General features: G+C 69.3%; 109 protein-coding genes (2 of these 109 running past the window's edge). 54 read left to right on the forward strand and 55 right to left on the reverse strand.

What is annotated here, in order from left to right; translation table 11 throughout:
• From JJB11_RS18185 to JJB11_RS18220, 8 genes are all read left to right on the forward strand, one after another.
• On the forward strand, positions 1–1,039 hold the 3' portion of the coding sequence (locus JJB11_RS18185) for a glutamate-1-semialdehyde 2,1-aminomutase (RefSeq protein ID WP_201174611.1). 320 nt of this gene lie to the left of the window's left edge; only the last 1,039 of its 1,359 coding nucleotides appear in the window; its start codon lies beyond the left edge, outside the window; its stop codon occupies positions 1,037–1,039.
• Positions 1,039–1,827, forward strand: coding sequence for an SDR family oxidoreductase (locus tag JJB11_RS18190; RefSeq protein WP_201174613.1), 789 nt, complete (start codon positions 1,039–1,041; stop codon positions 1,825–1,827). Before JJB11_RS18185 ends, JJB11_RS18190 begins: the two co-directional genes overlap by 1 nt.
• The gene (neuB, locus tag JJB11_RS18195) at positions 1,827–2,858 is read left to right on the forward strand and encodes an N-acetylneuraminate synthase (protein WP_201964933.1); all 1,032 of its coding nucleotides are present in this window, start codon (positions 1,827–1,829) and stop codon (positions 2,856–2,858) included. Before JJB11_RS18190 ends, neuB begins: the two co-directional genes overlap by 1 nt.
• Positions 2,855–3,991 (forward strand): UDP-N-acetylglucosamine 2-epimerase, encoded by a 1,137-nt coding sequence (gene neuC / locus JJB11_RS18200; RefSeq protein ID WP_201174624.1) that lies wholly within the window; start codon positions 2,855–2,857, stop codon positions 3,989–3,991. The genes neuB and neuC overlap by 4 nt, the downstream gene beginning before the upstream one ends.
• 1 nt (position 3,992) lies before the next feature.
• Positions 3,993–4,619: a NeuD/PglB/VioB family sugar acetyltransferase gene (locus tag JJB11_RS18205; protein WP_201174631.1), complete on the forward strand. Its 627-nt coding sequence runs from the start codon at positions 3,993–3,995 to the stop codon at positions 4,617–4,619.
• Positions 4,616–6,124 carry a DegT/DnrJ/EryC1/StrS family aminotransferase gene (locus JJB11_RS18210; protein WP_201174640.1) on the forward strand — a complete coding sequence of 503 codons (1,509 nt, stop codon included), beginning with the start codon at positions 4,616–4,618 and terminating at the stop codon, positions 6,122–6,124. The genes JJB11_RS18205 and JJB11_RS18210 overlap by 4 nt, the downstream gene beginning before the upstream one ends.
• Complete coding sequence (locus JJB11_RS18215) at positions 6,108–7,940, forward strand: SDR family NAD(P)-dependent oxidoreductase (RefSeq protein ID WP_201174641.1); 1,833 nt, start codon at positions 6,108–6,110, stop codon at positions 7,938–7,940. Before JJB11_RS18210 ends, JJB11_RS18215 begins: the two co-directional genes overlap by 17 nt.
• A gap of 109 nt (positions 7,941–8,049) precedes the next feature.
• Positions 8,050–8,565 carry a DUF4142 domain-containing protein gene (locus JJB11_RS18220; RefSeq protein ID WP_201174643.1) on the forward strand — a complete coding sequence of 172 codons (516 nt, stop codon included), beginning with the start codon at positions 8,050–8,052 and terminating at the stop codon, positions 8,563–8,565.
• A gap of 60 nt (positions 8,566–8,625) precedes the next feature.
• On the opposite strand, the gene JJB11_RS18225 is transcribed toward JJB11_RS18220, so the two are convergent.
• Positions 8,626–9,285, reverse strand: coding sequence for an LON peptidase substrate-binding domain-containing protein (locus JJB11_RS18225; protein WP_201174652.1), 660 nt, complete (start codon positions 9,283–9,285; stop codon positions 8,626–8,628).
• A gap of 20 nt (positions 9,286–9,305) precedes the next feature.
• On the opposite strand from JJB11_RS18225, the gene JJB11_RS18230 reads away from it, so the two are divergent.
• Positions 9,306–9,845, forward strand: coding sequence for a YggT family protein (locus JJB11_RS18230; protein ID WP_201174653.1), 540 nt, complete (start codon positions 9,306–9,308; stop codon positions 9,843–9,845).
• A 243-nt stretch (positions 9,846–10,088) separates the two neighbouring features.
• Here the strand turns inward: JJB11_RS18230 and accD are convergent, their stop codons facing one another.
• The 14 genes from accD to JJB11_RS18300 all read right to left on the reverse strand — a co-directional run bounded on the left by accD (position 10,089) and on the right by JJB11_RS18300 (position 26,295).
• Positions 10,089–10,961 (reverse strand): acetyl-CoA carboxylase, carboxyltransferase subunit beta, encoded by an 873-nt coding sequence (accD, locus tag JJB11_RS18235; RefSeq protein WP_201174654.1) that lies wholly within the window; start codon positions 10,959–10,961, stop codon positions 10,089–10,091.
• Positions 10,962–11,100: 139 nt separating this feature from the next.
• Positions 11,101–11,916: a tryptophan synthase subunit alpha gene (gene trpA / locus JJB11_RS18240; RefSeq protein WP_201174655.1), complete on the reverse strand. Its 816-nt coding sequence runs from the start codon at positions 11,914–11,916 to the stop codon at positions 11,101–11,103.
• On the reverse strand, positions 11,913–13,163 hold the full coding sequence (gene trpB, locus JJB11_RS18245; protein WP_201174656.1) for a tryptophan synthase subunit beta: 1,251 nt from the start codon (positions 13,161–13,163) through the stop codon (positions 11,913–11,915). The genes trpA and trpB overlap by 4 nt, the downstream gene beginning before the upstream one ends.
• Complete coding sequence (locus JJB11_RS18250) at positions 13,141–13,845, reverse strand: phosphoribosylanthranilate isomerase (protein ID WP_201174657.1); 705 nt, start codon at positions 13,843–13,845, stop codon at positions 13,141–13,143. Before JJB11_RS18250 ends, trpB begins: the two co-directional genes overlap by 23 nt.
• The gene (gene truA / locus JJB11_RS18255; RefSeq protein ID WP_201174658.1) at positions 13,842–14,624 is read right to left on the reverse strand and encodes a tRNA pseudouridine(38-40) synthase TruA; all 783 of its coding nucleotides are present in this window, start codon (positions 14,622–14,624) and stop codon (positions 13,842–13,844) included. The genes JJB11_RS18250 and truA overlap by 4 nt, the downstream gene beginning before the upstream one ends.
• Positions 14,625–14,787: 163 nt before the next feature.
• Complete coding sequence (locus JJB11_RS18260) at positions 14,788–17,739, reverse strand: motility hub landmark protein FimV (protein WP_201964935.1); 2,952 nt, start codon at positions 17,737–17,739, stop codon at positions 14,788–14,790.
• Positions 17,740–18,004: 265 nt separating this feature from the next.
• On the reverse strand, positions 18,005–19,180 hold the full coding sequence (asd, locus tag JJB11_RS18265) for an aspartate-semialdehyde dehydrogenase (protein ID WP_201174660.1): 1,176 nt from the start codon (positions 19,178–19,180) through the stop codon (positions 18,005–18,007).
• 75 nt (positions 19,181–19,255) lie between these two features.
• Positions 19,256–20,344: a 3-isopropylmalate dehydrogenase gene (leuB, locus tag JJB11_RS18270; protein WP_201174661.1), complete on the reverse strand. Its 1,089-nt coding sequence runs from the start codon at positions 20,342–20,344 to the stop codon at positions 19,256–19,258.
• A 164-nt stretch (positions 20,345–20,508) separates the two neighbouring features.
• Positions 20,509–21,156 (reverse strand): 3-isopropylmalate dehydratase small subunit, encoded by a 648-nt coding sequence (gene leuD, locus JJB11_RS18275; RefSeq protein ID WP_201174662.1) that lies wholly within the window; start codon positions 21,154–21,156, stop codon positions 20,509–20,511.
• Positions 21,157–21,203: 47 nt separating this feature from the next.
• Positions 21,204–22,625, reverse strand: coding sequence for a 3-isopropylmalate dehydratase large subunit (gene leuC / locus JJB11_RS18280; protein WP_201174663.1), 1,422 nt, complete (start codon positions 22,623–22,625; stop codon positions 21,204–21,206).
• 24 nt (positions 22,626–22,649) lie between these two features.
• Complete coding sequence (locus tag JJB11_RS18285; RefSeq protein ID WP_201174664.1) at positions 22,650–23,591, reverse strand: LysR family transcriptional regulator; 942 nt, start codon at positions 23,589–23,591, stop codon at positions 22,650–22,652.
• Between the two features lie 112 nt (positions 23,592–23,703).
• Complete coding sequence (locus JJB11_RS18290) at positions 23,704–24,072, reverse strand: VOC family protein (protein WP_201174670.1); 369 nt, start codon at positions 24,070–24,072, stop codon at positions 23,704–23,706.
• Positions 24,073–24,139: 67 nt separating this feature from the next.
• A complete protein-coding gene (locus JJB11_RS18295) occupies positions 24,140–24,832 on the reverse strand; it encodes a helix-turn-helix transcriptional regulator (protein ID WP_201174672.1) in 693 nt (230 codons plus the stop codon).
• A gap of 113 nt (positions 24,833–24,945) precedes the next feature.
• The gene (locus tag JJB11_RS18300) at positions 24,946–26,295 is read right to left on the reverse strand and encodes an MFS transporter (protein WP_201964936.1); all 1,350 of its coding nucleotides are present in this window, start codon (positions 26,293–26,295) and stop codon (positions 24,946–24,948) included.
• 120 nt (positions 26,296–26,415) lie between these two features.
• Here JJB11_RS18300 and cyoA point away from each other — a divergent pair, with 120 nt between their 5' ends.
• From cyoA to JJB11_RS18330, 6 genes are read left to right on the forward strand one after another with little or no spacing between them, the layout of a single operon-like run.
• Positions 26,416–27,468 (forward strand): ubiquinol oxidase subunit II, encoded by a 1,053-nt coding sequence (cyoA, locus tag JJB11_RS18305; protein WP_201174674.1) that lies wholly within the window; start codon positions 26,416–26,418, stop codon positions 27,466–27,468.
• Between the two features lie 52 nt (positions 27,469–27,520).
• Positions 27,521–29,515, forward strand: a complete 1,995-nt coding sequence (gene cyoB, locus JJB11_RS18310; protein WP_201174676.1) for a cytochrome o ubiquinol oxidase subunit I — start codon at positions 27,521–27,523, stop codon at positions 29,513–29,515.
• Between the two features lie 19 nt (positions 29,516–29,534).
• The gene (gene cyoC / locus JJB11_RS18315) at positions 29,535–30,161 is read left to right on the forward strand and encodes a cytochrome o ubiquinol oxidase subunit III (RefSeq protein ID WP_201174678.1); all 627 of its coding nucleotides are present in this window, start codon (positions 29,535–29,537) and stop codon (positions 30,159–30,161) included.
• On the forward strand, positions 30,158–30,547 hold the full coding sequence (gene cyoD / locus JJB11_RS18320) for a cytochrome o ubiquinol oxidase subunit IV (protein ID WP_201174680.1): 390 nt from the start codon (positions 30,158–30,160) through the stop codon (positions 30,545–30,547). Before cyoC ends, cyoD begins: the two co-directional genes overlap by 4 nt.
• 2 nt (positions 30,548–30,549) lie before the next feature.
• Entirely contained in the window at positions 30,550–32,607 is a 2,058-nt protein-coding gene (locus JJB11_RS18325; protein WP_201174683.1) for an SURF1 family cytochrome oxidase biogenesis protein, read from the forward strand.
• The gene (locus JJB11_RS18330; RefSeq protein WP_201174684.1) at positions 32,597–33,133 is read left to right on the forward strand and encodes a response regulator transcription factor; all 537 of its coding nucleotides are present in this window, start codon (positions 32,597–32,599) and stop codon (positions 33,131–33,133) included. Before JJB11_RS18325 ends, JJB11_RS18330 begins: the two co-directional genes overlap by 11 nt.
• A gap of 137 nt (positions 33,134–33,270) precedes the next feature.
• On the opposite strand, the gene gltA is transcribed toward JJB11_RS18330, so the two are convergent.
• The 7 genes from gltA to JJB11_RS18365 all read right to left on the reverse strand — a co-directional run bounded on the left by gltA (position 33,271) and on the right by JJB11_RS18365 (position 39,402).
• Complete coding sequence (gene gltA, locus JJB11_RS18335; protein ID WP_201174686.1) at positions 33,271–34,581, reverse strand: citrate synthase; 1,311 nt, start codon at positions 34,579–34,581, stop codon at positions 33,271–33,273.
• 19 nt (positions 34,582–34,600) lie between these two features.
• Complete coding sequence (locus JJB11_RS18340; protein WP_201174690.1) at positions 34,601–34,891, reverse strand: FAD assembly factor SdhE; 291 nt, start codon at positions 34,889–34,891, stop codon at positions 34,601–34,603.
• A gap of 14 nt (positions 34,892–34,905) precedes the next feature.
• Positions 34,906–35,613 carry a succinate dehydrogenase iron-sulfur subunit gene (locus JJB11_RS18345; RefSeq protein WP_201174691.1) on the reverse strand — a complete coding sequence of 236 codons (708 nt, stop codon included), beginning with the start codon at positions 35,611–35,613 and terminating at the stop codon, positions 34,906–34,908.
• A gap of 54 nt (positions 35,614–35,667) precedes the next feature.
• A complete protein-coding gene (sdhA, locus tag JJB11_RS18350) occupies positions 35,668–37,476 on the reverse strand; it encodes a succinate dehydrogenase flavoprotein subunit (protein ID WP_201174693.1) in 1,809 nt (602 codons plus the stop codon).
• Positions 37,477–37,486: 10 nt separating this feature from the next.
• Entirely contained in the window at positions 37,487–37,852 is a 366-nt protein-coding gene (sdhD, locus tag JJB11_RS18355) for a succinate dehydrogenase, hydrophobic membrane anchor protein (RefSeq protein WP_201174703.1), read from the reverse strand.
• 14 nt (positions 37,853–37,866) lie between these two features.
• Complete coding sequence (gene sdhC, locus JJB11_RS18360) at positions 37,867–38,292, reverse strand: succinate dehydrogenase, cytochrome b556 subunit (protein ID WP_201174705.1); 426 nt, start codon at positions 38,290–38,292, stop codon at positions 37,867–37,869.
• Positions 38,293–38,619: 327 nt separating this feature from the next.
• Positions 38,620–39,402: a GntR family transcriptional regulator gene (locus JJB11_RS18365; protein ID WP_201174707.1), complete on the reverse strand. Its 783-nt coding sequence runs from the start codon at positions 39,400–39,402 to the stop codon at positions 38,620–38,622.
• A gap of 203 nt (positions 39,403–39,605) precedes the next feature.
• On the opposite strand from JJB11_RS18365, the gene JJB11_RS18370 reads away from it, so the two are divergent.
• The 5 genes from JJB11_RS18370 to sbmA all read left to right on the forward strand — a co-directional run bounded on the left by JJB11_RS18370 (position 39,606) and on the right by sbmA (position 46,485).
• A complete protein-coding gene (locus tag JJB11_RS18370; RefSeq protein ID WP_201174709.1) occupies positions 39,606–40,592 on the forward strand; it encodes a malate dehydrogenase in 987 nt (328 codons plus the stop codon).
• A gap of 8 nt (positions 40,593–40,600) precedes the next feature.
• Positions 40,601–41,587 carry an HpcH/HpaI aldolase/citrate lyase family protein gene (locus JJB11_RS18375; protein ID WP_201174711.1) on the forward strand — a complete coding sequence of 329 codons (987 nt, stop codon included), beginning with the start codon at positions 40,601–40,603 and terminating at the stop codon, positions 41,585–41,587.
• An 11-nt stretch (positions 41,588–41,598) separates the two neighbouring features.
• Positions 41,599–42,141: a hypothetical protein gene (locus tag JJB11_RS18380; protein WP_201174713.1), complete on the forward strand. Its 543-nt coding sequence runs from the start codon at positions 41,599–41,601 to the stop codon at positions 42,139–42,141.
• Between the two features lie 17 nt (positions 42,142–42,158).
• The gene (locus JJB11_RS18385) at positions 42,159–44,762 is read left to right on the forward strand and encodes a bifunctional aconitate hydratase 2/2-methylisocitrate dehydratase (protein ID WP_201174727.1); all 2,604 of its coding nucleotides are present in this window, start codon (positions 42,159–42,161) and stop codon (positions 44,760–44,762) included.
• 706 nt (positions 44,763–45,468) lie between these two features.
• Positions 45,469–46,485 carry a peptide antibiotic transporter SbmA gene (gene sbmA / locus JJB11_RS18390; RefSeq protein WP_201174735.1) on the forward strand — a complete coding sequence of 339 codons (1,017 nt, stop codon included), beginning with the start codon at positions 45,469–45,471 and terminating at the stop codon, positions 46,483–46,485.
• A gap of 148 nt (positions 46,486–46,633) precedes the next feature.
• Here sbmA and JJB11_RS18395 read toward each other — a convergent pair whose 3' ends face one another.
• A complete protein-coding gene (locus JJB11_RS18395; RefSeq protein WP_201964937.1) occupies positions 46,634–47,458 on the reverse strand; it encodes a helix-turn-helix domain-containing protein in 825 nt (274 codons plus the stop codon).
• Between the two features lie 145 nt (positions 47,459–47,603).
• Between JJB11_RS18395 and serC the strand changes: the two genes are divergently transcribed.
• The 4 genes from serC to JJB11_RS18415 all read left to right on the forward strand — a co-directional run bounded on the left by serC (position 47,604) and on the right by JJB11_RS18415 (position 54,182).
• A complete protein-coding gene (gene serC / locus JJB11_RS18400; RefSeq protein WP_201174739.1) occupies positions 47,604–48,686 on the forward strand; it encodes a 3-phosphoserine/phosphohydroxythreonine transaminase in 1,083 nt (360 codons plus the stop codon).
• Positions 48,679–49,881, forward strand: a complete 1,203-nt coding sequence (locus tag JJB11_RS18405; protein WP_201174741.1) for a phosphoglycerate dehydrogenase — start codon at positions 48,679–48,681, stop codon at positions 49,879–49,881. Before serC ends, JJB11_RS18405 begins: the two co-directional genes overlap by 8 nt.
• 85 nt (positions 49,882–49,966) lie before the next feature.
• Positions 49,967–52,864, forward strand: a complete 2,898-nt coding sequence (locus JJB11_RS18410) for an aconitate hydratase (protein WP_201174744.1) — start codon at positions 49,967–49,969, stop codon at positions 52,862–52,864.
• Positions 52,865–53,003: 139 nt separating this feature from the next.
• Positions 53,004–54,182: an FAD-dependent monooxygenase gene (locus JJB11_RS18415; protein WP_201174746.1), complete on the forward strand. Its 1,179-nt coding sequence runs from the start codon at positions 53,004–53,006 to the stop codon at positions 54,180–54,182.
• Between the two features lie 94 nt (positions 54,183–54,276).
• Here the strand turns inward: JJB11_RS18415 and kynA are convergent, their stop codons facing one another.
• The 6 genes from kynA to JJB11_RS18445 all read right to left on the reverse strand — a co-directional run bounded on the left by kynA (position 54,277) and on the right by JJB11_RS18445 (position 58,895).
• On the reverse strand, positions 54,277–55,125 hold the full coding sequence (gene kynA / locus JJB11_RS18420) for a tryptophan 2,3-dioxygenase (RefSeq protein WP_201174754.1): 849 nt from the start codon (positions 55,123–55,125) through the stop codon (positions 54,277–54,279).
• Positions 55,122–56,384: a kynureninase gene (gene kynU, locus JJB11_RS18425; protein ID WP_201174756.1), complete on the reverse strand. Its 1,263-nt coding sequence runs from the start codon at positions 56,382–56,384 to the stop codon at positions 55,122–55,124. Before kynU ends, kynA begins: the two co-directional genes overlap by 4 nt.
• Before the next feature lie 55 nt (positions 56,385–56,439).
• A complete protein-coding gene (gene kynB, locus JJB11_RS18430) occupies positions 56,440–57,069 on the reverse strand; it encodes an arylformamidase (RefSeq protein WP_201174764.1) in 630 nt (209 codons plus the stop codon).
• A 104-nt stretch (positions 57,070–57,173) separates the two neighbouring features.
• Positions 57,174–57,965: an ABC transporter permease gene (locus JJB11_RS18435; RefSeq protein WP_201174772.1), complete on the reverse strand. Its 792-nt coding sequence runs from the start codon at positions 57,963–57,965 to the stop codon at positions 57,174–57,176.
• Positions 57,965–58,558, reverse strand: a complete 594-nt coding sequence (locus JJB11_RS18440; protein WP_201174780.1) for an ABC transporter ATP-binding protein — start codon at positions 58,556–58,558, stop codon at positions 57,965–57,967. The genes JJB11_RS18435 and JJB11_RS18440 overlap by 1 nt, the downstream gene beginning before the upstream one ends.
• A gap of 10 nt (positions 58,559–58,568) precedes the next feature.
• Entirely contained in the window at positions 58,569–58,895 is a 327-nt protein-coding gene (locus JJB11_RS18445; protein ID WP_201174782.1) for a YkgJ family cysteine cluster protein, read from the reverse strand.
• 84 nt (positions 58,896–58,979) lie between these two features.
• Between JJB11_RS18445 and JJB11_RS18450 the strand changes: the two genes are divergently transcribed.
• Entirely contained in the window at positions 58,980–59,378 is a 399-nt protein-coding gene (locus JJB11_RS18450; RefSeq protein WP_201174784.1) for a hypothetical protein, read from the forward strand.
• A gap of 34 nt (positions 59,379–59,412) precedes the next feature.
• Here the strand turns inward: JJB11_RS18450 and argF are convergent, their stop codons facing one another.
• Positions 59,413–60,330, reverse strand: coding sequence for an ornithine carbamoyltransferase (gene argF / locus JJB11_RS18455; protein ID WP_201964938.1), 918 nt, complete (start codon positions 60,328–60,330; stop codon positions 59,413–59,415).
• 5 nt (positions 60,331–60,335) lie between these two features.
• Positions 60,336–61,529 carry an aspartate aminotransferase family protein gene (locus tag JJB11_RS18460; RefSeq protein WP_201174794.1) on the reverse strand — a complete coding sequence of 398 codons (1,194 nt, stop codon included), beginning with the start codon at positions 61,527–61,529 and terminating at the stop codon, positions 60,336–60,338.
• A 238-nt stretch (positions 61,530–61,767) separates the two neighbouring features.
• Between JJB11_RS18460 and JJB11_RS18465 the strand changes: the two genes are divergently transcribed.
• Entirely contained in the window at positions 61,768–62,082 is a 315-nt protein-coding gene (locus JJB11_RS18465) for a DUF3579 domain-containing protein (protein ID WP_201174796.1), read from the forward strand.
• 72 nt (positions 62,083–62,154) lie between these two features.
• On the forward strand, positions 62,155–63,915 hold the full coding sequence (locus JJB11_RS18470; protein WP_201174798.1) for a sulfatase family protein: 1,761 nt from the start codon (positions 62,155–62,157) through the stop codon (positions 63,913–63,915).
• A gap of 120 nt (positions 63,916–64,035) precedes the next feature.
• On the opposite strand, the gene rpsT is transcribed toward JJB11_RS18470, so the two are convergent.
• The gene (gene rpsT, locus JJB11_RS18475) at positions 64,036–64,341 is read right to left on the reverse strand and encodes a 30S ribosomal protein S20 (protein WP_201174800.1); all 306 of its coding nucleotides are present in this window, start codon (positions 64,339–64,341) and stop codon (positions 64,036–64,038) included.
• A gap of 116 nt (positions 64,342–64,457) precedes the next feature.
• Between rpsT and murJ the strand changes: the two genes are divergently transcribed.
• Both murJ and JJB11_RS18485 read left to right on the forward strand, forming a co-directional pair.
• Positions 64,458–66,023 carry a murein biosynthesis integral membrane protein MurJ gene (gene murJ, locus JJB11_RS18480; protein WP_201174802.1) on the forward strand — a complete coding sequence of 522 codons (1,566 nt, stop codon included), beginning with the start codon at positions 64,458–64,460 and terminating at the stop codon, positions 66,021–66,023.
• 66 nt (positions 66,024–66,089) lie between these two features.
• On the forward strand, positions 66,090–66,944 hold the full coding sequence (locus tag JJB11_RS18485; RefSeq protein WP_201174803.1) for a SirB1 family protein: 855 nt from the start codon (positions 66,090–66,092) through the stop codon (positions 66,942–66,944).
• Positions 66,945–67,026: 82 nt separating this feature from the next.
• Here JJB11_RS18485 and JJB11_RS18490 read toward each other — a convergent pair whose 3' ends face one another.
• The 3 genes from JJB11_RS18490 to purM all read right to left on the reverse strand — a co-directional run bounded on the left by JJB11_RS18490 (position 67,027) and on the right by purM (position 70,194).
• Positions 67,027–67,848 carry a ParA family protein gene (locus tag JJB11_RS18490; protein WP_201174805.1) on the reverse strand — a complete coding sequence of 274 codons (822 nt, stop codon included), beginning with the start codon at positions 67,846–67,848 and terminating at the stop codon, positions 67,027–67,029.
• Between the two features lie 115 nt (positions 67,849–67,963).
• On the reverse strand, positions 67,964–69,154 hold the full coding sequence (locus JJB11_RS18495; protein ID WP_201174807.1) for an MFS transporter: 1,191 nt from the start codon (positions 69,152–69,154) through the stop codon (positions 67,964–67,966).
• A gap of 8 nt (positions 69,155–69,162) precedes the next feature.
• Entirely contained in the window at positions 69,163–70,194 is a 1,032-nt protein-coding gene (purM, locus tag JJB11_RS18500) for a phosphoribosylformylglycinamidine cyclo-ligase (protein ID WP_201174809.1), read from the reverse strand.
• A gap of 168 nt (positions 70,195–70,362) precedes the next feature.
• Between purM and hda the strand changes: the two genes are divergently transcribed.
• From hda to atpE, 5 genes are all read left to right on the forward strand, one after another.
• Positions 70,363–71,037 carry a DnaA regulatory inactivator Hda gene (gene hda / locus JJB11_RS18505; RefSeq protein ID WP_201174811.1) on the forward strand — a complete coding sequence of 225 codons (675 nt, stop codon included), beginning with the start codon at positions 70,363–70,365 and terminating at the stop codon, positions 71,035–71,037.
• Positions 71,038–71,131: 94 nt separating this feature from the next.
• A complete protein-coding gene (locus JJB11_RS18510) occupies positions 71,132–71,809 on the forward strand; it encodes an HAD family hydrolase (protein ID WP_201174814.1) in 678 nt (225 codons plus the stop codon).
• Entirely contained in the window at positions 71,806–73,401 is a 1,596-nt protein-coding gene (pcnB, locus tag JJB11_RS18515) for a polynucleotide adenylyltransferase PcnB (protein ID WP_201174823.1), read from the forward strand. Before JJB11_RS18510 ends, pcnB begins: the two co-directional genes overlap by 4 nt.
• Positions 73,402–73,406: 5 nt before the next feature.
• Positions 73,407–73,892 carry a 2-amino-4-hydroxy-6-hydroxymethyldihydropteridine diphosphokinase gene (gene folK, locus JJB11_RS18520; protein WP_201174826.1) on the forward strand — a complete coding sequence of 162 codons (486 nt, stop codon included), beginning with the start codon at positions 73,407–73,409 and terminating at the stop codon, positions 73,890–73,892.
• 45 nt (positions 73,893–73,937) lie between these two features.
• Positions 73,938–74,183 carry a F0F1 ATP synthase subunit C gene (atpE, locus tag JJB11_RS18525; protein WP_201174828.1) on the forward strand — a complete coding sequence of 82 codons (246 nt, stop codon included), beginning with the start codon at positions 73,938–73,940 and terminating at the stop codon, positions 74,181–74,183.
• Positions 74,184–74,635: 452 nt separating this feature from the next.
• Here the strand turns inward: atpE and JJB11_RS18530 are convergent, their stop codons facing one another.
• Genes JJB11_RS18530 through JJB11_RS18540 form a run of 3 tightly spaced genes read right to left on the reverse strand, consistent with a single transcriptional unit; the run spans position 74,636 to position 77,187 of the window.
• Positions 74,636–75,112, reverse strand: a complete 477-nt coding sequence (locus JJB11_RS18530; protein WP_201174830.1) for a protein-tyrosine phosphatase family protein — start codon at positions 75,110–75,112, stop codon at positions 74,636–74,638.
• A gap of 15 nt (positions 75,113–75,127) precedes the next feature.
• Entirely contained in the window at positions 75,128–76,414 is a 1,287-nt protein-coding gene (locus JJB11_RS18535) for a cytochrome c (RefSeq protein WP_201174832.1), read from the reverse strand.
• Entirely contained in the window at positions 76,411–77,187 is a 777-nt protein-coding gene (locus tag JJB11_RS18540) for a c-type cytochrome (RefSeq protein WP_201174834.1), read from the reverse strand. Before JJB11_RS18540 ends, JJB11_RS18535 begins: the two co-directional genes overlap by 4 nt.
• A gap of 114 nt (positions 77,188–77,301) precedes the next feature.
• Here JJB11_RS18540 and JJB11_RS18545 point away from each other — a divergent pair, with 114 nt between their 5' ends.
• Positions 77,302–77,487 (forward strand): hypothetical protein, encoded by a 186-nt coding sequence (locus JJB11_RS18545; RefSeq protein ID WP_201174836.1) that lies wholly within the window; start codon positions 77,302–77,304, stop codon positions 77,485–77,487.
• Positions 77,488–77,497: 10 nt separating this feature from the next.
• On the opposite strand, the gene JJB11_RS18550 is transcribed toward JJB11_RS18545, so the two are convergent.
• Complete coding sequence (locus JJB11_RS18550; protein ID WP_201174839.1) at positions 77,498–77,794, reverse strand: 2Fe-2S iron-sulfur cluster-binding protein; 297 nt, start codon at positions 77,792–77,794, stop codon at positions 77,498–77,500.
• Positions 77,795–77,828: 34 nt separating this feature from the next.
• On the opposite strand from JJB11_RS18550, the gene JJB11_RS18555 reads away from it, so the two are divergent.
• From JJB11_RS18555 to JJB11_RS18570, 4 genes are all read left to right on the forward strand, one after another.
• A complete protein-coding gene (locus JJB11_RS18555) occupies positions 77,829–78,749 on the forward strand; it encodes a DUF808 domain-containing protein (protein ID WP_201174841.1) in 921 nt (306 codons plus the stop codon).
• A 117-nt stretch (positions 78,750–78,866) separates the two neighbouring features.
• Positions 78,867–79,028, forward strand: a complete 162-nt coding sequence (locus JJB11_RS18560; protein ID WP_201174843.1) for a hypothetical protein — start codon at positions 78,867–78,869, stop codon at positions 79,026–79,028.
• A gap of 280 nt (positions 79,029–79,308) precedes the next feature.
• Positions 79,309–79,830, forward strand: coding sequence for a L,D-transpeptidase family protein (locus JJB11_RS18565; RefSeq protein WP_201174845.1), 522 nt, complete (start codon positions 79,309–79,311; stop codon positions 79,828–79,830).
• Positions 79,831–79,960: 130 nt separating this feature from the next.
• Positions 79,961–80,335: a hypothetical protein gene (locus tag JJB11_RS18570; RefSeq protein WP_201174847.1), complete on the forward strand. Its 375-nt coding sequence runs from the start codon at positions 79,961–79,963 to the stop codon at positions 80,333–80,335.
• Between the two features lie 82 nt (positions 80,336–80,417).
• Here the strand turns inward: JJB11_RS18570 and JJB11_RS26605 are convergent, their stop codons facing one another.
• The 3 genes from JJB11_RS26605 to JJB11_RS18585 form a co-directional block, all read right to left on the reverse strand.
• The gene (locus JJB11_RS26605; protein WP_201174849.1) at positions 80,418–80,942 is read right to left on the reverse strand and encodes a DUF4864 domain-containing protein; all 525 of its coding nucleotides are present in this window, start codon (positions 80,940–80,942) and stop codon (positions 80,418–80,420) included.
• A gap of 7 nt (positions 80,943–80,949) precedes the next feature.
• Positions 80,950–81,117, reverse strand: a complete 168-nt coding sequence (locus tag JJB11_RS18580) for a hypothetical protein (RefSeq protein ID WP_201174850.1) — start codon at positions 81,115–81,117, stop codon at positions 80,950–80,952.
• A gap of 371 nt (positions 81,118–81,488) precedes the next feature.
• On the reverse strand, positions 81,489–82,358 hold the full coding sequence (locus JJB11_RS18585) for an NUDIX hydrolase (RefSeq protein ID WP_201174852.1): 870 nt from the start codon (positions 82,356–82,358) through the stop codon (positions 81,489–81,491).
• 40 nt (positions 82,359–82,398) lie between these two features.
• On the opposite strand from JJB11_RS18585, the gene JJB11_RS18590 reads away from it, so the two are divergent.
• On the forward strand, positions 82,399–83,451 hold the full coding sequence (locus tag JJB11_RS18590; RefSeq protein WP_201174854.1) for a serine hydrolase domain-containing protein: 1,053 nt from the start codon (positions 82,399–82,401) through the stop codon (positions 83,449–83,451).
• A gap of 10 nt (positions 83,452–83,461) precedes the next feature.
• Here the strand turns inward: JJB11_RS18590 and JJB11_RS18595 are convergent, their stop codons facing one another.
• Entirely contained in the window at positions 83,462–84,442 is a 981-nt protein-coding gene (locus JJB11_RS18595) for a PA2778 family cysteine peptidase (RefSeq protein ID WP_201174855.1), read from the reverse strand.
• A 6-nt stretch (positions 84,443–84,448) separates the two neighbouring features.
• The gene (locus JJB11_RS18600) at positions 84,449–84,808 is read right to left on the reverse strand and encodes a PA2779 family protein (RefSeq protein ID WP_201174857.1); all 360 of its coding nucleotides are present in this window, start codon (positions 84,806–84,808) and stop codon (positions 84,449–84,451) included.
• Positions 84,809–85,038: 230 nt separating this feature from the next.
• Between JJB11_RS18600 and JJB11_RS18605 the strand changes: the two genes are divergently transcribed.
• On the forward strand, positions 85,039–85,203 hold the full coding sequence (locus JJB11_RS18605; RefSeq protein WP_201174858.1) for a hypothetical protein: 165 nt from the start codon (positions 85,039–85,041) through the stop codon (positions 85,201–85,203).
• Positions 85,204–85,802: 599 nt separating this feature from the next.
• Here the strand turns inward: JJB11_RS18605 and JJB11_RS18610 are convergent.
• On the reverse strand, positions 85,803–86,189 hold the full coding sequence (locus JJB11_RS18610) for an HPF/RaiA family ribosome-associated protein (RefSeq protein WP_201174860.1): 387 nt from the start codon (positions 86,187–86,189) through the stop codon (positions 85,803–85,805).
• A gap of 124 nt (positions 86,190–86,313) precedes the next feature.
• Between JJB11_RS18610 and JJB11_RS18615 the strand changes: the two genes are divergently transcribed.
• The 5 genes from JJB11_RS18615 (at position 86,314) to infA (ending at position 91,587) form a co-directional block, all read left to right on the forward strand.
• Entirely contained in the window at positions 86,314–86,988 is a 675-nt protein-coding gene (locus tag JJB11_RS18615) for an alpha/beta hydrolase (RefSeq protein ID WP_201174861.1), read from the forward strand.
• A 72-nt stretch (positions 86,989–87,060) separates the two neighbouring features.
• On the forward strand, positions 87,061–87,666 hold the full coding sequence (locus JJB11_RS18620) for a YidB family protein (protein ID WP_201174863.1): 606 nt from the start codon (positions 87,061–87,063) through the stop codon (positions 87,664–87,666).
• 94 nt (positions 87,667–87,760) lie between these two features.
• Positions 87,761–89,341, forward strand: coding sequence for a 4-hydroxyphenylacetate 3-hydroxylase family protein (locus tag JJB11_RS18625; protein WP_201175025.1), 1,581 nt, complete (start codon positions 87,761–87,763; stop codon positions 89,339–89,341).
• Positions 89,342–89,458: 117 nt separating this feature from the next.
• Positions 89,459–91,012 carry a glutamate--cysteine ligase gene (gene gshA / locus JJB11_RS18630; RefSeq protein ID WP_201174864.1) on the forward strand — a complete coding sequence of 518 codons (1,554 nt, stop codon included), beginning with the start codon at positions 89,459–89,461 and terminating at the stop codon, positions 91,010–91,012.
• Positions 91,013–91,323: 311 nt separating this feature from the next.
• Entirely contained in the window at positions 91,324–91,587 is a 264-nt protein-coding gene (gene infA, locus JJB11_RS18635) for a translation initiation factor IF-1 (RefSeq protein WP_201174865.1), read from the forward strand.
• A gap of 59 nt (positions 91,588–91,646) precedes the next feature.
• Here infA and JJB11_RS18640 read toward each other — a convergent pair whose 3' ends face one another.
• A complete protein-coding gene (locus tag JJB11_RS18640; protein ID WP_201174868.1) occupies positions 91,647–94,859 on the reverse strand; it encodes a response regulator in 3,213 nt (1,070 codons plus the stop codon).
• Positions 94,822–95,478 carry a hypothetical protein gene (locus tag JJB11_RS18645; RefSeq protein ID WP_201174872.1) on the reverse strand — a complete coding sequence of 219 codons (657 nt, stop codon included), beginning with the start codon at positions 95,476–95,478 and terminating at the stop codon, positions 94,822–94,824. Before JJB11_RS18645 ends, JJB11_RS18640 begins: the two co-directional genes overlap by 38 nt.
• A 193-nt stretch (positions 95,479–95,671) precedes the next feature.
• Between JJB11_RS18645 and JJB11_RS18650 the strand changes: the two genes are divergently transcribed.
• From JJB11_RS18650 to JJB11_RS18660, 3 genes are all read left to right on the forward strand, one after another.
• Positions 95,672–96,577 carry an SDR family NAD(P)-dependent oxidoreductase gene (locus JJB11_RS18650; protein ID WP_201174880.1) on the forward strand — a complete coding sequence of 302 codons (906 nt, stop codon included), beginning with the start codon at positions 95,672–95,674 and terminating at the stop codon, positions 96,575–96,577.
• 145 nt (positions 96,578–96,722) lie between these two features.
• Complete coding sequence (locus JJB11_RS18655) at positions 96,723–97,388, forward strand: response regulator (protein WP_201174882.1); 666 nt, start codon at positions 96,723–96,725, stop codon at positions 97,386–97,388.
• Positions 97,385–99,253, forward strand: coding sequence for an ATP-binding protein (locus JJB11_RS18660; protein WP_201174884.1), 1,869 nt, complete (start codon positions 97,385–97,387; stop codon positions 99,251–99,253). The genes JJB11_RS18655 and JJB11_RS18660 overlap by 4 nt, the downstream gene beginning before the upstream one ends.
• Positions 99,254–99,322: 69 nt before the next feature.
• Here JJB11_RS18660 and JJB11_RS18665 read toward each other — a convergent pair whose 3' ends face one another.
• Positions 99,323–99,691 (reverse strand): DUF4148 domain-containing protein, encoded by a 369-nt coding sequence (locus JJB11_RS18665; RefSeq protein WP_201174886.1) that lies wholly within the window; start codon positions 99,689–99,691, stop codon positions 99,323–99,325.
• A 126-nt stretch (positions 99,692–99,817) separates the two neighbouring features.
• Here JJB11_RS18665 and JJB11_RS18670 point away from each other — a divergent pair, with 126 nt between their 5' ends.
• A complete protein-coding gene (locus JJB11_RS18670; protein ID WP_201174888.1) occupies positions 99,818–100,756 on the forward strand; it encodes a LysR family transcriptional regulator in 939 nt (312 codons plus the stop codon).
• Positions 100,757–100,784: 28 nt separating this feature from the next.
• On the opposite strand, the gene JJB11_RS18675 is transcribed toward JJB11_RS18670, so the two are convergent.
• Positions 100,785–101,099 carry a hypothetical protein gene (locus JJB11_RS18675; RefSeq protein ID WP_201174890.1) on the reverse strand — a complete coding sequence of 105 codons (315 nt, stop codon included), beginning with the start codon at positions 101,097–101,099 and terminating at the stop codon, positions 100,785–100,787.
• A gap of 201 nt (positions 101,100–101,300) precedes the next feature.
• On the opposite strand from JJB11_RS18675, the gene JJB11_RS18680 reads away from it, so the two are divergent.
• Positions 101,301–101,534 carry a hypothetical protein gene (locus JJB11_RS18680; protein ID WP_201174892.1) on the forward strand — a complete coding sequence of 78 codons (234 nt, stop codon included), beginning with the start codon at positions 101,301–101,303 and terminating at the stop codon, positions 101,532–101,534.
• 137 nt (positions 101,535–101,671) lie between these two features.
• Positions 101,672–103,543: a DNA ligase D gene (gene ligD / locus JJB11_RS18685; protein WP_201174894.1), complete on the forward strand. Its 1,872-nt coding sequence runs from the start codon at positions 101,672–101,674 to the stop codon at positions 103,541–103,543.
• Between the two features lie 9 nt (positions 103,544–103,552).
• Here the strand turns inward: ligD and JJB11_RS18690 are convergent, their stop codons facing one another.
• The 5 genes from JJB11_RS18690 to JJB11_RS18710 are packed head-to-tail and all read right to left on the reverse strand — an operon-like array spanning position 103,553 to position 106,273.
• Positions 103,553–103,918: a hypothetical protein gene (locus JJB11_RS18690; protein ID WP_201174896.1), complete on the reverse strand. Its 366-nt coding sequence runs from the start codon at positions 103,916–103,918 to the stop codon at positions 103,553–103,555.
• A gap of 57 nt (positions 103,919–103,975) precedes the next feature.
• On the reverse strand, positions 103,976–104,893 hold the full coding sequence (locus JJB11_RS18695; RefSeq protein WP_201964940.1) for a hypothetical protein: 918 nt from the start codon (positions 104,891–104,893) through the stop codon (positions 103,976–103,978).
• Complete coding sequence (locus JJB11_RS18700) at positions 104,890–105,303, reverse strand: hypothetical protein (protein WP_201174898.1); 414 nt, start codon at positions 105,301–105,303, stop codon at positions 104,890–104,892. The genes JJB11_RS18695 and JJB11_RS18700 overlap by 4 nt, the downstream gene beginning before the upstream one ends.
• A 56-nt stretch (positions 105,304–105,359) precedes the next feature.
• A complete protein-coding gene (locus JJB11_RS18705; protein ID WP_201174900.1) occupies positions 105,360–106,046 on the reverse strand; it encodes a hypothetical protein in 687 nt (228 codons plus the stop codon).
• Positions 106,047–106,054: 8 nt separating this feature from the next.
• Positions 106,055–106,273 (reverse strand): hypothetical protein, encoded by a 219-nt coding sequence (locus JJB11_RS18710; protein WP_201174902.1) that lies wholly within the window; start codon positions 106,271–106,273, stop codon positions 106,055–106,057.
• 115 nt (positions 106,274–106,388) lie between these two features.
• Between JJB11_RS18710 and JJB11_RS18715 the strand changes: the two genes are divergently transcribed.
• Positions 106,389–109,184: a PAS domain-containing protein gene (locus JJB11_RS18715; RefSeq protein ID WP_201174909.1), complete on the forward strand. Its 2,796-nt coding sequence runs from the start codon at positions 106,389–106,391 to the stop codon at positions 109,182–109,184.
• Positions 109,185–109,205: 21 nt separating this feature from the next.
• Here the strand turns inward: JJB11_RS18715 and JJB11_RS18720 are convergent, their stop codons facing one another.
• On the reverse strand, positions 109,206–110,057 hold the full coding sequence (locus tag JJB11_RS18720; RefSeq protein ID WP_201174916.1) for a hypothetical protein: 852 nt from the start codon (positions 110,055–110,057) through the stop codon (positions 109,206–109,208).
• Positions 110,058–110,392: 335 nt separating this feature from the next.
• Between JJB11_RS18720 and JJB11_RS18725 the strand changes: the two genes are divergently transcribed.
• Positions 110,393–110,538, forward strand: the 5' end (the start) of a protein-coding gene (locus JJB11_RS18725; RefSeq protein WP_201174918.1) for a VOC family protein. The gene runs 268 nt beyond the window's last position; only the first 146 of its 414 coding nucleotides appear in the window; the start codon lies at positions 110,393–110,395; the stop codon falls past the right edge of the window.

Raw genomic sequence — 110,538 nt, forward strand, 5'->3', positions numbered from 1 at the left:
GGTGAAGTTCGCGAAGAACGGCTCGAACGTCACCACGGCTGCGGCCAAGGTCGCGCGCGCATACACGGGCCGGCGCTACATCTGCGTGCCGCGCCAGCATCCCTTCTTCTCCTTCGACGACTGGTTCATCGGCGCGACCGCCATCAAGCGCGGCATTCCCGACGTGCACCACGCCACGACGCTGGTGTTCGACTACGGCGACGTGGCGAGCCTGCAGAAGCTGTTCGACGAACATCCCGGCCAGATCGCCGGCGTGATGCTGGAGCCGGCGACCACCGTGGGTCCCTGCGACGGCGCACCGGGCTACGACCGGCTGCGCGTGCCTACGCCCGCCATCGCGCAGTGGCCGGGCAACTTCCTCAAGCAGGTGCAGGCGCTGTGCCGGCGCGAGGGCGCGCTCTTCATCCTCGACGAGATGATCACCGGCTTCCGCTGGGACCTGCACGGCGCGCAGCACCTGTTCGACGTGCAGCCGGACCTGAGCACCTTCGGCAAGGGCATGGCCAACGGTTTCGCCGTGGCGGCGCTGGTGGGCCGGCGCGAGGTGATGGAAGTCGGCGCCATCAACAAGCCGGGCCAGGAGCGCACCTTCCTCGTCTCCACCACGCACGGTGGCGAGATGGCCAGCCTCGCGGCCTTCCTCGAAACCGTCGCGGTGTACGAGGAGAAGGACGTGGTGAAGCACCTCTGGGATTACGGCGCGAAGCTGTCGCTGGGCCTCGAAGCGCTCGCGCGCGAAGTCGGTGTCGCCGCTTCCTTCCAGATGCAGGGCAGCGCCGTGTCGCTGAACTACGTCACTTTCGACCGCGCAGGCCAGCCCAGCCTGCCGCTGCGCACGTTGTTCTCGCAGGAGATGATCCGCAACGGCGTGCTGATGCCCTGGATCGCCCAGAGCTTCGCGCACGGCGAGGCGCAACTGCAGCAGACGCTGGAGGCGGCCCGCAAGGCGCTGGCCGTCTACGCGCAGGCGCTGGAAAGCGGCGTCGAGCGCTTCCTCCAAGGTCCCGCGATCAAGCCGGTCTTCCGGCAATTCAATTGATGTCCGCCAACGCTTTCCGCCTCGACGGCAAGACCATCGCCATGACCGGCGCCGCCGGCATCCTGGGGCAGGGCGCAGTCGCGGCCTTCCTGGATGCGGGTGCGCGGGTTTGCGCGCTCGATCGCAGCGCGGCCGACCTCGCCAAGCTAGGTGACCACGGCGATCGCCTGCTGAAGATCGCCACCGACGTCAGCGACGCCGCCAGCGTGCGCGCCGCGGCCGACCGGCTGCACGCGCACTGGGGGCCGGCCGACGTCCTGTTCAACAACGCCGCCACCAAGAGCGAGAACTTCTTCGCGCCCTTCGAGGAGTTCCCGCTCGCCGACTGGAACGAGGTGCTGTCCGTCAACCTCACCGGCGCGATGCTGTGCGCGCAGGCCTTCGGCGCGCCGATGGCGCAGCGCGGACGCGGCGCCATCGTCAACACGCTCTCCATCTACGGCATCGTCGCGCCCGACCAGCGCATCTACGAAGGTTCGGAATACGAAGGCCGCGCGATCAATACGCCCGCGATCTACTCGGCGAGCAAGGCGGGCCTGTGGGGACTCACGCAGTACCTGGCCAGCTACTGGGGCGGGCAGGGCGTGCGCGTCAACGCGATCACGCCCGGCGGTGTCTTCAGCGGCCAGAACGAGACCTTCGTGCGCAACTACGCGCAGCGCGTGCCGCTGGGCCGCATGGCCTCGCGCGAGGACATCGTCAACGGCATGGTGTTCCTGGCGAGCGATGCGTCCTCGTACCTGAACGGCCACAACCTCGTGGTCGACGGCGGCTGGACGGTGTGGTGATGGACACGGTGTTCGTCATCGCCGAAGCGGGCGTCAACCACAATGGTGAGCTCGCGCTGGCGCTCCAGCTGTGCGACCGGGCGCGCGAGGCCGGCGCGGACGCGGTGAAGTTCCAGACCTTCCGCGCCGAGGACCTGGTGGTGCCTGGCGCGCCGACGGCGGCCTACCAGCAGCGGCAGACCGGCGAGCAGGACCAGTTCGCGATGCTGCGCAAGCTGGAGCTCTCGCCGGAACAGCACGAACGCATCAAGGCGCACTGCGACGGCATCGGCATCGAGTTCTTCTCCACGCCGTTCTCGGTGGGCGCGGTGGACCTGCTGGTCGCGCTGGGCGTGCGCCGCATGAAGCTGCCATCGGGCGAACTCACGCACCGCGCGCTGGTGCAGCGCGCCTGCGCCACCGGCCTGCCCGTGCTGCTGTCCACCGGCATGGCGACGCTGGACGAAGTGCGCGAGGCGCTCGCGTGGGCGCGCGAGGTGCGCGGCTCGCTCTCCGGCATGACGGTCCTGCACTGCACCTCTGCGTATCCCGCACCCGACGACGCCCTGAACCTGCGCGCGATCGTGACGATGCGCGAGGCCTTGCAGCTGCCGGTCGGCTACTCCGACCACAGCACGGGCGTCGAGGCGGCGCTGGCGGCCGTGAGCCTCGGCGCGACCGTCGTCGAAAAGCACCTGACCCTGGACCGGCAACTGCCCGGCCCGGACCACGCGGCCTCGCTGGAGCCGGCGGAGTTCGGCGCCATGGTGCGCGGCATCCGGCGCATCCAGTCCATGCTGGGCGACGGGCTCAAGGTGCCGCGCCACCAGGAGATGGACGCGGCGCGCGTGGCCCGCCGCAGCATCGTGGCCGCGGTCGACATTCCCGCCGGTGCCGCGCTGGACGATGCGATGCTGGCCTGCCGCCGCCCCGCCACCGGCATCGCGCCGCGCGAATGGGATGGCGTCATCGGCAGCACCGCGCGCCATGCCATCGCCGCGGGCACGGTGCTGCAATGGGACCTGCTGCAGGCGCGAGGCGGCCCGCGATGAGCGCACGGCGCATCCTCTATCTCACCGGGACGCGGGCCGACTTCGGCCTCATGCAGTCCACGCTGCAGCGCATCCAGTCCACGCCGGGGCTCGCGGTCCAGGTCGCCGTCACGGGAACGCACCTGAGTGCGGAGCATGGCGGCACGCTGGCCGAGGTGAAGGCGAGCGGCCTGCCCGTGCTCGCCGAGATCCCGGTCGACGTGCTCACGCGCACCGGCGCCAGCATGGCGCTCGCGATCGCGGACGTGCTCCGCGGCCTGGTGCCGCTGCTGGAACGCTCGCGGCCCGATGCCTTGCTGCTGCTCGGTGACCGCGGCGAGATGCTCGCCGGCGCACTCGCGGCGCTGCACGTGGGCGTTCCCAGCGTGCACCTGCACGGCGGCGAGCGCTCGGGCACGGTGGACGAGCCGGTGCGGCACGCGATCAGCAAGCTGGCCGGCTACCACTTTGTCGCGACCGAGGGCGCACGCGAGCGCCTGCTGAAGATGGGCGAAGCGGCGGAACGCATCTTCGTGACCGGGGCGCCGGGGCTCGACGGCCTGCAGGCGCACGCCGCAGCCACGCGCGAGGACACGCTCGCTTCGCTGGGCCTGCCCGCCGGATCGCCCTTCGTGCTGGCGCTGTTCCACCCGGTCGTGCAGCAGGCGAGCGAGGCCGCGCAGCAGACGCGCATCGTCATGCAGGCCTTGCGCGAACTGGGCTTGCCCGTGCTGTGGCTGGACCCGAATGCTGATGCCGGCTCGCGCGCCATCCTCGATGCGCTGGCCGACGCCGACCTGCCACCCGGATCGCAGCGCGTGCAGCATCTGCCGCGCGCGCGTTTCCTGGCCGCGATGCGCCACTGCGCGGTGATGGCCGGCAATTCTTCCTCCGGCATCATCGAGGCCGCCAGCTTCGGCACGCCGGTGGTGAACATCGGCGCGCGCCAGTTCATGCGCGAGCACGGTCCCAACGTGATCGACGTCGCCGTCGATGCCGCGTCCATCCTGCAGGCGCTGCGCGCGCAGGCCGGGCACGGCCCGTGGCCATGGGACAATCCCTGGGGCGACGGCCGCGCCGGCGAACGCATCGCGCAAATGCTCGCGCGCCTGCCGCTGGACCGCGCCGTGCTGGAAAAGACCAACAGCTACTGACGTGCCCGACTCCCGCAATCCCAGCACTCTCCTCGTCCTCGGCGCCGGCGGCCATGGTCGCGTGGTGGCCGACGCCGCGCTCGCGCAGGGACGCTGGGCGCAGGTGCGCATGGCCGATCGCGACGCCGCCCGCGTGGGCGAGGAAGTGCTGCCCGGCCTGCGGGTCGAGCCGCTGGCCGAAGCGGTGGCGGCCAGCACGCAGGTGCACGTCGCGATCGGCTCGGCCGCATCGCGCCGCCGCGAATGCGAGGCGGTCGGCCTGCCGCTCGCATCCGTCGTTCATCCGCACGCCTGCGTCTCGGCCCACGCGGTGCTGGGCGACGGCTGCTTCGTCGCGGCGGGGGCGGTGGTCGCACCGGGCGCGCGCCTGGGCACCTCCGTCATCGTCAACCACGCGGCCGTCGTCGATCACGACGTGCACGTCGGCGACTTCAGCCACGTCGCGCCGGGCGTCACCCTCGGCGGCAACGTGCGCGTCGGCGCGCGCGTGCTGGTCGGCGCGGGCGCGAACGTGCTGCCGGGCGTGCGCATAGCCGACGACGTGGTCGTGGGTGCCGGCGCAGTGGTGCGCGGCGACCTCGATGCGCCGGGCACCTATGCCGGCGTGCCCGCGAGGAGGGTGCGATGAACGAGCAACAGTTCCGCGCGCTGTGCGTGCCGGCAACCTGCACGATCCGCGATGCCCTCGACACGCTGGACCGCACGGCCAAGGGCATCCTGCTGGTCCTGGACAGCAAGGGCCGGCTGCGGCGCACGCTCACCGACGGCGACCTGCGCCGCGCGGTGCTGGCCCGCACGCCCGAGGACGCGTTCATCGCGACCTTGCCGGGACAGCCGCCGATCACGCTAGTCGAGCAGGACCCGGTCGCGCGCGGCCTCGCCCTCATGGACGAACACCAGATCGACCAGCTGCCCGTCGTCGACGGCGACGGCCGCCCGGTGGACCTGGTGCTGCGGCGCGAGCTGTCGCAGCGCATCTGGCTGTCGTCGCCGCACCTGGGCGAGGAAGAGACCGCCTTCGTCGAAGATGCCTTTCGCACCAACTGGATCGCGCCGCTCGGGCCGCACGTCGATGGCTTCGAGCGCGAGCTGGCGGCGTACGCAGGAGTCGGCCACGCCGCGGCGCTGAGCTCCGGCACCGCCGCCATCCACCTGGGCCTGCTGCTGCTGGGCGTGCAGCCGGGCGACACGGTCTTCTGCTCCTCGCTCACCTTCGTGGGCAGCTGCAATCCCATCCTGTATTGCGGCGCCCAGCCGGTGTTCATCGACTCCGAGCCGGGCTCGTGGAACATGTCGCCGCAGGCGCTGGAGCGCGCGTTCGCCTGGGCGCAGCGCGAGAACCGGCTGCCACGCTGCGTGATCGTCGTGAACCTCTATGGCCAGAGTGCCGACATGGACGCGCTGCTGCCGCTGTGCGAGCGCTACGGCGTGCCCGTGCTGGAGGACGCTGCCGAATCGCTCGGCGCGAAGTACAAGGGGCGCGCCAGCGGCAGCTTCGGCCGGGTGGGCGTGTTCTCGTTCAACGGCAACAAGATCATCACCACCTCCGGCGGCGGCATGCTGGTGTCCGACGACGAGCGCCTGGTCGCGCGCGCCCGCAAGCTCTCCACGCAGGCGCGCGAGCCGGCGCCGCACTACGAGCACGTGGAGGTCGGCTTCAACTACCGCATGAGCAACGTGCTGGCCGGCATCGGCCGCGGCCAGCTGCGCGTGCTGGACCAGCGCGTGCAGCGCCGCCGCGAGGTGTTCGGCATCTACCGCGAGGCGCTCGCGCAGGTGACTGACCTGGAGTGGATGCCCGAGCCGCAGGGCATGCAATCCACGCGCTGGCTCACCTGCCTGCAGCTGCGCGGACCCGATGCGGCGCGCCGCCGTGACCACGTGCTGCGCGCGCTGGAGCGCCACTCGGTCGAGGCGCGTCCCGTGTGGAAGCCCATGCACCTGCAGCCGCTGTTCCGCGGCGCGCCCTTCTTCGCGCACGAGGAGGGCGTCGACGTCGCCGCCCGCCTGTTCGAGGCGGGGCTGTGCCTGCCTTCCGGCTCGAACCTGTCGGAAGAACAGCTCGCGCGCGTGATCGACCACCTGCGGCGCGCCCTCGTGCGCGCGGAGGCGCTGGGTGCGGCTGCCCACTAGGAGCGCGCTGTCGCTGCTGGCGCTGGACCTCGCGCTGGGCCTCGCGGCCTGGTGGGGCGCGTTCTGGCTGCGTTTCAACTTCGACATCCCGCCGGAATTCGCGCGGCTGGCGCGCGACGCGAGCGGCTGGTGCGTGCTGGGGCTCGCCGCCGGCCTGGTGGTGCGCCGGGTGGATCGGCAGGTCTGGACTTACATCGGCCTGCCTGAGTTTCGCCAGCTCGCCGGCGGAGTGTTCCTCGGGGGCGTGTTCACGGCGGTCGTGGTGCTGATGCTGCGCCTGGCCGACTTCCCGCGCTCGGTGCTGCTGCTTCAGCCGCTGCTCGCGTTCCTGTTCACTGGGGGCGTGCGTGCGGCGTGGCGCACGCTCGCGGAGCACCGCATGCAGGGGCAGGGCGGCACGCCGGTGGTGGTGGTGGGTTCGCTGGACCAGGCGGCGGGCGCGCTGCGCGCGCTCAAGGGATCGCAGCGCTGGCGCCCCGTGGGCATCGTGTCGCCGCTTGCCGGCGAGCGCGGGCGCAGCCTGCAGGAAGTGCGCGTGCTGGGCTCGGTGGATGAGCTCGCCGACGTCTGCGAGGCCGCCGATGCGCGCACGGCGCTGGTGGCGAGCCCGCCCGGTTCGCCCGAGCGGCGCCAGGCCCTGCTGGTCGCCGCGGAGGCGCACATCTCGCTGCTCACGCTGCCCCGGCCGGACGAATGGCTCAAGGCCGAGAGCACGGGGCCGCGACGCATCGAGCTGGAAGACCTGCTGGGGCGCGACCCGGTGGCGCTGGACGTGGCGGGCCTGGCCGACCTGTTCTCGGGCCAGGTCGTCGCTGTCACCGGCGCGGGCGGGTCGATCGGCTCCGAGCTGTGCCGGCAGGTCGCGCGCTTCGGCGTCGGCCGGCTGGTCTGCATCGACGTGTCGGAGTACGGCATCTACCAGCTCGAACAGGAGCTGCGCCGCGCGCATCCGCAGATGCAGGCCGCCTACTACACGGCCAACGTGCGCGAGTACGAGCGCGTGCACGCCATCCTGTGCCAGCACCGGCCGACGGTGGTGTTCCATGCGGCGGCCTACAAGCACGTGCCGCTGATGGAGGAGCTGAACGAGATCGAGGCGCTGCGCACCAACGTGCTGGGCACGCTGAACGCGGCGCGTGCGGCCTCGGCCTGCGGCGCCAGGCGCTTCGTGCTGATCTCCACCGACAAGGCGGTGAACCCGACCAACGTGATGGGCGCGAGCAAGCGCCTGGCCGAACTGATGCTGCAGGCGCTGGCCGCGCAGCAGACCGGCACGCAATTCGTGTCCGTGCGCTTCGGCAACGTGCTGGGCTCGAGCGGCTCGGTGGTGCCGCTGTTCACGCAGCAGATCGACCGGGGCGGCCCGGTGACGGTGACGCACCCCGAGATCGTTCGTTATTTCATGACGATCCCCGAGGCGGCGCAGCTGGTGCTGCAGGCGGGACTGATGGGACGCACGGGCCAGATCTTCGTGCTGGACATGGGCGAGCCGGTGAAGATCGTGGAGCTCGCGCGCATGCTGATCCGCCTCTCGGGCAAGACCGAGCAGGAAGTGCCCATCACCTACACCGGCCTGCGACCGGGCGAGAAGCTCTACGAGGAACTGCTCGCCGACGACGAGACCACGGAGCCCACCCCGCACGCGAAGCTGCGCATCGCCAAGACCACCGGCACCCTGCCGGACATCGAGGCGGTCGTGCGCTGGATCGCGCAGGCCGGCGCCTTGCCTGCCGGCGCGCCGCTGCGCATCTGGCTGCGTGGGCAGGTGCCCGAATACGCGCCGCGCGACGAGGCTGTGAACACCGCTGCCCGCTGACGCCGAGCTTGTAGGCGTGCACCGTCAGTTGCGGGGGAACGGGCCGACACGCGCGCACGCCGGGCCCACGCATACTTTCTTCCCGTGACACTGCACTGATGGAAGAGCCATGAAGAAATTGTTGATTCCCGCCATGTTGGCCGTCGCCCTGGGCGCGGCCTTCGCCGCCGACAACGGATCCCTGGACAAGAAGGACCGCGAGTTCATCGAGAAGGCCGCCGCCGGTGGCCTGGAGGAGGTGGAAGCCGGCAAGCTGGGCGAGAGCAAGGCCCAGAACGCGGACGTGAAGGCCTTCGCCAGCATGCTGAGCACCGACCACAGCGCCGCCAACCAGGAACTGCAGGCCCTCGCGCAGAAGAAGGGCGTCACCGTCCCGTCCACGCTGCCCAAGAAGGAGCAGAAGAAGGTCGACAAGCTGGCCAAGGCCAAGGACTTCGACAAGAACTTCATCCACGAGCAGGGCATCGAGGACCACAAGCACGACATCAAGGACTTCCAGAAGGAAGCCAAGGACGGCAAGGACCCGGACGTCAAGGCGTTTGCCGAGAAGTCGCTGCCGGTGCTGCAGAAGCACCTGGCCCGCGCCGAGGAGATCAGCAAGGAAATGAAGGGCAAGAAGGGCTGAGCGCCTGCCGGCGATGACGAAGGGGCGCCGCGGCGCCCCTTGCCGTTCCTGCAGGGAGCGCTAGCTCATGATGCCCGTGCGGGTGAGCACGTCGCTCACCAGCTCCAGGCGCACGAGCGGGTTGTCCAGCTCCATGAGGCGCTGCTTGAGCGCCACGGGCAGCGGCAGCAGCTCGCACCACCGGTTGGCGACCCAGCCGCAATCCGTGAGCCGCCAGGGCGGCTGCAGCGGCATCGGCCCGGGGTTGCCGGGCTTGAGCTGCAGCGACTGGATCAGGCGCTCGAGCGCGTCGGCCGCGGGCTTGAGGTCGTCGGGAATGGGGACGGCGAGGTCGGCCGGCAGCCGTTCGACGTCCGCCACCCACAGGCCGTGCTTCAACTGGTCGCTGGAGGTGATCCGGAAGCGCTGCGCGCCCACGGCGCGCACCAGCATGAGGCCGGGCTGGGGCTGCTCGAAGTCCTCGATGCTGGCCAGGGTGCCGACCTGCGCGAACGCCTCTTGCATGCCGGGCTGCCGCACCTCGCTGCCCTGCGTCAGCGAGACCACCCCGAAGGGGGCACCCGCCTTGCGGCACTTGTTGATCATGTCCAGGTAGCGCACCTCGAACACGCGCAGCGACAGCAAGCCATCGGGGAACAGCACCGCCGCGAGCGGGAACAGTGGAAGGGACTGCAGGGTCAGGACAGCGGGCACAGCGGTTCCATTGGCTGCCGCTATCATCCCACGACTGCGCCTGATCCATGTTCTTCCAGATCCTGTCTTTCCTGCTCGACGTCGCCGCTGGCCTGCTGGGCGGCGCCTGCCTGCTGCGGCTGTACATGCAGCTGCAACGCGTCCCCTTCGGCAACCCGGTCGGGCGCTTCGTCTTCGCCCTGACGGACTGGATCGTGCTGCCGCTGCGCAAGCTGCTGCCCGGCTACAAGCGCTGGGATGTCGCGAGCCTGATCGCCGCCTATGTGTTCGAACTGGCGCAGTTCGGGATCATCGCGCTGATCCTGGGCCGCGTGGCCGTGGTGCCCGTGCTGGCCTTCTTCGGCCTGATCCGGCTGGTGATCTCGGGCGCTGTGGGACTGACAGTGGTCTATGCGGTCCTGTCGTGGGTGAACGCCGACTCACCGATGACCGACGTCATCGACCGCCTCGCCGCCCCCCTGCTGCGCCCTTTCCGCCGGGTGATCCCGCTGGTCGGCGGCTTCGACCTCTCCCCGCTCGCCCTGCTGGTGGTGCTGCAAGTGCTCGCTATGATCGTGGCGAGCTTGCAGGATGCGTTGATCCGCTAAGGACACCCCGTTGGGGAGTGGACAGGAGAACGCAGAGGGCGCAAAGGTTGCGCAGAGGACGCAGAGAAGTCCAATGATGGAGGTGGTCTGTGCGATTGCACGCCGTCCGCCCAAGGCGCTGTGCTCGCCCGGACGCGAACACCTCAAGGATGTCCTTCTGCGTCCTCTGCGTAACCTCTGCGTCCTCTGCGTCAAAACTCTCCGAACCCGCAGTAGCCCAAGCCGAACCCGCAGTAGCCCAAGCTACTCCACCGCGTCCGCAGCCTGACGGGTGAGCATCGCCATCACGCTGGCGACGGTCTTGCGGAGTTCGCGGCGGTCGCAGATGAAGTCGACGGCGCCTTTTTCCTGCAGGAACTCCGCCCGCTGGAAGCCTTCCGGCAGCTTCACGCGCACCGTGGACTCGATCACGCGCGGGCCGGCGAAACCGATCAGCGCCTTGGGTTCGGCGATCACCACGTCGCCGACGAATGCGAAGCCCGCGCTGACGCCGCCCATGGTGGGGTCGGTCAGCACGCTGATGTAGGGCAGGCCCTTCTTGGCCAGGCGGGTGAGCGCGGCGTTGGTCTTCGCCATCTGCATCAGCGACAGCAGGCCTTCCTGCATGCGCGCGCCGCCGGTGGCGGTGAAGCAGAGGAAGGGCACCTTCTGTTCGATCGCGGCCTCGACGCCGCGCACGAAGCGCTCGCCCACCACGCTGCCCATGGAGCCGCCCATGAAGTCGAACTCGAACGCGGCGGCGACCAGGTTGATGCTGTGCACCGCGCCGCCCATCACCACCAGCGCATCCGTCTCGCCGGTGTGCTCCATCGCTTCCTTCAGGCGCTCCGGGTACTTGCGGCTGTCCTTGAACTTCAGCGGGTCCACCGGCAACACTTCCTGGCCGAGCTCGTAGCGGCCTTCGGCATCGAGGAAGGTGTTCAGGCGCGCGCGCGCGCCGATGCGGTGGTGGTGGCCGCAGGTGGGGCAGACGTTGAGGTTCTGCTCGAGGTCCGTCTTGTACAGCACCGTCTCGCAGCTGGGGCACTTGATCCACAGCCCTTCCGGCACGCTGCGCCGCTCGTTCGGATCCGTGGGCTGGATCTTCGGGGGCAGCAGTTTTTCCAACCAACTCATGTCTTCTCCCGGATGGTTTTCAATGGCCGCACCGTTTCATGCCGCACGGCCGAACCCAGTGCCGCCGCGGAACCGGCTTTGCCGGGCCGCTGGGGGCGCCCCCTTGAGGGGGAGGCGCCGAAGGCGCTTCGGGGGTGGGTCATCCCTTCAAGTCTAGCGCGCTGCGGATGCCGCTCAGGAAGGCGGACAGCGCCGCCGAGACGTTTTCCCGCGGCTGGTCTTCCACGACCTGGATGACCTTGGTGCCGATCACCACCGCGTCCGCCACGCGGCCGATGCTGCGGGCTGTGGCGGCGTCGCGGATGCCGAAGCCGACGCCCACGGGAATCTTCACGTGCTTGCGGATGCGCGGCAGGGCTTCTTCGACGGCGGCGGTGTCCAGGTGGCCCGCGCCCGTCACGCCCTTGAGCGACACGTAGTACACGTAGCCGCTCGCGACGCGGGCGACCTGCTGGATGCGCTTCTCTGTGCTGGTGGGCGCCAGCAGGAAGATCAGGTCCAGGCCCTGCGTCTTCAGTTGCGCGGCAAAGGCCTCGCACTCCTCGGGCGGATAGTCGACGATCAGCACGCCGTCGACGCCGGCAGCGGCCGCGTCGCGCGCGAAGGAGGCGTCGCCATGGGCGAATTCGTAGCGCTCGACCGGGTTGGCGTAGCCCATGAGCACCACGGGCGTCTTCGCATCGCGCTCGCGGAAGGCCTTGACCATGGCCAGCACTTGCGCGAGGCCGACGCCGAAGGCGAGCGCCTGCTCGCCGGCCTTCTGGATCACGGGGCCGTCGGCCATCGGGTCGGAGAAGGGCACGCCCAGCTCGATCACGTCCGCGCCGGCGCCGACCATCGTGTGCATCAGCTCCGGCGTGATGTCGGCGAAGGGGAAGCCGGCGGTGAGGTACGGGATCAGCGCCTTGCGCTTTTCCTTCGCGAGCCGCTCGAAGGTGGGCTGGATGCGGCTCATTGTTTAGGCCCTCCCTTGAGCGACAGGCCGCGCATCGAGGGCCGGTCGTAGAACTCCACGCCCGCGAGGTCCGCCACGGTGCCGATGTCCTTGTCGCCACGACCCGAGAGGTTCACCAGGATGTGCTGGTCGGTGCGCATGGTCTTCGCGAGATTCATCGCGTACGCGATCGCATGGCTCGACTCCAGCGCCGGGATGATGCCCTCGGTACGGCACAGGTAGTGGAACGCCTCCAGCGCTTCCTTGTCCGTGATGCCGACGTATTCGGCGCGGCCCGTGTCCTTCAACCACGCGTGCTCCGGGCCGACGCCGGGATAGTCGAGGCCCGCGCTCACGCTGTGCGTCTCGATGATCTGGCCGTTCGCATCCTGCAGGATGTAGGTGCGGTTGCCATGCAGCACGCCGGGCGAGCCGCGCTGCAGCGAAGCCGAGTGCTTGCCGCTGTCCAGGCCTTCGCCCGCGGCCTCGACGCCGATCAGGCGCGTCTGCTCGAACGGGATGTACGGATGGAAGATGCCCATCGCATTGCTGCCGCCGCCCACGCAGGCGATCACGGCGTCGGGCTGGCGGCCCGCCATCTCCGGCATCTGTTCGATGCATTCCTTGCCGATGATGCTCTGGAAGTCGCGCACCATCATCGGGTACGGATGCGGGCCCGCAACCGTGCCGATGATGTAGAAGGTGTTCTCGACGTTGGTGACCCAGTCGCGCATCGCTTCGTTGAGCGCGTCCTTCAGCGTCTTGCTGCCGGACTCCACCGGCACGACGCGCGCGCCCAGCAGGTTCATGCGGTAGACGTTGGGGCTTTGCCGGACGACGTCGTTGCTGCCCATGTAGACCACGCATTCGAGGCCGTAGCGCGCGCAGATGGTGGCGGTGGCCACGCCGTGCTGGCCGGCGCCCGTCTCGGCGATCACGCGCGGCTTGCCCATGCGGCGCGCGAGCATCGCCTGGCCGATCACGTTGTTGATCTTGTGCGCGCCGGTGTGGTTCAGGTCCTCGCGCTTGAGGTAGATCTGCGCGCCGCCCTGTTCGCGGCTCATGCGCTGCGCGTGATAGATCGGCGAGGGGCGGCCGACGAAGTGCTTCAGCTCGTACGCGAATTCCGCCAGGAACTCGGGGTCGTGCTGGTAATGCGCGTAGGCCTCGCGCAACTCCTCGATCGCGTGGGTGAGTGTCTCGCTGACGAAGCTGCCGCCGTAGCGGCCGAAATGGCCGGTGGCGTCAGGCTGCTGGTAATCGAACATGGCTGGACCTTGCAAGGTGCTCGTCGGCTGCGCGGACCGCGGCGACGAACTGATGGATCTTGGCGGCGTCCTTCACCCCTTTCGAGGCTTCGACACCCGAACTCACATCAACGGCCAGCGTCCGGAAACGCGGCCGCACTTGCACGATGCCATCGGCCACGTTTGCAGGTGTGAGCCCACCAGACAAAACGGCGTGACAACTGGCGCTTGTTGGAAGGCGTGACCAAGGAAATGTCCGTCCGGCGCCGCCGTAGCCTTCGACGTGGGCGTCGAGCAGCAGGGCTTGCGCTTCGCTGAAATCGGATGCGAATTTTAGCAAGTCGAACGGCTGGGCCGCGTCCAGGGGAATCCGGGCCGCCCGCATCCATGGCCGGGCGCCTGCCGCCTGCCGGCAGAAGGCCGGGGTCTCGTCGCCGTGGAATTGCAGCGTTGCGCCGGGCACCTGCTCGCAGGCCGCGCGCACGCTGTCCAGCGTTTCGTTGACGAACAGCAGCACCGGCGTGACGAAGGGCGGCAGCCGGCGCGCGAGTTCGGCGGCGCGCGCGGCGCTCACGTAGCGCGGGCTCTTCGGGTAGAGCACCAGTCCGATCGCATCGGCGCCGGCCTCGACGGCCGCATCCACGTCCTGCTCACGCGAGAGGCCGCAGATCTTCACGCGGGTGCGCACGGGGACGGAGCTCATGGCAACCAATCATACGCAGCGGCGTGGCTGGGCAAGCCCCAGCGGGCTTCATAGACCGGGCCCAGGAAATAGAGGCCGTCGGGGGAGAAGGTGGGCGAGGCCGCGTCGCGGCTCCTGGCGGCCAGCACGTCGCGCATCCAGTCCGGGGGCTTCAGTCCCTGGCCGACGGTGATCAGCGAGCCCATCAGGTTGCGGATCATGTGGTGCAGGAAGGCGTTGGCCTCGAACTCGAAGCGCCAGTAGGGCCCGCGGCGCGTGATGCGGATGGGGGCAAGTGTCTTCACGGGCGTGGGCGACTGGCACGAGGACGCGCGGAAGGACGTGAAGTCGTGTTCCCCGGCCAGGTGCGCGGCCGCGGCGCGCATCGCGTCGGCATCGAGCGGGCGGAACACCCACCCGACGCGGCCCGCCTCCACGCTGGGGCGCACGGGCGACTCGAGCAGGATATAGGCGTAGCGGCGCGCGCGGGCGCTGTTGCGCGCATGGAAGTCCCCGGGCACGGGGCGCGCCCATTGCACCGCGATGTCCGGCGGCAGGAAGGTGTTGGTGCCGCGCACCCAGGAGTAGTCCTCGCGCTCCAGATCGGTATCGAAATGGACCACCTGCATGAGTCCGTGCACGCCGGCGTCGGTGCGGCCGGCGCACACGGAGGCGATGCGCGTCGTGGCGAAGCGCTCCAGCGCCGACTCGAGGTGGTCCTGCACGGTGCGACCCGACGGCTGGCTCTGCCAGCCGTCATAGGCCTGGCCGTTGTAGCTGATGCCGAGTGCGAGTCTCACCTGGGAAGGGCCTTGGTTCGCCTGGGAAGGGCCTTGGATCGTAGGCTGGCGGTGAGCGAAGCGAACCCCAGCACTGCGCGCAATGCTGGGGTTCCTGCGTCACCCCAGCCTACGGTTCCCGCGTCACCCCAGCCTACTGGGGGACGCGGGCGGAGGGAAGACCTTAACCGATCTCGGCCAGCAGGCGCTGCGCGCGCGACTTGAGGTCGCCCGACGCTTCGGCCAGCACTTCCTCGGCGAGGCTGCGGGCGCCGTCGGCATCGCCGATCGCGTTGAACTCCTCGGCCAGGGCGAGCTTGGTCGCGAGCGGGCTTTCCGCTTCGCCACCGGCCGCGGCAGGCGGCGCGACGTCCAGGTCCATGGACGGCAGGGACACGGCAGGCTTGGCCGCAGGTGCGGCGGCAGCGGGTGCCGGTGCAGCAGCAGCGGGCGCGGGAGCAGCAGGGGCGGGCGCCGGTGCCGGCGCCTCGCCGGGCAGGTCCAGCGACAGGCCGGCCAGGTCGAACTCCAGCATCTCGCCCTTGGGCGCGGCAGCTGGCGCCGCCGCCGGCTTGGCAGCGGGAGCCGCGGCCGGGGGCGTGTCGAAGTCCATCTCCAGCGGCGGCATGTCGAGGCCGGCGGGCTCCGTCGGGGGCACGTCGTGCGACGGCGCGGGAGCGGGCGCGGGCCGCGCCGCGGGCTTCGCTGCCGGCTTCGCAGCGGCCGGGGCCGGTGCGGCTGCAGGCGCGGCGTCGTCGCCGAGCGAGAAGTCCAGGTCGAGGTCCAGGTCCGGAATGACCGTGGCGGCATACGGGGGCGGCGAGGCCGCACGCGCCGGGCTGGCCGCAACGGCGGCCACCGGGGCGCCGCCGGCACCGGATTGCCCGCCGCCGCGGTACATCGGATTCGCCGGGTCGAGTTCGTGGCCGAGGTCGCAGATGTGGTCCCACTCGGGCCCGGAGCCGTGCGTGAGGTTGAAGGCCTCGGCGGCGACCGCTTCGAAGGCCTTCGCGTCGCGGCGCTTGGCGTAGATCTCCAGCAGCTTGGCGTGGATCGCCACGCGCTGCGGGTTCATGCGCAGCGCTTCCTTCAGGATCTCCTCGGCCTGGAGGTCGCGGCCATAGGCCAGGTACACGTCCGCTTCGGCGACGGGGTCGACGTCGCCTGCTGCATCGAGTTGGCTGGGCGAATAGACCATCGACGAGCCCGTCGGATTGTTGGTCTCAGCGGTGTCGATGCGTTGCCCGCCGCTGGCGCCGAAGAAAGAATCAGGTTGCAGCCTGCTTTCGAGGAAGGAACTGTCGACGGCAGCGGTCTTGCGCTTCTGCCGCATCTTGTAGAAGCCGAAGCCCAGGAGCACCGCGAGCAGGCCGACGCCGAGGGCGGGGACCAGCGGGTTCTCCAGCACGTCGTCGAGCAGGCCCGGTTCGGGCGGCGGCGGCGCGCGCTTCGCGGCAGGCTTGGCGGCTGCGGCCGGCGCACCGCCGCTGGCGGCGCGTTGCGCGGCCGAAGCGGTGGCCGCAGGTGCAGTGGCAACCGGCGCGGTAGCGGTCGTGGGCGCGGAAGCAGCCGCGCTCGGCGCCGAGGCTGGCGTCACCGCTGCAGGTGCCGCAGCGGGCGCGGGCGCAGGCGTGGGCGTCGTTGCCGCAGCGACCGGGGCCGGTGCGGGCGTCGATGCGGCAGCCGCGGGTGCCGATGCGGGCTTCGCGGCCATCGCAGCGGCAGGAGCCGATGCAGGTTTGGCGGACGTCACAGCGGCAGCGGCGGGAGCCGATGCAGGCTTGGCGGCCGTGGCAGCGGCAGCGCCGGGTGTCGATGCGGGCTTCGCGGCCGTGGCAGCGGCGGCGGGTGCGGCCGCAGATGCGGACTTCGACGCCGGCGCCGGCGGGGTCATGCCCGCGGGCGCCGTCACGCCCGCGCCGGGACGCGTTCCGGTGCCGCCCGCCGCGCCCGGCGTGCTGCCGGACAGGCGATTGAGGTCCGCGATGTTCTTGTTCAACTCCGCGACGCGCTGCTCCTGCTCCTGGGCCTGGCGCTCGCGGGCGATCTGGTCCGCGTTGGGCGTCTTGCCCTTCGCCGAGCCCTTCGACAGCGTGAGCCGGTCGGCGGGGCCGCTGGGCGCCTTCTTGTCTTCCACCTGCGCCTGCACGCGGCCCGAGGCCTCGCGGCTGGCCGCCGGAGCAGCCGCGGTCGGCACGCCCTCGGCGAGGCGGCGGCGGAATTCGTTGAAGTCGCGGCTCTGCACCACCAGCGTCTGGTGCGCCTCGTCGGGGCTCACCGCGCTCGCCTGCTCTGCGCTGGGCACGTCCAGCACCGCGCCGGACTTCAGGCGGTTGACGTTGCCCGCGACGAAGGCGTCGGGATTGGCGCGCAGCATCGCCACGAGCATCTGGTCGAGCGACACGCTCGCCGGCTTGTTCGCAGCGGCGATGCGGCCCGCCGTGTCGCCGCTCTTGACGGTGACCGACTTGCCTTCGCCCGATGGCGTCGCGGCAGCAGAGGGCTTCGCAGCAGGAGTGGGGGCGCGCGCCGTGGAAGCGGCGGGCGCAGCGGCCGCAGGCTCCGCAGGGCTTGCCGATGCGGCCGCGCGGGCCGGCGCCGTCGATCGTGGGGTTACCGAGGGTACAGGCACGCTGCGGCTCGGCACGGGCGTGACCTGCGCGGCGAGCGGGGCCTGGCCCTGGCGCAGCGCCGGCGGGTCGAGCAGCATCGTGAAATCGCGCTGCACGCTGCCGGCGGCCCACCTGGCCTGCAGGATCACGTCCACGAAGGGCTCGTTGACCGGGCGATCGCTCGCGAGCTGCAGGAAGTGGCTGCCGTCAGGGCGGCGCTGCAAGCTGATGGTGACGTTGCCCAGCGCGGGGTTGTAGTCCATCCCGCGGCTGCGGAAGGTGTCGGGCGACGCAATGTTCGCGCGCAGCGAGGCCACTTCGTCCGGACTGATTTCCGGGACGTCGACTTCCGCGCGCAGCGGTTCGCCGAGGGCGGACCGCACCGTGACGCGACCGAGCGCCAGTGCAAGAACATCGGGGGAAGCGAGGCCGAACGCGAGTGCTGCGGCCAACGCCAGCGCCGACAGGCGTGGCTTCGGCAGGCTGCTCTGTGTCGGCGTCCCCACTCCTCGGTCGGGAGGCATTTTTCTCTTCATGCGGCCCATTGCCTTCGAGGCTTAATTCGAAAAAGGACCATAACAGCAACGTCTTAGACTGACAAGCTGAGACACTGCTTAACGTCCGTGGAGCCGTTTTGAGGCGCGTGATGAGGCAGGGCTTGTTGCCGTGTCACAACGCGGGCCGCGCGTGTTGCAGCGATGAGTGTTTCGCGCAGCCCACACGTGTGCACGCGCCGACCACATGAAAAAAGCGCCGCGGTTGCGGCGCTTTTGTCGGCTCGCGCAGGCCTCAGGCCTCCAGCAGCACGCGCAGCATGCGGCGCAGCGGTTCCGCCGCACCCCACAGCAGCTGGTCGCCGATGGTGAAGGCGCCCACGTACTCCGGACCCATCGCGAGCTTGCGGATGCGGCCCACCGGAATGTCCAGCGTGCCCGTCACGGCGACCGGCGTGAGGCCTTGCATGGTGGCCTCGCGCGTGTTGGGAACGACCTTCGCCCAGGCGTTGTCGGCCGCGATCATTGCTTCGATGTCGGCGACGGGTACGTCCTTCTTCAGCTTGAAGGTCAGCGCCTGCGAGTGGCAGCGCATCGCGCCCACGCGCACGCAGAAGCCATCGACCGGCACCGGCTTCGTGCCGAAGCCTTCACCCTGGCCCAGGATCTTGTTGGTCTCGGCGCCGGCCTTCCACTCCTCGCGCGAGATCCCCCAGCCGGCTTCGTCCGGCTGCTTCCCGATCCCCAGGTCCTTGTCGATCCAGGGAATGAGCGAGCCGCCCAGGGGCACGCCGAAGTTCGCCGTCTCTTCGCTGGAGAGCGACTGCTGGCGCGCGAGCACCTTGCGATCGATTTCCAGGATCGCCGACTTCGGGTCGTCCAGCAGCGAGCGCACCTCCGCGTTGAGCGTGCCGAACTGCGTGAGCAGCTCGCGCATGTGCTGCGCGCCGCCGCCCGATGCGGCCTGGTAGGTCATGCTGGTCATCCACTCGACCAGCCCCGCCTTGTACAGCGCGCCCACGCCCATGAGCATGCAGCTGACGGTGCAGTTGCCGCCGATCCAGTTGCGGCCACCCTTGGCGAGCGCGTTCCTGATCACCGGCATGTTGACCGGGTCGAGCACGATGATCGCGTCGTCCTTCATGCGCAGCGTGGACGCCGCGTCGATCCAGTGGCCGTTCCAGCCGGCCGCGCGCAGCTTGGGAAACACCTCGGTCGTGTAGTCGCCACCCTGGCAGGTGATGACGATGTCGCACTTCTTCAGCGCCTCGAGGTCGAACGCGTCCTTGAGCACCTTCTCGTTCTTCGCTTGCGCGGGGGCCTTGCCGCCGGCATTGGAGGTCGAGAAGAAGAGTGGCTCGATCAGGCCGAAGTCGCCTTCGGCCTGCATGCGGTCCATGAGGACCGAGCCGACCATGCCGCGCCAGCCGACGAGGCCGACCAGCGGTTGTTGTCCGTTCGAGAGTTTCATCGCTGCGCCTTTCCGTTGGGATCCTGTTCCCCCGGCTCGTCTCGGCCGGAGGTGGCGCGACGAACCGGAGCTTGTCTAGCTCTTGGTGGTCTTCTTCGTGATGGCTGCCACGACGGCCTCGCCCATTTCGCGGGTGCCGACCTTGCGGGTGCCTTCCGACCAGATGTCCGCCGTCCGCAGGCCCTGCGACAGCACGTCCTTCACCGCGGACTCGATGCGGTCGGCGGCTTGGGGCTGGTTGAGGGAGAAGCGGAGCATCATGGCGGCAGACAATATTGTAGCCAAAGGATTGGCCACGCCCTTGCCCGCGATATCGGGCGCGCTGCCGTGCGACGGCTCGTACAGGCCCTGGTTGCTGGCGTTCATGCTGCCCGAGGGGAGCATGCCGATGGAGCCGGTGAGCATGGCGGCCTCGTCCGAGAGGATGTCGCCGAACATGTTGCCGGTCACGACCACGTCGAAGGACTTGGGCGATTTCACCAGCTGCATGGCCGCGTTGTCCACGTACATGTGGTCCAGCTTCACGTCGGGATACTGCTGGCCCACTTCCGTGACCACGTCCTTCCAGAACTGGAAGGTCTCGAGCACGTTGGCCTTGTCGACCGAGGTCACCTTCTTGCCGCGCTTGCGGGCGGCCTGGAACGCGACGTGCGCGATCCGCTCGATCTCCGGCCGCGTGTAGCGCATCGTGTCGAACGCTTCCTCGGCGCCGGCGAAGGTGCCATCGGGCGAGGTGCGCCGGCCGCGCGGCTGGCCGAAGTAGATGTCGCCGGTGAGCTCGCGGATGATCAGGATGTCGAGGCCCGCGACCAGCTCCGGCTTCAGCGAGGACGCGTGCGTGAGCTGCTCGTAGCAGATGGCGGGCCGGAAGTTCGCGAACAGGCCCAGGTTCTTGCGCAGGCCCAGGATCGCCTGCTCGGGACGGAACTGGCGTTCCAGCTTGTCGTACTTCCAGTCGCCGACCGCGCCGAACAGGATGGCGTCGGCCGCCTTGGCGAGCTTCAACGTGGCTTCGGGCAGCGGATGTCCGTGCTTGTCATAGGCCATGCCGCCGACATCGGCGAACTCCAGCTCCAACTTCAGGTCGAGGACCTTCAGGACCTTGACGGCCTCGTCGACGATCTCGGTGCCGATGCCGTCACCGGGCAGGACTGCGATTTTCATGGGGGTGCTTTCTTTGAAGGCCGTGCGATCACCGAGAGAGGAACGCAGAGGACGCAGAGGTTACGCAGAGGACGCAGAGAAAACCTTTCTTGAATTCCTCTGCGTCCTCTGCGAAACCTTTGCGCACTCTGCGTTCACCTGCTCATGCGACACGCAGCCGATTTCTAGAGCGTATGCGCCAGCCAGGGCTTCTTCGCCAGGCGCTCGGATTCGTAGGCCTTGATCTTGTCGGACTGGCGCAGGGTCAGTCCGATGTCGTCGAAGCCGTTCATGAGGCAGTACTTGCGGAAGCCCTGGACTTCGAAGGGCAGCGGGTCGGCGCCGCCGGCGCGCGTGACCACCTGGCGGTCCAGGTCCACGGTCAGCTCGTAGCCGGGGAAGGCGTAGCACTCGTCGAACAGCTTCGCGACCTGCGCCTCCGGCAGCACGATGGGCAGCACGCCGTTCTTGAAGCAGTTGTTGAAGAATATGTCCGCGAAGCTCGGCGCGATGATGGCGCGGAAGCCGTACTGCTGCAGCGCCCAGGGCGCGTGCTCGCGGGAGGAGCCGCAGCCGAAGTTGCGGCGCGCGAGCAGGATGGACGCGCCCTTGTAGCGCGGCTGGTTCAGCACGAAGTCCGGGTTCGGCTTGCGCGAAGCCGGGTCCTGGCCCGGCTCGCCGTGGTCCAGGTAGCGCCACTCGTCGAACAGGTTCTGGCCGAAGCCGGTCTTGCGGATCGACTTGAGGAACTGCTTGGGGATGATCGCGTCGGTGTCGACGTTCTCGCGGTCCATCGGGGCGACGAGCCCCTTGTGCACGATGAATTTGTCCATGTTGCTTCCTTCTCCCTCCCCTTCTGGGGGAGGGCTGGGGTGGGGGCTCAGGCGAACTGCCGGATGTCCACGAAATGGCCGTGCACCGCGGCAGCGGCGGCCATGGCGGGACTCACCAGGTGCGTGCGGCCTCCGGCGCCCTGGCGGCCTTCGAAGTTGCGGTTGCTGGTCGAGGCGCAGCGCTCGCCCGGCTCGAGCCGGTCGGCGTTCATCGCCAGGCACATGGAGCAGCCGGGCTCGCGCCACTCGAAGCCGGCGGCGCGGAAGATCTGGTCCAGGCCTTCGCGCTCGGCCTGCTCCTTCACCACGCCCGAGCCCGGCACCACCAGGGCGGCCTTGATGTTGGGCGCGACCTTGCGTCCGAGCTTCTTCACCACGGCGGCGGCCTCGCGCATGTCCTCGATGCGGCTGTTGGTGCAGGAGCCGATGAACACCTTGTCCACGTAGATGTCGTTCATGGGCTTGCCCGGTTCCAGGCCCATGTAGGTGAGCGCGCGTTCCATCGCGTTGCGCTTGTTGGCGTCCTTCTCCTTGTCGGGGTCCGGCACGCGCGCATCGATGGTGGTCACCATTTCGGGCGAGGTGCCCCAGGTCACCTGCGGCACGATCTGCGTCGCGTCGAGTTCCACCACGGCGTCGAACTTCGCATCGGGGTCCGAGTAGAGCGTGCGCCAGTAGGCCACCGCCTGCTCCCACTCCACGCCGCTGGGCGCGAGCGGCCGGCCCTTGACGTACTCGATGGTCTTCTCGTCCGGTGCGACCATGCCCGCGCGTGCACCGGCTTCGATCGCCATGTTGCACACGGTCATGCGGCCTTCCATGCTGAGGCCGCGGATGGCGGAGCCGGCGAACTCGATGGTGTAGCCGGTGCCGCCGGCCGTGCCGATCTTGCCGATGATGGCCAGCACGATGTCCTTCGCCGTGACGCCGGGGGCGAGGCGGCCCTCGACCAACACCCGCATGTTCTTCGCTTTCTTCTGCAGCAGCGTCTGCGTGGCGAGCACGTGCTCCACCTCGGAGGTGCCGATGCCGTGCGCGAGCGCGCCGAAGGCGCCGTGCGTGGAAGTGTGCGAGTCACCGCAGACCACCGTCATGCCGGGCAGCGTCGCGCCCGACTCGGGGCCGATCACGTGCACGATGCCCTGGCGCTTGGACAGGAAGGGGAAATACGCGGCTGCGCCGAACTCGCCGATGTTCTTGTCGAGCGTCGTGACCTGCTCCTTGGAGATCGGGTCGTCGATGCCGTCGTAGCCCCGCTCCCAGCCGGTCGTGGGCGTGTTGTGGTCGGCGGTCGCCACCACGGAGCTGATTCGCCACACCTTGCGGCCGGCCTCGCGCAGGCCCTCGAAGGCCTGCGGGCTGGTCACCTCGTGCACCAGGTGGCGGTCGATGTAGAGGACGGCCGTCCCGTCTTCCTCGGAGTGGACGACGTGCTCGTCCCAGATCTTGTCGTACAGCGTGCGTCCCATGGAGGCTTCCTTTGGCGTGAAATTCTATGCGGCGAGCGCCTGCGGGCTGTCGGCCCGGGCGCGCAGGTGGTCCACCAGCAGGCGGGCGGTGAGCGGCAGGGTGGAAAAGTCGCGGGCGACGAGGCGGATGTCGCGCGTCGCCCAGGCGTCGGTCAGCGGCACGCAGGCGAGCTCGCCCACGTGCATCAGCGTGAAGGCCCGGCGCGGCATGAGGCCGACGCCCAGTCCGTTGTCGATCATGCGGCACATTGCGTCCAGGCCCGTGACGTGGATGCGCAGCTTGATCGCGCGTCCCGCCGCCGCGGCCGCCTCGCGCATCGCGAGGTAGATGGAGCTGTTGGAGTGCAGGCCCACGTGGTCGAAGTCCAGCGTGTCCTCGAAGGCGATGGCCTCCTGCCGCGCCAGTGCATGGCCGCGCGGCACGATCAGCACCAGCTCGTCCTGCCGATAGGGCAGCGTCTGCAACTCGTGGCCGTTGCCGCCTGCGGCGACGTTGCAGATGCCCAGGTCGGCCGCGCCTTCCTGCACGGCGCGCAGCACCTCGGTGGACAGGTGCTCCTCCAGGTCGATCTTCACCTGCGGGTGCTCCTCGCTGAAGGAGCCCAGGTCCTCGGGCAGGAACTGCACGATGGCGGAGATGTTCGCGTGGATGCGCACGTGGCCGCGCACGCCGTCGGCGTACTCGGAGAGTTCCGCCTGCATCTTCTCCAGGCTGAACAGCACGGAGCGCGCGTGGTGCAGCAGGCTTTCGCCGGCGGGCGTGAGCTTCACGCCGCGCGTGTGGCGATAGAGCAGGGGCGTCTCGAGCGTCGCCTCCAGGTCCGACAGGCGCTTGCTGACGGCCGAGGCGGCGATGAACTCGCGCTCCGCGGCCTTGCCGATCGAGCCGAGCTCGCACACCGCCACGAAAAGCTGCAGCGAGGTGAGGTCGATCCGGCGGGCGAAGGAGCGTTCGGAGGGGCGCATGGCGGGCTGGGCATCGCATGGCGCGATGGCAGTTCGGGATTCTCCCCGAAGGAGGCGGACGCGGTCATCGCGATCCGCGATGACCGCATTGCCCGCAGGCGTTCCGGCTGGCTCAGCCGGCCGGGCAGAAGGCGCGCAGCCGGTGCCCGTCCGGATCCAGGGCCAAGGCCGTGTAGCCGAAGTCCATGCGCGTGGGCGACTGGGCGACCTGCACGCCCAGCTCGCGCCAGCGGGCGTGCAAGGCGTCCACCTCTCCGTCGCTGGACAGGGCCATGCAGAGCTCGGACGCGCCGGGTGCGGCCTGCGGCGCCGGTTCCACGCCGGCGCGGGCCCACAGTCCCAGCATGAGGCCCTCGGCCAGCGGGAACATCGCGAAGGTAGGCGAGCTCTCCACCGGCGGGCGCCCGAGCAGGCGCTCGTAGAAGCGGGCGCTGGCGGGCGTGTCCTGCACGTACAGGAGGACGAAGTGCTTCGGGTCCATGAGGAACTCCTTTCGTTGACAGGAGACCCATGCTAGGCAGCGCGGTGACAGGAACTGGCAGCAGCGTTCAGTCGCGCGGCCGCGGGATGCGTTGCGTGGACCGCCACTCCTTGAGCAGCTGCTGCCGCTGGCGCGGATAGCGATCCTGCAGGACTTCCAGCGCCGCGATGCGGTCCACGCGGAAGTGCCGGTAGTCCACGCGCTGCTCGCACCAGGCGGCGACCATCCGGGTCTGCTCGAAGAAGCCGAGTGCGAAGGGCCACACGACACGCTCGGACGACGCACCCGCGGCATCGCGGTAGTCCAGCCGCAGCTTGCGCTGCGCGCGGATGGCGCGCCGGATGCTGGCGAGCAGCGCCTCCGGTGCCGGTGCCTCGCGTGCGGGCACCAGCAGTGCGTTGCTTTCCAGTTCGTGGCGCAGCGGCGCCGGCAGCACGGCGTGGATCTTGGCAAGGGCGTTGCGGGCGGCCTCCGCCAGCTCGGGATCGGTATGGGCCGCAACCCAGCGCGAGCCGAGCACCAGGGCCTCGATTTCTTCTTCGCTGAGCATCAGCGGGGGCAGCGTGAAGCCGGGCCGCAGCACATAGCCGACGCCCGCCTCGCCTTCGATGCTTGCGCCCTGGGCCTGCAGGGAGGCAATGTCGCGGTAGAAGGTTCGCAGGCTCACGCCGAGTTCCTGCGCCAGCACGGCGCCGCGCACCGGCTCGCGTCGCCGGCGCAGGGCCTGCATCAGCGCGAGGAGGCGTTCGGCGCGGGACATGGCGCGCAGCATAGCCGCGCGCGCCGTGATTCTTTGCTCCCTCCCCCTCTGGGGGAGGGCGGGGGTGGGGGCGCCGCGTGGCGCTCGAGCGTCGCCTGAGGCGGCCCCCGGACTCAGTCCTTCAGCGACGTCAGCAAGCGGTTCGTGCGCAGCGCCAGCAGCGTGCACACCGCGCCGGAGAGCAGGTAGAGGCTCACGGCGACCAGCCCGAAGCGTGCCGACAGGTACAGCGCCACGAAGGGCGCGAAGGCGGCGCCGATCAGCCACGCGAGATCCGTGGTGAGCGCCGCGCCCGTGTAGCGCAGGTGCGGCAGGAAGTTGGACGTCATGGTGCCCGCGGCCTGCCCATACGAGAGGCCCAGCAGCACGAAGCCGACCAGGATGAAGGCGTCACGCCCGACGCTGCCGGAGTCCAGCAGGAACGGCGTGGCGACGCTGAACACCGCGATCGCGAACGCGAGCGTGCCCAGCGTGCGGCGGCGGCCGATGCGGTCGGCCATCCAGCCGGACACGGGCATGGCCAGCGCGCCGAGGACGCCACCGAGCAATTCCACCGTCATGAACTGTGCGACCTCTTCCTGGGAGAACAGCACCACCCACGACAGCGGGAAGATCGTCACGAGATGGAACAGCGCATACGAGGCCAGCGCCGCGAACGCCCCGATCACGATGTTGACGCCCTGCGTGGACAGCAGCTCGCCGGTGTTGCCCGGCTCCAGTTCGGCGTGCTCCAGGCCGCGCTCGTACTCGTGCGTCACCACCAGCCGCAGGCGCGCGAACAGCGCGACCACGTTGATCGCGAACGCCGCGTAGAACGGGTAGCGCCAGCCCCAGGTCAGGAAGTCGGCGCTGGACAGGTTGGTCCAGAGGTACAGGAACACCGCGCACGCGACCACGAAGCCCAGCGGGGCGCCGAGCTGGCCCAGCATCGCATACCAGCCGCGCTTGTGCTCCGGCGCGTTGATCGCCAGCAGCGAGGGCAGGCCGTCCCAGGACCCGCCGAGGGCCAGGCCCTGGCCGATGCGGCATAGCGTGAGCAGGGCGATCGACCAGACGCCGACCGCGCCGTAACCCGGCAGCAGCGCCATGCTGCAGGTCGAGATGCCAAGCAGGAACAGCGAGACGGTGAGCTTCACGCTGCGGCCGAAGTGCCGTTGTACCGACATGCCCAGCAGCGTGCCGATCGGCCGCACCACGAACGCGACCGCGAACACGGCGAAGGCGTACAGGATGCCGTGCAGCCGGTCCACGAACGGGAAGAAGACTTGCGGGAAGACGAGCACCGAGGCGATGCCGTAGACGAAGAAGTCGAAATTCTCGGAAGCCCGGCCGATCACCACGCCGACGGCGATGTCGCCGGGGGCGACGACCGCCTCGTCCGGCGAGTTGTGGGGTGTGGCGCCGTGGGCGCCGGTCATCGTGGGGGAGAGCGGAGGCAGGGGGGCGCTGGCGGCAGAACTCATCGGGCGGACGGCGGTGTAGAGCCGAGTGTGGGACAAAATGTCCAATGCAACTTTGACGTCAATCAGGATACATTCGCTCTCGTTGCGCAACTGGCGTTTTCCCTTGCGCTCTGTAACCCCATGTATCCCCCACTCCGACTCGCAGCCCGTCGCATCGGGCTCGCCCTTCTTCTCTCCGCGCTCGCCGGCTGCGACACCATCGTCATGAAGCCGCACGGCGACGTCGCCGCGCAGCAGGCGCAATTGATCTGGCAGTCCGTCTTCCTGATGCTGCTGATCATCGTGCCGGTGATGGTGCTGATCCTGCTGTTCGCGTTCCGCTACCGGCAGTCCGCCAATGCGACCTACATGCCCGACTGGGACCACTCGACGCGCCTCGAGCTCCTGATCTGGGGCGCGCCGCTGCTGATCATCATCGCGCTGGGCACCATCACCTGGATCAGCACGCACAAGCTCGATCCGTACCGGCCGCTGGATCGCATCAACGCGCAGACGCCGATCACCGCGCCAGTGAAGCCGCTGGTGGTGGACGTCGTCGCGATGGACTGGAAGTGGCTTTTCATCTATCCGGAAGAAGGCTTCGCCACCGTCAACGAGGTCGCGGCGCCGGTGAACCGCCCGATCCAGTTCCACATCACGTCGACGACGGTGATGAATGCGTTCTACGTGCCGGCGCTCGCGGGCATGGTGTACGCGATGCCCGGCATGGACATGCAGTTGCACGCCGTGATGAACGACCCGGGCGCGTACGAAGGCATCTCCGCCAACTACAGCGGCGCCGGCTTCTCCGACATGAAGTTCAAGTTCCTCGGCCTCTCCGAGCAGGACTATGCGGACTGGGTCGCGAGCAACCGGCAGGGTGGCGCGGCGCTCACGCGCGCCGAGTACGTGAAGCTGGAGCAGCCGAGCGCGAAGGAGCCGGTGCACCGCTATGCGAGCGTCGAGGACGGCCTGTACGACGCGATCCTCAATCGCTGCGTCGACGGCAAGAAGATGTGCATCAACCAGATGATGCACATCGACGCCAACGGCGGCGCGGGCAAGGGCTCGGCCAGCGAAGGTGCGCTCCTGCAGCAGGACCTCGGCCCGCGCGGCAAGCGCACGGTCGTCGCCGCACTGTGCACGCCCTCGAATCCCCTGGGACTTCCCATCGCCACGGCCGCCACCCGCTGAAGAACATTCCGGCGCCGCCCCGATGGGGGCGCCCTCCTGACAAGACCACGCCATGTCCACCGACCTGAGCCACCTCATCTTCGGCCGCCTCAGCTGGGAGGCCATCCCCTACCACGAGCCCATCCTGGTCGCGACCTTCGCCGCCGTCGCCCTGGGGGGCCTCGTCGTGCTGGCCGCACTCACCTACTTCAAGTGGTGGGGCCCGCTGTGGCGCGACTGGGTGTGCAGCATCGACCACAAGAAGATCGGCATCATGTACATGGTGCTGGGCGTCGTCATGCTGCTGCGCGGCTTCGCCGACGCGATCATGATGCGCGCGCAGCAGGCCGTCGCCTTCGGCGGCAACATGGGCTTCCTGCCGCCGCACCACTACGACCAGATCTTCACGGCGCACGGCGTGATCATGATCTTCTTCGTGGCGATGCCCTTCGTCACCGGCCTCATGAACTACGTCGTGCCGCTGCAGATCGGCGCACGCGACGTGGCCTTCCCGTTCCTGAACAACTTCAGCTTCTGGATGACGGTCAGCGGCGCGGTGCTCGTGATGCTGTCGCTGTTCGTCGGCGAGTTCGCGCGCACCGGCTGGCTCGCGTATCCGCCCTTATCGGGGCTGATGGCCAGTCCGGACGTCGGGGTGGACTACTACCTGTGGTCCCTGCAGATCGCGGGGGTCGGAACGACCTTGTCGGGCATCAACCTGATCGCCACGATCATCAAGATGCGCGCGCCCGGCATGAACCTGATGCGCATGCCCGTGTTCACGTGGACTGCGCTGTGCACCAACGTGCTGATCGTCGCGTCCTTCCCGGTGCTCGCCGCGACCCTGGCGCTGCTGAGCGCCGACCGCTACCTCGGCACGAACTTCTTCACGAACGACTTCGGCGGCAATCCGATGATGTACGTGAACCTGATCTGGATCTGGGGCCACCCCGAGGTCTACATCCTGGTGCTGCCCGTCTTCGGCGTGTGGTCCGAGATCGTGTCGACCTTCAGCGGCAAGCGCCTGTTCGGCTACGCGTCGATGGTCTATGCGACCGTGGTGATCACGATCCTGTCGTACCTGGTGTGGCTGCACCACTTCTTCACCATGGGCTCGGGCGCCAGCGTGAACTCGTTCTTCGGCATCACGACCATGATCATCTCGATCCCGACCGGGGCGAAGATCTTCAACTGGCTGTTCACGATGTACCGCGGCCGCATCCGCTTCGACGTGCCGATGATGTGGGCCGTCGGCTTCATGGTCACCTTCATCATCGGCGGCATGACCGGCGTGATGCTGGCCGTGCCTCCCGCGGACTTCGTGCTGCACAACTCGCTGTTCCTGATCGCGCACTTCCACAACGTGATCATCGGTGGCGTGGTGTTCGGCGTGTTCGCCGCGATCAACTACTGGTTCCCCAAGGCCTTCGGCTACCGGCTGGACGCGTTCTGGGGCAAGGCTTCGTTCTGGTTCTGGCTGGTGGGCTTCTGGGTCACCTTCGCGCCGCTGTACCTGCTCGGCTTCATGGGCGTGACGCGCCGCATGAACCACTTCGACGACCCGTCGCTGCAGCCCTACATGATCGTGTCGTCCATCGGGGCAGGCCTGATCGCGCTGGGCATCGGCTGCTTCCTCGTGCAGCTCGCGGTGAGCTACGTCAGGCGCGAGCAGCTGCGCGACGTGACCGGCGACCCGTGGGATGCGCGCACGCTGGAGTGGTCCACCTCCTCGCCGCCCCCGGAATACAACTTCGCCTTCACGCCCGTGGTGCATGACAACGACGCGTGGACCGACATGAAGCGGCGCGGCGCCCAGCGTCCGCTGGCCGGCTTCAGGCCGATCCACATGCCGAAGAACACCTCCGCGGGCTTCATCATCGCCGTGCTCGCCACCGCCATGGGCTTCGGGCTGATCTGGCACATGTGGCTGCTGGCGGGCCTCGGCTTCGTCGCCATGATCGGGACGGCCATCTTCCACACCTTCAACTACGACCGCGACTTCAACATCCCGGCCGACGTGGTGGCGCGCACGGAAGCTGCGCGCACCCGGTCGCTGGCCGCGGCGTGACGCGAAAGAACACCAGGCGATGAGTTCCACCACCACCGTTCCGCCGACCGGCGCCGCGCCGGTCTTCTACGACGACGGCAGCCACCACCCGGAGCAGGGCACCCTGCTCGGGTTCTGGCTGTACCTGATGAGCGACTGCCTCGTCTTCGCCATCCTGTTCGCCACCTACGGCGTGCTCGGTCGCAACTACGCGGCCGGCCCTTCGGGCGCGGACCTGTTCGAGCTGCCGGTCGTGGCCGTCAACACCGGCTTCCTGCTGCTGTCCTCCATCACCTACGGCTTCGCAATGATCGCGATGCTGGGCCGCAAGAAGACCGGCGTGCTGGTGTGGCTCGCGATCACGGGCCTGCTCGGCGCCGGCTTCCTCACCCTGGAAATCAACGAGTTCGCGCACCTCATCGCCGAAGGCGCCGGCCCCTGGCGCAGCGCGTTCCTCTCCAGCTTCTTCACGCTGGTGGGCACGCACGGCCTGCACGTCACCTTCGGCATCGTGTGGCTGATCACGCTGATGGTGCAGGTCGGCAAGCTGGGCCTCACGCGCGAGAACAAGCGGCGCCTCGTGTGCCTGTCCATGTTCTGGCACTTCCTGGACGTCGTGTGGATCGGCGTCTTCACCTTCGTGTACCTGATGGGGTCCATGCGATGAGCGCCCAGCACGCGACCGCCGGCCACGGCGACCACCACGACGATCACGACGACATCGAGTACCACGCCACCGTGAAGGGCTACGTGGTCGGGTTCATGCTGTCCGTCGTCCTGACCGCGATCCCGTTCTGGCTGGTGATGGCGAAGGTGCTGCCCACCACGCTCACCAGCGTGATCATCCTGGGCTTCGCGGCCGTGCAGATGGTCGTGCACGTCGTCTACTTCCTGCACCTCGATCGCCAGGCGCAGGGCGGCTGGAACCTGCTGGCGCTGATCTTCACCGTCGTCATCCTGTTCATCCTGCTGTCGGGATCGATCTGGGTCATGTACCACATGAACGAGAACATGATGCCCGTCGACCCGCAGATGATGCGCAACATGCCTTGAGCATGGGGCGAAGGCCGCGGTCGCTGGTCGCGCTGGTGGTGATGCTCACTGCCTGTGCGCTGGCGGCCGCGGGCTTCGCCGCATTGGGCGTCTGGCAGGTGCGTCGGCTCGCCTGGAAGGAGGCGCTGATCGCGCGCGTGGACCGCAACATCCACGGTGCGCCTGTCCCCGCGCCCGCATCCGCGCAGTGGCAGCAGATCACCGCCGCCGACGAGTACCGGCGCGTGCAGGCCAGCGGCCACTTCGACTATGGGCATGAAGTGGAAGTCGCGGCCACCACCGAACTCGGCGCCGGCTATTGGGTGCTCACGCCGCTGCGCACGCGCGACGGCACGTGGATCCTCGTGAACCGCGGCTTCGTGCCGCCGGAGCTGCGCGCGAACGTGCCGCGGGGACCGGACCAGGGCGAAGTGACCGGCCTGCTGCGCTCCAGCGAACCGGGCGGCCGCTTCCTGCAGGCCAACGTGCCCGCGGCCGGCCGCTGGTATTCGCGCGACGTCGCGGCGATTGCGACCACCGAGCGCCTCACGGGCGCCGTGGCGCCGTATTTCATCGACGAAGTCGCAGGCCCGGACACGGCGACCCGCTGGCCGCGCCCCGGCCTCACGGTGATCCGCTTCCCCAACGACCACCTGCAGTACGCGATCACCTGGTTCGCGCTCGCCGCCATGATGGCCGCCGCCTTCGGGTACGTGCTGTTCGACGACCGGCGCCGCCGGGCCGCCTGGGGCCAGTCCTTGCTCACCCACGCCTACCATCTCCCGCTGGACGAAGCCGGCAAGGTGCCGGAGCGCCTGGCCCACCGCCGCAACCTGCTGCAGCTCGTGGAGCTGCGCTGGCTCGCCGTGGGCGGCCAGCTGCTCACGATCGTGCTCGTGGGGACCTTGCTGGGCGTGCCGTTGCCGCTGCGCGAGATGCTCACCCTGCTGGCCGTGCTTGCGCTGTTCAACGTGGCGAGCTGGTGGCGCACGCGGCTCGCGCGCCCGGTGGTCAACGCCGAACTGTTCGGGGGCCTGCTGGTCGACGTCGCCGTGCTCACGGCGCAGCTCTATTTCTCCGGCGGCATCACCAATCCCTTCATCTTCCTGTTCCTGCTGCAGGTGGCGGTGGCTTCGGTGCTGCTGCGTCCGCGCTACGTGTGGGCGATGGTGCTCGTCACGACCTGCGCGTTCGTCGCGCTCACGATGTGGCACCGGCCGCTGGCGCTGGGCGGGCTCGCGCAGGCCGCCCTCTCGAGCGATTACGTGGGCGGACTGCTGGTCTGCTTCGCGCTCAACGCGGCGCTGCTGGTGATCTTCATCGGCCGCATCTCGCGCAACCTGCGCCAGCGCGACGAAGCGCTCGCCAGGCTGCGGCAGCGCGCGGTGGAGGAGGAGCACATCGTGCGCATGGGCCTGCTCGCCTCGGGCGCGGCGCACGAGCTGGGCACGCCGCTCGCGACACTCGCGGTCATTCTCGGCGACTGGTCGCGCATGGCGCCGTTCGCGGGCGAGCCGGAGCTGCGCGAGGAGATGGAGGAGATGCAGCGGCAGATCGCGCGCTGCAAGGCGATCGTGTCCAACATCCTGCAGTCCGCCGGCGAGACGCGCGCCGTCGCGCCGCAGGAGACGAGCCTCAGCGTCTTCCTGGACGAACTGGTGGAGGAGTGGAAGCGCACGCGCGGCGCCGAGCTCACGTATCGGCGCGAAGGCCTGGACCTGCCGATCATCTCGGACACGGCCTTGCAGCAGATGGTCGGCAACGTCCTGGACAACGCGCTGGAGGCCGCGCCGGGGCAGGCGCTGCGCTTCGAGGCGAGCTGGGACGAGGACACGCTCACGTTGCGGGTGCAGGATCGCGGCCCGGGCTTTCCGGACCACGTCCTCGAGCGGCTCGGCACGCCGTACCAGTCCAGCAAGGGCACGCCGGGGCGCGGGCTCGGGCTGTTCCTCTCGCTCAATGTCGCACGCACCCTGGGGGGACAGATCGCGGCGCACAATGTTCCCGGAGGCGCGGAAGTGACGATCACGCTGCCGCTCGCCTCGCTGATGCCGAACGAGGATGAGGACGATGGACGCTGATCGCGAACTGCTGGTGGTGGAGGACGACGACGCCTTCGCCCGCTCGCTGCAGCGCTCGTTCGAGCGGCGCGGCTACCGCGTGCTGCGGGCGTCCGACCTCGAGAGCGCCCGCGCGGTGCTGCAGGAGCACAGGCCGGGGTATGCGGTCGTGGACCTCAAGCTCGCCGGCGGCGCTTCCGGCCTCGCCTGCGTGCAGCTGCTGCACGAACACGACCCGGAACTGGTGATCGTCGTGCTCACCGGCTACGCGAGCATCGCCACGGCGGTGGAGGCCGTGAAGCTGGGCGCCCGGCATTACCTGGCCAAGCCCGCCAACACCGACGACATCGAGGCCGCCTTCGCGCGCGCCGACGGCGACGCGGACGTGGAGCTCACGGAGCGGCAGACCAGCATCAAGACGCTGGAATGGGAGCGCATCCACGAGACGCTGGCCGAGACCGGCTTCAACATCTCGGAGACGGCGCGCCGCCTGGGCATGCACCGCCGCACTCTGGCGCGCAAGCTGGAGAAGCAGCGGGTGAAGTGAAGCCTGCGAGGCGAAGCCTTCTGGATTTCCGGCAGGGGAACGCAGAGGACGCAGAGGTTTCGCAGAGGACGCAGAAGGACATCCGCAAGAAAAAAGGCCCGCGCGAGCGGGCCTCTGTCTTTGCCGGCGCGAACGCTTCAGCGCTTGTCGATCGGCTGCACGTCGCGCTTGACCGAGCCGGTGTACAGCTGGCGGGGCCGGCCGATCTTGTACTCGGGATCCGCGATCATCTCGTTCAGCTGCGCGATCCAGCCGACCGTGCGGGCCAGCGCGAAGATCGCGGTGAACAGGCTCACCGGGATGCCGATCGCGCGCTGAACGATGCCGGAGTAGAAGTCCACGTTCGGGTACAGCTTGCGGGAGACGAAGTACTCGTCTTCCAGCGCCACCTTCTCCAGCGCCATCGCCAGCTTGAACAGCGGGTCGTTGTGCAGGCCCAGGGCGTCCAGCACCTCGTGGCAGGTCTCGCGCATCAGCTTGGCGCGCGGGTCGTAGTTCTTGTACACGCGGTGGCCGAAGCCCATCAGCTTGACGTTGGAGTTCTTGTCCTTCACCTTGGCCACGAACTCGCCGATCTTGGCGACGCCGCCCATCTTCTGGATGTCTTCCAGCATGTTCAGCGCCGCTTCGTTGGCGCCGCCGTGCGCCGGACCCCACAGGCAGGCCACGCCGGCCGCGATGGCCGCGAACGGGTTGGTGCCGGAGGAGCCGCACAGGCGCACCGTGGAGGTGGATGCGTTCTGCTCGTGGTCGGCGTGCAGGATGAAGATGCGGTCCATCGCGCGCACCAGCACCTCGTTGGGCTCGTACTCCTCGCACGGCGTGGCGAACATCATCCGCATGAAGTTCGCCGTGTACGACAGCGAGTTCTTCGGGTACATGTAGGGCTGGCCCATCGAGTACTTGTACGCCATGGCCACCAGCGTCGGCATCTTCGCGATCAGGCGGATCGCGGAGATCTCGCGGTGCTCGGGATTGTTGATGTCCGTGCTGTCGTGATAGAAGGCCGACAGCGCGCCCACCAGGCCCGTCATCACGGCCATCGGGTGCGCGTCGCGGCGGAAGCCGCGCAGGAAGAACTGCATCTGCTCGTTGACCATCGTGTGGTTGGTCACGCGCGCCACGAAGTCCTGCTTTTGCTGCGGGTTTGGCAGATTGCCGTACAGCAGCAGGTAGCAGGTCTCGAGATAGTCGCAGGAGGTCGCGAGCTGCTCGATGGGGTAGCCGCGGTACAGCAGCTCGCCCTTGTCGCCGTCGATGTACGTGATGGTCGACTGGCACGAGGCCGTGGACATGAAGCCCGGGTCGTACGTGAACATGCCGGTCTGCGCATACAGCTTGCGGATGTCGATCACGTCCGGGCCGATAGTGCCCTGGTAGACGGGCATTTCGACGCTCGGGCTGCCGTTGCTGAAGGACAGCGTGGCCTTGTTGTCGGCGATTTTCATGGTTTTCCTCAACAGGTATTCAATGCCCAGGTGCTGGTGTCGCCGCCGGCCTGCGCAGCATCCCCAGTACTTCGTTCACATCCGCACGATCCAGTCCCCCTTGCGGGTTGCGCCGCCGCAGCAGCAGGTCGAGCAGGTCGTTGTCGGCCAGGTCCATCAGGTCCCCGAGCGCTTGCGCCTGGCGCACCGTCAGGGCGTCGGCGTAGCGTTCGAAAAAGCGCTCGATGAACAGGTCGTTCTCCAGCAGCCCGCGCCGGCAGCGCCAGCGCAGCTTGCTCAGCGCGCGTTCATCGAGCAGCGTTTCGGCCATTGTCCAACAAAGCATCAGACCGCGCGGCGGACCATCAATTCCTTGATCTTGCCGATCGCCATGGTCGGGTTCAGCCCCTTCGGGCAGACGTCCACGCAGTTCATGATGGTGTGGCAGCGGAAGAGCCGGTACGGATCCTCGAGATTGTCCAGGCGGGCGTTGGTGGCGTCATCGCGGCTGTCGGCGATGAAGCGGTAGGCCTGCAGCAGGCCGGCGGGACCCACGAACTTGTCCGGGTTCCACCAGAAGCTGGGGCAGCTGGTCGAGCAGCTCGCGCACAGGATGCACTCGTACAGGCCGTTGAGCTCGTCGCGCTCCTCGGGCGACTGCAGGCGCTCCTTCTCGGGCGGGATGCTGTCGTTGACGAGGTAGGGCTTGATCGAGTTGTACTGCTTGAAGAACTGCGTCATGTCCACGATCAGGTCGCGGATGACGGGCAGGCCGGGCAGGGGCTTGAGCGTGATCGGCTTGTCGCCCAGCGAACGCAGGTTGGTGAGGCACGCGAGCCCGTTCTTGCCGTTGATGTTCATCGCGTCCGAACCGCAGACGCCTTCGCGGCAGGAGCGGCGGAAGGCGATCGACGGGTCCTGCGCCTTGAGCTTCATCAGGGCGTCGAGCAGCATGCGCTCGTTGCCCTCCAGCTCGATCTCCACCGTCTGCATGTAGGGCTTGGCGTCCTTGTCCGGGTCGTAGCGGTAGATGTGGAAGGTGCGCTTTTGCATGGAGTGGTCCGTATCCTGAATCTAGGCGGGAATGAGGTGCGCAGTAGCACGTAATCAGAAGGTCCGCACCTTGGGCGGCACGGAGTCCACCGACAGCGGCTTCAGCTGCACGGGCTTGTAGTCCAGCCGGTTGCCCTGGCTGTACCACAGGCTGTGCTTCATCCAGTGCGCATCGTCGCGTCCGAGCGGGGCGACCGGGTCGTCGGCCGGGCGTTCGTAGTCCATCACCGTGTGGGCGCCGCGGCATTCCTTGCGGGCGGCCGCCGAGACCATGGTGGCCTGCGCCACCTCGATCAGGTTGTCGACTTCCAGCGCCTCGATGCGCGCGGTGTTGAAGACCAGCGACTTGTCGCGCAGCTCGATGCCGTTCACGCGCTCGCGCAGGGCGGCGATCTTCTGGACACCCTCGTCCATGCCGGCCTGCGTGCGGAACACGCCCGCGTGCAGCTGCATGGTGGCGCGGATGTCGTTGGCGACGTCCTGCGCGTATTCGCCCTTCGCGCGGGACTCCAGCTGGTTCAGGCGCGCCAGCGAGTAGTCGGCAGCGTCGGCCGGCAGGGGCTTGTGCGACTTCGTCGTGCTCGCGAAGTCCACGATGTGGTTGCCCGCGGCCTTGCCGAACACCAGCAGGTCCAGCAGCGAGTTGGTGCCCAGGCGGTTGGCGCCGTGCACGCTGACGCAGGAGCATTCGCCCACCGCATACAGGCCGTTCACGGGGTCGTTGTCGCTGCCGTTCCGCTGCAGCACCACCTGGCCGTGGATGTTGGTCGGGATGCCGCCCATCTGGTAGTGGATGGTGGGCACGACCGGGATCGGCTCGCGCGTGATGTCCACGTTGGCGAAGTTGATGCCGATCTCGTAGACGGAGGGCAGGCGCTTGTGGATGGTGTCGGCGCCGAGGTGGTCGAGCTTGAGCAGCACGTAGTCCTTGTTGGGACCGCAGCCGCGCCCTTCCTTGATCTCCTGGTCCATCGAGCGCGAGACGAAGTCGCGCGGCGCCAGGTCCTTCAGCGTGGGCGCATAGCGCTCCATGAAGCGCTCGCCGTTGCTGTTCAACAGGATCGCGCCTTCGCCGCGGCAGCCCTCGGTCAGCAGCACGCCCGCGCCGGCGACGCCGGTCGGGTGGAACTGCCAGAACTCCATGTCTTCCAGCGGGATGCCGGCGCGCGCCGCCATGCCCAGGCCGTCGCCGGTGTTGATGAAGGCGTTGGTGGAGGCCGCGAAGATGCGGCCCGCGCCGCCGGTGGCCAGCAGCACGGTCTTGGCGTGCAGCACGTGCAGGTCGCCGGTTTCCATCTCCAGCGCGGTCACGCCGACCACGTCGCCCTCGGCGTCGCGGATCAGGTCGAGCGCCATCCACTCCACGAAGAAGCTGGTCCTGGCCTTCACGTTCTGCTGGTACAGCGTGTGCAGCATCGCGTGGCCCGTGCGGTCGGCGGCGGCGCAGGCGCGCTGCACCGGCTTCTCACCGTAGTTCGCCGTGTGGCCGCCGAAGGGACGCTGGTAGATCGTGCCGTCGGGGTTGCGGTCGAACGGCATGCCGAAGTGCTCGAGCTCGTACACGACCTTCGGCGCCTCGCGGCACATGTATTCGATCGCGTCCTGGTCGCCCAGCCAGTCGCCGCCCTTGACGGTGTCGTAGAAGTGGTAGTGCCAGTTGTCCTCGGACATGTTGCCCAGCGAGGCGCCGATGCCGCCTTGCGCCGCCACCGTGTGCGAGCGGGTGGGGAACACCTTCGACAGCACGGCCACGTTCAGGCCGGCGAGGGACAGTTGGAGGGAGGCGCGCATGCCGGAGCCGCCGGCGCCCACGATGACGACGTCGAACTTGCGCGTCGTGACGTTGCTCTTGGTATATGCCATTGTTTCGTCCTCAGACCCGCCACAGCACCTGGATGGCCCAGCCCGCGCAGCCGAGGAGCCACACGATGACCAGGAACTGGAGGACCAGGCGCACGCCCACGGGCTTGACGTAGTCCATCAGCACGTCGCGCATGCCGACCCACACGTGGTAGATCAGGCCGACGATGGTGGCGAAGGTGAGCGCCTTCATCCATTGCGGATGGAAGATGCCGGCCCAGCCGTCGTAGCCGACCGGGCCGCGGGTGAAGAGCACTTGCGCCAGCACCACCAGCGTGGTGCAGGCCATGAGAACGGCGGTGACGCGCTGGGCCAGCCAGTCGCGGGTGCCGTAGTGCGCACCGACGACGGTGCGGCGGGAGCCGTAGTTGACAGCCATTGGGGTTGTTCCGGTTAGTAGAGGCCGAACAGCTTCGCGCCCAGGACCACGGTGAGCAGCAGGCTCACGACGAGCGTGACGCGCGCCGAGGTGTTGCCCCAGCTCTTGGTCACCGCCTTGTGGCTCACGTCCATCCACACGTGGCGCACCCCCGCGATGAAGTGGTGCAGGTAGGCCCAGATCAGCAGCAGCGCCACCAGCTTCAGGACCACGCCGCCCGCGCCGCCCGCGAAGGCACTGCGGAAGCGCGCGTACGAAATCTCCGAGGACACCGAGGTGTCGAAGATCCACAGGATGAAGGGCAGCAGGACGAACATCAGCACGCCGCTGATGCGATGCAGGATCGACACCCAGCCCGGCGCCGGCAGGCTGTACGTCGGCAGGTCCTTGAAGGCGTTGATGTTGCGGAACTCTGGCCGCTTCCTGGCGAGCTCTGTCATGTCGTTGTTTCTTTCGTGGACGGATATCGGTGCGGACAAAATTCTATTGCAACGCAACAGAGTGCTTCGGCCGACCGGCGCCGACCTTGCGCCCCGCGCGGTGAAAGCCTAGAAGCTGTGGATGAATTGATCGCGCCCACGACGGTACGCCTCAGGGCGCAGGCGTAGGCGCGGCCCGCAGTCCAGGCTGGCCGCCTGGACAAGGGGCGCAACGCCCGCATGCGCCCTGAGGCGTGCCGGCCCGCAGGGCGAGCCTGGTCGCGAGCGTCGATGAATCCCTGACGCCAGGCAGGCCCGCGTGGGTGTGAGCAATTCATTCACAGCTTCTCAATTCAACTCGTTGCGGTAGTGGTGGGAGTCAGTGCGATAGAGGCCGCGGCGCAGCTCCATGGGTACGTCGTTATACGTATAGGACAGCCGCTCGACGGACAGCAGCGGTGCGCCCGGCGCCACGCCGAGCAGTGCAGCCTGCTGCACGTCCGCCGCCACGGCGCGGATCTTTTCCTCGGCGCGCACCATGCGCACGCCGAATTCGACTTCGAAGAGGGCATAGGTCGGACCCTGGTGCGCGGCGAGCTGTTCGGCCGTCAGTCCCTTGAAGGGATGGCCGGGCAGCCAGAGGTCCTCGAGGATGGTCGGCACGCCCGCGAACGAGAGCACGCGCCGCACCTGCAGCACCGGGTCTCCCGTGCGCAGCTGCAGCGACCGCGCGACCTCGGCGCTCGCGCGCTGGCGCCTGCACTCGAGGATGTTGCGCTGCGCCGCGCCTTCGCCGCCGCCTCCGCTGTCGGGCACCAGCCGCAGGAAGCGGTAGCGCGTGTGCCGCTCCGCGTGCGTCGCCACGAAGGTGCCCTTGCCCTGCCGGCGCACGACGAGGTTCTCCGCGGCGAGCTCGTCGATCGCCTTGCGCACCGTGCCCTGGCTCACACGGAAGCGCGCGGCCAGCTCGATCTCGCTCGGGATCGCTTCGCCCGGCTTCCATTCACCTGCTTCGAGGCTCTGCAGGATCAGTCCCTTGATCTGCTGGTACAGCGGGCTGAACGCAGGGGTGCCCGCGCCGGCCGCATCGGGCAGGGCGCTGCTGTCGAAGGAGGACGGGGATGGGGCCATGGGCGGGTCGGGTGCGGGCACCCGGATGTCCTTGATGATATCTTATATAAGACATAAGACGCGTTGACCCGCGCGTGTCGGCGCGGGTAAACTCCGGGCCTGTCCACGCAGGGCCGACCGGGCCGCACAGGCGTTCGCCTCCCCGTCCCACGCCCCCACGCCGACTCCCTGATCGCATCCCCACTTCCATCCGGAGAATTTCCATGAGCAAGAAGCCCGTCCGCGTCGCCGTCACCGGCGCCGCCGGCCAGATCGGTTATGCCCTGCTGTTCCGCATCGCCTCCGGCGAGATGCTGGGCAAGGACCAGCCCGTGATCCTGCAGCTGCTGGAGATCCCCGACGAGAAGGCGCAGAAGGCGCTCAAGGGCGTGATGATGGAACTGGAAGACTGCGCCTTCCCGCTGCTGGCCGGCATGGAAGCGCACAGCGACCCGATGACGGCGTTCAAGGACACCGACTATGCGCTGCTGGTCGGCGCCCGTCCGCGCGGCCCCGGCATGGAGCGCAAGGACCTGCTGTCGGCCAACGCGCAGATCTTCACGGCGCAGGGCAAGGCGCTCGACAAGGTCGCCTCCCGCAACGTCAAGGTGCTGGTGGTCGGCAACCCCGCCAACACCAACGCCTACATCGCGATGAAGAGCGCGCCCAGCCTGCCGCGCAAGAACTTCACCGCCATGCTCCGCCTGGACCACAACCGCGCGCTGTCGCAGATCGCCGCGAAGATCGGCGCCCAGGTCGCCGACATCGAGAAGCTCACGGTGTGGGGCAACCACTCGCCCACGATGTACGCCGACTACCGTTTCGCCACGGTCAACGGCAAGTCGGTCAAGGACCTGATCAACGACCAGGAATGGAACAAGAACGTGTTCCTGCCCACGGTCGGCAAGCGCGGCGCCGCGATCATCGAAGCGCGCGGGCTGTCCTCCGCCGCATCGGCTGCCAACGCCGCCATCGACCACATGCGCGACTGGGTCCTGGGCTCCAAGGGCAAGTGGGTCACGATGGGCATCCCGTCGGACGGCCAGTACGGCATTCCCAAGGACATCATCTTCGGCTTCCCGGTGACGACCGAGAACGGCGAGTACAAGCTGGTCGAAGGCCTGCCCATCGACGCCTTCTCGCAGGAGCGCATAGCCCTGACGCTCAACGAGCTGAAGGAAGAACAGGCCGGGGTCGCGCACCTGCTCTGAGCGGCGTCATGCATCCCAACGACCTCCTGCTCGGCGCGCAGGCGCGCACCGGCACGCTGCCGGTGTGCGACCACTACAGCGGCGTGGAAGCGCGCATGCGCAAGAGCCTGGCGCTGCAGGAGGAGATGACGCAGGAGTTCGGCGCCTGCGTGTTCGACGTCACGCTCGACTGCGAGGACGGTGCGCCGGTCGGGGGCGAGGCGGAACATGCCGCGCTGGTGGCGGAACTCGCGCTGGGCGCCAAGCCCGGCGCACGGGTCGCGGTGCGCGTGCATCCGGTGGACCATCCCGCGTTCGAGAACGATGTGGCCACGATCGCCGGCAAGGCCGGGCATCGCCTGGTGCACATCATGCTGCCCAAGGTCGAGACGCCGCAGGACGTCGAGCGCGCCAGCCGTGCGCTGCATGCCGCCGGCGCACGCGAGCTGCCGCTGCAAGGGCTGATCGAGTCGCCCGCGGCCGTGCACCGCGCCTTCGACATCGCCGCGCATCCGCGCATGCAGTCCCTCAGCTTCGGCCTGATGGACTTCGTGTCGGCGCACGGCGGCGCCATTCCCTCGGCGGGCATGGGCGTGCAGGGCCAGTTCACGCACCCGCTCGTGGTGCGCGCCAAACTCGAAATATCCTCCGCCTGCCATGCCCACGGCAAGGTGCCGTCGCACGGCGTCGTGACGGAGTTCAAGGACCGCGACGCTTTCCGCGCTGCGGCGTCGCGTGCGGCCAACGAGTTCGGTTACACGCGCATGTGGAGCATCCACCCCGACCAGATCAGGACGATCGTGGAAGTGTTCGCTCCGTCGGCTGACGAAATTCACAAGGCGACACAACTTCTGCGCGCCGCGGAGGCCGCCGGGTGGGCACCGATCAGCTTCGACGGCAAACTCGAGGACAGGGCGAGCTATCGCTACTACTGGCAGGTGCTGCAACGCGCCCACCAGACTGGGCGGCAGCTTCCCGAACAAGCGCGCGAATGGTTCGCGCGCAATCAGTCCTGAGGAGAGACGTCATGCGGAAGATCCTTGTTGCCAGTTTCCTGATCGCGGCGTTCGCCGGCAGCGCTTTTGCGCAGTCGCAGCCCGGTGCGGCCGCCGACAAGCCGGCGGCCAAGGCGAAGAAGCCGGTGAAGGTGAAGGACCACCCAGCCCCCACCCACCACCAGGCCATCGAAGAGGCGACGCCGCTGTCGGAACCCGATCCCACCATCAAGCTGAACGATGCCCAGCTCGCGATCGCCAAGACCATCTTCACCGGCGTGATCCAGTGCGAACTGGGCGAGAAGGTCACGATCAAGCCGATGCGGCGCGAAGGCTTCTTCTTCGTCTCGCGCGGCATCCACCGCTTCGTGATGCACCCCGAGGAAAGCCGCACCGGCGCCATCCGGCTGGAAGACCCGGTGCGCGGCGGCCTGTGGCTGCAGCTGGCCAACAAGTCCATGCTGATGAACCAGAAGGAAGGCAAGCGCCTTGCCGACGAATGCCAGAGCCCCGAGCAGGTGACCTACGCCAAGAACATGAAGGCGGTCAACCTGCTGGAGCCCGAAAAGAAGTGATTTAACCGAGAGAACCCATGTTGCAAGCCTACGTCGAACACGTTGCCGAGCGCGCCAAGCTCGGCATCCCCCCGCTGCCGTTGTCCGCCAAGCAGACCGCCGAACTGATCGAGCTGATCAAGTCGGCGCCGGCCAAGGAAGAAGCCTTCCTGCTGGACCTGCTGACGAACCGCGTGCCGCCGGGCGTGGACGACGCGGCCAAGGTGAAGGCGAGCTTCCTCGCCGCCGTTGCGCATGGGGACCTCGCCGTTGCCGCCATCTCCAAGGCCAAGGCGACCGAGCTGCTCGGCACCATGGTCGGCGGCTACAACGTCAAGCCCTTGATCGACCTGCTGGACGACCGCGAGGTCGCCCAGGTGGCCGCGGACGGCCTGAAGAAGACGCTGCTGATGTTCGACTTCTTCCACGACGTCGCGGAGAAGGCGAAGGCCGGCAACGCGTACGCGAAGGAAGTGATCCAGTCGTGGGCCGACGCCGAGTGGTTCACGAGCCGTCCGGAAGTGCCGCAGAAGATCACGGTCACCGTGTTCAAGGTGCCCGGCGAAACCAACACCGACGACCTGTCGCCCGCGCCCGATGCCTGGTCGCGCCCCGACATCCCGCTGCACGCGATGGCGATGCTGAAGAACTCGCGCCCCGGCACGGCTTTCAAGCCGGAGGAAGAGGGCAAGCGCGGGCCGATCGCCTTCATCGAGCAGCTGAAGTCCAAGGGCCACCAGATCGCCTACGTGGGCGACGTGGTGGGCACCGGTTCCTCCCGCAAGTCCGCCACCAACAGCGTGATCTGGATGACCGGCCAGGACATCCCCTTCGTGCCGAACAAGCGTTTCGGCGGCGTCACGCTGGGCGGCAAGATCGCCCCGATTTTCTACAACACGCAGGAAGACTCCGGCGCGCTGCCGATCGAAGTGGACGTGTCCGGCTTCGAGACCGGCGACGTGATCGACGTCTTCCCGTACGAGGGCACGGTCGAGAAGGACGGCAAGGTCGCCGCGCGCTTTGCGCTGAAGTCCGACGTGCTGCTCGACGAAGTGCGGGCCGGCGGCCGCATCAACCTGATCATCGGCCGCTCCCTCACGGCCAACGCGCGCACCTTCCTGGGCCTGGGCGCCTCGACCGCCTTCCGCCTGCCCAAGCCGCCCGTCGACAGCGGCAAGGGCTTCACGGTGGCCCAGAAGATGGTGGGCAAGGCCTGCGGCCTGCCGCTGAAGAACGGCAAGCAGCCCGGCATCCGCCCCGGCACCTACTGCGAGCCGCGCATGACCACCGTCGGTAGCCAGGACACGACCGGCCCGATGACCCGCGACGAGCTGAAGGACCTGGCCTGCCTGGGCTTCAGCGCCGACATGGTGATGCAGTCCTTCTGCCACACCTCCGCCTACCCGAAGCCCGTGGACGTCAAGACGCACCGCGAGCTGCCCGCGTTCATGTCCAACCGCGGCGGCGTGTCCTTGCGGCCCGGTGACGGCGTGATCCACAGCTGGCTGAACCGCCTGCTGCTGCCCGACACCGTCGGCACCGGAGGCGACAGCCACACGCGCTTCCCGATCGGCATCAGCTTCCCGGCCGGCTCGGGCCTGGTCGCCTTCGCCGCCGCCACGGGCGTGATGCCGCTCGACATGCCCGAGTCCGTGCTGGTGCGCTTCAAGGGCGAGATGCAGCCCGGCATCACGCTGCGCGATCTCGTGCACGCGATTCCCTACTTCGCGATCCAGCAAGGCCTGCTGACCGTCGCGAAGGAGAACAAGACGAACATCTTCTCCGGCCGCATCCTCGAGATCGAGGGCCTGCCCGACATGAAGGTGGAACAGGCGTTCGAGCTGTCCGACGCGTCCGCCGAGCGCTCCGCCGCCGGCTGCACGGTGAAGCTGAACGAAGCGCCGATCCGCGAGTACCTGCAGTCCAACGTCGTCCTGATGAAGAACATGATCGCGCAGGGCTACGCCGACAAGCGTTCGCTGGAGCGCCGCATCAAGGCCGTGGAAGCCTGGCTGGCCAAGCCGGAGCTGCTGGAAGCCGACAAGGATGCGGAATACGCCGCCGTGATCGAGATCGACCTCGCGAAGATCACCGAGCCGCTGCTGTGCTGCCCGAACGATCCCGACGACGTGAAGCCGCTGTCGGCCGTGCAGAACACGAAGATCGACGAAGCCTTCATCGGTTCGTGCATGACCAACATCGGCCACTTCCGCGCTGCGTCGCTGCTGCTGGAAGGCAAGCGCGACATCCCGGTCAAGCTGTGGGTCGCGCCGCCGACCAAGATGGACCAGGAGGAGCTGACCAAGGAAGGCCACTACGCCAACTTCGGCGGCGCCGGCGCGCGCACCGAGACGCCCGGATGTTCGCTCTGCATGGGCAACCAGGCGCAGGTGAAGGAAGGCGCGACGGTGGTGTCCACCTCCACCCGCAACTTCCCCAACCGCCTGGGCAAGAACACGAACGTGTTCCTCGCCTCCGCGGAGCTCGCCGCGATTGCTTCCAAGCTGGGCCGCCTGCCCACGGTGGCCGAATACCAGGCCGACATGGGCGTCATCAAGGCCAACGGCGACAAGGTCTACCGCTACATGAACTTCGACCAGATCGAGGAGTATGCGGAGACGGCGAGGGAAGTGACGGTCTGATCGACCTGCGCTTCACGCGAGAAGGCGGCCTGCGGGCCGCTTTCTTGTCTTTGCCGACATCGGCGGACTGAATGTGCGCTCTGCGGAGGCCGGTGGGCGTCGCGGCAGGCGGCGTGCGGTGCAGGCCCGCTGGGCCTCGGTCGGCGGCTGCGCGCGCCGACTCCCCTGGAAGCCGGTCCGGGCGGCGTCGCGCGGCACAACTCGCGGAGAGTTTGCCCGCGCGCGGGCAAACTCTCCGCTCGGACAAGTGCCGCGGTAGCATGAAACGTACGCGCGGCTCGACGCTGACGCTCTCGAGCCCCGCTCCGCCGCCCGGACCGGCTTCCAGGCGATGCCCTTCATGCGGGCCTGCACCGCACGCCGCCTGCCGCGACGATGGACAGTCGGGCCCCTGCGAAGAGGACCGACGCCTCGTAGGCTGGGGTGAGCAACGCGAACCCCAGCGATCCAGCGTAGCGCAGCAAGCTGGGGTTCGCCTGCAGCTCACCACCAGCCTACGAATTCCGCGTCAACCGCCGCAACACTGTGCGTGCGCGAACTGGCCGGTTTGCGGCCCATCCATTCACGCGACAACCGCCCGCTTCCGTGCAGCCGCACCACGCGGCAGTTGAACTGTGCCGCCGCCGCGCCCTCTACTCCTGGCAGCCCCGCAACGGGGCACGAGCCGTTAGCATGCCGACGGCGATAAAACCAAGGAAAACAGTCCATGTTCCGTTCGTTCTTCCTCTCCCGGCGTTGGCTCGCGTGGTCGGTGCTGGGGACCGCGCTGATCCTCTACGCCACCTGGTACCGGGTGCAGCTCGACGTGAGGATCAACGAGTGGTTCGGCACCTTCTACGACCTGCTGCAGAAGGCGCTGGACAAGCCGGGCTCCATCACCGCCGCGCAGTACTGGCAGCAGGTCAGCACCTTCCTGTCGATCGCCATGATCTACGTGACCGTGGCCGTGGTGGTGGACTTCTTCATCAAGCACTACGTGTTCCGGTGGCGGCAGGCGATGAACCAGTACTACATGGCGAACTGGGAGAAGTTGCGCGTGGTCGAGGGCGCTGCGCAGCGCGTGCAGGAGGACACCATGCGCTTCGCCTCCATCGTGCAGGGCCTGGGCGTCGACCTGATGCGCAGCCTGATGACGCTGGCGGCCTTCCTGCCCATCCTGTGGGCGCTCTCGGAGAAGATCACCAGCATTCCCATCCTGGGCGCGATCCCGCACTCCCTGGTGTGGGTGTCGCTTGGCTGGGCGGCCTTCGGCACGGTGGTGCTCGCCTTCACCGGCATCCTGCTGCCGGGCCTGGAGTTCAACAACCAGCGCGTCGAAGCGGCCTACCGCAAGGAGCTCGTCTACGGGGAGGACGATCCGAGCCGCGCTTCGCCACCGGTGGCGCAGTCGCTGTTCCAGAACGTGCGGCACAACTACTTCCGCCTGTTCTTCCACTACCTGTACTTCGACGTGGTGAAGTGGTCGTACCTGCAGGCGAGCGTGCTGGTGCCGCTGGTGGCCATGGGCCCCACGGTGGTCGCCGGCGTGATCACGCTGGGCGCGTACCAGCAGATCGCGCGGGCGTTCGACAAGGTGACCGAGTCCTTCCAGTACCTCGTGTACAGCTGGAGCACGATCGTGGAACTGATCTCCGTGTACAAGCGCCTGCGTGCGTTCGAAGCGCGCATCCACGAACCGGACGTGGCGCCGCCGGATGACGGGCTGGTGCCGTTGAATCCTTGATGGGGAGCTGGGGTTCGCGGCGCTCACCTTCCGCCGGCCTGCGGCCGGCGCCAGCCTACGACGCGGACGTGCGACGAAACGGAATTCGCAGGCTGGTGGTGAGAAAAGCGATTCGTAGGCTGGTGGTGAGCGCAGCGAACCCCAGCTCTCAGCCCGCAAGAAGCGCGCGCAACTGCTCCCCCGTCCCCGCATCCGCCGGAAAGAAAGTCTCCAGCGCCAGTTCCTGCAAGGTCACGTCCACGGGCGTACCGAAGATGGTCGTCGTGCTGATCAGGTTCAACACGCCGCTGTCGGTGCGCAGGCGCAGCGGCACCGCGATGCCGAGCACTTCGCCTTCGAGCCGTGTGTCGTCCTCGCCAGCGGTCACCGGGTAGCCGCGCAGCTCCCTCTCCAGGTCCTGCAGCGTGCGGTCGCCGGTGGCCTGGATCTGCTGTCGCAGCCGCTCGAACAGGTGATGCCGCCACTGGCCGAGGTTGACGATGCGCGGCGCGAGTGCCTGCGGGTGCAGGCTCAGGCGCAGCACGTTCACCGGCGGCTGCAGCAGGGACGCATCGACGCCGGCGAGCAGATGCGGCAGGACGGCGTTGTGCGCCAGCAGGTTCCAGTGCCGGTCGATCGCCAGCGCGGGGTAGGGCTCGTGGCTGCGCAGGATCAGTTGCACCGCTTCGCGCGCAGCGGCCAGGGCGGGGTCGTCCAGCGGGCGCTCGCGGTACATGGGCGCGTAGCCGGCCGCCACCAGCAGCGCATTGCGCTCGCGCAGCGGCACGTCCAGCCGCTCGGCCAGGCGCAGCACCATTTCCCGGCTGGGGGCGGAGCGGCCGGTCTCCACGAAGCTGAGATGGCGCGTCGAGATGTCCGCTTCGCTGGCCAGGTCCAGCTGGCTCATGCGGCGGCGCAGCCGCCAGGCGCGCAGGTGTTCGCCGAAGGGAAGGGCGTGGGCGGCCGGCGCGGGCGAGGCGAGGGCAAGGTCCATGGCGCGATGGTAGGGCGGCTGGCGCGGCGTTTCCATGACCTGCAAGGTCATGCCCCGGGGCGATGACCGGCACCGGGGCATCTTGTATGCTGGCAGGCCCGGGCGCTCATGCCGTGCCCGCCCCTTTCCAGAGTCCCACGAATCCATGACGCGCGTCTTCAACTTCAGCCCCGGCCCCGCCACCCTTCCCGAGCCCGTCCTGCGCCAGGCGGCTGCCGAGATGCTGGACTGGCACGGCAGCGGCATGTCGGTCATGGAGATGAGCCATCGCGGCAAGGAGTTCATGTCCATCCATGCGGAAGCGGAGGACCTGCTCGCCGAGTTGATGGGGATTCCCGCGAACTACCAGATCCTGTTCATGCAGGGCGGCGCCATCGGCGAGAACGCGATCGTGCCCATGAACCTGATCGGCGCCACCGGCCGTGCCGACTACGTGCTGACCGGCGACTGGTCGAAGAAGTCGGCGAAGGAAGCCAAGACCTATGGCACGGTGAACGTGGCCGCGACCGCCGAAGCCTCGAAGTTCACCGCGATCCCGAAGCAGTCGCAATGGACGCTGGACCCCGGCGCCTCCTACGTGCACATCTGCTCGAACGAGACCATCGGCGGCGTGCAGTTCCACTGGACGCCCGACACGGGCAAGGTGCCGCTGGTGGCCGACATGTCCTCGGACATCCTGTCGCGACCTATTCCCGTCGAGAAGTACGGGCTGATCTACGCGGGCGCGCAGAAGAACATCGGGCCGTCGGGCCTCACCATCGTCGTCGTGCGCAAGGACCTGCTCGGCCACGCGCTGCCCATCACGCCCTCGGCCTTCAACTACAAGATCCAGGGCGAAGCCGACTCGATGTACAACACGCCGCCGACCTACGCGATTTACATCGCCGGCCTGGTGCTGAAGCACGTGAAGGCGCTGGGCGGCATGCCGGCCATGGCGGAACACAACGCGGTGAAGGCGAAGATCCTGTACGACTTCCTGGACCAGAGCAGCTTCTTCCGCTCGCCGATCGCGAAGGAGGACCGCTCGCTGATGAACGTCACCTTCTGGCTGAAGGACGAGAAGCTCGACGATCCGTTCGTGCAGGGCGCGAAGCAGCGTGCCATCGTTGGCATCAAGGGCCATCGCTCCGTCGGCGGGATGCGCGCTTCCATCTACAACGCGATGTCCGTCGAAGGCGTGCAGGCGCTCGTGAAGTACATGCAGGAGTTCGAAAGAAGCCATGGCTAGCGGGCCCGTCTTCGGGGTGCTGGTCCTCAACCAGATCTCGAAGGCTGGTCTCGAGCGGCTGCCTGCCGCGCGCTACCGCACGGGCAAGGACATCGCGCAGCCCGACGCCATCCTGGTCCGCTCCGCGGACCTGCATGGCATGGACATTCCCGCGTCGGTGCAGGCGGTCGCTCGCGCGGGCGCCGGCACCAACAACATTCCGGTGGCCGCGCTCGGCGCGCGCGGCATCCCCGTCTTCAACGCGCCCGGCGGCAATGCGAACGCCGTCAAGGAGCTGGTGCTCGCCGGCATGCTGATGGCGGCGCGCAACCTGGGTGCCGCGCTGCGTTTCGTCGACGGGGTCGACCTGCAGGCGCCGGACCTCGAGCGGCGCATCGAGGACGGCAAGAAGGCCTTCGCCGGTTTCGAGCTGGCGCACCACACGCTCGGCGTGATCGGGCTCGGCAAGGTCGGCTCGCTGGTGGCCGATGCGGCGATCAAGCTGGGCATGGACGTCATGGGCTTCGACCCGGAGATCACGGTGGAAGCGGCCTGGAGCCTGCCCTCGCAGGTGCGGCGTGCGGCCAGCGTCGACGACGTGCTGCGGAACGCGCAGCTCGTGTCCCTGCACGTGCCGCTGGTGAAGGCCACGCGACACCTGGTGCATGCCGGCAATCTCGCAGCCATGCGCAGCGACGCCGTGCTGCTGAACTTCTCGCGCGAGGGCGTGGTGGACGATGCCGCGGTGGCGGCGGCGCTCGATGCCGGGCGGCTGGGCTGCTACGTCTGCGATTTCCCCAACGAGCGCACCGCGCGCCATCCCCGCGCGATCGCCTTGCCCCACCTCGGTGCGTCCACCCGCGAAGCCGAGGACAACTGTGCGGTGATGGTCGCCGAGCAGCTGCGGGACTTCCTGGAGCACGGCAACGTGCGCAACGCGGTGAACTTCCCGGACACCAGCATGGGCCGCGGCACCGCCTGGCGGGTGGCGATCGCGAACGCGAACGTGCCCAACATGCTGGGCCAGATCTCCACGGCCATGGCGCACGCCGGCCTCAACATCCACAACATGGTCAACAAGTCGCGCGGCGACATGGCCTACACGCTGGTCGACGTGGACAGTCCCGTGGGTGCACCGGTGCTCGAGGCCATCCGCGTCATCGAGGGTGTGCTGGCCGTTCGCTACCTGCCGGATGCGGGACCGCTGAGGGCGTAACGAGCGTCCGGCATCTCCATTGCGGCCGCGCGGCCCCGCGTTCTGGGGTACGCTTTGCGCAAAGCAACAACGAGAGGTCGAGAGAATGGCTCACGCATTCGCCGAAACACTCCAGAGCTTCCAGGCCGGCCCCGGGCTGGAAGGAAAGTTCTACTCCCTGCCCGCCCTCGCGGCGCACTTCCCGAAGCTCCAGCGGCTGCCGGTGTCCATGCGCATCGTGCTCGAGTCCGTGCTGCGCAATTGCGACGGCAGGAAGGTCACGGCCGAGCACGTCGCGCAGGTCGCGAACTGGCAGCCCAACGCCGAGCGCACCGATGAGATCCCCTTCACCGTCGCCCGGGTCGTGCTGCAGGACTTCACCGGCGTGCCCTTGCTCGCCGACCTCGCGGCCATGCGCAGTGCCGCGCAGCGCCTGGGCAAGGACGTCGGCCGCATCGAGCCGCTCGTGCCCGTGGACCTGGTGGTCGACCACTCGGTCATGGTCGACTTCTACGGGCAGAAGAACGCGATCGACCTGAACATGAAGCTGGAATTCCTGCGCAACCGCGAGCGCTACCAGTTCCTCAAGTGGGGCATGCAGGCCTTCGACACCTTCCGCGTCGTGCCCCCCGGCTTCGGCATCATCCACCAGGTCAACCTCGAGTACCTCGCGCGCGGCATCCACCGGCGCGACGACGGCGTCTGCTACTTCGACTCGCTCGTCGGCACGGACAGCCACACCACGATGATCAACGGCATCGGCGTGGTGGGCTGGGGCGTGGGCGGCATCGAGGGCGAGGCGGCGATGCTGGGCCAGCCGGTCTACTTCCTCACGCCCGACGTGGTGGGCTTCGAGCTCACCGGCAAGCTGCGCGAAGGCTGCACGGCCACCGACCTGGTCCTCACCGTCACCGAGCTGCTGCGCAAGCACAAGGTGGTGGGCAAGTTCGTCGAGTTCTACGGCGAGGGCGCTCGCAGCATCGCCGTGCCGGACCGCGCCACCATCGGCAACATGGCGCCGGAGTACGGCGCCACCATGGGCTTCTTCCCGGTGGACGAGCGCACGATCGAGTACTTCGAGGGCACGGGCCGCAGCAAGGAGGAGATCCGCCTGCTGCAGGCCTATTGCAAGGCCCAGGGCATGTTCGGCATGCCGATGCCGGGCGAGGTCGACTACTCCCAGGTGGTGAAGCTCGATCTCGGCACGGTCACGCCCAGCCTCTCCGGTCCCAAGCGGCCGCAGGACCGCATCGACATCGGCAAGGTGGCGAGCACCTTCAAGGCCTTGTTCTCCAGTCCCGCGGCCGAGAACGGCTTCAACCAGTCGCCCGACATGCTGATGACGCGCCACCTGGTCGCCAAGCCGTCGCCCGAGCCCGGGGTCGAGCCGCTGCCCCCGGACAATCCGCCGACCGCGCCGGCCGCGCCGCGCTTCGTCGAGGAGATGGAGGCGAACAAGTGGACTCCGCCGTCCGCGCACACGATGTCGGTGCCGGCCAAGGTGGAAACGCAGAACGTCACGATCGGCAACGGCGACGTGCTGATCGCGGCCATCACCAGTTGCACCAACACCTCCAACCCCAGCGTGATGCTGGCCGCGGGCCTGCTGGCGAAGAAGGCGGTGGAGAAGGGCCTGCGCGTGATGCCGCACATCAAGACCTCGCTGGCGCCGGGCTCGCGCATCGTCACGGAGTACCTGACGCAGGCGAAGCTGATGCCTTACCTGGAGCAGCTGGGGTTCACGCTGGCGGGCTACGGCTGCACCACCTGCATAGGCAACTCGGGCGACCTCACGCCCGAGATCAACGAGGCGATCACGCAGAGCGACCTGGTGTGCGCGGCCGTGCTCTCGGGCAACCGCAACTTCGAGGCGCGCATCCATCCGAACATCAAGGCCAACTTCCTCGCCAGCCCGCCGCTGGTGGTGGCGTACGCGATCGCGGGCACGGTGCTGAAGGACCTGATGACGGAGCCCGTTGGCAAGAACGCCGATGGCAAGGACGTGTGGCTCGGCGACATCTGGCCGACCAGCGACGAAGTGAACGCGCTGATGAAGTACGCGATGAACGCGAAAGCCTATCGCAACAACTACGCCAAGGTGAAGAGCGACCCGGGCGAGCTGTGGAAGGAGATCCAGGGGGTCACCGGCGACACCTACAACTGGCCCACGAGCACCTATATCGCGGAGCCGCCCTTCTTCGAGGGCTTCACGCTGGAGCCGCCGGCCGCGTCGGCCGCGGGCGGCACGGCGGGGTCGGCGCGGCCGCATGCGGTGCGCAACGCGCGCATCATCGCGCTGTTCGGCGACTCGATCACCACCGACCACATTTCGCCCGCGGGCTCGATCAAGGACAGCTCGCCGGCCGGCCGCTGGCTGCAGGAACACGGCGTCGGCAAGACGGACTTCAACAGCTACGGCTCGCGCCGCGGCAACCACGAGGTGATGATGCGCGGCACCTTCGCCAACGTGCGCATCAAGAACCTGATGATCCCGCCGGGGCCCGACGGCTCGCGCGAAGAGGGCGGCGTCACGCTCTACCGCGACGCGGAGGGCCACGCGGAGAAGATGTTCATCTACGACGCGGCGATGAGGTACATGGCCGAGGGCCGGGCGACCGTGGTGCTCGCAGGCGAGGAGTACGGCACCGGCTCCTCGCGCGACTGGGCGGCCAAGGGCACGCAGCTGCTGGGGATCAAGGCCGTGGTGGCGCGCAGCTTCGAGCGCATCCATCGCAGCAACCTGGTGGGCATGGGCGTGTTGCCGCTGCAGTTCCAGGGCGACATGAGCTGGCAGAAGCTGGGGCTCACCGGCGAGGAGTTCATCGACATCGAGATCGACCCGCAGCTCAGGCCGCAAAGCCAGGCCGCGCTGATCGTGCAGCGGCCCGATGGCAGCACGCAGGAAGTGAAGCTCACGCTGCGCATCGACACGCCGATCGAGGTGGACTACTACCGGCACGGCGGCATCCTGCCGTTTGTGCTCAGGCAGCTGCTCGCTGCATGAGCACCACGGCATTGCCGAATGTGGATCGCCGCGCGACCGCGCGGCGAGGTGCTCAGGCAGCTGCTCGCTGCATGCGGACCGCGGGCACGCGCCACCGGATCGCGACGCGGGGTGAGGTGCTGCGCCGGCCGCGGCCCGCGTGAGCCGGGAGCTGCTGGTCGCCGGCGGCGGCATCGCGGGGCTGGCGGCGGCGCTGGCCGCGCGGCGCGCCGGCTGGGAAGTGCGCCTGTTCGAACAGGCCGCCGAATTCTCCGAGGTCGGCGCCGGCATCCAGCTGGGCCCCAACGCCACGCGGATCCTGCGCGAGTGGGACCTGCTGCAAGGCGACCTGCTGGAGCAGGCGGTCGCACCGCCGCGGCTGCGCGTGCGCGACGGCGTGGACGGCGCGGAACTGGGCGTGCTGGCCCTGGGGCGCGACATCGAGGCCCGCTACGGGGCGCCTTACCTGGCTGTGCATCGGGCTGACCTGCACACGGCCTTGCTCGCGGCCGCGCGCGCCGAGGGCACGCGCCTGCACCCGGATGCGCGGGTGCAGGGGGTGGTGCAGCGCACGGACGCTGTGGCCGTGCAAACCGCGCGCAGCCAGGGTGTGGAAGGCGATGCGCTGCTGGTGGCCGACGGCGTGTGGAGCGGCTTGCGATCGTTGGTACTGCAGGACGGGCCGCCCGCCAGCACGGGCCACCTCGCCTACCGCGCGCTCGTGCCGCAGGCGGACCTGCCCGCGGCGCTGCGCAGCGACGAAGTGACGGTGTGGCTGGCTCCGCGCATGCACCTGGTCACCTACCCGGTGCGCGGCGGCACCTGCCTGAACGCCGTGTGCGTCGTCCAGGGCAGCCAGCCCGGCGACCCGCGCGACTGGGACCATGCGGCCTCGCAGGCGCAGCTCGAGGAGGCCCTGGGACCGGTGTGCAGTGCCGTGCGCGACCAGGTGGCGGCCATGCCGTCCTGGCGCCTGTGGGTGCTGCATGCGCGCCCGCCGGTCGCGTCGGCGGACCAGATGGCCCGCGGCCGCATCGCGTTCGCGGGCGACGCCGCCCATCCCATGCGGCCCTATCTCGCGCAAGGCGCAGCGATGGCGATCGAGGACGCGCGCGAACTGCAGCGCGTGCTGGGCGCAGCCGACGGCCGCGTGATGGACGTGCCTACGGCCTTGCGGCGCTACGCGCTCAATCGCTGGGAGCGGGCCGCGCGCGTGCAGGCACGCTCGCAGCGCAACGGCACGGTGTTCCATGCGACCGGCGCGCTGCGCCTGGCGCGCAATGCGGCCATGCGGGCGCTGGGGACGCGGTTGCTGGACCAGCCGTGGTTGTATCGATAGCGGGATTTGCTGGGGTTCGCCTGCGGCTCACCGCCAGCCTACCGTTCCGCCGCCCCGCGTCCGTAGGCTGGCGGTGAGCGCAGCGAACCCCAGCTCACAAGTCCGTCCGCAGCTGCCAGATCTCCGGGAACAGCACCACGTCCAGCATCTTGCGCAGGTAGCTGACGCCGCCCGTGCCGCCGGTGCCGCGCTTGAAGCCGATCACGCGTTCCACCGTCGTCACGTGGCGGAAGCGCCAGAGGCGAAAGGCGTCTTCGAGGTCGGTGAGTTCCTCGCCCAGCTGGTACAGGTCCCAGCGCGCCTGCGGGTCCCGGTACACCTGCAGCCAGGCTTGTTCCACCTGCTTGTCCGCGACGTAGGGCTGCGTCCAGTCGCGCTCCAGGTGCGACGCGGGCACGGCCAGGCCGCGCCGCGCGAGCAGCCGCAGCGCCTCGTCGTAGAGCGACGGCGCCTCGTACGCTGCGCGCACCACGGCCAGCCGCTCGGCGTGGTGTTCGTGCGGTTTCAGCATCGCGGCGTTCTTGTTGCCCAGGCGGAACTCGATGCAGCGGTACTGCCAGCTCTGGAAGCCGCTCGAGCTGGCCAGGTAGGGCCGGATCGCGCTGTACTCCGGCGGCGTCATGGTGGCCAGCACGTCCCACGCGTGCACCAGCTGCTCCATGATGCGCGACACGCGCGCCAGCATCTTGAAGGCAGGCGGCAGTTCGTCGCGCGCGATGCAGGCGATGGCCGCCGCGAGCTCGTGCAGCATCAGCTTCATCCACAACTCGCTGGTCTGGTGCTGCACGATGAACAGCATCTCGTTGTGGTCGGGCGAGAGCGGCTTCTGCGCCCCCAGGATCGCATCGAGCTGCAGGTAGTCCCCGTAGCTCATGTCGCGGCTGAAATCCAGCTGCGCCTTTTCGGCGTGGACGATGTCTTCGGGCCGGGTCGGATCGGTCATGTCACGGCGTGCTGGCGGTTGAATTCGGGGCGCTGCCACTCTTCTTCGGACAGCACTTCGCGCAGGTGCTCCACCGCGTGCCACACGTCCTCGAAGCGCAGGTACAGGGGCGTGAAGCCGAAGCGCAGGATGTCGGGGCGGCCCGCGCGGAAGTCTCCGATCACGCCGCGCGCGACCAGGGCCTGCACGATCGCGTAGGCGCCCACCTCGCGCGTGAGGCACACCTGCGAGCCGCGCAAGGCGTGTTCGCGCGGGGTCGCGAGGCCGAGGCCATAGCCTTCGCAGCGCTCCTCGACCAGCTGGATGAACAGGTCGGTGAGCGCGAGCGACTTGCGCCGCAGCGCCGCCATGCCGCCGAGCGGCCGCGCCGCGAGCAGCGTCGCCAGCCCGCACTCCAGCGCGATCATGCTCAGCATCGGCTGCGTGCCGCACAGGTAGCGCTGGATGCCGGGCGCAGGCTGGTAGTCCGGCGTGAAGGCGAACGGCGTGGCATGGCCCCACCAGCCGGAGAGCGGCTGCCAGAACCGGTCCGCGTGGCGCGGATGCACCCACACGAAGGCGGGCGCGCCGGGACCGCCATTGAGGTACTTGTAGCCGCAGCCGATCGCGAAGTCGGCGTCCGCCGCATGCAGGTCGACTTCCACCGCGCCGGCACTGTGCGCCAGGTCCCAGATCACGAGCGCGCCCGCGGCATGCGCCGTCCGCGTGAGGGCGCGCATGTCGTGCATGGCGCCGGTGCGGTAGTTGACGTGCGTGAGCATCAGCACCGCGGTGTCGTCGGCCAGCGCGGAGCGGATCTGCTCGCCCTCCAGCAACTGCAGCGTGAAGCCCCGCTCGCGGCACAGGCCTTCGGCGATGTAGAGGTCGGTCGGGAAGTTGCTGCGCTCGCTGACGACGGTGCGGCGCGCGGGCGCGTCGGCGCGCGCGATGGACAGCGCCGCGCTGAGCACCTTGAACAGGTTGATGGACGTGCTGTCCGTGGCGACCACTTCGCCGGGGCGCGCGCCGACCAGCGTCGCGATCTGGTCGCCCAGGCGTTGCGGCAGCTCGAACCAGCCGGCCGTGTTCCAGGAGCGAATCAGTCCTTCGCCCCATTCCTCACGCACGGCGCGGGCGATGCGGTCGGGGGCGGCCTTGGGCAGCGGCCCCAGCGAATTGCCATCGAGGTAGATCACGCCCTCGGGCAGCGTGAACAGGTCGCGCAGTGCGCGCAAGGGGTCCTGCGCGTCCAGCGCACGGCAGTCCTGCAGTCGGGTCATTCGAAGGCCCTCCACGCTACGCGTTGCGGGATTCGCCTCGGGGCGGCCCGGCGGCTCATCGCCATTCCCTCAGCACGGCGCGCACGGGCGAGGCGTCGGCCGTCATCAGTTTCAGGGGCAGGGCGATCAGCTCGTAATCGCCCTCGGGCACGTCGTCGAGCACCAGGTTCTCTAGCACGCGCAGCCCGCGCCGGCGGATCGCCTGGTGGCTGTCCAGCGTCTTGCTCGCCGCGGGGTCGATGCTGGCGGTGTCGATGCCCACCAGCCGCACGCCGGCGTCGGCGAGGCGCTCGATGGTGTCCGGTGCAAAGGCGGCGAGCTCCGGGTCCCAGCGGTCCACGGGCGCGCGCTCGTAGGTGCGCACGAGCACGCGCGGCGGCAGCTCGTGGATCGCGTGCGCCATGTGCTCCCACGTGACCAGCGGCCCGCGCGCGATCGCGTGGATGACGCGGCAAGGCCCGAGGTAGGGATCGAGCGCGAGCGCACCCACCGGTGCGCCCTGCGGGTCGTAGTGCAGCGGCGCATCGGCATGCGCGCCCACATGCGGCGACAGCGTGAGGGTGCTGACGTTCACGGGGCAGCCGGGCGCGATCTGCGCGGCCCACTGCTGCCGGTAAGGCGTATCGCCGGGGAAGACCGGTGCGCCTTCCCGCACCGGCGGCGAGATGTCCCAGAGGCGTGGCATGCGGCGCAGTGTGCGCCGCTCGCGCGGGGCGTGGTGTCGGTTCGCTCCAACACCGGGGCAAATTTTCTTGAGGCCTGAAGGATCCGGGTGCCGGGCTGCGCGGCTCAGGTGCTGCGCAGCCGGTCCAGCCGCAACCGGTGGCGCGCATCGGTCGCACGCCAGGCCGCTGCGTAGCTGGTGGCTGCGACCGCCAGCGCCGCCGCGCCGGCCAGCAGGAACAGCACGAACACCTGGTACTTCGCCGCCTCGAAGGGCGGCATGCCGGCGAGGATCTGGCCGGTCATCATGCCGGGCAGCGTGATCACGCCCGCGGCGGCCATCTGGTTGATGATGGGGATCATGCCGTTGCGCGCGGCGCTGCGCTGCAGCGGCGCCAGCGCGGTGTAGCGGGTCGCGCCGAGGGCGAGTTGCGCCTCCACCGCCGCGCGTTCGCGCACCAGCATGCCGGTGAAGGTGTTGAGCGTGACGCTGGCCGAACTCATCGCGTTGCCCAGCACGATGCCGAGCAAGGGGATCGCCACCTGCGGCGACAGCCAGTGCTCGGGGCGCAGGGTGGCCAGCGCGAAGCCCGTCACGATGACGCTCGCGATGGCGATCGGCAGGCTGGCGAGCGCGACCGCCGTGCCGCCGGCGAAGCGCCGGTCCTGCCGCGAGAAGGTCTCGTAGCCGGCCGCACCGAGCATGGCGACCATGACCAGCACGGTGAGCCAGGGCGACTGGTTGGCGAACAGCTGCTTGAGCACCAGTCCGACCAGCAGCAGTTGCACGACCGTGCGCGCCGCGGCGACCAGCAGCGGGCGCGCAATGCCCATCTGCATCCACAACGACAACCCGGCGCTGGCGACGACCAGCACGGCGGTGGCGGCAAGCTGCCACGTGGAGAGCACGTGTTCCATCAGGAGGACTCCTGCAACTGGCCGTCGGCCAGTCGATAGCGGCGGTGGGCAAGGCGCACGGCCTGTTGCGGATCGTGCGTGACCAGCAGCAGCGTCGTGCCTTGCGCCAGGCGCTCGCGCAGCAGCTCCTCGACCAGCCACGTGCTTTCGGCATCGAGGCCGGAGGTCGGTTCATCGAGCAGCAGCACGCGGTTCTCGGGCGTCATCGCGCGCAGCAGCGCGAGGCGCTGGCGCTCGCCGGTGGACAGGCGCGCCACCTCCCACTCGCCCACGTCGGGCGCGAGGCCCACGCGCGGCAGCAGTTCGCGCAAGGCAGCCGCGTCGCGAAAATGCGGGCCGACCTTGTCGTTCCACCAGCCCGAAGCGGCGGCCACGTAGCTCACGCGACGCCGCCATTGCGGCGCCGGCATGCCGGAGCAGGCTTCGCCATCGAGCAGCACGTCGCCCTCGTGCGGATCGAGGTCGGCGATCATGCGCAGCAGCACGCTCTTGCCCGAGCCGGAGCGGCCCACGATGGACACGCAGGAGCCGCCATCCACCTGCAGCGTGATCGGCCCCACGTGCAGCCGATGCAGTTGCTTCGTCGCCAGCATCCGCGCGCGATCAGGCCGCCAGCGGCGGCAGGCCGTGGCGCGCCCGGGCCCGCTCGCAGGCGTCGCTGCCCGGCTCCAGTTCGCGGCACGGGTTGGGACGCCACTCGTAGATGCCGCAGGAGGCGCGCTCGCCCACGCGGCCGGTGAGCGCCGCACAGCGGACCGGCACGTGGTCGGTGCCGCGCATGCGCATCGTGCTGCCGTTCACTTCGACCGCGAGCCCGCGCGGCACGCGGCCGCCTTCGTCCTCCATCTCGTGCAGCGAGAAGTCGACGCGGTACGCCGCGCAGCAGGCGCCGCAGAGGAGGCAGGGGTAGGCACTGGATTCTTGTGACATACGAGGTCATCGCGACGCCTGGCGGGCCCGTTGCGACAGGACTGTACACGCGTACAGACACCGCCACAGGCAAGGAGAGTCCCCATGGAACTGCAGATCGCGCGCCAGATTATCGACACCCTGGCCCAGGGCATCCATCCGGTCACGGGTGAGGCCATGCCCGAGGACAGCCCTTACAACGCACCTCCGGTCATCCGGGCGCTGCACGCCGTGTCGCGCGCGCTCGAGGACGCGGCCGCCGCGCCCGCTGCCGAAGCCGCCAAGCCGCGCCGTGCGCAGCCACCCAACGCGGGCAAGGCCTGGTCGGCGCAGGAGGACGCGGCACTGGAGACGGCGTTCGAGGCCGGCATCGCCCTCAAGCAGGTGGCGCAGGAACTGGGACGCACCGCCTTCGCCGTGGAGCAGCGCCTCGTGCGCCTGGGCAAGATCGCCGCGCCGGCGGGAGGAGGGCGCTTCCGGACGTCCAGCGCCGCGATGGGCTGAGCGCCGCAGCGCAGCCGGCGTGCGGTGCCGAGGCTCAGGCGACCTTTCCGAGCAGCAGGTATTCCATCAAGGCCTTCTGCACGTGCATGCGGTTCTCGGCCTCGTCCCACACGACCGACTGCGGGCCGTCGATCACGTCGGCCTCCACCTCCTCGCCGCGGTGCGCGGGCAGGCAGTGCATGAAGAGCGCGTCCGGTTTGGCGACGCGCATCATGTCCGTGTCCACGCACCAGTCGGCGAAGGCCTTGCGGCGCTCCTCGTTCTCCGCCTCGAAGCCCATGCTGGTCCACACGTCGGTGGTCACCAGGTCGGCGCCGCGGCAGGCTTCCATCGGGTCGCGGAACACCTTGTAGCTGTCGCTGCTGCGGATGCCCGCCACGGCCTGGTCCACCTCGTAGCCCGTGGGGGTGCTCACGTGCACGGTGAATCCCAGCAGCTCGGCGGCCTGCAGCCAGGTGTTGGCCATGTTGTTGCCGTCACCGACCCACGCGACGATGCGGCCCCTGATCGAGCCGCGGTGCTCGATGAAGGTGAAGATGTCCGCCAGGATCTGGCAGGGATGGAACTCGTTGGTGAGGCCGTTGATGACGGGCACGCGCGAGTGCGCGGCGAAGCGCTCGAGCTTGTCCTGCCCGAAGGTGCGGATCATCACCAGGTCCACCATGCGGCTGATCACCTTGGCGCTGTCCTCGATCGGCTCGGCGCGCCCGAGCTGGCTGTCGCCCGTGGTGAGGTGCACCACGGAGCCGCCCAGCTGGTACATGCCGGCCTCGAAGCTCACGCGCGTGCGCGTCGAGGCCTTCTCGAAGATCATCGCCAGCGTGCGGTCGGCCAGCGGGTGGTACTTCTCGTAATTCTTGAACTTGCGCTTGATCTCCGCGGCACGCTGGAAGATCCACTCGTGCTCCTCGGTGCCGAAGTCGCTGAACTGCAGGAAGTGCTTCAGGGTCATGGCGTTCATTCCGCCAGGAAGGCCTTCACCAGCGGCGCCAGGATCGCGACCACGTCGTCGGCCAGCTTCTCGGTCATGATCAGCGAGGGCAGCAGGCGGATCACGGTGTCCGCGGTCACGCTGATCAACAGGCCCGCGTCCGCGGCGCGTTTGGTGAGCACGCCGCAATTGCGGTCGAGCTCTATGCCGATCATCAGGCCCTGACCGCGGATCTCCACGACACCCTTCAGTCCGCCGAGCTCGCGGGCGAGCGCGCCCCTGAGGTGCGCGCCCACGCGCAGTGCGTTGTCCAGGAGCTGGTCCTCCTCCATGATGCGGATCGTCTCCACGCCCGCGCGCATCGCCAGCGGGTTGCCGCCGAAGGTGGTGCCATGGTTGCCCGGCTGGAAGATGTTCGCGGCCTTGGGACCGGCGACCACCGCCGCGATCGGCACGCCCGAGCCCAGGCCCTTGGCCAGCGGCATCACGTCGGGCACGATGCCGGCCCACTGGTGCGCGAACCACTTGCCCGTGCGGCCCATGCCGCACTGCACCTCGTCGATGATCAGCAGCCAGTCCTTCTGGTCGCACAGCTGGCGCACCTGCTGCAGGTACTCGATGCGCATCTGGTTGATGCCGCCTTCGCCCTGGATGGTCTCGAACATCACTGCCACGACGTTGGGATTGCCTTCGGTGGCCCGCTTCAGCGCGGCGAGGTCGTTCAAGGGCACGCGGATGAAGCCTTCCACCAGCGGGCCGAAGCCCTCCTGCACCTTCTCGTTGCCGGTGGCGGAGAGCGTCGCGATGCTGCGGCCGTGGAAGGCTTTCTCGTAGACGACGATCTCGGGCCGCTCGATGCCCCGGTTATGGCCGTACTTGCGCGCCAGCTTGATTGCCGCCTCGTTCGCCTCCAGGCCGGTCGAGCCGAAGAACACGTTGGTCATGCCCGAGAGCTCGACCAGCTTGGCCGCGAGCTTCTCCTGGTTGGGCACGTGGTAGTAGTTGCAGGTATGGATGATCTTCGCGACCTGGTCCTGCAGGGCCGGCACGAGCTTGGGGTGGTTGTGCCCGAGCGTGTTGACCGCGATGCCCGCCAGCGCGTCGAGGTAGCGCTTGCCGTTCACGTCCCACACGTAGCAGCCGTCGCCGCGCTCGAGCGCGATCGGCAGCCGGCCGTAGGTGTTCATGGTGTGGGGCGATGCCGCCTCGATCTGGGCCATGGGTGCACTTCCTCGATTCACAAATGAAAGCGGCTCCACGCGAGAGAGCCGTCGGGACACGATTGTAGGCACACGGCCTGGCCGGCTTGCTTGAGAATTCCGCATCACAGCGATGCCCCGGACAGCCAGACTACAGCCCCGCGACGTCCAATCGGGGCGGCCAAGTCTTATATAAGATAGAATACTTGTGCGCTGCAGCAAGAGCTTGCCTGCGGTGCCACCGCCCCCCGACACGACCATGGTTTCCCGCACTGCCAGTGAAGTGTTCATCCAGGGCATCACCAAGGATGGACGCACCTTCCGCCCCAGCGACTGGGCGGAGCGGCTGGCAGGCGTCATGAGTCCGTTCCGCCCCGGCGGCGCGCAGCCGGGCAGCCACCTGAGCTACTCGCCGTGGTGCATCCCCACGGTGATCCAGGGCGTCAAGTGCGTCGTCGTCAACCGCCAGCTGCGCGACCTCGAACCCATGGCCTGGGACTTCGTCCTGAACTTCGCGAAGGACAACGACCTGCAGGTGAGCGAGGCCTGCCTGCTACCCGATCGCGATTCCTAGAGCCCAGGCTCCTGGCGCATCGGACGAAGGTCCCATGGACCCGTGCGCGCGCTGTGTGGACGCTTGGCGCCCATGGACCATGACCTGAATCCCCCGGGCGCCCTGTCGCGCCGGCAGTTCCTGCGTGCGGCCGGATCCGGCGCACTGGCCCTGGGCGCCGACAGTGCGCTGCCCCAGCCGGCCGGACCCGCCGGGCCCTACAACATCCTGTTCATCCTGGTCGACCAGCAGCGGTACTTCCGGCCGGGCGAGCTGCCGGCGGACTACCGGTTGCCCGCGCAGGAGGGGCTGCTCGCGCGCGGCACGTTGTTCGTCAACCACCGCATCGCGTCCTGCGTGTGCACCTCGTCGCGCTCGGTGCTCTACACGGGCCGGCACATCCAGCACACCCGGATGTTCGACAACACGAACTTCCCGTGGATCGAGAGCATGTCGACGGACATTCCGACGGTGGGCGACATGCTGCGCGATGCCGGCTACTACAGCGCCTACAAGGGCAAGTGGCACCTGACCAAGGAGTTCGAGACGGTCAACAAGCTCGGCTCGCCGACGAAGATCTTCACCGCCGAAATGGAGCAATACGGCTTCTCGGACTATGTCGGCATCGGCGACATCATCGCCCACACCCGCGGCGGCTACGCGCACGACGGCGTCATCGCAGCGATGGGCGTGAGCTGGCTGCGCAGCAAGGGCCGCGAGCTGGCGGCGGCGGGCAAGCCCTGGTTCCTGGCGGTCAACCTCGTGAATCCGCACGACGTGATGTTTTACGACACCGATGCGCCCGGCACGGAGGTGCGCGATCGACGCGGCATCACGCATGTGGCGCGCGATCCCGTCGATCCGCTCTATGCCAGGCAGTGGGACTTCACGCTCCCGGCCAGCTACGCGCAGCCGCTGGCTGCGCCGGGGCGCCCGCCGGCCCACGCCGATTTCCTGCGGTCGCACGACGCACTGGTCGGCGAGATCCCGAACGAGGAGCCGCGCTGGCGGCGACGGCACAACTACTACCTGAACTGCATGCGCGACGTCGACCGGAACATCGCGGCGGTGCTGTCCGAACTGGAGGCGGCGGGACTCGCGGACCGCACCATCGTCATCCTCACTTCCGACCACGGCGACATGGATGGCGCCCACCGGCTGCACGCCAAGGGAGCGGTCGCCTACCGGGAGCAGAACAACGTGCCGCTGCTGATCGCGCATCCGGCCCACCCGGGCGGCGGGCAATGCCGCGCCGTCACGTCGCACCTGGACATCGCCCCGACCCTGGTGGCGCTGACCGGCATCGCGCAGGACCAGCGCGCCGCGATCGTGAAGGGACTGCCGGGGCACGACTTGTCCGGCCTGCTGGCAGCCCCCGGGCAGGCCGGGGCGGATGCGGTCCGTCCGGGTGCGCTCTTCTGCTACAACATGCTCGCCTACCTCGACGGCGACTACATGGCCAAGGCCGTCGCCCACCTGCAGGCGGGCGGCAGGCCGGACCAGTTGAAGGCGGCCGGCATCCGCCCCGACCTGATGAAGCGGGGCGCCGTGCGTTCCGTGTTCGACGGCCGCTACACCTTCGCGCGCTACTTCGCGCCCCGGCAGCACAACCGGCCGGGGACGCTGGAGGCGCTCTACCGGTTCAACGACGTGGAGCTGTACGACCTGCAGGCCGATCCGGCCGAGATGGACAACCTGGCTGCCGGCAGCCGCCATCGCGACCTGGTCGCGGCCATGAACGACAAGCTCAATCGCCTGGTCGACACCGAAGTGGGCGAGGACCGGGGACAGATGCTGCCCGGCGGCATCGAAGCGGGATGGGAAGTGAGCCAGGAGACGATGGCGGGCGCCTGAGGCCGCGCTCCCATGAAAAAACCGCCCGAAGGCGGTTTTTCACTTTTTGCTTTGCTGGCAGCGCACCCGGTTCAAACGGCGCGAGCCCGGGGGCTCACGTGCTGACCCGACGCTGGTGCGTCAGGCGGCGGCCGGGGCTTGCAGGCCCTTGACCTTGGCCGAGAGGCGGCTCTTGTCGCGCGCGGCCTTGTTCTTGTGGAAGATGCCCTTGTCGGCCACCGTGTCCACGATCGATTGCGCCTTGGCGAACAGCTCGGTCGCCTTGGCCTTGTCACCCGCGGCGACCGCCTTCTCGACGTTCTTCACCGCGGTACGGTATTTGGAGCGCAGGGACGTGTTCGCTGCGTTCAGTTTCACGTCCTGGCGGGCGCGCTTGCGGCCCGACGCGAGGCGTGGGTTCTTCTTCTTGGGTTTGCCAGAAGCCATGGAATGTTCCTTGAGGGTCTGAGGATGATGCCAGCAAAGCCCGCGATTATAGCCCGCGGCCATGTCCTACGCCCGCACAGGGCGGCATGCGCAACCGCAGGGCTACACTCGAGTCGGTGAGCCTGATCAAATCCGCCTCCACAGTCTCCCTCCTGACGCTCGCCTCCCGCATCACGGGCCTCATCCGCGACGTGATGTTCGCCTCCTTCTTCGGCGTAAGCGCGCTCACCGACGCCTTCTACGTCGCCTTCCGCATCCCCAACCTGTTCCGGCGGGTCTTCGGCGAAGGCGCCTTCAGCCAGGCCTTCGTCCCCGTCCTGGCGGCGGAGCGAACGACGCACGGCGACGCCGGCGCCAAGCGCCTCGTGGACCACGTCTCCACCGTGCTGCTGTGGACGCTGGTGCTGCTCTGCGTCGCCGGCGTGATCGGTGCGCCCCTGATGGTCTGGGCGCTGGCGAGCGGCCTGCGCAAGACGCCGCACGCCTACGACGCGGCGATCCTGATGACGCGGCTGATGTTCCCCTACATCGGCTTCATGTCGCTGGTGGCGCTGGCCGGCGGGATCCTGAACACCTGGAGAAAGTTCGCGGTGCCCGCTGCCTCGCCGGTGCTGCTGAACATCTGCATGATCGCCTCGATCGGGCTGGCAGCGCCGGCGTTCCGCCAGCTCGGGCTCGAGCCGATCTATTCGCAGTGCATCGGCGTGATGGCCGGCGGCGTGCTGCAGCTCGCCATCCAGGTGCCTGCGCTGCGCCGCATCGGCATGTGGCCGCGCGTCGGCGTGGTTGCCGCGAGCCTGCGCGCGGCGTGGCAGGACCCGTCCACCCGCAAGATCCTCAGCCTGATGCTGCCGGCGCTGCTGGGCGTCAGCGTCGCGCAGATCTCGCTGCTGATCAACACGCAGATCGCGTCCTACCTGCCGGCCGGCAGCGTCAGCTGGCTGAACAACGCGGACCGGCTGATGGAGTTCCCGACGGCGCTGCTGGGGGTCGCCCTCGGCGTCGTGCTGATGCCCCAGCTCGCGGCGGCCCGGGCCGGCAACGACGACGAGCGTTACTCCGGCATGCTGGACTGGGGGCTGCGCCTGGTGGTCCTGCTGGCCATCCCGAGTTCGGTCGGCCTGCTGGTGTTCGCGGTGCCGCTGGTGGCGACGCTGTTCCACTATGGCGCCTTCAAGGACAGCGACGTGGCGCAGGTCGCGCTCGCGCTGGCTGGCTACGGCACCGGCTTGCTGGGCCTGGTGTCCATCAAGGTGCTGGCGCCGGGCTTCTACGCCAGCCACGACATGAAGACGCCGATGCGCATCGCCGTCGTTGCGCTGATCGTGACGCAACTGTTCAACGTCGCGCTGGTTCCCTTGCTGCACCACGCGGGGCTGGCGTTGTCGATCGGCCTGGGCGCGCTGGTGAACGCGGGCAGCCTGCTGGTGTTCCTGCTGCGCAAGGGCCGCTACAAGCCGCAGCCCGGGTGGGGCATCTTCGCCCTGCAGGTCTTCGCCGGCTCGGCGCTCCTCGCCATCTTCCTGACCTGGGCGGCGCACGCCTTCCCGTGGATCGAGTGGCGCGCCGAGCCCTGGAAACGCATCGGCGTGATGGCCGCCACCCTGGCGGCCGCAGTCGTGATCTACTTCGGAGCATTGCTGGCCGCGGGGCTGAAGCTGCGCCAGTTTGTCACGCGCTGAGCGCGTGGATTGCCCGTTTCCCCGACCACGCTTGACGCTCGCTGGCCCGTCCATTACAACCACTTCATGCCCTCGCTCGAGTTCAACGCACCCTCCGCGCTGGAATACTTCCGGACGCTGGTGCAGAGCGACGAACAGCTTCCGCTGCTCGAGGCGGCGGCCAGCATCGCCCAGGACGAATACCCGGACCTCGACCTGCAGGTGGTGCTGGGCGACGTCGACCAGTTGCTCGCCCGCCTGAAGCGCCGCATCCCTGCGGACGCCGCGGCGCTGCAAAGGCTGCGCACGCTCAACCAGTTCTTCTTCCGCGACCTGAGCTTCGGCGGCAACGTCAACGACTACTGCGACCCGGACAACAGCTACCTCAACGTGGTGCTGCGCACGCGGCGCGGCATCCAGATCTCGCTGGCCGTGCTGTGGATCGAGCTCGCGCAAGGCATCGGGCTGCATGCGCGCGGCGTCTGCTTCCCCGGCCATTTCATGGTGAAGGTGAACCTGCCCAAGGGCCAGGTCGTGATCGATCCCTTCACGGGCCAGTCGCTGTCGCGCGAGGAACTGTCCGAGCGCCTGGAGCCCTACAAGCGGCGCAGCGGCCTGGTCGACGAATTCGAGGTTCCGCTGGGCCTGTACCTGCAGGCGGCGCCGCCGCGCGACATCCTCGCGCGCATGCTGCGCAATCTCAAGGAGATCCACCGCGCGCAGGAGGACTGGCAACGGCTCATCGCCGTGCAGAACCGCCTGCTCGTGCTGCTGCCCGACGCCTGGGCCGAGTACCGCGACCGCGGGCTCGCGCATGCGGAGCAGGGCCACACGGCGCTGGCGGTGGAAGACCTGGAAACCTACCTGGTCCACGCGCAGGACGCGCTGGACATCGACGCGATCGCCGATCGCGTGGCGCACCTGCGGCGCGCACTCCAGTAAACCTGCAAGACGGTTGGCTTTGACGCTGCGGCGAGCGCCGGCGGTGTCTCTGCTCGCGTGCGAACAGACCGGCCGGACGCGTTCAGCCGTTCCCCAGGCGGGCCGGGCTCGCCAGGGTGCGCGCCGGCTCGTTCAGCGAACGGGAACCGAGCACGGACGGGCGCAGCCCGCCCTCGTGCAGCGGTCGCGCCTCGTGCAGCGGCCGGCCCTGCAGCACGGAAGGCCGACGCACCGGCAGCACCGGCTCGCGCTTCGCCTCGGGCGCGGGCGCGGGCATCAGCACCGGGTGCAGCCACTGCAGGACAGACGCCCATTGCGCCAGGTCCGCCGCGGCCTTGTCCACGGGCAGGTCGAACAGCGTCAGCCCGCGCTCGAGGCTGCGCACGTACAGCTGCGTCTCGCGCAGCACGCCGATCATCTCCACTTGATGCTCCAGCGCCCACGCGCGCAGCACGTCGCCGGCGCTGGTGCGGCCATCCACGCGCATGCCCACGGTCGCGACCTTGCACAAGCCCTTGGTCACGCGCGGCATCGTCATGAGTTCGGCGATGCAGGCGGCGGCCGATTCGCGGTCGAACAGGGAGGGGCACACGGGCAGCACGATCGCGTCGGCGAACATGACGATGCGCGCGAGTTCGAAGCCGTGCAGGCCTCCCGGCGTGTCGAGCACCACGTGCGTGATGCCGGTGGGCACGCGCAACACGTTCTTCTGGTCGACAGTCCACGGCGCGATGCCGGGCAGGGAGGCATCCCGGCGGCGCAGCCAGCCGCGGCTGGATTGCTGGCGGTCGATATCGCCCAGCATGACGGCCAGTTGCTGGCGTGCGCACCAGGCGGCGACATGGGCGGCAAAGGTGCTTTTGCCGGTGCCTCCCTTGCGGTTGACGACCGCGACGACGGGCATGGATTTCTCCCAAGGTGAGCTGCCAGTGTGGGCGAGCCATTCGCCGAAGTCCAGCACCCGAAGGCGCTTGTGTGCTGCAAGTCTTGTAGCGGCGCGACAGCGCGCCGCCCGTCCCTCAGCGGCTGCCGTTCGTTGCCGCGGGCGCCTTCCAGGCCAGCACGGCGAGCGTGACGACGCTGATCGCCGCGCCGGCCACGAAGGTGCTGCCGCCGCCCAGGCGATCCCACAGCAGGCCGGCCAGCGCGCTTGCCACCAGCAGCGCGATGCCGCTGGCCAGGTTGAACACGCCGAAGGCCGTGCCGCGCAGCGCATCGGGCGAGGTGTCGGCCACCATCGCGGCGAGCAGGCCTTGCGTGAGGGCCATGTGCAGTCCCCACAGCAGGATGCCGGTCCACAGCAGCGGGCCGTGGCTGGCGAGCGCCAGCGCCGCATCGGCGAGCACCAGCACGACGAGCCCCGCGGCCAGCAGCTTGCGATGCGACATCGTGTCGGCCAGCTTGCCGAAGGGATAGGCGCCCAGCGAATACACGACGTTCATCGCGATCAGCACGAGCGGCGCATAGGCGATGCGCAGCCCGCCCTGCTGCGCGCGCAGCACCAGGAAGGCTTCGCTGAAGCGCGCCAGCGTGAACAGCGCGCCGATGCCCACCACCCACCAGTACGGGGCGGCGAGCTGGCGCAGGCTCTCGCGGCGGATCGGGTTCACGCGCGCGGTGCCGGTCGGCGCGTCTGGCTCGCGCACGCCGAAGGCGAGCAGGGCCACCGACAAGACCGCCGGGAGCACGGCGACCCAGAAGATCGCGTGGAAGTCGTTGGCCCACGCCAGCATCAACCCGGTGGCGAGCAGCGGACCGAGGAAGGCGCCCACCGTGTCCAGCGACTGGCGCAGGCCATACGCCGCACCGCGCTGCTCGGGCGGCACGAGCTCGGACACCAGCGCGTCGCGCGGTGCTCCGCGCAGGCCCTTGCCGACCCGGTCGATCAGCCGGGCTGCCAGCACCGTGTCCACGCTGCCCGCCAGCGCGAACAGGGGCTTGGACAGCGCACCCAGGCCGTAGCCCAGCACCGCCACCGGCTTGCGGCGGCCGAGCCAATCGCTCCAGGCGCCGGAGAACACCTTGACGATCAGCGCGGTGGCCTCCGCTCCGCCTTCGATGAGGCCCACCGCCAGCATGCTCGCGCCCAGGGTGGTGGTGAGGAAGACGGGCAGCAGGCTGAAGATCATCTCCGAGGAGATGTCCATCAGCAGGCTCACGAAGCCGAGCGCCCAGATGCTCCCGGGCAAGCGGGCGCGCGGCTGGTGCATGCCGGGGATCAGGACACCGTGACGCTGGCGCCCGTGCCGCGAGCCGCGATGCGGCCGATATCGTGCACCGACTCGCCCTGGGCCCGCAGCGTCTCGGCCACGGCGGCGGCTTCCGCCGGCGCGACCACCACCACCATGCCGATGCCGTTGTTGAAGGTGCGGTTCATCTCGTGGTCGTCGATGGCGGCGACCTGCTGCAGCCACGCGAACAGTTCGCTGCGCGGCCAGCTGCCCTGGCGCAGGTGCGCGGCGAGGCCGTCGGGCAGCACGCGCGGAATGTTCTCCAGCAGCCCGCCGCCGGTGATGTGGGCGAGCGCCTTGATGCCGGCGTGCTGCGCCAGCGCCGCGAGCACGGGTTTCACGTACAGGCGCGTGGGCGCCATCACCGCTTCGCGGAAGGGCTTGCCGTCGAGGGTCGCGGGCAGCTGTCCCGCGCGTTCGATGCACTTGCGCACCAGCGAAAAGCCGTTGGAGTGCACCCCGCTCGACGCGAGACCCAGGACGACGTCACCGGCCTGTACGTCGCGGCCGGTGAGGATCTTCGACTTCTCCACGGCGCCGACCGCGAAGCCGGCCAGGTCGTACTCGCCGGCCGGATACATGCCCGGCATCTCCGCGGTCTCGCCGCCGATCAGCGCGCAGCCGGAGAGCTCGCAACCGCGCGCGATGCCGCCGACCACCGCGGCGGCCGTGTCCACGTCGAGCTTGCCGCAGGCGAAGTAGTCGAGGAAGAACAGCGGCTCGGCGCCTTGAACCAGCACGTCGTTCACGCTCATCGCGACCAGGTCGATGCCGACCGTGTCGTGCATGTTCCACTCGAACGCCAGCTTGAGCTTGGTGCCCACGCCGTCCGTGCCGCTCACCAGCACCGGCTCGCGGTAGCGCTTGGGCACTTCGAACAGCGCGCCGAAGCCGCCGATGCCCGCCAGCACCCCCTCGCGCATGGTTTTCTTCGCGAGCGGCTTGATGCGCTCGACCAGCGCGTCGCCGGCGTCGATGTCGACGCCGGCATCCTTGTACGAGAGGGGGGAAGCGTTCATGCAGGGGCTGGACGGGGCCTGGCGGCGCCGCCCGATAGAATTTGCCCTGGATTTTAGGTCACCGGACCTCCTCGTCCGCCTTTTCCTCCCCATGCCACCCATCCCCACCCCCAACCAGCACGCCGTCCGCGCCGTCGCGGGCGCGCCTGCGCCGGGGTGGACGCGCGCATGAAGCAGCTGCCCCTGGACATCGGCCTGGCCCGGCCGCCGACCCTGGCCAGCTTCCTCGCCGGCCCGAACGAGGCTGCGTGGAAGCACCTGCAGCTATGGGTCGCCAGCCCGACGCGCTCGCCCGTGCCGACCTATCTCTGGGGCGCGGCGGGCAGCGGCAAGACGCACCTGCTGCGGGCGGTGGAACAAGCCTTGCGGGAGCAGGGCGCACGCACGGGCTGGCTCGATCCGTCGCAGCCCGAGCCGCCGGCCTTCGATGAACGCTGGGCGCTGGTGCTGATGGACGACGTCCAGCAGTACACCGCCGTGCAGCAGCACGCGGCTTTCAGCTGGTTCGTGCAGGCCCAGGCCCTGCAACGCGGCGTGCTCGCTGCGGGCACCGCGCCGCCTGCGGACCTGAAGCTGCGGGAAGACCTGCGCACCCGGCTCGGCTGGGGCCACGTGTTCGAGCTGCATGTGCTGAGCGAACCCGAACGCCGCGCGGTGCTGCGCCAGGCGGCCGATGCGCGCGGGATCTTCCTCGGCGACGAGGTGATGGATTTCATCCTGCACCGCTTTTCGCGCGACCTGGGTAGCCTGATGCAACTGCTGGAGCACCTGGACGCGTACGCGCTGCAGACCCAGCGCGCGATCACCATCCCGCTGGTCAAGGCAATGCTGGAGCAAGAGTGAGCAGCGCCGCACGGCCGCCCGAAGGCGGGGGCCCTCTCCGCTTGCGGAGGGGGGAGGAGAAGTCCGCGCAGCGGACGGAGCCTGGGGGAGGGTCATGAAAACAAAAGTCGCGCTCTTCGACCTGGACCACACGCTGCTGCCGATCGACTCGGACTATTCCTGGGGCGAGTTCACCCAGCAGATCGGCTGGACCGACCCAGTCGATTTCAAGCGCCGCAACGACGAGTTCTACGCCCACTACGTCGCCGGCACGCTCGACGTGCACGACTACGTGCGCTTCGCGGTCGAGGCGCTGCGCGTGCGCGGGCCGGCGGCCTATGAGGAAGCGCATGCGCGCTTCATGCGCGAATGGATCGCCCCTGTCATGCACCCGCAGGCGCTAGCCCTCGTGCGCTCGCACCAGCAGCAGGGCGACCTCGTGGCCATCGTCACCGCGACCAACGAGCTCGTCACCCGGCCGATCGCCAACGCCTTCGGCGTCCCCGAACTGCTGGCCGTCGAGCTGGAGCGCGACGCGTCCGGCTGGATCACCGGCGAAATCGCCGGCGTGCCTTCGATGCGCGAAGGCAAGGTGCTGCGCGTAGACCAGTGGCTTGCCAAGCGCGGCCTGGACTGGCTGGACGTGGAGACAACCTTCTACTCCGATTCGCTCAACGACCTGCCGCTGCTCGAGCGTGTGGAATACCCCGTCGCCACCAACCCGGACCCGCGGCTGCGCACCATCGCCCTGGAACGGGGCTGGCGCATACTCGACCTCTTCCCAAGACAATGATCAAGAAGTTCATCGACAAGCTCTTCGCCGGCAGCGCCGCCCGCAAGCCCAAGTTCGGCAAGCGCAAGGAAGTCGGCCCGGAGGAGCACGCCATCGACCCCACGCTGGTGGATGAGCGCGCCCTCGGCGTGGTCCGCACGCTCAAGGACGCGGGCCACGAGGCCTACATCGTGGGCGGCGCCGTGCGCGACCTGCTGCTGGGGCTGCGCCCCAAGGATTTTGACGTCGCGACCAACGCCACGCCGGAGCAGGTGAAGAGCCTGTTCCGCCGGGCGTTCATCATCGGCCGGCGCTTCCGCATCGTGCACGTGGTGTTCGGCCGCGGGCGCGAGCACGAGGTGATCGAGGTCTCCACCTTCCGCGCCTACCTCGACTCCGCCAACGCGGAGGCCGTGAGCGGCAACGAGCGCACCAGCAAGAGCGAACTCGCGGGCATGCACCACGCGGTGGACGCCTCCGGCCGCGTGCTGCGCGACAACGTCTGGGGCCCGCAGGAGGAGGACGCCGCGCGGCGCGACTTCACCATCAACGCGATGTATTACGACCCGGAGCGGCGCATCGTGGTGGACTACCACGGCGGCATCACGGACGCGAAGAAGCGGGTGCTGCGCATGATCGGCGACCCGGCCGCGCGCTACCGCGAGGACCCGGTGCGCATCATCCGCGCCGTGCGCTTCGGCGCCAAGCTGGCGGCGCTCGGCTTCAAGTTCGATCCGAAGACCAAGGCCCCGCTGCTGCCCAGCCTGCCGCTGCTGCAGGAAGTGCCGCAAAGCCGGCTGTTCGACGAGATGCTCAAGCTGCTGCAGACGGGCCACTCGCTGGCGACCATCGAGCAGCTGAAGACGATGGGCATGGCCACGGGCATCTATCCGCTGCTGGACCTGATCGTCGAGCGCGCATCGCAGCCCTTCGTGCGCGCCGCGCTGCAGGACACCGACCGCCGCGTCGCGGAAGACAAGCCCGTCGCTCCCAGCTTCCTGCTGGCCTGCGTGCTGTGGGCCGACGTGCGCGATGGCTGGTCGCGGCGCCTGGACCGGCGCATGCATCCGTTCCCCGCGTTGCAGGAGGCTATCGACGAGGTGTTCGATGCGCGCATCGGCGACATCAGCGGCCGCGGCAAGCTGGGCGCGGACATGCGCGAGATCTGGATGATGCAGCCGCGCTTCGAGAAGCGCGTGGGCCACACGCCCTTCAGCCTGGTGGAGCAGCCCCGTTTCCGCGCGGCCTTCGACTTCATGCGCCTGCGCGCCGACGTCGGCGAAGTGGACGTGATGCTCGCCGACTGGTGGCAGGAGTTCAGCCAGGCCAGCGATGCCGTGCGCGAAGACCTGGTCGCCGCCTTGCGCGACGAGCAGCAGAAGCAGCAGCGCCGCACGCGCAAGGTGAAGCCGGCCGCGTCCGCGGAAGGCGACGGACCGTCTACCAGCACCCCCGACGCGCAGGCTGCGCCCGAGCGCGACGACGAGCCGGCGACAGCGCGTGTCGACGGTGACGGCGGCGACGCCCCGCGCAAGCGCCGCCGTCGCCGCCGCAAGCCGGCGGGCGCTGGCGGCAGCGCCGGCACCTCGGCCGCCGGCGACGCCGCGGACTGAGCGCCGTGCGCGAGCCGGTGTCCGCCTTCGTCGGCATCGGTGCCAACCTGGGCGATGCGCAGCGCACGGTGCGCGAGGCGATCGCCTCGCTGGACCAGATGCCGCAAACGCGTCTTCTGCGGGCCTCGCGCCTGTACCGCAGCGCCCCGGTCGATGCGGGCGGCCCCGACTTCATCAACGCGGTGGCGCAAGTGGACACGCGCCTGAGCGCGCCGGAGCTGCTCGCGCAATTGCAGGCGCTGGAGACTGCGGCCGGACGCGAACGCCCCTATCGGAATGCGCCGCGCACGCTCGACCTGGACCTGCTGCTGTTCGGCGATGCGCGCATCGCGAGCGCGGCGCTCACCATTCCCCATCCGCGCCTGCGCGAGCGCGCGTTCGTGCTCCTGCCCTTGCAGGAGCTCGCGCCGGAGCGCGTGCAGGCGGCCGAACTCGCCGCCGTCGCGCAGCAGCGCATCGCGCCATTACCTCCTGCGTCATCGCCAGCATGACCGTGGGCCGGCACCATGGGTGCAGGTTCAACGAAGGAGTGCAAGATGACTGACACCGGACTCATCGCCGTCGCGTGCGGCCTCATCATCGGCCTGGGCGCCATCGGCGCCTGCCTCGGCATCGGCGCCATGGGCGGCCGCTTCATCGACGGCGCCGTGCGGCAGCCCGAGCTGATGAACGAGCTGCAGACCAAGATGTTCCTGCTGGCCGGCCTGATCGACGCGAACTTCCTGATCGGGGTGGGCGTGGCGATGATGTTCGTGTTCGCGAATCCGTTTGCGAAGGGGTGAGTCGCGTCGAATTCGACAGGAGAACGCAGAGCACGCAGAGGACAGCCATCCCTCTTCGGAGAGCGGTGGCCGCCGCCTGCCGCGACGATGAACAGTCGGGCCCCTGCGGGGAAGAAGACGGGCCGCCGCGACGGGCGCTCGTAGGCTGGCGGTGAGCACCGCGAACCCCAGCGATCCAGCGTAGCGCAGCGAGCTGGGGTTCGCCTGCGGCTCACCACCAGCCTACGGTCTTCGCTTCAACCGCCGCAACACTGTGCCTGGTCCCCGCCAGGGGGCGGGACCGACAGTGCTACCCGCTGGGCAAACCCGGACAGCCGGACGCAGAGGTCGCAAAAGATCGAAAGGACGCAGAAGGACTTCCAACTTCTTATGGAAATCCTTTTGCGTCCTCTGCGAAACCTTTGCGTCCTCTGCGTCCGGTTGTTGGGTTTTTCGACTGTTCTCCCGGCCCCCTAGAACCAGTGCACCAGTCCCGACTGCTGCGCGTTCTGCGGGTTGGAGCCGGCGGCGCGCACGCGCTGTAGCGCCTCCTGCTCGTCGACGCCCAGCGCCTTCAGCAGGCACGCTGCCGCACTGCCAGTGCGGCCCAGGCCGGCGGCGCAGTGCAGCAGCACGCGCTCGCCGCCGCGCACCGACTGCGCGATGCCGGCGATGTCGCGGCGGAAGGCCGCCGGGTCGTCCGGCAGGCCGAAGTTGCGCATCGGCACCAGCATCCAGCGAAACGGCAGCCGTTCGCGCGCCAGCGCCGCGTGGTACTCCGGCGAGAGTTCCGCGAGCTCTTCCCGCGGCGCGAGGCAGACCACGATGGCGATGCCCGCGGCGCGCGCTTCGCTCTCGAACGCGCTCCAGGATTCGAAGCGGCCCGGCATGGACCCGAGCCACACCTGGCCCGCGAGTCCGGGCGGCAAGGGCAGGTTGCGCAACGACATGCCTAAATTGTGGCGCTACTCGCGCGTGGTCGTGCGCTGCTGGGTCACGTCCAGTTCCGTCACCGGGGGCGCCTTGTTGCCCCACGAGGAGCGCAGGTAGGTGAGGACCGCGGCGACGTCGGCGTCGGAGAACTGCAGCGCGAAGGGCGGCATGCCGAAGGGGCGCGGCTGTCCGGCCGTCGCGGGCGGGAACCCGCCGCGCAGCACGACCTGCACGAGGTTCGCGGTCACGGGAAGCGTGATCACGCGATTGCCCGCCAGTGTCGGGTACGCGCCGGGCACGCCCTGGCCATTGTCGCCATGGCAACTGGCGCAATGGTCCGCATAGAGCTTGCCACCGCGTTCCAGCACGCTGGCCCCGGGGCGCGGCACCTCGCGCGGATCGGTATCGGTGGGGACCTGCGGCAGGCTCTTGAGGTAGGTCGCCATCGCGCGGACGTCTGCCGGCTCGAGGTACTGCGTGCTGTGCAGCACCACTTCGGCCATCGGTCCCAGCACGGCGCCTCGCGGGGCCGCACCGGCCGACAGCAGGCGCGCGATGTCCTCGATCTTCCAGTCCGCCACGCCCGCCTCGGTGGGCGAGGCGAGCGAAGGCGCGTACCAGTTCTGCATGGGGATCAGGCCGCCGGACAGGTCCATGCTGCTGCGCTGCCCGCCCAGGACATCGCGCGCGGTGTGGCAGGCGCCGCAATGGCCCAGCCCCTGCACGAGATAGGCGCCGCGGTTCCACTCCGCCGTCTGCGAAGGGTCGTCCTGCTGCTGTTCGGGGCGGAAGTAGAGCGAGCGCCAGATCGCCAACGACCCCTGCAGGTTGTAGGGCCAGCGTAGCCGGTTCTCGCGGTTCGGCTTGTGCACCGGCGGCAGGCTGCGCAGGTAGGCGAACAAGGCGTCGGCGTCGGCGTCCGTCACGCGCGTGAAGTGGGTGTAGGGAAACACGGGGTAGAGCAGGCGCCCGTCGCGCGAGCGTCCCTCGTGCAAGGCACGGCGGAAGTGCGCAGCCGACCACTTGCCCAGGCCCGTGTCCGCGTCGGGCGTGAGGTTGCTCCCGTACACGGTGCCGAAAGGCGTTTCCACCGGCCGGCCGCCCGCATACGGCGTGCCGCCCCGCTCGGTGTGGCACAGCATGCAGTTGCCGGCGCGCGCGAGATAGGCGCCGCGCGCAGCCTCGTCCTGCGAAGGCGGGGTGGTCGGCGCCGCATCGCGGATGCGCGGGCCGCCGAAATTCATCGACCACACGATGGCGCCGAGCGCCAGGGCCACCAGCGCGAGCAACACGCCGATCACGAGCAGCGCACGCTTCATCGCGCGCTCCCTGCCCCGGGCGGCAGCAGCACGCCGCAGCGCAGCGGCGGGGCTGCGGGAGCGGGTGTCGGTGCAGGCGCGGCCTTGCGGCCCTTGCGCCGGTTCGGCGCAGGCGCCACCGGCTCGGCACTCACGGGATGCGTATTCGCCGGCAGCGCTTCCGAGGACAGGAAGGCGGTAACCGCGGAGAGGTCGTCGGGCGAGAGCCGGCGCACGACTTCCGCCATGCAGTCCGGGGCCACCGAGCGGCGCTGCCCGGTGCGCCAGGCCCCAAGCTGCGCATTCAGGTAGTCGCGCGGCAGTCCGAGCAGGCCGGGGATGTTGGGCGCGACGCCGGTGAGCGCCGTGCCGTGGCAGGCTGCGCACGCGGGCAGGCGGCGGTCGGCGTCTCCCTGGTGCGTCAGCGTCCTTCCGCGCTCCAGCACGGCCGCCGGCACGTTCGCGGGCTGCGGGGGCGGGTAGGGCACGTCGATTGCGGAGAAGTAGTGCGCGATCTCGTCCAGGTACGAGTCGGAGAGCGTCTCGAGCAACCCCGCCATCAGACCGTAGTGGCGGCGGCCTTCGCGGAAATTAAGCAGCTGGTTGTACAGGTAACCCGCGGGCTTGCCCGCGATGCGCGGATAGTAGCCGTCGGGACCGGCGCGCCCTTCGTGCCCGTGGCACGCGGTGCAGGCGATGGTCCGCTGCGCCAGCGTGTCCTGGAACACGATGGGTGCCGCACGCGCGGCGGCGGTGCCGCACAGCAGGAGGAAGGAGAAAAGCAGGCCGCGCATGCCGGCGACTATGCCACCTCGCGTGGGTCGCTTTGGCCGGCGTCGTCCCGCGACGGACACGGCGATGGTTCGCGTCCTACAACCTCCGCGGGGCGTGACTCCTAATGTGCGGTCATGAATCTCTACCGACGCTCGAGCCGGCCCAAGCCGCAAGCGGAGACGCCGCGCAACCGCCGCCGCCCTCCCGAGGGCGAAGGCAGCAACGCGGTCCAGCACCGCCCGGATCCGAAGGCGGAACCCATTCCCGACGGCGAACACAAATACGTGCCTCGCAGCCCGTACCGCACGGGCAATTACTGAGCCGCAGGCTCTAGTCCCCCAGCACCACATCCGAATCCGGGTACGCGACGCAGGGCAGCACCCAGCCGCCGGTGGCGCGCTCTTCGGGCAGCAGGCCCGGCCAGGCGATGCGGTAGTGCACGCGCCCGGCCTGCAGCGGCCGCAGGCAGGCGCGGCAAGTGCCGTTGCGGCAGGAGCTCGCCAGTGGAATGCCGGCTTCCTGCGCCGCCAGCAGCAGCGGCCGGTCGGCAGGCGCGGTGAAGGCGCGACCCGAGGGCTGCAGCACCGCGTGATACGAAGCGACGGCGGCCGCGTCCTTTGCGCTCATCGCCTGATCATAATGAGGCGCAACGAACTGCCGCATGTCTTCCAGCCTCCTCGCCCTTCTCGACGACATCGCCAACATCCTCGACGACGTGTCGACCCTGACGCAGGTGGCCGCGCGCAAGACCGCCGGCGTGCTGGGGGATGACCTCGCGCTCAATGCCCAGCAGGTGAGCGGCGTGCGCGCCGAGCGCGAACTGCCCGTCGTATGGGCGGTGGCCAAGGGGTCGCTGCGCAACAAGGCGATCCTGGTGCCCGCTGCGCTGGTGATCAGCGCCTTCGCGCCCTGGGGCGTCATGCCGCTGCTGATGGTGGGTGGCGCCTATCTCTGTTTCGAAGCGGCGGAAAAGCTCGCGCATCGCTTCCTGCACACGCCGCAGGAGGACGAGGCGCACCAGCGCGAACTCCAGCAGGCGCTGGTCGACGAAGCGATCGACCTGCGCGCGCTGGAGAAGGACAAGATCCGCGGCGCCATTCGTACCGACTTCATCCTGTCCGCGGAAATCATCGTCATCGCGCTGGGGACCGTCGCGGGCCAGGACTTCGTCACGCGCCTGACCGTGCTGGTGGCGGTCGCGCTTGCGATGACGGTCGGCGTGTACGGCCTGGTCGCGGCCATCGTGAAGCTGGACGACCTGGGACTGCTGCTCTCGCGCCGCAAGGCGGCCTTCGCGCGTGCCATCGGCGCGGGGCTGCTGCGGGCCGCGCCGGCGCTCATGAAGTTCCTCTCCGTCGCCGGTACGGCCGCCATGTTCCTCGTGGGCGGCGGCATCCTGGAGCACGGCTGGCCGGCATTGCGCGACGCCTTGGCCGGCCTCACGGGCGAGCTCGGTGCGTGGCGCGTGCCGGCGACGATGGCGCTGAACGCGGCGATCGGCGTGGTCGCCGGAACGATCCTCGTCGGCGGGTATGTCGGGGCGCGGCGGCTTCGGGGAAAACCCGCGCTGCCCGCGGCCTAGAGCAGGGTCCTACCCAAGCTCAGGCGTAGGCGCGCTCCTACCTTGCATTGCGTGCACGGCGGACTACGCCGTTGTGCTGCCGGGTTGAACAATGGCTGGCAACGAGAGGGAGTCGCCATGCCAGACCTGCAGCCGTCCACGCCGCCCGATGCGCCGATGCCCGCCGGGATCGATCCGGCCATGCTCGAAGAAGATTTCGGATTCGCACTCGGGTGCGAATGCGCCGATCCTGCCTTGCAGATCGAGCGCTGGATGCTCGAGGCGCGCGAAGCGGGCTGAGACCGCGCGCGCTTGCACGTCGTGCAGCGCGGCATCAGGTCTCGCGCTGACGCGCGCATTTACAAACTCGGCCTTGCGCGCCTGCGGCCGAGCTTGCTAGCATCCGCCCCGGCTGAGCCATCGTGGCTCGGCAAGAGGGGTTTGGATGTCAGCGTCGGGCCGATGGCTGCGCAATGCAGCTGGTTGTACGGCATGGGCGGTGGCAGTGGCGTGTGCGCAGCCTGCGGCTGCGGCCGGTGTACCGCCGGATTTCCTTTCAACGCGACCCAGTGCCGACGCCATGCGCCTGGTGGACTGGGTGTTCCGCAGCGGCGATGCCCACGGCAAGCCGTTCGCCGTGGTGGACAAGCGCGCCGCGCGCCTGTATGTCTTCCGCGCCGATGGCCACCTGGCCGGTGACACTCCCGCGATCCTGGGCAGCACGGTCGGCGATCGCACCGTGCCCGGCGTGGGCGAGCGCGCGCAGACCGGTGCCGTACGGCCGGGCGAGCGCACCACGCCCGCGGGCCGCTTCGAGGCCGAGCCGGGGCGCAACAACAAGGGCGAGCACGTGGTCTGGGTGGACTACGACAGCGCCTTCGCCATCCACAGGGTGCGTCCGGGCTTCGCCTACCGCGCGCGCGCGGCGCAGCTCGCGAGCTGGGCGCCGCAAGGCAAGCGCATGTCGTGGGGCTGCGTGGTGGTGCCGGTCGCGTTCTATCTGCACGTGGTGGAGCCCGTGCTCGGCGCCGGTCGCAGCGTCGTCTACGTGATGCCGGAGCGCACGCCGCTGCCGGCGGTGTTCGGCGCGCCGCAGCTCTGATAAGGATCAGTCGCGTCCGACAGGGCAGCGCGCGCCTTCCTGACGCTGGTGCGCAGGGGTGGGCTTATCGTGGTCTGACTGGCATACGCCGGTCCATTCGACACGAAAGCAATCCACAAAGGAGCCCTGAATGTATTCACTCAAGATTCTCGCCGCCGCGGCCGCCGCGGCCACCGTCAGCCTGGCCATGGCGCAAGGCGTTCCCCCGAAACCCGCCACGAACCCGGCGGTCGGCGAAGGCCAACGCAGCTCGCAGAACACCCCGATGGGTTCGACCGGCACGCCGGCCGGCAACGGTGGCGCAATGGCGCAGGGCTCTTCCTCCGGCAGTTCCGCCGCGACCACGGCCGGCAACACGGGCGCGTCGGGTTCGATGAACTCCGGCTCGTCGATGAACTCCACCAGCAACGACAGCAGCACGATGGCCTCGTCCTCGGGCAGCAGCACCCACAAGACGACCCATCACAAGAAGTCCAAGAAGATGGCCAAGGCCGACCGCAACTAAGGCGGCGCCTCGCGCATGACAAAGGCCGCTGCAAGCGGCCTTTGTTTTTGGGGCGCCCACGAAACGCGCGGTGCCTGGCCTCTCAGGTGAGCACCTGCCGGCCGTGCGATGAAATGACGCAACCGCTGATACGCCACTGGTTGTCCTGCTGGCGATTGAGCAGGTAGGTCAGCGTCCACGCCGTTCCGTCCTGGTCGCTCAGGCGCACCTTCTGCAGCGCGATGCTGCCCTCGGTCTCGGGCTTGAGCAACAGCACGCTCGCCGGATGCAGCAGCATCGGGTACTGCTCGCGCACCGTCGCGAGGAAGGCGTCGGCGGTTCCGAACTGGGTGCGCAGGTCCTGGTCTGCCAGCGCAAAGGCCTTCGTCGCATCCTGTGCGGCGAGCGCCTGCAACTGCGCCTGTACCACCTGGCTGACCATCTGCGTGGACGGCGTGCCGGCGGATGGCGGCAGGCCGCCGCTCAACTGCGGTGGCGCCGACGCGAACACGGCGCCACCGAGCACCGCGGAAAACACGAGCGACCAGGCGACAGCGGGGTTGCGCCAGCTGCTGCGCGGGCGAGGCGGCTTCAGCGCGAAATCGGACGGAATGGGTTGGTAAGGCACGGAAGGCTCACTGGAGGCCCGCCCCGGGCAGGACGAAGCCGGACTGCGGCGAGGCGGCATGCACGCACGCGCACGGCGCGCCGGGCACCGTCTCGCCCCGTGCCTTGAGCTGGAGGCTCGCGGCGGCCAGCGCCATGCCGACCAGGGTGAAGATGCGCATCATCAGCGGGCTCATCGCGTGCTCCGGGGGGAAAGGTTCTCGTTGCCATCGAGAGTAGGGCCCGCAACCGCTGTCCCGCTGTAGGTGGACGACGCGGCGCCGCGTGGGAACGTCCATTGCGCGAAGGCCGGTGGCTGGAATGGATGAGGACGCATGGAAACGGCGCCCGAAGGCGCCGTTCCGTTCCGCACTGGAAGCCGCCGGTCCACTGGACAATGGTCTCGCTGATCGCCTGCGGAGGCGGAGAGTCCGATCCCTGTCTTTATCGCGCGGAGCCGGCGGGCTTTGAGAATTGGAGTGCCGGGCCCGCGCGGCGATCGAAGGCCGTGCACGCGAGCGCTTGTAGGCGCGCCGCGAGCCGGGCTGTGGGACCCTCGGGGCGACGCTCAGTCGCCGAGCAGGGCGGCCAGGCCCGCATCGGGCTCGAAGCGCCGGTTGCGCCAGGTGAGCCGGGTCGGCCCCGGCAGGGCCCGCCTCGGCTCCGAGTGCCACGGGTCGCCCGGATAGCACAGCACGCGCACCCCGTCTGCATCGCGCGGCTCGGGGCGGATGCAGGGCGGCGCGCTGCCCGCGGCGGCGGCCAGCACGCTGGCGACGCTGCGGTGCCGCGCAAGGTGCGACAGGCCCAGGATCTGCGGCGGTGCGAGGTCGATGGCGCCGTCCCAGTACTGGCGCAGCGCGGCACGCGGTGCGAGCCACAGGCTTTCGGTGGCCTCGTGGTCGTCGTGCCGCGCATCCTGTCCCGGCGGCACGGTGGCGACGAAGAAGCGCGTGTCGAAGCGCTTGCGTGTGACGCTGCTGAGGGCCGGTGTGATCCAGCGGGACCACGGCTGCAGCGCGCTCGCCGCGAGCCGCACCCCGCTGGGCGCGAGCAGCTCGTCGAAGCGCGGCCCCTGGCGCAAGGCCTGCCATACGGCCCGCGCCTGCTCCGGCGTCACGTCGGCGAGCAGCACGCCTGCCTCCTCGAACAGCTCGCGGATCGCCGTCACGAACAGGCCTGCGGCGTCGTCCGGCGCGAGCTCGGGTTCGCCCAGCAGCGCATGCAGCTGCTCGGGCGGGCGGTCGAGGCGGTCGGCCCACTCGCGGTCCTCCGGGTCCACCTTCCCGCCCGGAAACACGTAAGCGCCGCCGAGCACGTCGGACTGCGCGTGCCGCCGCAGCAGGAACACCTCCAGGTCATCGCCCGCGTCGCGCAGCAGGACGACGGAAGCGGAGGGGGCGGCCGGGCCTTCGATGCGGGTGGTGTTCAACTCCATGCGGCAAGGCTAGCAGAGCGCGCTCCCTTATGCTCCGGGCATGACCGACTTCAACGCAGCGATCGCCCATGCCCAGGCCCATGAAGTGCCCTGGCCCCGTGACCCGGCCGCCGACCCCGCGCATTGGGGCGTGCACCAGGCGGACCCGCCGCCGTTCAACCGGCTGCGCGGCCCGGTGCATCCGCGTGGCGGCGTCTCCGGCGTGATCCGCATCAACGGGCGCGAGGTGGCGGCGTGGGGCGAGCCGGACCGCGCCGACCTCACGTACAGCGTCGCCAAGACCTATCTCGCGTTGCTCGCCGGCGTCGCGAACGCACGCGGATTGCTGCCCGATCCGCAGGAGCGCATCGCCGCGCGCCTGCCCGGCATCGGTTTCGACGACGCGCACAACCGCGCTATCACCTGGGCGCACATGCTGGAACAAACCAGCGAGTGGCAGGGCAGCAGCTTCGGCATCCCGGACACGGTGGACCACAATCGCCGCGTCTCGCACGATCCGAAGCCGCCCGCCGGCGCGAAGGGCGAGCCGCGCGCGCTGCACGCCCCCGGCAGCTATTGGGAATACAACGACGTGCGCATCAACCAGCTTTCGCTGGCGCTGCTGCACCTGTTCGGCCGGCCGCTGCCCGAGGTGTTCGAGGAAGCGGTGCTGCGTCCGATCGGGGCGGGGCAGGGCTTCCGCTGGGAAGGCTACGACGACGCGTGGGTGGAGATCGCGGGCCGCCCTGTGCAGTCGGTGCCGGGCGGATCGCACTGGGGTGGCGGCGTGTCGATCAGCGCGCGGGACCAGGCGCGCATCGGCCAGCTCCTGCTGGACGGCGGACTGCACGCGGGACAGCCGCTCGTGCCGGCCGCATGGATCGGCCGCATGCAGCAGCCCTGCGCCATTGCGCCCTTCTACGGCTGGCTCACCTGGCTCAACCGGGATGGGGCGATGTTCCCCGAGGCCTCGCGCTCCAGCTGGTTCATGGTGGGCGCCGGCGGCAACTACACGTGGATCGACCCGGCGCATCGGGCCGTGGTCGTCGTGCGCTGGCTCGATCCCGCCCACAGCGCGGGCTTCGTGGCCCACGTCGCGAAGGCGTTCGGCTAGGGGCTCGCTGCTAGGAGCCCGTGCGCTCCTTCATCCGCTCCTCGATCAGCGCGCGCGTCGCGCGCACCTCGCTCGCGAAGGGGCTGCGCGTTTCATCGGCGCGCCGGATCAGCGCCAGCGCCTCGCCGTTGCGACCCTGGTCGGACAAGGTCTGGGCGAGGTTGTTCAACACGATGGTGGAATCGGGGAAGCGCTGCAGCGCGGTCCGCAGCACCTTGGCCGCTTCGTCCAGGTGGCCGTTGTCGTGCAGGGTGTTCGCGAGGCCGACCGACGCGGGCAGGCTGTCGGGCCAGCGCGCGACCGCCGCACGGTAGCCGCGGATGGTGGCCTCGGGCTTGCCCGCGCGTGCGAGTCCCAGCAAGGCCTTGAGCCAGCGGTCCTCCGTCGCGGTGGCGGGCACCTGGTCCGGCGGAGTGACCACCATCGCCCAGTAGTGTCCGGCGCGCCAGGTCCGTTCGAAATACGAGAACGGCATCGCCTCGCGCGGCTCCAGGCCCGAGCGCAGGTAGATGGTGCCGGTCGCGTAGTCGAAGCCGTTCACCACGGCGTAGTGCCATTCCGGGAACAGCAGGCCGGCGTCCTGCAGGATCAGCACCGGGTGGCCCGCAGCCACTTCACGCAGCAGGTCCGTGTATTGCGGCGCGAGGTGATAGCTCACGAGTCCGTGCCGCCGCGGCGCGGCCAGCATCTCGACCTGCAGGCTGCCTTGGCGCGAAGGCAGCCACACCTCGTCCACGAGGTCCTCGGGGCGCAGCTTCGCGCCGCTGTAATCCATCGCCATCGCCAGCGCGGCCGGGCCGCACTGGTAGTCTTTCTGCGGGAAGAAGGGAACCTGCGTCAGCTCCACCTGCTGCGGCACGCCTGCCGGCCAGGCGGTGCGCAAGGCGACCGTCTGCGGGATCAGGGTGCTGCAGCCGCACAGCAGGAGGACGGCGGCGCACAGCGCCAGCCGCCACCCCTGCCGCAGCCCGTTCGCGATCGTCGCGGGCATGCGTCCTTACTTGCGCACTGCGTAATACCAGATCAGCGCGGCGATCAGCACCACCGCCACCCAGCCCCAGGTGGTCATCCCGCCCGCGGGTGCGCTCTGGATGTCCTGCGCCAGTGCCTGCACTTCCTGGTCGCTCATGTTCTGCACGCGCTCGCGCGCGGCGCTGGGATCGATGCCGGCGGCCTGCAATTGCGCCGCGACGTCCGCACGGTCGAGCGTGCTCAGGACCATGGTGCGTTCCTGCGACGGAACGGGGCCCTGCGCCTGCTCGGCGCTGATCAGTCCCGCCCGCGCCGTCTGGAAGGACAGTGCGAGCAAGGAAACCACCAACACACGGCAAGTGGTTTTCTTCATGGCGAGGTTCATGGATGCGCTCCTGTGTTCTGGGGGAACCCGGGGCCGGCGCCCGCCGGCACGGGAAAACGATTTACGCACTTGCGCGCCACGGCAGGGGCGCACGGGCCCATCCGGAAACAGCTTGGTACCAATGTTGCCCACGTCGTTTGCAACTCGGTACGACAGCGCGTTCGGCAGCCGGACTACACCGGCCGCTGCTGCGCACGATTGCAATGGTGCGTCCACAAGAGGAGTCGCCCATGGCCGGAAGATGGATCGTCCTGCTCGCCACGGCTGCATTGCTGTCGGCCTGCGCAAGCGCACCGGACCAGCCTGCCCAACGGCAGGCCTGGAACGGAGGCATCTGGAACAGCGTGCTGGGCTATGTCGGCCCGGCGAATAGCGTCATCGTCGGCGGGCCCTGAGGCAGGTCGTCCGTAGGCTGGCGGGCGCGCAGCGCCCGGGCGGTGAGCGCGAGCGAACCCCAGCGATCCGTGCTCGTGCTCGCTGACGGTTGTCGCGGTGCGCCATGTGATGTGCGCTCTGCGAAGGCCGGCGGCCGTCGCGGCAGGCGGCGTGCGGTGCAGGCCCGCTAGGCATCGGTCGGCGACTGCGCGCGCCGACTTCCCTGGAAGCCGGACCGGGCGGCGTCGCGCGGCACAACTCGCAGAGAGTTTGCCCGCTGGTCGCGGACAAACTCTCTGCTCGGACAAGTGCCGCGGTAGCATGAAACGTACGCGCGGCTCGACGCTGACGCTCTCGAGCCCCGCTCCGACGCCCGGACCGGCTTCCAGGCGATGCCCTTCATGCGGGCCTGCACCGCACGCCGCCTGCCGCGACGATGGGCAGTCGGGCCCCTGCGCCGAAGACTCGACGGCGCGCGTACTCGTAGGCTGGCGGTGAGCACCGCGAACCCCAGCGATCCAGCGTAGCGCAGCGAGCTGGGGTTCGCCTGCGGCTCACCACCAGCCTACGGTTTCTGCATCAATTGCCCCGATGGGCGCTGGAAGTGCTGCTCGCAGCCTCACGCCTGCGGCGGTACAACCTGGTCGATCACCTCCGTGTCGCGGCGAATGGTCTCGCGCTCGCGGTGTTCACGCCGGTCGAGCTTGCCGAATGCGTGATCCAGCGCGTGCGCCAGTTTCTCGGCGGCACCGCGGAACGCGAGGTCCTGGTTGGCCGCGTAGTTGGTGACGGCGACGGGCGCGCGTCCGTTGACGCGGGCCTCCATCATGCAGCGCTTGTCGACACCCCCTCCCTTGGCCGCGTGGTTCTCGTCGGTCATCTGCACCTCGATGCTGGTCAGGTCCTGGTCAAAGCGGGCAAGGTGGTCGTTGAGGTAGTCCTCGGCCCAGCGCTCCAGGGCTTCCTTGTTGTCGATGTCGTTGGAGGTGTTGACTTGCACTTTCATGCGGTTTCCTTTCGCGTGTGGAAGCATGGTGAGGACGGCCGGGCTGGCGGGCAAGTGGGACGGAGTGCTTCCCGTTGTCGGACACGGCTTGCCAGCCGGTATGCTTGCGGGCCAAGGAGAACACATGCTGGAAGTCATCGAGGCCGTCACGGGCGACAACCCCACCGCAACCATCTTCATCCTCCACGGATTGGGAGCCGATGGCAATGACTTCGTCCCGGTCGCGGAAGAACTGCAGCTGCGCGGCGTGGGACCGGTGCGCTACGTGTTCCCGCATGCGCCCGTGATGCCGGTGACCATCAACAACGGCTACCGCATGCGTGCCTGGTACGACATCTTCGGCTTCGAGGACGACGCGGCGCAGGACGAAGCCGGGCTGCGCAAATCGCAAGCCATGGTCGAGGAGCTCATCGCACGCGAGCGGGATCGCGGCATCGCGGCGGACCGCATCGTGCTGGCGGGCTTCTCGCAAGGCTGCGCCATGGCCCTGCTCACCGGCTTGCGCCATCGCGAGAAGCTGGCCGGCATCGTGGGCCTGTCCGGCTACCTGCCGATCGCCAGCACGACCGCGAAGGAACGCGCGCCCGCGAACCAGCACACGCCGATCTTCCTTGCGCACGGCACGCAGGACGAAGTGGTGCATCTCGAGCGCGCGGAGGCTTCGCGCGATGCGCTGCAGGCGCTGGGCTATCCCGTCGAATGGCACACCTACCCGATGGGCCACTCGGTCAGCCCGCTGGAAATCCAGCACCTCGATGCCTTCCTCACGCGCGTGTTGTCGCCCGCTGGCCCCCGGTAGGCGCTCCGTCGGCCTACAGCGCCGACGGCCTGCTCCGCTAGTCTCGAAAGCATCCACACAAGGAGCTTTCGAATGAACAACAACCCCTTGCTGGGCCAGGTGCTCGGCGGACTGTTCGGCAACGCAATGGCCAACCGCGCAGGAAACGGCGGTGGCGGCGGTCTTGCCGGCGGCGGCATGGGCCGGGCCTTGGGCGGCATGGCCCTGGGCAGCGTGCTGGCCGGCGTGCTGCGCGGCGGCGGTCGGCAAGCCGCGCCGGTGCCGGGCGGCACGCGTCCTTACGCGAACCACACGGCCTTGCTGGTGATGCTGCTGCCGCTCGCGATGCGCTGGGTCCAGCGCAATGGCGGCATCAACGCGGTGCTGGACCGCTTCCGCCAGAAGGGCATGGGCGCGCAGGCGCAGTCCTGGGTCTCCACGGGCAACAACCAGCCGGTGGACGACGGCAAGGTGCAGCAGGTGATCGGCCAGGACGACCTGCGCGAGATGGCGCAGCGCCTGGGCGTGCCCGAAGAGCAGGTCGCACAGGCGTTTGCCGAGATCATGCCGGAGATGGTGGACAAGCTGTCGCCCCAGGGGCAGGTGCACCCGCAGGCCGACCAGGTGCTCGATGCCGGCCAGCGGCAGCTGGAACAGGAGATCCAGGACGTGCAGCACCGCGACGTCCATCCCTCCTGAACATCCCCTATGGCGGCGCGGCGCCGGGCCGCGAGAATGGCCGCTCCACCTCCAGGAGACGGCCTTGAACGCACCGGCTGCCAGCGCGACCCTGATGACGGGCTCCGATTACCGCGAGTCGCTGCGGCGCTATCGCCCGCGCGTGTTCGTCGACGGCCAGGCGATCGAGAGCGTGGCCGACGCGCGCTCGCTCCAGCCCGGCATCAACGCGATCGCGCTCACCTACGACGTCGCGCACCGCAGTGAACTGGCCCCGCTCATGACGGCGGTGCAGCACACGAGCGGGCGCCGCGTGAACCGCTTCACCCACATCGACACCAGCGCCGGCGACCTGCTGAACAAGCTCGAGGCCGTGCGGATCGTGTGCCAGGAAACCGGTTGCGCCCAGCGTTACCTCACCCACGACGCGCTCAATGCGATCGGGCAGGTCGCTGCGCGCATCGACGACGCCCGCGGCTCGCGCGAACACACGGCCCGCTTCCTGGAGTACCTGCACCGCGTGCAGGACCAGGACCTGACGCTCGGCGTCGCCATGACGGACGCCAAGGGCGACCGCAGCCGCCGCCCGCACGAGCAGGCGAACGTGGACAGCTACGTGCACGTCGTGGAGCGCAACGCCAATGGCATCGTCATCTCGGGGACCAAGGCGATCGTCACCGGCGCGCCCTACGTGCACGAACTGCTGGTCATGCCCTGCCGCAACATGGGCGAGGCGGACGCCGCGTTCGCCGTGTGCTGCGCCGTGCCCGTGGATGCGCCGGGCCTGACCATCGTCGCGCGCCCGGCGGGCCGCCCCGGCGAGAAGCTGGAGCACGGCGACGCGCTGTTCTCGCGCAAGTACGGGCAGAGCACGGCCGTGTGCCTGTTCGAGCGCGTGTTCGTGCCTTGGGAGCAGGTGTTCTACGCCGGGGAGTGGGAGCACAGCGGCCACCTTACTTATAGCTATGCGACGCACCACCGGCAGACCTGCATCGCCGCGCGCGCCGGCTTCGGCGACCTGCTGATCGGAGCGGGTGCGCTCATGTGCGAGGCCAACGGCTTCGACCCCGGCCAGGAGTCGCACCTGCGCGAGCAGATGGTCGAGCTGATCAAGATCGTCGAAGGCTTCTACGCCTGCGGCGTCGCCGCCAGCGTGTACGGGCGGGCGGACGAACACAGCGCGAGCTTCATGCCCGACCCGCTGTTCTCCAACGTGGGCAAGCTGCTGCTGGCCACGCAGATCTACGACATGCACCGCATCGCGCACTACGTGAGCGGTGGGCTGGTGGTGGCCTTGCCCGGGCCGGACGAGGACCACAACCCGGAGACGGCGGCGAAGCTGTCCGAGGTGTTGGGCGCGAATCCGGACGTGCCCTACGACAAGCGCATCGAGGTCGCGCGCTTCCTCGAGGACCTCACGGCGGGCTACCAGGGCGGCTGGTACAGCCTCATCAGCCTGCACGGCGGCGGCTCGCCCGCCGCGATGAAGCAGGAGATCTGGCGCCACTACCCGGTGGGCTCGAAGGTGGAGCTGGTGGAGCGGCTGCTCGATCGCGACGTGCTGCACGACCCGGCGCGCGCCATCACGCGCAACCGGCAGCCGGGCAAGTGCTGCGACATGGGCTGCACCGCGCCGGGCCAGCCGGTGATGGTGGACTTGCCCGCGCGCAAGGGCGAACCAGGCGAGTCGCGGTGAGGCCGCCGGTGCCTAGCACAGGTGCCGCCGCACCGCCTTGGCCGGGACAAGCAGGGATGCCGCAAAGGTGTTAACTTCGCACGCGACGAACCCGGGCGCATCCCAGAGACCAGACCCATGAGCAACCTGCAACAAGCCTTGAGCACGCTCGCGCCCGCGCGGCTGCAAGGCATCCGCCGCGGTATCGAGAAGGAAAGCCTGCGCACCACCGCGACCGGCGCGCTCGCGCTGACCCCGCATCCGGCGGCGCTCGGTTCGGCGCTGATGCATCCGAACATCACCACCGACTACAGCGAGTCGCAGCTGGAGCTGATCACGGGCGTGCACGCCAGCGTCGAGCAGTGCCTCGAGGAGCTCACGCAGGTCCACCAGTTCACCTACCGCGCGCTGGGGGAGGAGATGATGTGGGTGAGCAGCATGCCGTGCACGCTGCCCGCCGACGAGAACATTCCCATCGGCCGCTACGGCTCGTCCAATGTCGGCCGCGCCAAGAGCGTCTACCGCATGGGACTCGCGCACCGCTACGGCCGGCGCATGCAGACCATCTCGGGCATCCACTACAACTGGTCGCTGCCGGGGGTGAGCGACGCCGAGTACTTCGGGCTGATCCGCAACTTCCGCCGCCACGCCTTCCTGCTGCTGTATCTCTTCGGCGCTTCGCCGGCGGCCTGTTCGACCTTCGTGGCCGGGCGCCGGCACGAGCTGCAGACGCTCTCGCCCGGCACGGTGTACATGCCCTATGGCACGTCGCTGCGCATGGGGCGCCTCGGCTACCAGAGCGAAGCGCAGGCCAGCCTCTCGGTGAGCTACAACAGCCTGGATGGCTATGCCGATTCGCTGCACGAGGCGCTGACCCAGCCGTACCCGGCGTACGAGAAGGTCGGCATCATGAATCCCGGCGGCGAGTACAACCAGCTCTCCACCACGCTGCTGCAGATCGAGAACGAGTTCTACGGCACCATCCGTCCCAAGCGCGTCATCCGCCCCGGCGAGCGTCCGCTGCACGCGCTGCGCGAGCGCGGCGTCGAGTACGTGGAAGTGCGGCTGATGGACCTCGACCCGTTCGTGCCCATCGGCATCAAGGCGCAGACGATGCGCTTCCTCGACGTGTTCCTGCTGCACTGCCTGTATGCGGGCAGTCCGAACGACACGCCGCAAGAGATCGCCGAGCTCGGGCGCAACCAGCACCGCACGGCCGCCTACGGGCGTGACCCGGCCCTGATGCTGGAGCGCGACGGGCGCCAGGTCCGGTTGGTCGACTGGGGAGCGGAGATCGTGCGCGAGTGCGCTCCCATCGCGGCGCTACTCGACGCCGTGCACGACACGACGGACTACGGCGACGCCTTGCGCGCCGCCGAGGCCTTGCTGCAGAACCCCGACATGCTGCCGTCCGCGCGCGTGCTGGCCGCGATGGCGCGCGAGCACGACAACAGCTTCGGCCGCTTCACTCTCGCGCAGTCCGTGCTGGCGAAGACGAAGCTGCTGAAGCTGCCGTTCACCGGCGGCCTCGAAGCGCGCATGGAAGCGCTGGTCCGGCAGTCGTTGCAGGACCAGGCCGCGGTCGAGGCCGGGGACACCATGCCCTTCGAGCAGTACCGGCAGCAATACATCTCGCCGGAGCGGCTGGGACTGACGCAGGCGGCCGTGGCGCCGCAGCTCGCCGCAGTCTGAGGGTGGGGCGGGGCGGGGGCGGCCGTGACCCGTCCTGGGAGAACACCCAACACCCGGACGCAGAGGACGCAGAGGTTTCGCAGAGGACGCAGAAGGACTTCCATGAGAAGGTGGAAGTCCTTCTGCGTCCTTTTGCTTTTCTGCGTCCTCTCGCTCTTGTGCGACCTCTGCGTCCGGCTGTCGGCCTTCCGTTTGTGTCTCATCCGCGCGCCGGCGAAGGCCCCTCGGTGTGTCGGGGAAGGGCTGCTCCGCTTACAATTGCGGGACATGGGTACCGCTGCGCGGTACTAGGCCTGCCCGAAGGAGCCCCATTGGCGAAGGAAGAACTGATTGAAATGAACGGCCGCGTGGCCGAAATCCTGCCGGACTCGCGCTACCGCGTGATCCTCGACAACGGTCATGAACTGGTCGCGTACACCGGCGGCAAGATGCGCAAGAACCACATCCGCATCATCGCGGGTGACTTGGTGAGCCTGGAGCTGTCCCCGTACGACCTGACCAAGGGGCGCATCATGTTCCGCCACCTGCCCAACCGCAACACGGGCGGTCCGCCGCCGCAGCATCGCCGGCGCTGACCGGCGCACGTTGCGCAGCACAAGGCGGCCATGGGGCCGCCTTTGCATTGGCGGGTACGCTACTGCACCTGCACCTGGTCGAGGTGGCGGCGCAGCCGGGCTATGTCCGCACCGAGTTCCGCGGCGTCGCCGACGGCCGCGCGCGCCGAGATGCCGCGGCATTGCCAGGCCGCCCACTGGAACCCGAACAGCGCCAGCCCGCCAGCCGCGCGATGCGCCACGGCGTGCAACTGTTCGCGCTGGCCGCTCGCCAGGGCTTCGGCCATCGCATCGACCATCTTGCGGCGCGAGGCGAGGAAGGCCGGCACTTCGTGCAGCAGCTCGGGGTCGACGCGCACCGCGGCTTCGGGCGTCAGCGGCGGACCCTGCGGCGCAGCCTCCGGCAGCAGCGCCTGCGCCGGCAGCGGCGGCCCGCCTTGCGCCAGCAGGTGCAGCAGGGCGAGCAAGGCCTCGCGCGTGAAGGGCTTGGCGAGGTAGCGGTCACTGCCGGCGGCCAGCCCGCGCCGGATCGACTCCGGGTCGTCGTTCGACGACATCATCACGATCGCGCAGCGCTTGCGGCCTGCCTCGCGTTCGCGCGCACGGATCCAGGCGACCGCCTCGAGCCCGTTCATCACGGGCATTTCCATGTCGATCAGCACGAAGTCGGGCCACTGGCGGGCCACGGCTTCGACCGCGGCCGCGCCGTTCGCTGCAGTCTCCACGGTGAACGGCGGCGAGGGCAGGTAGCGCATCAGCAGCAGCCGGTTGTATTCGTCGTCGTCGACCAGCAGGAGGCGGCTAGCGGGGAAGTCCGAGCCGTCCGCGCGCGGCGCCGGCGCGAGGGCGGGCTGCGCGCGCCGGGCGGGCGGCAGTTGCTCGTCGCCGAGTGCGCGCAGGCTCAGCGTGAGCAGCGTGCCGGCCGCGTCCGTCTGCATCTCGAGTTCGCCGTTCTGCACGCGCGCCATCAGCCGGGCCGAATAGGTGCCCAGGCCGGTGCCGCCGCTCTTGCCGGCGGTGACGTACTTGTCGAAGAAGCGGGTGACGATGGGCTGCGGCACGGCGCCCGCGTTGTGCACCTGCACGCGGATCGGGTCGCCGCCTTGCAGGCGCAGCGTCACGACACCGTTCCGCGGCGAGGCCTCGATCGCGTTCTTCAGCAGGTTGGCGAGAATCGAGTAGCACAGCAGCTCCTCCGCGCGCGCATACATCGGCGCATGCGGCGGCGTCTCCAGCCGCACGCGCACCTGCGCGGCCTGCGCCATCGGCTGCAGGTCCAGCTGCACGCGGTCGATCACGTCCAGCAGGTTCACCGCCTGCGGCCGGAAGTCGTAGGTCCCCAGCTCCATGCGCGAGAGGTCCAGCGACAGGTTCACCATCTCCAGCATGCGGTAGCCCGCGCGCTCCGCGATGCCCAGCAGCTCGCGCTGTTCCTGCGGCACGCGTGCATCCTCCCGGATCAGGCGCGCGACCCCGATGATGCTGTTCAGGGGTGTCTTCAGGTCGTGCCGCGACATGCGCTCGACGTCTTCGCGCAGCCGCGCGTTCTCGGCGAGTGCGGCGTTCTGGCGCTCGAGCCCTTCGGCGACCGCGCGGTGGTCGGTGATGTCCAGGAACGAGCAGATGTAGCGCAGCGTGCGTCCGTCCGCCCCGCGCAGGCTGATCGCCTCGGCGTGCACCCACACGACGCTGCCGTCCTGCCGCAGCAGGCGGTATTCCAGCGGCTGGTGCTTCATCTCCCCGCCGCGCACCGAGCGATCCCGCAGCTGCGTCATGAAGCTCTCCTGCACCCGCTCGCGGTCCTCCGGCGCGATGTGCCGGAAGAAACGCGGCCACTCGCTCGTGTCCGTTCCCGGCGGGTAGCCCATGATCTCCAGCAGCCGGTCGGAGTAGCGCGTGAGGTTGCGCGTGTAGTCCCAGTCCAGGATGCCGGCGTGGGTGGCCCGCACCAGCAGGTCCACCTTCTCGCGTTCGCCCGCGCTGCGCTGTTCCTCGACGTTCAGCGCGCGGCCCAGCCGGCGCAGCAGCACGATGCCTGGTGTCAGCACGAAGGCGAGCAGGCCCACGGCGGTGATGCCCCGCTGCGTCATGTCGCCGGAGAGCTGGACCATGTTCACGGTGAGCACGACGCCCAGGCAGGCCAGTCCGCCGAGCACGACGCCGGCGTCGGGGCGGCCCTGGCGCGCCGCACGGGCGAGGCACCACGCCGAGTACAGGGCAATGCTCACGCCGAGCAACTGCCCGTACAGCACGTAGCGGCTGTAGACGCGCGCGGGCGTCAGCAGCACGAACACGAGCCCGAATCCGCATGCGCCCACCAGCAGGCGCAGCAGGCCCGCGCGCATGGTGCGCGGGAACAGCTTGTCGATCAGCAGCGCGAACAGGCCCATCGACACGAGCCAGGCCGAATACTCGGTGTGCAGGTACAGCTCCCACGCGGTCTGCGGTCCGGTGGTGAGCTGCAGCAGCAGGCGCTCGCCGGTCATGTCGGTGTAGACCGTCTGGGCCAGAGCGAACAGGCCGAAGTAAAGCGGGGCCTTCTCCTTCGGGCGCACGAGGAAGAAGAACAGCGGCGAGATGCTCAGCACCAGGTAGCCGCCGACCAGCAGCGTGTCCAGCGCGAAGCGTTGCTGCGCATCCTGCGAGAGTTGCTCGATGGGGCCGGCGACCGGCGCGCGGATCACGCCGCCGGCGCGATGCGACCAGTTGGACAGGTGCAGGGTCACGTGCAGCGGGCACGCGAAGGAGTCCGTGAGCACCGCACGCCGCCCGATCGCTGGCTGCGCCTCGTCCGCGCGGGTGCCGGGCAGTCCTTGCACGGCCACGAGCTGCCCGTTGACGTACATGCGCATGGCGGTGCGTTGCGGCGGCACCGAGAGGGCGAGCTGGCGGCCCTCCGGGCAGCGCACGAGCAGCGTGTAGGTGCCGTAACCGTCAGGGCCGCGCGGCTTGCCGTCGGCCGTGAGTTCGTTCCAGACGCCGGGCACCGGTGCGAACGCGGGGGCCGGCTCGTTGGCGGCGGGGTCGAGGAAACGCTCCCACGCGAACCCCCACTCGCCTTCCAGGGCACGGCCGGTGCCGAGCGCGCCGGGTGCGGTCAGGTCGATCACGCCGGCCCGGGCGTGCGGCGTGGGCTGCGCGGCGAACAGGCCGTCGGCGAACAGCAGGAGCAGGGCGCAGGCCAGCCAGGCGCGCCAGTGCGCGGCAACGCACGCCCAGCGACGCCGGCCGGGCGGGCGTGCCAGGGGGCGCGGACTAGAGGGTGGCGGGTCGCGTGGCTGCGAAGTTGTCACCGCCCTTCGAGTGGCGCTTCATGTCGTCGTCGCGCGCGGCGAGCAGGCGCTCGAGGTCGGCCCGCACGTCTTCGGCCGCCTTGGGCAGCGTCAGCGGACCTTCGATGATGTCCCCCGGCTTCGTGTTCCTCGCCTCCGCCGGCCGCGCCGGGGCTTCCCGGGGCGCCGTCCAGGAGCCGGGGTGCGGCAGGGGCGGGAACTTGCGCTGGTCCTGCATCGCGAACTGCCAGGAGAAGCCCATCAGCCACTCGGCGGCCTTCGGGTCGAGCAGCAGCAGGCGTTGCATGAACTCCTGTTCGAACGCCGGGCCGTGCTCCAGCAGGCGCGGCTCCCACGCGCGCACGAGGAAGCGCACGTGGATGCCATGTTCGCGCCGCGGGCTCGTGGTGCGCAACATGTCCGTGGCGAGCCAGTTCTGGGGAACGCCGTTGCGCGTCAGCGTCTCGCGCAGGACCAGCTTCAGCAGGTCCTTGCGGATGGCCGTCTGCGAGTTCGACATCGCAGGCGACTGCGATGCCACGAACTGCGTGCTGTTGGCCGGTGTGCGCGAGCTGCGCGGCTTGCCGGAGGCATCCCTCTTCCCCAGCAGCATGTTCAGCATCCCCATGATGGCTCCCATCGTGTTCTCGTCCCGCGGCGCGGGCTCTTCTCGGGACCCGGTCCGGTCCGACCGAGTGCACTTAGTTTTACAGATTGATGCAAATTCTCCAAGCCGCCACATGGTGCTGTCAGCCAGGCCTAACCGGGCGGGCGACCGACGGCAGCGCGCACTGCGCTAAATTTCACCCCTTTTGCCCGGCAGAGGAGATGAAATGGGTCTGGATTTCAGCGGCCGCGTGGCCATCGTCACGGGTGCAGGCGGGGGCCTGGGGCGCCAGCATGCGCTCGCACTGGCCGCGCGCGGCGCCAAGGTGGTGGTGAACGACCTGGGCGGTGCCGTCGACGGGACGGGCGGCTCTGTCGGTGCCGCACAACGCGTGGTCGACGAGATCCGCGCGAGCGGCGGCGACGCCATCGCGAACGGCGCATCCGTGACCGATTTCGCGGCGGTGCAAGCCATGGTCGACGAGACCATGGCCAAGTGGGGTCGCGTCGACATCCTGGTGAGCAACGCGGGCATCCTGCGGGACAAGAGCTTCGCCAAGATGGACCTCGCGGACTTCCGCCTGGTGCTCGACGTGCACCTGATGGGCGCCGTGCACTGCTGCAAGGCGCTGTGGCCCGTGATGACGCAGCAGAAATATGGGCGCGTCGTCCTCACGACCTCGTCGTCGGGCCTGTACGGCAACTTCGGCCAGGCGAACTACGGCGCGGCCAAGATGGCGCTGGTGGGACTCATGCAGACGCTCGCCATCGAAGGCCTGAAGCACGACATCCGCGTGAATTGCCTCGCGCCCACCGCGGCGACGCGCATGACGCAGGACCTGTTCCCGCCCGACATGCTGGGCGCGTTCGGACCCGAGGCGGTGGTGCCCGCGATGCTCGTGCTGGCCGCGGCGGATGCGCCGACCCGCACGACGCTCTGTGCAGGCGCGGGCGGGTTCGAAGCGGCGCACGTGACGCTCACGCACGGAGCCTACGTGGGCACGGGCGCGGATGCGCCGGAACGCCTGCAGGACATTCTCGACGCCGTGCGCGACCGCTCCGGGGAAACCGTTCCGGCGAGCGGCGCCGAGCAGGGCGCCAACGAGCTGCGGTTGGCGCGCCGGCGCGCCTGACCGGCGCGGGCCCGGGGCCGGATACGCCGCCGCACGGGGCTGCGCGGCGCTCAGTACGGCACGCGGATGGGCCGAGGGACTCCGTTTGGGAGAGGCGCACGAGCGCACTCCTGAGCACAATCGGGCCGTTTGTGAGGAAAGCGAGATGACCACAAGCGTCCTCATCGTCGAAGACGAGCCGGAATTCCTGCGCCGCTTCAGCGAGGCCGTGCTGACCGACCCGGAGCTCTCGCTGATCGGGACCGCCGGCACGGCGGCTGCCGCCATCGCCCTGCTGCAAGCCCAGCCGCCCGACGTGGTCCTGCTCGATCTCGGCTTGCCGGATCGCGACGGGGTGGAGGTCATCCGCGCCGCCGTGCAGGGCCCCCGGCCGGCCGAGGTGCTGGTGGTCTCGATGTTCGACGACGACCAGCACGTGCTCGCGGCGATCGAGGCCGGCGCTGCCGGCTACCTGCTGAAGGACGCGCTGCCTGCAAGCATCGGCGCCAGCATCCGCGAGCTGCGCAGCGGCGGCTCCCCCATCAGCCCGGGCATCGCGCGGCGCATCCTCACCCGGTTCCGGCTGGCTCTCGCGCCGGCGCACGGGCCCGCTGCCGGCGTCCGCAGCGTGGCCGCCGCGTCGCCGCTGACCGACCGCGAAACCGAGTTGCTGCGCCTCACCGCCAAGGGCCTCAGCTTCGAGACCATCAGCGAGCTGATGGGGATTTCGCCGCACACCGTGGTCGCGCACGTGCGCAAGATCTACCGCAAGCTCGCGGTGCACTCGCGTGGCGAGGCGGTGTACGAGGCCACGCAACTGGGCCTGCTGTGAGCCGCGGCTTTCTTGCCGTCCTCGCGGCCCTGCTCTGGCTGGCTGCGGCAGCTCCGTCGTTCGCCGAGGCGCCGGCCCAGCCGATCGCACAGGCGGAGCTGCTCGTCGATGCCTCGCGAGCCCCGCCTCCTGCATCCGCGCCCTGGCGCGCGGTGCAGCTGCCCGATCGCTGGCGCAAGTCGCGTCCGGGCGTCGCGCCCTCGGCAGCGTGGTATCGCGTCCGCTTCGACGTTCCGGGCGGCCCGCAGCCGGCCTGGGGCGTGTTCCTGCCCTGGTTGTACGACGGCGGTGACGTGTGGATCAACGGCGCGCTGGTCGCGCAGGTGCCGGAGAACACGAGCGAGTGGCACGTGCGCTGGGTACGGCCGCACGCGGTGGCCCTTCCGCCAGCCCTGCTGCGCCCCGGCGCCAACGAGCTGATGGTGCGCACGGCCCAGCCACCGCCCGGCGCGTCCGCGCGCTTTCCCCGCCCCATGATCGCGCAGCTGCCGGTGCTCGAGCCGCTCTACGAGCGGCGCTTCTTCTGGCAGAGCGTCACGCCGCAGATCACGACGACGGTGTGCCTGCTCGCCGCCCTGTGCGTGCTGTTCATCTGGTGGCGGCGACCGGGCGAAGTGATCTACGGCCTGTTCGGCGCGGCCGCGGCCTTGTGGGGCTTGCGCACCTTCACGTTGATGATGGAGTTCATCCCCGCTGGCACCTGGTTCTGGTGGCGGCTGCTGTTCCATGCCTGCACCGGTGGCTTCATCGTCGCGATGACGGCGCTCGCCTGGCGCCTCGCCGGCATCCACAGGCCCTGGTTCGAGCGGGCGTTGTTCGCCTACTGGTTGATCGGGCCCTTGTGGCTGCTCGCGCAAGGTCCCGCCGGCGAGCCCTTGGTGAACCGCTGGTGGATCGGCGGCTTCCTGCCGATCGGCGCCACCGTGATCGGCGTCTCGGCCTGGTCCCTCGTGCGGCGGCGCACGCTGGAGGCGGCCGCACTCCCGGCCACGCTGGCGTTCACCGCGCTGGCCGGCATGCACGATTACCTGCTCGCCTGGGATCTCGACCCCGACGTCCCGTGGCTCGCCGCGTGGACGGCGGAGCGCTTCCCGCTGATGAACCTCGCCGCGACGCTGGTGCTGCTGGCCATGGGCGGCCTGCTCACGGCGCGCTTCGTGCGCGCGCTGTGCTCGCTGGAGGACCTGAACCAGGGGCTGGAGCAGCGCGTGGCCGAGCGCGAGCGCGAGCTCGCGGCCAACTATGCGCGCGTGTTCGCGCTGGAGCGCGAACAGGCCGCCGCCCAGGAGCGCCAGCGCATCATGCGCGACATCCACGACGGCCTGGGTTCGCGGCTGTTCGTGTCGCTCTCGCGCGTGGAGCGCGGCGACATGCCGCCGCCGGAGATCGCGGAGGCGCTGCGTGGCTGCATCTCCGAGATGCGGCTCGCGCTGGACACGCTGGTGCCGCAGGAGCGCGACTTCGGCGCCTCGCTCGGGACTTTCCTGTTCCGCTGGCGCCGGCAGATGGAGGCCTGCGGCATCCTCCTGACCTGGGAGATCGACGTGCCCGGGCACGAGCTGCAGTTGCAGCCGCATGCGTCGCTGCAGTTGCTGAGGGTCGCCCAGGAGGCGCTCACCAATGTCGTGAAGCACGCAGGCGCCAGCGCGGTGGACGTGCGCCTGTGCCTCGTGCGCGGCGAGCTCGAACTCGCGGTGCGTGACAACGGCATCGGTGCGGCAGGCGTCTGCGAGGACACCTCGGGGCGGGGCTTGAGCAACATGCGCGCACGCGCAGGGCAGCTCGGAGGGGGGCTGGAAATCTTCGGGGGTTCGGGTGGGACGCGCGTGACGGTGCACGTTCCGCTGGCCGAGGTCTGTGCCTGACCAGCTTGGGGAGGCGGGGCTCGCCCGCGCTCCCCAGCGCGCCCCGCGTTGCACGGGGCGCTGGCTGCCTTACTGCGCGTTGCGGACCGGCTGGCCGGCCAGCTGGCGGGGCGCTTCCGCGGCCTTGTTCGAGGCCAGGTAGGCGGAGCCGCTGTCTTCGCCGGTCATGGCTTCGACGGCATTGCGGCTGGCGAGGTACTCGGCAGTCACTTCGGCACGGGTCTTCTCGCCCTTGAAGGAGGTGAGCGGGTTGTACGACGTGGACCAGGGGTTCACGCCGGACTTCTGGTACTCGGCGAGCTGGGCCTGCGCCTGGGCGCGGGTGGCCTGGCCGCCGGCGGCGGAAGCCGCGAACTGGCCCGACAGGTCTCCATCGTCCGCGTGAGCGGCGAAGGCGGCGACGGACAGGACGGCGAGAGCGAGAGTGGAGCGGTTCATGGTGCTTTCCTTGGTGTTTGCGTTGGCGATGGAGTGACTGTATTCCCCGCATCGGAAGCAAAAAACTACCTAAGAAGCAATCTGTCATTGCGCCTCCTGCAATAATCGAGGCCCGGAATCGATGATATGGATCGGCTTCAATCAATGCGCGTGTTCCAGCAGGTGGTGGACGAGGGCGGCTTCGCCGCCGCGGCCCGCAAGCTGGACCTCACCCCCGCCGCCGTGACGCGGCTCATCGGTGACCTCGAGAATCACCTCGGCGTGCGCCTGCTCCAGCGCACTACCCGCCGACTCGCGCTCACGCCCGCGGGGGACGCCTACCTGGCGCGCCTGCGGCACATCCTGGTGGACATCGATGAAGCCGATGCGCTCGCGCAAGCCCAGAGCCGCGAGATGACCGGCACGGTGCGCGTGCTGTCGCAGCCCGCGCTGTCCGTGCACGTGCTGGCGCCGGCCATCGCTTCCTTCCAGCGCCTGCATCCCGAAGTGCGGCTGGACCTGCACGTGCAGGAACTGGTGGACCCGAACGTGGAGGACTACGACCTCACCTTCGTCACCGGCAGCGTGTCGCTCGGCTCCACCGCCATCGTGCGCACGATCGCGGAAAGCCACGCGGTGCTGTGCGCCTCGCCGGACTACCTGCGCCGCCACGGCGTGCCGCAGACGCCCCAGGACCTGCTGCCGCACCGCTTCGTGCGCCTGCGCGCCACGGGCGCGCGCCTGCGCCCCTTGACGCTGATCGATCCCACCGACGGCGATCGCACTGTGGACATCGAAGCGCCGCCGGTGCTCACCGCCAACCACCTCGACTCGCTGCTGCGCGCGACCATCGCGGGCGCGGGCATCGGCGTGCAGGCCACCGAGCTGGTGGCGCCGATCCTGAAGGCGGGCGTGCTGCAACGCGTGCTGGCGCCGTGGATCACCGGCCGCCTGCAACTCACCGTGGCGATGCCCAGTCGCAAGTACATGCCGACGCGCACCCGGGCGTTCCTCGAGCACGTCGTCGAGCACACGCGGCGCACCGTCGCGGACCTGGGTGCGGCGGCCGAAGAAGGAATGGCTTAGGAGCCTGCGCAGGCTCCTGGCGGTGCGCTCAGCCTCGCGCCGGCGCGACCCGCAGGCCGACCCACGCCGCACCGATCACCGCGTTGATGGGGACGGCCAGCGCGCAGGGCACGTAGAACACCACCGAGAGGCCGGGGGCGTGCAACAGGGATTCGACCATCATGCCCAGTCCGTAGCAGAACACGGCGCACCACAGCCAGCGGCGCATGTACGTGGGCAGCCAGCGCGCTTGCTCGCGGTTGTGCCGCCACGCGGCGGCGCGCTCGAGCAGGTTGCCGCTGTTGACGTCCTTGAACAGCCAGCCGAAGAAGAAGTAGCGGTACAGAAGCGTGCTGAAAGGCATGGTGCATCCGGGTGAGCCGCGGCCGCAGCTGCGTGGCCATCGTCGTTCCTTGTAGCGCCTGGGCCCGTGCGTGTCCATGCTGGTTTCGTGTAGGAACGCAAGTGCAGGCTCGAGCATTTCACGTCCGGGGCATGGGCACTGGGCTGGTGCGCAGCGCCGCCGCGGGCGCGGCCTCATACTGTCCCCTTGATGAAAGATTCCATGAACGATTGGACCCAGGAACTGGTCGCCGCCGTGGCGCAGGCCGAGCGCTTCGAAGCTGCAGAGAGCCAGGCGGAACAGCAGTTCCACATCTTGCGGGAGCAGGCCGAGCAGTCGGGCGAAGCGGACCGGGCGCTGCGCAGCCCCGAGTTCCAGCGCTGGATGGATGCGCGCCACGCGACCGACCTCGCGTGGGGATCGTGGTTCCTGCTCAAGGGCGGTAGCGAAGCCTGATGCGCCGGGCCGCGCCCGTGCGCAGCGGCAAGCCACGCGGATTTCCTACAACGAACGCCTGAAGCTCGCGCGAGGATGAGGCTCCGATCCGGAGCCTTGCCATCCCGCGCCGCCGCCTCGTCCTGCCGCCGGCCGCCGTGCCGGCCGAACTGCCAGCGAGCCTTGCGCCCGAGCTCGCCACGCTGGTGTCCAAGCCCACGCCCGGCGACTGGATCTACGAGATCAAGTTCGACGGCTACCGCATGCTCGCGCGCGTCGGCGGCCCGCGCGAGGTTCGCATCGTCACGCGCCGCGGCAACGACTGGACGCACCGCTTCGCCGCGCTGCGCCGCGACCTGATCGCCGCGCGGCTGCCGCCCGGCTGGTACGACGGCGAAATCGTGCTGCTGGACGAGAGCGGCAAGCCCAGCTTCGGCGCGCTGCAGAACGCGATCGAAGGCGGCCGCAACGACGCCATCGTGTTCTACCTGTTCGACCTGCCTTACTGCGACGGGCACGACCTGCGCCGCGTGCCGGTGGAAGAACGGCGCGCGCTGCTGCAATCGCTGCTGCCCGAAAGCGAGCGGCTGCGCTTCAGCCAGGAGATCGGCGGCGACCCCGGCGCGATCCTGCACTCGGCGTGCCAGCTCGGGCTGGAAGGCGTGATCGGCAAGCGGCGCGGCTCGATCTACGTGCAGCGGCGCTCGGACGACTGGATCAAGCTGAAGTGCACGCAGCGGCAGGAGTTCGTCATCGGCGGCTTCACCTGGCCCGACGACACGCGTCCTTCCGGCATCGGCGCGCTGCTGGTGGGCACCGTCGACGAGAAGGGCCGGCTGCAGTACGCAGGCAAGGTGGGCACGGGCTACACCGGCGAGGTCTCGGCCGCCTTGCGCCAACGGCTGGAGGGCATGGCCCAAAAGCAGCGGCCCTTCGCCGGACCCACGGGGCACGACCGGCACGCGACCTGGGTGCGGCCCGAACTGGTGTGCGAGGTCACGTATAACGAGTGGCCGCAGGGCGGCAGCCTGCGGCATGCGTCGTTCAAGGGACTGCGCGAGGACAAGCCCGCGCCTTCGGTGCAGCGCGAGCACGCGGCACCGCCACCGGCACCCGAGCGGCGCCCGCCCGCCGATGCCACTGTGGCGATGCTGCGCAAGGTCACCCATGGCGCGCGCGTCATCGACCCGTCGACCGGGCTGACCAAGGCGGACCTGGTGCGCTACTACATCGAGGTCGCGCCCTGGGCGTTGCCGCACCTGCGAGGCCGCCCCGCGTACATCCGGCGTGCGCCGCTGGGCATCGCCGAGCCCATGGTGTTCCTGCAGCATCCGTCCGGGCTGCGCGGCCTGCGCGGTACCGACCCCCAGCTGTGGCCGGGACACGATCCCGCAATCGCTTTCGACACGACCGAGGACCTGTTCGCCGCCGCGCAACTGGGCATGATCGAATTGCACACGTGGAACTCCACCGCGCGGGCGATCCGCCAGCCGGACCGGCTGGTGTTCGACCTCGACCCGGGAGAGGATCTGCCCTGGCAGCAGTTGCAGGAGGGCGCGCAGCTGCTGCGGGCGCTGCTGCAGGAGCTGGGACTGCGAAGCTGGGTGAAGACCACCGGCGGCAAGGGCCTGCACCTGTTCGTTCCGCTCGCGCCGGCGCACGGCTACGAGACGGCCAAGGATTTCTCGGAAGCGGTGGTGCAGCACATGGCGCGCACGCTGCCGCAGCGCTTCGTCGCCAAGTCGGGGCCGCGCAATCGCGTCGGCCGCATCTTCATCGACTACCTGCGCAATGGCTGGGTGCAGTCCACCGCGGAAGCGTTCTCCGCGCGTGCGCGGCCGGGGCTGGGCGTGTCGATGCCGCTGCGCTGGGAGGAGCTGCCCGAGGTGACTGGCGGCGACCACTGGACCATCGCGAACGCGATCGACCACCTCGCGCGCCTGAAGGCCGATCCGTGGGCCGGGTATTGGAAGACGCCGCAGAAGATCGACGCCGCAATGAAGAAGCTGGGCTTCGCGCCCAAGGCCTGAGCTGCGCGCTCAGACCGTCGCGTCCTGCATGCGGCCGCCCGGCGGCAGTTCGTCCAGCTCGATGTCCAGGCGCGTCGCGCCGTCGAGGGCCAGCGTCGCATCGTCTTTCGCATCCGCAACCGCGGTGAACTGGCCGTCCAGCCAGAGGAAGCGCAGGTTGCGGCCCAGGTCACGCAAGGCTTGTTCGTCCGAAGAGAAGCCGCCGGCCGACTGCTGGTTGCCATCGAGCAGGTAGGACCAGCCGTCGTCTCCGCGCGTAAGCGTGCCGAGGTCGACGATCTTCTGATCGCGGTTGCGCGCGTAGACGCGGCCCTTGGCCGCATAGAGCGTGAAAGGCTGGGTTGTGGTGGTGCGGGTGTCGTCGTCCTGGGCCATGGCCCAATCTCGCGCCGCGCAGCGCGCCCCGATGTAGGACGGCGCCGCCGCTGCGGCTCAGAGGCGCAGGCCCAGCGCCAGCAGTCCCGCCACGACCAGCGCGAGCCCGCCTTGCTCCGCGAGCGCGAGGCGTTCCCGCAGGAAGCGGCGCGAGACCAGATAGCTGAACACCACCTCCACCATGCCCAGCGTGCGGACGTTCGCCGCGGTCGTGAGGGCGAAGGCCGTGAACCAGCCGATCGACGCGAGCGCGCCCATCGCGCCGGCGATGCTGGACACGCGCCAGGCGGTGACGGTGGCACGCAGGGCGGCGGGCGCGCGCCACGCGAGCCAGCCCCCCAGCAGCACCGTCTGCAGCGTCTGCGCGAGCAGCACGCCCCAGGCGCCCGCGAGCCAGGCGGAAGTCTGCGGGATCTGCAGCGCCGCACCGCGGTAGCCGACGGCGGACAGCGCGAAGCCCGCGCCCGACGCCAGTCCGTACCAGGCCGCGCGCGAGGTCCATGCGCTGCCCTCCAGCGCCGCGCCGCGCGGCGGCAAGGACAGCAGCACGACGCCCGAGGTCGCGAGCGCGATCGCCACCAGCGTCGGCGCGGCCGGCAGCTCGCGCAGGAACAGCGATCCGAACAGCGCGACCTGCAACGCGTCGGTCTTGGAATAGGCGACGCCCACGACGAAGTTGCGCTGCTTCATCGCCGCCAGCAGGAAGGCCGTGGCCGCCAGTTGGCCGAGTGCACCGAGCAGCAGCCAGCCGGCATACCCTGCGTGGAAGGCGGGCACGGGCGCGGCAGTGGCGGGCAGGCGATGCAGCAGCAGCACCCACGCGGCGGCGAAGGGAATGCCGTAGAGGAAGCGCGAGAGCGTGGCGCCGAGCGTGCCGGCTTGCGCGACCAGCGAGCGCTGGGCGGCATTGCGCGCCGTCTGGGCCAGCGCGGCCCAGAGGACGATGGGAACCCAGATCCAGCCGGCGGGGGTCAACTGGTGCAGCTGCCGCCGGCGGCGCGCGCGAAGGACTGGCCCGCGGCGAGCGCGAGCACGCCCGTACCGGTGACGATGCGCAGCTGGTCGCCTTCGGCGAGCAGCTCCATCGTGTGGTCCCGCTGGGCGTCGGTGATCACGCGCGCGCCCTCGACGTGCCCGGTGATCTCACGGACGCGCTGCTTGCGCACCAGCCGGCCCTGCACCTTCTGCGCATCCTGGGCGATCTCCAGCGAGAAGCCCTGCAGCAGGCCGACCCCGCACCACAGCCCACCCACGGATGCGAAGCCTGCGTGCTGCAGCGCGACCTGCTGGTCCGGCTGCGCGCGGGCTGGCGCGGTGAAGGCGGTGGCTGCCGCGAGCAGCAGGAGGGGCGTCAGGTGGCGAAAGGGACGAGACTGCGAACGCATGGGGCGAAGATAGCATCCCGCCGGACCGCGATCATCTCGGCGGGGTAAAGCGCGCCTCAGCGGTGGGCCTGGGGGCGGACTATCTTCGCGGGCTGGCGCGCGGGCCGGCGCAGGTACAGCGCATCCGACCACGTCGCCAGCCACTGGGGACGCCAGGCCACCAGCAGGCTGACGATGGCGCAGCTCCAGGAGGCTTCGCCCAATGCGAGCAGGACGAGGGCGACGCGCTGCAGTTCTGCGTTGGGCGCGGTGAGGCCCAGCGTGAGCCCGCCGGCGGCGGCGCCACAGGCCGCGAGCGTGGCGAAGGGGATGAGGAACGCGCGACCGAGCATGTACGCGAGCGGCTGCGGCCCGAACGCCTTGCGAACGCCGTGCCCGAGCACGAGCACGAGCGTCGCCGGCAGCAGCCCCGACCAGAAGGTCATGGCCACCGCCTGCGACAGCGTGCTGCCGTTGGTGATCACGGTGCTGAGGCCCGCCAGCGTAATCAGGGGCACGGCGAGCGGCCACCCAAGCAGCAGCGTCACGAGCGGTGCGCCGGACCAATGCAAAGACAAGGGCAGGGCGGCGAGTCCCGGCCAGGACCACAGCCACGGCAGCACGCCGAGGCAGGCGAGGAAGGGCGTCACCAGCGGCGGGACGCTACCTCCGTGCGCCTGCAACAGCCGCCACGGACGCACGGACAGGCAGGCTGCCCAGGCGAGCGCCAGCAGGAAGGCCTCGATCGCGGTGGGCATGGCCATGGGGTCGCTCAGTCCGCGTCGACGCGGATCTTGCCTTCGCTGCGATAGCGCTCGAATTCGTCCCGCGGGATGGCGGCCGATCCGGCGTTGCCTTCGCCATCGAGCCAGGAGAGCGTGACACTGTCGTCGGCAATCTCGATGTCGACGTCCCCATCGGGCACGGGCATGAGCACGCCGTCTCCTGCGCGGAAGCAGACTTCTCCCCGGATGGTGGCGTGGTGGGACATGCGCGCTCTCCTGTAGCTGGTCGTGGGGCCAGTGTCCCGGCGTCGCCGGTCGGTGCCGTGTCAGCCGGGAACCCGTGTGCTTGCCGGATGCGCGCGGGGCGTCACAATGCCGCTCATGAGGAGAGCCTGGAGGGACTTGGGAGCGGTGCTCGCCGTGGCGCTGCTGACGGGCGCATTGCTGGTGTTCGCGTTGCTGTACCTGCGCGAGGCGGAGTTGCGCAGCGGCGAGGAACTGGCGGATTCGCTTTCGCGCGTGATCTCCGAGCAGACCGCGCGCACGCTGCAGTCCGTGGACCAGGCGCTGCAGCTGTCCATCGTGCGGGTGGAGTCCCTGCGCCAGGCCGGCAAGCTCGACGAAACGACGGGCCCCGCGGCCCTGCGCGAGGGGCTGCAGGACCTGCAGTTGCTGCGGGCGCTGTGGATCGTGGACCGCTCCGGCCGCATCCTGATGGACTCGGACCCCGGCAACGTCGGCAAGGACATGAGCGACCGGCCCTACGTGCAGGCCTATGTGCGCGCGCCGCAGACGAACTTCTTCATCAGCCCCATCCTGCGCAGCCGCACCACGGGGACCTGGATGATGAGCGTGGCGCGGCCGATCCGCGATGCGGACGGCAGCGTCCGCGAGGTGATCGCCGGTGCGGTGGAGCCGGCGTATTTCGAGCGCCTGTGGCGCGGCATCGACCTCGGCCCGAGCGGCGCTGTTGTCCTGTACAGCCGGGACGGGCAGCTGCTCGCGCGCAGTCCCGCCAACGAGGCGATGCTGGGGAAGGACTTTTCCTCGGCGCCGATCTTCCGCGACTACCTTCCGCGCTCGCCGCACGGCACCTTCATCCGGGAAAGCGACATCGATGGCGTGACGCGCATGGTGGCCTACCGCCAGCTCGAAACGTATCCGGACCTGGTGGTCGCGGTCGGGTCGAGCTACGACGAGATGCTGGCGCCGTGGCGGCGCTTCGCCATCCTCACCGCGGCGGTGTGGACCGCCGCGGTGCTGGTCGCGCTGGCGCTCACGGTGCAGTTGCGACGGCAGGCACGCCGCAGCGAGCAGACGGAAGTGCGCTTCCAGCAACTGGCGCAAGCCATGCCGCAGATCGTGTTCGTCGCCGGCGTGACCGGCCGCGTGCAGTTCATCAACCACCGCTGGGTCGAACTGACGGGACTCGACACGCAGGAAGCGCTCGGGACGGGCTGGCGCCAGCTGGTGCATCCGGCGGACCTGCCGGCGATGATGAAGCGGCTGCGGAAGGCGCTGAGCAGGCAGCGCGAGGTGCAGTTCGAGCACCGCTTGCGCTACCGGGATGGCAGCTACCGCTGGCAACTGCTGCGCGCGGTGCCGGTGCGCGGCCCCGACGAATCGCTGGTCAGCTGGTTCGGGACTGCCACCGACATCGATGCACTGAAGCAGGCCGAGGACCGGCTGCGCGCGCAGGCCGAGCAGCTGTACATGGCGGGCCGGCTTACGCGCATGGGGCACTGGCGCGCCGATCTCGAGACGGAGCGCGTGTCCCTGTCGGCGGAAGCGGCGAGCCTCATGGAGCTGCCGCCGGATTCGGAGCCCACGCTGCAGGAGTTCTTCGCCACCCTCGCGCCTGCGTCGGTGGACCAGGCAGTCCACGTGCTGGATGCGTGCGTGCGGCGGGGCGAGCCCTTCGACACCGAGCTGGAGCTCAAGTCGGCCTGCGGACGCCAGGTGTGGCTGCGTTCCGTCGGCGAGCCCGTGCGCGACGCCACGGGCAAGGTGGTCGGCATCCAGGGCGCGCAGCAGGACATCACGCTGCGCGTGTTGATGATGGAGGAGATCCGCCGCCTCAACGCGACGCTGGAGGAACGCATTGCCGAACGGACGGCGCAACTGTCGCGGCAGGACGCGCTGTTCCGCACGCTCGCCGAGCAGGCGCCGCTGCCGTTCTGGACGGTGGACCCGAAGGGCAACGTCACCTTCCTCAGTCGCGCGTGGTACGAGCTCGCGGGCGGCGCGCCGCCGAAGTGGGAAGGGGGCGAATGGCTCAGCCTGGTCCATCCCGACGATCAGGATGCCGTGCGCCAGAACTGGCGGCGCAGCGCCGCCGCCGGCGAGCCCTACACCGGCACGCGCCGGTTGCGCGCGCGCGACGGCACGTACCACACGACCAGCTATCGCGCGGTGCCGGTGCGCGACGAGCAGGGGCAGGTGCTGCTGTGGGTGGGGACGGACACCGACATCACCGACTTGATGGCCAACCAGGAAGCGCTGCGCCTGGCCAACCGGCAGCTCGAAGCCTTCTCCTACTCGGTCTCCCACGACCTGCAGTCACCGCTGCAACGGGTGGGCTCGTACGCGCGCCTGCTGCGCGACGAGCTGGCCCCGGTGCCGGAAGGTCGCGCGCATCACTACCTCGCACGCATCCAGGCGAACGCCGACGAGATGGCGCAGTTGATCGAAGGCCTGCTCGCACTGGCGCACGTGTCCGAGCTGGAGATCATCCGCACGCCGTTGAACCTGAGCGACATGGCGACGGAAATCCTGCAGCGCCTGCAGGCCGAGAATGCGCAACGGCAGGTGCAGTGGCGGGTCGATCCGGGGCTCGCCGCCGTCGGCGACGTGCGCCTGGTGCGCTCGGTGCTGGAGAACCTGATCGGGAATGCGTGGAAATTCAGCGCGCGCTCACCGGTGGCGGACCTGCATGTCGGTGCCAGCAGCGAGCCCGGCGTGTTCTACGTGCAGGACAACGGCGCCGGCTTCGACATGGCGTATGCGGACCGGCTGTTCGGAACCTTCCAGCGGCTGCACTCGCCCGATGAATTCCCGGGGACCGGCATCGGCCTGGCCACGGTGGCGCGCGCGGTATCGCGCCATGGCGGTCGGGTGTGGGCGCGGTCCGCCCCAGCCGAGGGCGCGACGTTCTTCTTCACGCTGCCGCAGGCGTGATGCGCGCTGGCGCGCGGCTCGCTAGCGGTGCAGGTCGCGCCGGACGGCTTCGAGCGGGGTGAACGCCGAATCGATGGGATGCCGGCGGGGCTTGCCCGCGGCTTCCTTGCCCAGCATGAGGCGGGTGATCTTGCCCGCGCGCCCCATCAGGAAGCGCAGCATCGAGCGCAGCAGGATGGAGCCGTTGAACGGGATGTAGGTGAGCATGCCCTGTCCGTGCACGTAGCCGGGGTTGTGCGACAGGTAGAAGCGCGTGTCGCGCCGCGAGCTGTTCATCCAGCGCTTGCGCTCCTCTTCCGATTCCAGGGTGATCCAGTTCACCTCGCGCACGAGCGGGTTCGCCGGGTCCACGCGCGGGAGGTCGAAGCAGCCGGCGAGCTCCTCCATGCGCTGTGCGATGTGCGGCGGGATCTCCTTGCGCGTGGCATGCGGCCAGATGACCGGCGCGTAATGCGAGAGGAAGGTGTAGCTGCTCGGGTGCGTGAGCGCGGCAAAGATGCAGAACTGCCGCCACGGGTGGCTGGCCCAGACGCGCAGCAGCCGCAGCACGGCGTGCACCATCGTGAGGTCGCGGCCGCGGTAGGCGGGCAGGGTGCCCGCTTCGATGCGGATGACGGTGGAGAGCCGGTTGTCCACGATCAGGCGGAAGGCGTGCAGGGAGGTGTAGCCCACGACCTGCCCGGCCGAGTTGTGCTTCACGTAGACCCACGTGCGCCACGCATCGCGCTCGACGACGTAGGAACGGAATTCCTCGTAGCTGAGGCCCGTGAAGATCTGCGCATGCACCGCGAACAACTCGCGCGTGAGTGCCTCGCGCTGCTCGCGGGTGAGCTCGTGCACTGCGTGACAAGTGATGCGGGACAGTGATGTCATGGGCTAGGGCTTTTTCTTAGTATGACACGGACTTACAACTCGCAACAGCCCCCTTCATCGTGATGATCAAAGAAGGCTACCCGGCTTGCTTTCCCAGAGGGAGAAGTGGAGCACGCCGTGCGCTTTTCTGTTTGTAATTTCCTTTGTTAAAGCTGACTTCGCGGTGCTTCCAAGTGAAACAGAAAGTCAGCAAAACGACCGGCCGTCCGCGATGGCCGGCGCCGCGGTCCACCCTTTGTGACGTTCTTGGCGGCCGGGTCCGTGCAATCTGTCGATCCGCGTGTGCGCCCTTCGTCGTGTTCCCGACGGGCGTTCCGTCGCGACAAGGAGACTCCATGGCCATCCTCGACAGCTATCTTTTCTTCCAGGGCCAATGTGCCGAAGCGATGCGCTTCTATGAGCGCACCCTCGGCGGCAAGCTCGAAGCCCTCATGACCTATGGCCAGGCGCCGCAGCAGCAGTGCCCCGACGGGGCGAAGGA

This window comes from Ramlibacter ginsenosidimutans (assembly GCF_016654015.1).
Lineage (GTDB): Bacteria > Pseudomonadota > Gammaproteobacteria > Burkholderiales > Burkholderiaceae_C > Ramlibacter > Ramlibacter ginsenosidimutans.

What these genes read in the sequence shown, in the direction of transcription:
- JJB11_RS18555 (WP_201174841.1), top strand. Translation starts at nt 77,829, where the DNA reads ATGTCTTCCAGCCTCCTCGCCCTTCTCGACGACATCGCCAACATCCTC.
- JJB11_RS18600 (WP_201174857.1), bottom strand. Translation starts at nt 84,808, where the DNA reads ATGAACCTCGCCATGAAGAAAACCACTTGCCGTGTGTTGGTGGTTTCC.
- JJB11_RS18295 (WP_201174672.1), bottom strand. Translation starts at nt 24,832, where the DNA reads ATGTCCCGCGCCGAACGCCTCCTCGCGCTGATGCAGGCCCTGCGCCGG.
- JJB11_RS18410 (WP_201174744.1), top strand. Translation starts at nt 49,967, where the DNA reads ATGGCTCACGCATTCGCCGAAACACTCCAGAGCTTCCAGGCCGGCCCC.
- JJB11_RS18465 (WP_201174796.1), top strand. Translation starts at nt 61,768, where the DNA reads ATGGTTTCCCGCACTGCCAGTGAAGTGTTCATCCAGGGCATCACCAAG.
- pcnB (WP_201174823.1), top strand. Translation starts at nt 71,806, where the DNA reads ATGATCAAGAAGTTCATCGACAAGCTCTTCGCCGGCAGCGCCGCCCGC.
- gshA (WP_201174864.1), top strand. Translation starts at nt 89,459, where the DNA reads ATGAGCAACCTGCAACAAGCCTTGAGCACGCTCGCGCCCGCGCGGCTG.
- serC (WP_201174739.1), top strand. Translation starts at nt 47,604, where the DNA reads ATGACGCGCGTCTTCAACTTCAGCCCCGGCCCCGCCACCCTTCCCGAG.
- JJB11_RS18285 (WP_201174664.1), bottom strand. Translation starts at nt 23,591, where the DNA reads ATGCGCCCCTCCGAACGCTCCTTCGCCCGCCGGATCGACCTCACCTCG.
- JJB11_RS18535 (WP_201174832.1), bottom strand. Translation starts at nt 76,414, where the DNA reads ATGAAGCGTGCGCTGCTCGTGATCGGCGTGTTGCTCGCGCTGGTGGCC.
- argF (WP_201964938.1), bottom strand. Translation starts at nt 60,330, where the DNA reads ATGACCCTGAAGCACTTCCTGCAGTTCAGCGACTTCGGCACCGAGGAG.
- JJB11_RS18580 (WP_201174850.1), bottom strand. Translation starts at nt 81,117, where the DNA reads ATGAGCCCGCTGATGATGCGCATCTTCACCCTGGTCGGCATGGCGCTG.
- JJB11_RS18450 (WP_201174784.1), top strand. Translation starts at nt 58,980, where the DNA reads ATGGAACTGCAGATCGCGCGCCAGATTATCGACACCCTGGCCCAGGGC.
- JJB11_RS18250 (WP_201174657.1), bottom strand. Translation starts at nt 13,845, where the DNA reads ATGAGCTCCGTCCCCGTGCGCACCCGCGTGAAGATCTGCGGCCTCTCG.
- JJB11_RS18485 (WP_201174803.1), top strand. Translation starts at nt 66,090, where the DNA reads ATGCCCTCGCTCGAGTTCAACGCACCCTCCGCGCTGGAATACTTCCGG.
- JJB11_RS18720 (WP_201174916.1), bottom strand. Translation starts at nt 110,057, where the DNA reads ATGACATCACTGTCCCGCATCACTTGTCACGCAGTGCACGAGCTCACC.
- sbmA (WP_201174735.1), top strand. Translation starts at nt 45,469, where the DNA reads ATGTTCCGTTCGTTCTTCCTCTCCCGGCGTTGGCTCGCGTGGTCGGTG.
- JJB11_RS18705 (WP_201174900.1), bottom strand. Translation starts at nt 106,046, where the DNA reads ATGGCCATGCCCACCGCGATCGAGGCCTTCCTGCTGGCGCTCGCCTGG.
- JJB11_RS18655 (WP_201174882.1), top strand. Translation starts at nt 96,723, where the DNA reads ATGACCACAAGCGTCCTCATCGTCGAAGACGAGCCGGAATTCCTGCGC.
- sdhA (WP_201174693.1), bottom strand. Translation starts at nt 37,476, where the DNA reads ATGGCATATACCAAGAGCAACGTCACGACGCGCAAGTTCGACGTCGTC.
- JJB11_RS18375 (WP_201174711.1), top strand. Translation starts at nt 40,601, where the DNA reads ATGCATCCCAACGACCTCCTGCTCGGCGCGCAGGCGCGCACCGGCACG.
- JJB11_RS18625 (WP_201175025.1), top strand. Translation starts at nt 87,761, where the DNA reads ATGACGGGCTCCGATTACCGCGAGTCGCTGCGGCGCTATCGCCCGCGC.
- kynA (WP_201174754.1), bottom strand. Translation starts at nt 55,125, where the DNA reads ATGACCGATCCGACCCGGCCCGAAGACATCGTCCACGCCGAAAAGGCG.
- JJB11_RS18230 (WP_201174653.1), top strand. Translation starts at nt 9,306, where the DNA reads ATGTTCTTCCAGATCCTGTCTTTCCTGCTCGACGTCGCCGCTGGCCTG.
- JJB11_RS18345 (WP_201174691.1), bottom strand. Translation starts at nt 35,613, where the DNA reads ATGCAAAAGCGCACCTTCCACATCTACCGCTACGACCCGGACAAGGAC.
- JJB11_RS18435 (WP_201174772.1), bottom strand. Translation starts at nt 57,965, where the DNA reads ATGGAACACGTGCTCTCCACGTGGCAGCTTGCCGCCACCGCCGTGCTG.
- JJB11_RS18700 (WP_201174898.1), bottom strand. Translation starts at nt 105,303, where the DNA reads ATGCGTTCGCAGTCTCGTCCCTTTCGCCACCTGACGCCCCTCCTGCTG.
- sdhC (WP_201174705.1), bottom strand. Translation starts at nt 38,292, where the DNA reads ATGACAGAGCTCGCCAGGAAGCGGCCAGAGTTCCGCAACATCAACGCC.
- JJB11_RS18530 (WP_201174830.1), bottom strand. Translation starts at nt 75,112, where the DNA reads ATGTCGTTGCGCAACCTGCCCTTGCCGCCCGGACTCGCGGGCCAGGTG.
- JJB11_RS18645 (WP_201174872.1), bottom strand. Translation starts at nt 95,478, where the DNA reads ATGGGAGCCATCATGGGGATGCTGAACATGCTGCTGGGGAAGAGGGAT.
- JJB11_RS18460 (WP_201174794.1), bottom strand. Translation starts at nt 61,529, where the DNA reads ATGGCCCAGATCGAGGCGGCATCGCCCCACACCATGAACACCTACGGC.
- cyoC (WP_201174678.1), top strand. Translation starts at nt 29,535, where the DNA reads ATGAGTTCCACCACCACCGTTCCGCCGACCGGCGCCGCGCCGGTCTTC.
- JJB11_RS18560 (WP_201174843.1), top strand. Translation starts at nt 78,867, where the DNA reads ATGCCAGACCTGCAGCCGTCCACGCCGCCCGATGCGCCGATGCCCGCC.
- atpE (WP_201174828.1), top strand. Translation starts at nt 73,938, where the DNA reads ATGACTGACACCGGACTCATCGCCGTCGCGTGCGGCCTCATCATCGGC.
- JJB11_RS18210 (WP_201174640.1), top strand. Translation starts at nt 4,616, where the DNA reads ATGAACGAGCAACAGTTCCGCGCGCTGTGCGTGCCGGCAACCTGCACG.
- cyoA (WP_201174674.1), top strand. Translation starts at nt 26,416, where the DNA reads ATGTATCCCCCACTCCGACTCGCAGCCCGTCGCATCGGGCTCGCCCTT.
- JJB11_RS18495 (WP_201174807.1), bottom strand. Translation starts at nt 69,154, where the DNA reads ATGCACCAGCCGCGCGCCCGCTTGCCCGGGAGCATCTGGGCGCTCGGC.
- JJB11_RS18690 (WP_201174896.1), bottom strand. Translation starts at nt 103,918, where the DNA reads ATGGCCCAGGACGACGACACCCGCACCACCACAACCCAGCCTTTCACG.
- JJB11_RS18405 (WP_201174741.1), top strand. Translation starts at nt 48,679, where the DNA reads ATGGCTAGCGGGCCCGTCTTCGGGGTGCTGGTCCTCAACCAGATCTCG.
- JJB11_RS18490 (WP_201174805.1), bottom strand. Translation starts at nt 67,848, where the DNA reads ATGCCCGTCGTCGCGGTCGTCAACCGCAAGGGAGGCACCGGCAAAAGC.
- JJB11_RS18715 (WP_201174909.1), top strand. Translation starts at nt 106,389, where the DNA reads ATGAGGAGAGCCTGGAGGGACTTGGGAGCGGTGCTCGCCGTGGCGCTG.
- leuD (WP_201174662.1), bottom strand. Translation starts at nt 21,156, where the DNA reads ATGGACAAATTCATCGTGCACAAGGGGCTCGTCGCCCCGATGGACCGC.
- JJB11_RS18650 (WP_201174880.1), top strand. Translation starts at nt 95,672, where the DNA reads ATGGGTCTGGATTTCAGCGGCCGCGTGGCCATCGTCACGGGTGCAGGC.
- JJB11_RS18385 (WP_201174727.1), top strand. Translation starts at nt 42,159, where the DNA reads ATGTTGCAAGCCTACGTCGAACACGTTGCCGAGCGCGCCAAGCTCGGC.
- JJB11_RS18510 (WP_201174814.1), top strand. Translation starts at nt 71,132, where the DNA reads ATGAAAACAAAAGTCGCGCTCTTCGACCTGGACCACACGCTGCTGCCG.
- sdhD (WP_201174703.1), bottom strand. Translation starts at nt 37,852, where the DNA reads ATGGCTGTCAACTACGGCTCCCGCCGCACCGTCGTCGGTGCGCACTAC.
- JJB11_RS18565 (WP_201174845.1), top strand. Translation starts at nt 79,309, where the DNA reads ATGCGCCTGGTGGACTGGGTGTTCCGCAGCGGCGATGCCCACGGCAAG.
- neuB (WP_201964933.1), top strand. Translation starts at nt 1,827, where the DNA reads ATGGACACGGTGTTCGTCATCGCCGAAGCGGGCGTCAACCACAATGGT.
- JJB11_RS18540 (WP_201174834.1), bottom strand. Translation starts at nt 77,187, where the DNA reads ATGCGCGGCCTGCTTTTCTCCTTCCTCCTGCTGTGCGGCACCGCCGCC.
- JJB11_RS18225 (WP_201174652.1), bottom strand. Translation starts at nt 9,285, where the DNA reads ATGATAGCGGCAGCCAATGGAACCGCTGTGCCCGCTGTCCTGACCCTG.
- JJB11_RS18260 (WP_201964935.1), bottom strand. Translation starts at nt 17,739, where the DNA reads ATGCCTCCCGACCGAGGAGTGGGGACGCCGACACAGAGCAGCCTGCCG.
- JJB11_RS18550 (WP_201174839.1), bottom strand. Translation starts at nt 77,794, where the DNA reads ATGAGCGCAAAGGACGCGGCCGCCGTCGCTTCGTATCACGCGGTGCTG.
- leuC (WP_201174663.1), bottom strand. Translation starts at nt 22,625, where the DNA reads ATGGGACGCACGCTGTACGACAAGATCTGGGACGAGCACGTCGTCCAC.
- JJB11_RS18290 (WP_201174670.1), bottom strand. Translation starts at nt 24,072, where the DNA reads ATGGACCCGAAGCACTTCGTCCTCCTGTACGTGCAGGACACGCCCGCC.
- asd (WP_201174660.1), bottom strand. Translation starts at nt 19,180, where the DNA reads ATGAAACTCTCGAACGGACAACAACCGCTGGTCGGCCTCGTCGGCTGG.
- JJB11_RS18300 (WP_201964936.1), bottom strand. Translation starts at nt 26,295, where the DNA reads ATGAGTTCTGCCGCCAGCGCCCCCCTGCCTCCGCTCTCCCCCACGATG.
- accD (WP_201174654.1), bottom strand. Translation starts at nt 10,961, where the DNA reads ATGAGTTGGTTGGAAAAACTGCTGCCCCCGAAGATCCAGCCCACGGAT.
- JJB11_RS18670 (WP_201174888.1), top strand. Translation starts at nt 99,818, where the DNA reads ATGGATCGGCTTCAATCAATGCGCGTGTTCCAGCAGGTGGTGGACGAG.
- trpB (WP_201174656.1), bottom strand. Translation starts at nt 13,163, where the DNA reads ATGTTCGATTACCAGCAGCCTGACGCCACCGGCCATTTCGGCCGCTAC.
- kynB (WP_201174764.1), bottom strand. Translation starts at nt 57,069, where the DNA reads ATGCCACGCCTCTGGGACATCTCGCCGCCGGTGCGGGAAGGCGCACCG.
- JJB11_RS18570 (WP_201174847.1), top strand. Translation starts at nt 79,961, where the DNA reads ATGTATTCACTCAAGATTCTCGCCGCCGCGGCCGCCGCGGCCACCGTC.
- JJB11_RS18665 (WP_201174886.1), bottom strand. Translation starts at nt 99,691, where the DNA reads ATGAACCGCTCCACTCTCGCTCTCGCCGTCCTGTCCGTCGCCGCCTTC.
- JJB11_RS18595 (WP_201174855.1), bottom strand. Translation starts at nt 84,442, where the DNA reads ATGCCCGCGACGATCGCGAACGGGCTGCGGCAGGGGTGGCGGCTGGCG.
- JJB11_RS18190 (WP_201174613.1), top strand. Translation starts at nt 1,039, where the DNA reads ATGTCCGCCAACGCTTTCCGCCTCGACGGCAAGACCATCGCCATGACC.
- leuB (WP_201174661.1), bottom strand. Translation starts at nt 20,344, where the DNA reads ATGAAAATCGCAGTCCTGCCCGGTGACGGCATCGGCACCGAGATCGTC.
- JJB11_RS18220 (WP_201174643.1), top strand. Translation starts at nt 8,050, where the DNA reads ATGAAGAAATTGTTGATTCCCGCCATGTTGGCCGTCGCCCTGGGCGCG.
- trpA (WP_201174655.1), bottom strand. Translation starts at nt 11,916, where the DNA reads ATGAGCCGCATCCAGCCCACCTTCGAGCGGCTCGCGAAGGAAAAGCGC.
- JJB11_RS18585 (WP_201174852.1), bottom strand. Translation starts at nt 82,358, where the DNA reads ATGGAGTTGAACACCACCCGCATCGAAGGCCCGGCCGCCCCCTCCGCT.
- JJB11_RS18395 (WP_201964937.1), bottom strand. Translation starts at nt 47,458, where the DNA reads ATGGACCTTGCCCTCGCCTCGCCCGCGCCGGCCGCCCACGCCCTTCCC.
- JJB11_RS18330 (WP_201174684.1), top strand. Translation starts at nt 32,597, where the DNA reads ATGGACGCTGATCGCGAACTGCTGGTGGTGGAGGACGACGACGCCTTC.
- kynU (WP_201174756.1), bottom strand. Translation starts at nt 56,384, where the DNA reads ATGACCCGACTGCAGGACTGCCGTGCGCTGGACGCGCAGGACCCCTTG.
- rpsT (WP_201174800.1), bottom strand. Translation starts at nt 64,341, where the DNA reads ATGGCTTCTGGCAAACCCAAGAAGAAGAACCCACGCCTCGCGTCGGGC.
- JJB11_RS18675 (WP_201174890.1), bottom strand. Translation starts at nt 101,099, where the DNA reads ATGCCTTTCAGCACGCTTCTGTACCGCTACTTCTTCTTCGGCTGGCTG.
- cyoB (WP_201174676.1), top strand. Translation starts at nt 27,521, where the DNA reads ATGTCCACCGACCTGAGCCACCTCATCTTCGGCCGCCTCAGCTGGGAG.
- JJB11_RS18370 (WP_201174709.1), top strand. Translation starts at nt 39,606, where the DNA reads ATGAGCAAGAAGCCCGTCCGCGTCGCCGTCACCGGCGCCGCCGGCCAG.
- JJB11_RS18590 (WP_201174854.1), top strand. Translation starts at nt 82,399, where the DNA reads ATGACCGACTTCAACGCAGCGATCGCCCATGCCCAGGCCCATGAAGTG.
- JJB11_RS18680 (WP_201174892.1), top strand. Translation starts at nt 101,301, where the DNA reads ATGAACGATTGGACCCAGGAACTGGTCGCCGCCGTGGCGCAGGCCGAG.
- JJB11_RS18610 (WP_201174860.1), bottom strand. Translation starts at nt 86,189, where the DNA reads ATGAAAGTGCAAGTCAACACCTCCAACGACATCGACAACAAGGAAGCC.
- cyoD (WP_201174680.1), top strand. Translation starts at nt 30,158, where the DNA reads ATGAGCGCCCAGCACGCGACCGCCGGCCACGGCGACCACCACGACGAT.
- JJB11_RS18470 (WP_201174798.1), top strand. Translation starts at nt 62,155, where the DNA reads ATGGACCATGACCTGAATCCCCCGGGCGCCCTGTCGCGCCGGCAGTTC.
- JJB11_RS18325 (WP_201174683.1), top strand. Translation starts at nt 30,550, where the DNA reads ATGGGGCGAAGGCCGCGGTCGCTGGTCGCGCTGGTGGTGATGCTCACT.
- JJB11_RS18440 (WP_201174780.1), bottom strand. Translation starts at nt 58,558, where the DNA reads ATGCTGGCGACGAAGCAACTGCATCGGCTGCACGTGGGGCCGATCACG.
- JJB11_RS18605 (WP_201174858.1), top strand. Translation starts at nt 85,039, where the DNA reads ATGGCCGGAAGATGGATCGTCCTGCTCGCCACGGCTGCATTGCTGTCG.
- JJB11_RS18340 (WP_201174690.1), bottom strand. Translation starts at nt 34,891, where the DNA reads ATGGCCGAAACGCTGCTCGATGAACGCGCGCTGAGCAAGCTGCGCTGG.
- JJB11_RS18545 (WP_201174836.1), top strand. Translation starts at nt 77,302, where the DNA reads ATGAATCTCTACCGACGCTCGAGCCGGCCCAAGCCGCAAGCGGAGACG.
- neuC (WP_201174624.1), top strand. Translation starts at nt 2,855, where the DNA reads ATGAGCGCACGGCGCATCCTCTATCTCACCGGGACGCGGGCCGACTTC.
- purM (WP_201174809.1), bottom strand. Translation starts at nt 70,194, where the DNA reads ATGAACGCTTCCCCCCTCTCGTACAAGGATGCCGGCGTCGACATCGAC.
- JJB11_RS18620 (WP_201174863.1), top strand. Translation starts at nt 87,061, where the DNA reads ATGAACAACAACCCCTTGCTGGGCCAGGTGCTCGGCGGACTGTTCGGC.
- hda (WP_201174811.1), top strand. Translation starts at nt 70,363, where the DNA reads ATGAAGCAGCTGCCCCTGGACATCGGCCTGGCCCGGCCGCCGACCCTG.
- JJB11_RS18445 (WP_201174782.1), bottom strand. Translation starts at nt 58,895, where the DNA reads ATGTCACAAGAATCCAGTGCCTACCCCTGCCTCCTCTGCGGCGCCTGC.
- gltA (WP_201174686.1), bottom strand. Translation starts at nt 34,581, where the DNA reads ATGAAAATCGCCGACAACAAGGCCACGCTGTCCTTCAGCAACGGCAGC.
- JJB11_RS18380 (WP_201174713.1), top strand. Translation starts at nt 41,599, where the DNA reads ATGCGGAAGATCCTTGTTGCCAGTTTCCTGATCGCGGCGTTCGCCGGC.
- JJB11_RS18615 (WP_201174861.1), top strand. Translation starts at nt 86,314, where the DNA reads ATGCTGGAAGTCATCGAGGCCGTCACGGGCGACAACCCCACCGCAACC.
- JJB11_RS18710 (WP_201174902.1), bottom strand. Translation starts at nt 106,273, where the DNA reads ATGTCCCACCACGCCACCATCCGGGGAGAAGTCTGCTTCCGCGCAGGA.
- JJB11_RS18365 (WP_201174707.1), bottom strand. Translation starts at nt 39,402, where the DNA reads ATGGCCCCATCCCCGTCCTCCTTCGACAGCAGCGCCCTGCCCGATGCG.